Origin of the sequence: Amaricoccus sp. W119 (assembly GCF_047275745.1) — a bacterium.
In the GTDB taxonomy this organism is placed as follows: domain Bacteria; phylum Pseudomonadota; class Alphaproteobacteria; order Rhodobacterales; family Rhodobacteraceae; genus Amaricoccus.
In genome coordinates this window covers 1-113,320 of the sequence record NZ_JBKQWU010000007.1, presented here as the reverse complement: position 1 = coordinate 113,320, position 113,320 = coordinate 1, and the positions used below count along the sequence as shown (strand labels likewise).

Sequence of the window (113,320 nt, the reverse complement as noted above, 5' to 3'; positions counted from 1 at the left end):
TCAACGCTTGCCGAGAGTCCCCGAACCGACGCTTCGAGTCTCTCGGTGGTCGCGCGGATTGGCTGAGCGGCCCCCGTCAGGTCCTGGCTTGCCGCGCGAAAGTTCCCGGCCGCGAGTTCCCCCGCTTCGGCTCCGGACCGGATGGCATCGGATAGCCGCCGCATTTCGACGGCACCCGCGCTCAACTCCGTCGTCACATCCTGAATTCGCTGCGCGATGGCATCCATCGGCCCGCTGAGTTGGCTCGCGCTCTCGGTGATCTCCGCCGCTGTTCGCGCGAAAGCTCCCTGGATAGCGGCGCCCGCTTCGGCGCTCGTGGCAGTCAGGCTGTCGCGAGCAGCGGCGGCGCCACTTTTGACAGCACCTTCCAATTCCGCGCGAAAGCTGGCTGCGGCGTGCCGCATCTCTTCCGCCGCGGAGCTCATAGCTCGCGCGCCCTCTCCAGTATTTTCTCGGATGGCCTCGAGGGTCTGGGTCATGACGGCCAGCATCTGCTCGCTGCCCTGGGTCATGGCATTCGCAGCCGTCGCAGCCGTCGATCCCATCGAACCACGCAGGTCATCGATTGCCTGGCCGAGCCGGGATACCGCCGTCTCCATCTCCAATCCCATACGGCCAGAGCTTTGATCGAGCTTGCCAATGACTTCTCCGATCTTGGTGCCCGCTTCCATCAGCCTATCCGAAGCCGATCCGAGCGCACGGCTCACATCGCCGGAGAATCGCTCGGACAGATCAGCCACCATGGATCCCATTCCGTCACTGCCCATCCGGTTCACCTGATCGATTAAGGGAGCCATCTCGCCTCGGATCGCGCCGGAGATGGCATTCGGCAGCTCCTCGCGAAGTGGACGGCCAAGCTCAGCAACCAGCTCGTAACCAAGTTCGCGCCACCGATCGCGCTGCTCCTCCGTCGCCCGGAGCTGCTTGATCGCGAGCTCCTCGAGGCTGACGTAGCTGAGACGTCGTTCTAGATCGTGACAAAGTCGATGAAGAGCGGCCTCGACCCGGCCCACCCGGACACGAAGCACGATCGTGAAGAGGATTGAGCAAAGGAGGCCGGTCAGTGACATGATGAATTTCGCTGAAGCAATCGTCAGCAGGGTTCTCAGCGAGTCGGTCGCCGCCCCGGCCCGCAGGTCCATGGAGTTCAGGGCAGAAATCAAACCCAAAAAAGTTAGGAAGAGCCCAACGCTGACAAAGAGACCAGGCAGATATCTGGCAAACCGCGGACCAAACCCTAGGTCCTCGGCATTGAAGAAGAAGGACGGCCGGATGGTGTTTCGAACGACAGTTTCATCGTCGATCTCTTGATGTATCAGAGTATCCTCATACTCCTTCCAGGTCTCAGCTACCTGGCGCCTTGGCCCCGAAGGTTGAGAGTTCAGTACCCCAGTCACCTGAGGCCTCAACTCCCGAAGATCATCCGCCCCCGAGTGAGGCCCGACCAGAGCATGTAACCACCGGACCGCGGAAACTTGCTGACGGGTGCGCAACCAGAAAGCCGCGATCGCGACCAATAGACTTACAATCAAGAGCAGAGATACCCAACCTGGAGCCGATGGATTTCTTAAGATATCGGCGCCACCAAGCACAATATCTCGAACTTCCAAGCCAAGATTCATCGTTTCCTCAAGTGCAAGCATCAAAAATCTTCGCGGTCCAACTCGGCAATCAAGCTGCGCTGCACTCGATCCATGGGCGGGCAATCCGCAGTCGGAATGTGTCGCATAATCGGGACCCGTGCAATGTGGCGCGACAGTCATCTCCGAAAATTCGAGTTACACCAATCGCTTCGCGTTCAGATAGGTATGCTGTCAGCTTCAGTAGCTTGCCACCGTGACAACCTGAACCAGAGGGGCGTACCTCGCGACTCCCTTCCTTTCGCCTTGAAGCGCAGCCGTCTGTCCCTCGCCGAGGATGAGCCACCTTCGACGCCATGGGACGGGCCTCCTACTCCCCCGCACGACCAACGCGGTCGCATCAAATCGCGTCCAAGCCCAAACCTAATGGCGGGACTTTTGGCGGGTATGATGCCGCTACATCGAAATCTTATAGCGATATCAATAATGAATGGCGGAAGCGGTGAGATTCGAACTCACGAACGGTTTCCCGTCGCCGGTTTTCAAGACCGGTGCAATCAACCACTCTGCCACGCTTCCGGACGTTCCTCCTTAGCGACGGCGGGGCGTGCCGTCCAGTCGCGCCGTGGCCAATCGCCGTAGCCAGTCGCCGTGGCATGGGCTTTTCTCGCCGGGCGCTGGCGGCTACATCATCCATGCCGGGCTGGCAGGAAAGCTCGGCCAGGCAAGGCCGAGCGTGACGGGTCTGGCGGAAGCGGCATCGGGAGAAGGATATGGCGGGCGCGGGATGGCATGGCGCGGCTTTGCTGGCGCTGCTCGCCGGCTGCGCCGCCGGCGAGTCCGGCCAGGGCCAGGGCGATTTCCGGGCGGGGCCGGTTCGGGGCGGTGGCGCCGAGCAGGCGAGGCACGATCCCGAGCGGCAGGGCGCGCGACGCGGAAGCGCGGCGGCGGGCGCCTTCACGCTCCAATTCGGCGACGCTCTGGCGCCTTCGGTCTATCAGCGGGATCTGATCGGGCGCCGGGATCGCCCGAGCGGCACGCAGGGGCTCTGGGTCACCGTCCCGGACCTGCGGCGGGCCGAGCGCGCCGAGGTCGTCAATCTCGCCACCGGCGCGTCGGTCAAGGTCGCGTTGTTCCGGGGCCGGGTCCGCGCCGGGGAAGCCCGGATCTCCAACGCCGCCGCCGCGCTTCTCGGGATCGGAGCCGACCCCGCCCGCGTCAGGATCACCGCCCTGCGGCGCGAACCGGTGCTGGCCGCGCCCTGATCGCCGCGACATACCGCCACCCCGTCGCGCCCGCGCCAGCCTTGGTCCTCCGCACGCATAACGTGTGTGATTTTGACAGTCCCGCGGGCTTCTTCTAGGCTGAGACCGCCCGAGGCGCCGGACGCGATCGGGGCAGTTCTCGGGAGATCTGGAATGCCGTTGAAACCGCTCGCGCTCCTGCTTCTCGTCGGAGCCCTGATCGCGCCCGCGCTCGCCGCCGCTTTCGAGACCAGGGCCCGGACCGCCTTCATCATCGACGACGCGACCGGCGCCGTCCTCTTCGAGAAGAACGCCGAGACACCGGAGCCCCCCGCCTCGATGTCGAAGCTCATGACGATCTACATGCTCTTCGAGGCGCTGCGCGACGGTCGCGTGACGATGGAGACCACCTTTCCCGTCAGCGCGCGGGCGCGTGTCATGGGCGGCTCGCGGATGTTCGTCGAGATCGGCGACCAGGTGCCGGTGGAGGCGCTGATCAAGGGCATCATCGTGCAATCGGGCAATGACGCCTGTGTCGTGGTCGCCGAGGGGCTCGCCGGCACCGAGCAGGAATTCGCCGCGCAGATGACCCGGCGCGCGCATGAACTCGGCCTCTCCTCGGTCCAGATGAAGAACGCTTCCGGCTGGCCGGCCGAGGGCCATGTGATCAGCGGCCGTGACCTCGTCGCGCTGGCGCGGCTCCTGATCCGCGAGTTTCCCGACTATTACCCGTATTTCGCCGAGACCGAATTCACCTGGAACAACATCACCCAGCCGAACCGCAACCCGCTGCTCAGCCTCGGGATCGGCGCGGACGGGCTGAAAACCGGCCATACGAGCGAGGCGGGTTACGGGCTCGTCGGCTCGGCGGTTCAGAACGGGCAGCGCGTGGTCTTCATGATGTCGGGCCTCGGCAGCATGAGCGAACGGGCCAGCGAGACCTCGGCGCTGGTCCGCTGGGCCTATGGCGCCTTCGACACGGTCAGGTACTACGGCGCGGGCGACACCGTGACGCAGGTGCCGGTCTGGCTCGGCGCGGAGGAGTCGGTGCCGCTCGTGGCGCCCCGCGACATCTCGCTGCTGGTTCCGCGCGCCGACCGGGCGGCCATGTCGGCCAAGGTCATCTACGACGGGCCGGTCGAGGCGCCGATCGCGGCGGGCCAACCGATCGCCGAGCTCATCGTAGAGGTGCCGGGCCGCGAGAGCGCGCGTTTCGACCTCGTCGCGGGCGCCGATGTCGCGCGCGGCGGGCTGATGCGCCGGATCGAGGCGGCGGCGCGGTTGACGCGGGACCGCGCGATGGGGATGTTGCCGCGCCGAAGCGCCGAGTGATCGCCGTCCCTTCGGCGGGCCACCCGCGGGGCCTCGGCCCGGCGATGCGAGGGATCATGATAGGCGGACGGTTCATCACCTTCGAGGGCATCGACGGGTCCGGGAAATCGACCCAGCTCCGCGCGCTGGCCGCGCGGCTCCGGGAGCGCGGCGGGACCGTCGTCGCGACGCGCGAGCCCGGAGGCGCGCCCGGCGCCGAGGAGATCCGCCGGCTGCTCGTCGAGGGTGCGCCGGGGCGCTGGTCGCCGGAAACCGAGATCCTGCTCTTCACCGCCGCGCGGCGCGATCATCTGGAGCGGGTGATCCGCCCGGCGCTCGACCGGGGCGAGACCGTGCTCTGCGACCGGTTCGTCGATTCGACCCGCGCCTATCAGGGTATCGCCCGCGCCGACCTGCGCGCGACGGTGGACGCGCTGCACGACCTCATGATCGGGCGCGAGGCGGATCTGACGCTGATCCTCGATCTCGACCCGGCCCGCGCCGTGGCGCGCGAACGGGCGCGCGGCGGGACCGAGGACCGGTTCGAGCGGTTCGGGACGGCGTTCCAGGTGAGGCTCCGCGCCGCCTACCTTGCTCTCGCCGAGGAATTCCCGGCCCGCTGCCGCGTCGTCCCGGCCGACGGCGAGGCGGAGGCGGTCGCTGCGCGGATCGCGGAGATCGTGGCATGAGCGAGCACGAATCCGACCGGCTCGACGGGGTGCCCCACCCGAGGTTCACCGCCCGCCTCCACGGTCAGGAGGAGGCCGAGGCCAGGTTCCTCGACGCGCTCGGCTCCGATCGGCTGCCGCATGGCTGGATGCTCACCGGCCCCCGGGGCGTCGGCAAGGCGACGCTCGCCTGGCGCATCGCCCGGAGCCTGCTCGCGGGCGGGCGGGTGCCGGAGGGCGGGACGCTCGACATGGACCCAGGAGATCCGGTCTTCCGTCAGGTGGCCGCCCTCTCCGCGCCGCGTCTCTTCCTCTGCCGCAGGCCGTGGGACGACAAGGCGAAGCGGCTCCGCGCGCAGATCACCGTGGACGAGGTCCGCGCGCTCAAGAGCTTCTTCCAGATGTCCGCGGCCGAGGGCGGCTGGCGGGTCGCCATCGTCGACGCCGCCGAAGAGATGAACATCGGCGCGGCGAACGCGCTCCTGAAGGTGCTGGAGGAGCCGCCGGAACGCGCGGCGCTCCTGCTCGTCTGCCATCAGCCCGGGCTCCTGCCGCCGACGATCCGGAGCCGCTGCCGGGTGCTCCGCTGCGGTCCGGTCGGCGCCGATGACCTCGCCCGCGCGCTCGACGGCGCCGGGANCCCGGGCTCCTGCCGCCGACGATCCGGAGCCGCTGCCGGGTGCTCCGCTGCGGTCCGGTCGGCGCCGATGACCTCGCCCGCGCGCTCGACGGCGCCGGGATCTCGGCGCCGGCAGGGGACGCCGCCGCGCTCCGCGCGCTCGCGGGCGGATCGGTAGGCGACGCGGCGCGGCTCATCGCGGGAAACGGGATCGCCACCTATGCCGAGATCCTCGCCCTGCTCGCGGGCGCGCCGGGCATGGACCGGCGGCGCCTGATCGCACTGGCCGAAAGCTGCGCCGGCCGGGATTCCGCGGATCGCTACGCCATGGTGCTGGATCTGATCGGCATCGCACTCTCGCGCCTGGCGCTCGCCGGCGCGGGATCGGGGCTCGAGCCCGTCTCCGGCGACGAGGCGGCCGTCTGGGAGCGGCTGGCGGCGGGGCCCGGACCAGCGCGGCTCTGGTCCCGGATCGCGGCCGATCTGCTCGCCCGGGCCGAGCATGGGCGCGCCGTGCATCTTGACCCGGCGCAGGTGATCCTCGATACCTGCCTGCGGATCGACACGGCGGCGGCGGAGGCCCGGATTCCGTCGCACGGAGTTCCAAGCTGACTCCCCGGTATTTCGCGTCCCCATTGGTCGTTGTTCAGAAGTCGCCTCATGTCCCAGCCCGCCGAACTCGTCGACAGCCATTGCCACCTCGATTTCCCCGATCTGATCGGAGACCTCGACGCGGTCGTCGCGCGGGCGAAGGCGGCGGGCGTGACGCGGATGGTGACGATCTGCACCCGGCTCCGGAGCGAGCCGGAGGTCCGCGCGATCGCCGAGGCGCACGAGGGCGTCTACTACGCCGCCGGCACCCATCCGATGTCGGCGCATGAGGAACCGCTCGTCACCGTCGAAGAACTGGTGGCGCTGGCCGCGCATCCGAAATTCGTCGGCATCGGCGAGACCGGGCTCGACTATCACTATACCGCCGAGAGCGCGGAGATTCAGCGCGAGAGCCTATGGCTGCATATCGAGGCGGCGCGGCGGACCGGGCTGCCGCTCATCATCCACGCGCGCGACGCCGACGCGGACATGGGCCGGATTCTGACTGAGGAACACGCCGCGGGCGCCTTCGCCTGCGTGATGCATTGTTTCACCTCGTCCGCCGAACTCGCGGAAACCGCGCTCGGCCTCGATTTCTACCTCTCGATCTCCGGCATAGCGACATTCAAGAGCGCGAAAGGCTTGCGCGAGATCTTCGCCGCAGCGCCGCGCGACCGGCTGCTCGTCGAGACCGACAGCCCGTATCTCGCGCCCCTGCCCCACCGCGGCAAGCGCAACGAGCCCGCCTTCGTCGCCGATACCGCGCGGGCGATGGCGCCGGTGCTGGGGATGGAGCCGGAGGAACTCGCGGCGCTGACCTCGGCCAATTTCGACCGGCTCTTCACCCGGGCGGCGCGGTGATGGCGCGGCTCCGGGTCACCATCCTCGGCTGCGGTTCCTCGGGCGGCGTTCCCCGCCTCGGCGGGCTCTGGGGCGCCTGCGATCCGGACGAGCCGAGGAACTACCGCCGCCGCTGCTCGATCCTCGTGGAGCGGTTCGAGGGCGACGGGAGCGAAGATGCGGCGACCCGCGTTCTGGTCGATACCTCACCGGACCTGCGCGCCCAGCTTCTCGACGCCAACGTGGGCCTGCTCGACGCGGTGGCCTATACCCATCCTCACGCGGACCATGTGCACGGCATCGACGATCTGAGGATGATCGTCTTCAACCGGCAGTCCCGGTTGCCGGTCTGGGCCGATGAGCCGACCTCGGAATCGCTGCTCGACCGGTTCGGCTATGCCTTCATCCAGCCGCCCGGCAGCATGTACCCCCCGATCCTCGACCTGCGGCTCATCGACGGCGCCTTCACCATCGACGGCGCCGGCGGCCCGATCGAGTTCCGGCCGTTCGAGGTCGAGCACGGGCGCATCCGCGCGCTCGGGTTCCGGATCAAGGACTTCGCCTATCTGCCTGATGTCTCTGACATACCCGAAGAGACATGGCCGGCGCTCGACGGGCTCGAACTGCTGGTGATCGACGCCCTCCGCTACCGGCCGCACCCGACACACGCGCATCTCGAACGCACGCTCGAATGGATCAGGCGCTGCCGGCCGGCGCGGGCGGTCCTGACCAACATGCACATCGATCTCGACTATGCGACGCTGGCCGCCGAACTGCCGCCCGGGGTGGTCCCGGCGCATGACGGCATGACGCTGGAGATCACGCCTTGATCGGCGCGATCATCGTCATCATCCTGCCCGTCTTCATCGTGATGGGAGTCGGCTTCGCGGCGGCGAAGACCCGGCTCTTTCCACCCCCGGCCGTCGACGGGCTGATGCTGTTCACACAGATGGTCGGCGTGCCCTGCGTCCTCTTCAGCGCGATCGTCGACCTCGATCTCGGCGCGGCCTTCAATCCGGCGCTGCTGTTCTCCTTCTATTCCGGGGCCATCGCCAGTTTCGCGATCGGCGTCCTCCTGATGATGCGGGTCTTCCACCGCAGGCCGGGCGAATCCGTCGCGATCGCCTTCGGCGCGCTTTTCTCCAACTCGCTGCTGCTCGGCCTGCCGATCATCGGTCGCGCCTATGGCGAAGGGCCGCTGGCGCCGAATTACGCGATCATCTCGATCCATGCTCCGGTCTGCTATCTCGTCGGCATCACCACGATGGAAATGGTGCGCGCCGATGGTCAGAGCCTCATCGCGACCACGCGGGCGGTGGCGCGGGCGATGTTCCGAAACGCGCTGATGATCGGACTGATCCTCGGCTTCGTCGTGAATCTCGGCCATATTCCCTATCCGGAGGTGATCCGGGGCGCGGTCGAGATGATCGCCGACGCGGCCCTGCCGGTGGCGCTGGTCGGCCTCGGGGGGGTGCTGTCGCGCTATCGCCTGCGCTCCTCCCTTGGCGAGGCCGGCACGATCTCGGCCCTGTCGCTCATCCTGCATCCGCTGATCGCGCTCGTGCTCACGCATTATGTCTTCGGCCTGCCGCCCGATTTCGTGCGCGCGGCGGTCGTCACCGCGTCGATGGCGCCGGGCGTCAACGCCTTCCTTTTCGCGAGCCTCTACCGCCGCGGGGAGCCGGAAGCGGCGAGCACGGTCCTGCTCGCCACCATTCTCACGGTCGTCACCGCCTCGGCCTGGATCGCCACCCTCGACACGCTGCTGCCTCAGTAGGCCGCGAGCGCCTCGAAATCCATCGCGTCGAGCAGGAGCTTCTTGTCATCGGAGGGCGCATCGCCCGCGACCGTGACGAGCACCCGGTTGTTCACGAGGCCGCGCAGCTCGCCGTCGATCTCGCTGAACTCGACGCGCTGGATTCGCATCGGTTTCGCCCCGCTGAACTGCGCGAGGCCGCCCATCATCGCCCCAAGGCTGGTCACCATCGGCGAATCCGCGAGCAACGTGAGCGTGGCCTCGGTCGCCGCCTTCGCATAGACCGCCGAGACCGTCGTTCCGCCGCCGAACATCGCCATGCCCATGCCTTCGTCATCGGGCGCCTGATCCTCGCGCGACCAGCCCTCCGGCGCCGGCGGCAGGAAGCGCGCCAGCGCCTCGGCCTTCTGGCTGCCGAGCAGCTTCGTCGCGTAGTCGAGATCCTCGCTCGCCGCCTTCACGTTGCCTTCGCGATAAGCGCTGAGCGCGCTTTCGAGCGTATCGGTGAACTCGTCCGCCCGGACGGGCAACGCCGCGCAGACGAGAAGCGTGGAAGCGAGAATGAGGCGGGACATCGCAGGTTTCTCCCTCTTTGCGACCGGCGACCCGCGGTGGCCCGATCGCCGGCCACCGCTCATCGAAGTTATAGGCCGCGAGGCGCCGATGCGTCAGTGCGAATCTGGCCGCGAACGTTCGGAACCGGGCTCGTGCGGGCGGCTCGCCCGGGCGCGGGCGAAGGCGATTTCGAGGTCGGCGCCAAGGCTCTCGCGCTCCTCCGGGCTCAGGAAGGCGCCGAGTTCGATCTCGCGCCCCCCGCCGGTCAATGTGAGATAACGCTCGACCGGCCCGTCGTCGCGCAGCGCGATCCGGACCCAGTGCGGGTTGGCCTGCCACCGCCGCACGGTGCCCCCCCGGGGTTCGCGCCGCTCCACCGTCACGAGATCCGGCCAGATCCGGATACGTTCGGTCAGCCGCCCGTCGGCGTAGTTGCGGCGGATGGCGAAATAGAGCGCGAGCAGCGCCGCGAGCGAGAACGGGACCAGCCCGAGCGCGAGGCTGGTGCCGAGCAGCGCGATGATCGGCAGCGCCAGGCCGGTCGCGACGATGCCGAGCACCCAGGCGAAGCCCCGGCGGCTGAGCGAGCGGTTCGGCCAGATCGTCAGATCGAGCAGCGGCGGATCGTCCCGCGCGAATGGATCGGGGGCGCGCGTCGATCCGCCCGCCCCCGTCGTCTGGGTCATCCCGTGACCTTTCGCTTCGGCCCCTCCCGACGGGGCTCCCGCCGCCTCAGTGGGTCTTGTGATCCCACATGTCCGGTGTCGGCAGCGTTTCGAACGTGTGCTCCGGCGGCGGGTTCGAGAGCGTCCATTCCAGCGTCTGGTCCGGCTGCGGGCCCCAGTAGGCCGGGTCCGTCACCCGCTCGCCCCGGCGCAGCGTGTACCAGACGACGCCGAAGAAGAAGAGGAAGCTGATCCCCGAGAGGAAGGCGCCCATCGAGGACACGAAGTTCCAGAGCGCGAACTGCTCGGGATAGTCCATGTAGCGCCGCGGCATGCCCTGCCGGCCGAGGAAGTGCTGCGGGAAGAAGGTGAGGTTCGCGCCGATGAACATCATCCAGAAATGCAGCTTGCCCGCCCATTCCGGATACTGCCGCCCGGACATCTTGCCGATCCAGTAATAGATGCCGGCGAAGAGGCAGAAGACGGCGCCGAGGCTCATCACATAGTGGAAATGCGCGACCACGTAGTAGGTGTCGTGATAGGCCCGGTCGATCGCCGCCTGGCTGAGCACGACGCCGGTGACGCCGCCCACGGTGAAGAGGAAAAGGAAGCCCATCGCCCAGAGCATGGGCGTCTTGAACTCGATCGAGCCGCCCCACATCGTCGCGATCCAGGAGAAGATCTTGATGCCGGTCGGCACCGCGATGACCATGGTCGCGAGCATGAAGTAGCTCTGCTGCGTCGGCGACATGCCGACCGTGTACATGTGATGCGCCCAGACGACGAAGCCGAGCGCGCCGATCGCGATCATCGCATAGACCATCGGCAGGTAGCCGAAGATCGGCTTGCGCGAGAAGGTCGAGATCACGTGGGAGACGATGCCGAACCCGGGCACGATGATGATGTAGACCTCCGGATGGCCGAAGAACCACAGGATGTGCTGGTAGAGGATCGGGTCGCCGCCGCCGTCGGGCGAGAAGAAGGTGGTGCCGAAGTTGCGGTCGGTCAGCAGCATGGTGATCGCGCCGGCGAGAACCGGGAGCGCGAGCAGGATCATGAAGGCGGTGACGACCACCGACCACGGGAAGAGCGGCACCTTGTGCAGCGTCATGCCGGGCGCGCGCATGTTGAGGAAGGTGGTGATGATGTTGATCGCGCCGAGGATCGAGGAGATGCCCGAGAGGTGGACGGCGAAGATCGCGAGATCCATCGACATCCCCGCCTCGCGCGTCGAAAGCGGCGGATAGAGCACCCAGCCCACGCCCGACCCGGCGAGCCCGTTGCCGCCCGGTGCGAAGAGCGAGACGACCGCGAGGGAGGTGCCGGCGACGTAGAGCCAGAAGCTCAGGTTGTTCATCCGCGGGAAGGCCATGTCGGGCGCGCCGATCATGAGCGGCATGAAGTAGTTGCCGAACCCGCCGAAGAGCCCCGGGATGACGACGAAGAACATCATCAGGATGCCGTGACCGGTCACGAGCACGTTCCAGATGTGGCCGTTCGGCACGCCATCGATGTTCATGTACTGAACACCCGGCTCCATGAGCTCGAGCCGCATGTACATGGTGAAGGAGACCGAGACGAGGCCGACGATCGCCGCGGTCACCAGATAGAGAATGCCGATGTCCTTGTGGTTCGTGGACATGAACCATCGGGTGAAGAAGCCGGGCTTCGGGTGATCGGCGTGGCTATGGGCGGCTGCGTCGGCCATGAAATTCCTCCTGTCAGCCCGACGGTTCCGGTCGCGTCGGCGCTACGGCTGGTATGATCTCTAACTGGGCCGTGAGCACGTCTCAAGCCCCGAATGGTTGCAACGCGCGGCCGAGCGTGGCCCAGGGTCGGCCCGAGGTTGACGCTGGGCGGGGTGGAGGCCAGATTCGACCCCATGAGCGCCGCTTCCCCACCCGACCGGCATACGCCCGGGCCGGCCCCGCCCGACGCGGCCCCGCCGGAACGGACCCTGCCGGGATTGCCGGGGCAGCGGCTCGCGCGCGGTGTCCAGCGCCACCTGCGCGGGCTCAATTTCGCCTGTCTGTTCGAATTCGTCCCCACGCCGGGGCTCAGGGTCGATGTCATGGCGCTCGGACCGCGGGGCGAGCTCTGGATCGTCGAATGCAAGTCGAGCCGCGTGGACTTCGTGTCCGATCGCAAGTGGACCGGCTATCTCGAGTGGTGCGACCGTTTCTTCTTCGCGGTCGACATGGATTTCCCGGCCGAGATCCTGCCGGAGGGCGCTGGGCTGATCCTCGCGGACGCCTTCGACGCCGAGGTCCAGCGCTGGCCCGAGGCGCACCCGCTCGCCGCCGCGCGACGCCGGGCGCTGGTCCAGCGTTTCGCCCGCGTCGCCGCCGGACGCCTCGGCGCGCTGATCGACCCGGGGCCAGCCGGATCGCCGTTCCGCGCCGATCTCGCGTGAGAGCGCTGGCCTAGCGGCGCTTGCCTGCCTTGCCAGGGCTCCCCTTCTCGCCCGGCTTCGCCTTCTCCCCCATGGCGCGGGCGCGGGCGGCGGCGGCCCGAAGCTCCTCCGCGATCTCCTCCGCCTCGTCGGGGTCGAAGTCGAGCGGCAGTTCAACGGTCTCGGTCGCTATATAGAGGCGGACCATGCCGAGACTGGTCGGACCGATCTGCAGATTCGCCGCGACATCGCTTTCGCTGTTGATCCCCATGGCGCTCCGGACCTCCGTCACCGGCCTCTGTCTCGATGTCCGCCATTCTCCGCGACGCGGTGTCCGACCGCAAGAGGCGGCCCCGGGAGTCCGGCTCCAAGCTCGGCCCGGTTCGGTGGGCAGGCTCGACGGGGGAGATTCGGAAGGTCTTGCATTCCCGCGACCCTGACTGTAACTGCTCGCCTCACGGTGCCGGCGTAGCTCAGTTGGTTAGAGCGCCTGATTGTGGATCAGGAGGTCCCCCGTTCAAGCCGGGGCGCTGGTACCATATCCCATCCAACGGGATTTCCCTTCCGACATGGTTCGACCGGCACAGCGGGGCGGCTTCCGTCAGCCACGCGCGCCAAGCGATTACCGGCCGAACCTCCGCCTCCCACCTGATTCTCCCGGCTCCGCCAGCCACGGCTTTCCCGGACCGCGGCTCCGCTTCCGGCGGGCGTTGCCGGAATACGATCACGCGACCCCGCATCCACGTGATGGCTCCGGCACCACCCGATCGGGCCCGCGATGCCACTCCCAAAACGATACCGACCGGCCTCGTCGCTACGGTTCACCTCTCCGAGACCTGGGAATACGTTTACGGAGCCGGCACCGAAAAAGTTTCCTACGAAGGTCTTGGTCTGCTCGGTACCGGTGTGATAGAATGATCGTGAAGAGGGTTGAGTCCATATTCCGGCTCTGGGGTGGTTCTTTCTACAACGTGTGCGTTTGTCAGGCGAATATTCCTCGCCCGTCTTCTCTGTACGTTTAGCTTGTTGTACCTGTTTGTACTGTAATAATTGTGCAAATTGACTTGCCTTTGGTTAACTGCTAAATGATTCTCCGTTCCCGGATCTTAAAAAGCATAATCGCGAGGGGACGAACGGGTGGAAACGCCAGCTCGGTATTTTATCACCGGCTGGCATCGAAATTAAGGGAGTAGTATTATGGGTATCACGAAAGCCGCCGTCGCGACTTTTGCTGCCTTGGCGCTTTCCGCGTCCTTCGCCATGGCCCAGAACAATGGGAACGGCAATGGCAACGGCAACGGCAATGTCGGAAGCGACAACGGTAACTTCAACGGCAACTACAACGCGGGGAGCGGCAACGGGAACCTGAACGGCAACCGGAACACCGGCAACGGCAACGGCAACCTCAACGGCAATGCCAACTCCGGCAACCTGAACGGGAATGCCAACGGAAACTACAACTCCGGCAACCTCAACGGTAATGCCAACGGCAACATCAACACCGGTGACCGCAACGGCAACGTGAACGGCAACGCCAACAACGGCAGTGCCAACGGCAACATCAACGGCAACAACAATGCCGGCAACGCCAACGGCAACATCAACGGCAACGCCAACGACGGCAGCGCCAACGGCAACGTGAACGGCAACTCGAACGCCGGCAACCGCAACGGGAACCTGAACGGCAACCGCAACACCGGCAACTTCAACGGCAACATCAACGGCAACGCCAACGTCGGCAACCGCAACGGCAGCCGGAACGGCAACCTCAACAACGGCAGCGGCAACGGCAACGCCAACGGCAACATCAACACCGGCAACCGCAACGGCCGCCGCAACGGCAACCGCAACACCGGCAATGCCAACGGCAACTTCAACGGCAACGACAACCTCGGCAACCGCAACGGCCGCGGCAACGGCAACGACAACAACTGAGACGATAACGTCCGACCGAGCCCACCGCCCCGGCCGGGGCGGTGGGAGCAAACTCAAGTCTCAGAAAAGGGGACGGGGACAATGAGGATAATCCTGCTCACGGCGGCGCTGGCCGTCGGATCGGTTTCTGTTGCTTTCGCCGACGCGGAGTCCTTCAGGAGCAACTTCTCGAACGGTCTCAAGTCGTTCGCCGACAGGGAGAACCGCACAGCCGGCTACGGGAATACGGGAACCAGGAATGTCGGCGTCGGCAATTCGGGCACTCAGAACTACGGGAACGGAAATACCGGCAACAGGAACGTCGGGAGCAGAAACGGCGGGAACGACAACCTCGGTAACATGAACGGTTACGGGAATACTGGTCAGAACAACGGGAATCGCAACATCGGCAATCACAACGGCAGTTTCAATTCCGGTGATGATAACGGGAATGGCAACATCGGTTCCTTTAACGGGAATTACAACGGTGGAAGCAGGAACGGGAACGGGAACATCGGCAACCGTAACGGCAATTTCAACGGCAACAACTGAGCGCCGGCTGATTTCCCAGATTACTGATTGCCAGCCAATTAATTGCCCGCCGAGGGCGAGAGCCCCGCGGGAGCGGGGCGTGGGCGGCGGTTGATCCGGCGCGGATCTCTGCTCCACCGCTCGATGAATTTGAACGGGTGCGACTCTTCGCGCCGCGGACCCGCCATGGCTTGTCCGTCCGGAGATCGCCAGAGCTTAGAGGCCGCATGTCAATGAAGTATCTCATAGTATCGCTCGGTGTGCTGGTCGTTGGCTGCGATGCCGCCACGTCCCCTCCGACCACCCCGACCGGGGGCTCATCATCAAGCGCCGGTGCTTCGGCGGTCGGATCGGGCGGGGGTGGCTCCCAGACCGGAGTCGCCTCCCCCTCGGCACCGTCCGGCGGGGGCGGCTCCGGAGCGAACGATGGGGGCTCATCCGGCCCCGGCGGATCGGCCGGCGATGGCGGGTCGAAAGGTGGCGGAAGCGGCGGCGGCTCGGGTGCCGGGTCCGGGGATAACGCTGGTTCCGGCGGCGCGGGCGCGGGCGGCGGCTCGGGTACCGGCGGCTCGGGATCGGGCGGCTCCGGTGGCGGCACGGGCAAGGGCGATTCAGGTACTGGATCGGGTGGCGGCTCCGGCAACAACAATGGAAACAACAATACCGGTAACAACAACGGAAATAACAATACCGGGAATAATAACGGAAACGACAACTCCGGAAGCAATAACGGCAATAACAATGCCGGCAGCGGTCAGGGTAACAACAGCTCGACCGACGGGAACGGGAACGGCTCCGGTCGCGGGTCCGGGAGCTCCGGTGGCAAGAGCGGCGGTAGCGGCAACGGAAACGGGAACGGCAACGGAAACGGGAACAGCGGTAGCGGCAACGGGAACGGAAACGGCAACGGAAACGGGAACCGCTGAGAACGCGGGGCCGCGCGAGCCTTCCCTGGCTATCGCAGACGAAGGCGCCTCACGGGTATCACCGCGAGGCGCCTTCGCCGTTACCGCCTCGACGCCCTTCGTGATCTTCCACCGGGCGTGCGTTCAGCCTCCTCAGTAGCGCGCGAGCACAGCCACGGGCGCGGCGGCGAAGGGCTCGGCGGCTGGGTCGCCGCTGATCGCTGGCGCCACCAGGTCGCGCCAGCTGCCCACCAACCCCAGCGCGCCGAGCTCGATGTTCATCGTCGCCCCCGGCAGACGGACCACCGTCGCGATGGTCACCTCGCCCCAGCGTCGCGCGAAGGCGAGCAACCGCGCGTTCCCGGTTTCGATCGGGACGTACTCGCCCCTCGAATAGAGTTCGGGATTCGTCTTCCGATGCGCGAGCAGCGCCGCGACCAGCGCGAGCTTCGGCCCGCCCCTGGCGACCCCGCCGAGCAGCGGCGCGCCCGTCCCGTTCCGCAGCGCCCGCAGCATCTCCTCCCGCTCGGCGAAATCGACCGGCCGGCGGTTATCGGGATCGACCAGGCTCTGTTCCCAAAGCTCGGCGCCACGATAGATGTCCGGCACCCCCGGCACCGTGAAGCGCAACACGGTCCCTATGAGCGCGTTGCCGATCGACGCGGGGAACAGCGCCGCCTCGGTCGCGCGGAACCTCGCGAGAAACCGGTTCCCGGGCCCCGCATCGAGCGCGCGATCGACAAGCGCGAGAAGCGCCGCCTCGTAGTCCGGGTCGCCGTTCACCCAGCGCGTGTTCACCGATGCTTCGCGGGAGGATTTCAGCATCGCCTCGCGCAGACGCGGGCGCAAGGCGTCCAGTTCCTGGTGGCCGACCGGGTGATCGGGCCGCCACTCCATCGGCCAGGCCCCGAGAAGCATCTGGAAGAAGAACCAGATCTCGTTCCGATCGACCGGCTGGGCGGGATCGGCGAGCAGCTCGAACCAGTCCGACGCCGCCCGGCTGAAAGCCGCCGGGTCGAGGGCCAGCGCGGCGATCCGCGCCCGCGCATCCTCGCCGCGCTTGGTGTCATGGGTCGAGCCGGTAAGCAGGCAGGCGGGTAGATCGCGGGCGCGCGCCGCGTTCGCCGCGTGGAACTCCTCGACCGACATCCCGTAGACCCCGGGCTCGCAGCCGACCTCGTTGAGCGCGATCAGCCGGGAATGGCGGTAAAGCACCGTATCCTCGACACCTTTCGCCATCACCGGGCCGGTGAACTGTTGCAGGCGGCGCAGGATCGGCAGCCCCTCCGGCCGGTCGAGCGTCAAAAGCGCGCCAAGAAAGTCGAAGGCGTCGGGGCCGATCCCCGGGGCGCCTGGCGCGGCCCGGGCGGCGGCGAGCGCGGCGTCGATCCGCGCGCGCTCCGAGGCGGCGAGACCGGCGGCGTCGGCGTAGGTCCGGTAGACATCGAGCGCGGCCACGAATTCGACCAGCGCGGCGCGCAGCACGTGCGGCGCGATGTCGCGGGACTGGGGATCGTCCCTGGCGACCGCGACCATGGCCGCGAGCAGCGCGTCGAGCTCCCCCGCCATCCGGCCGATCATGATCTCCACCTTGGCGGCGTGGACCATTTCCGGGACGCTCAACGCATGGCCGATGAAGGCGGCATAGGCGTCGTCGAGCGCATCCTCCGTCTCAGGCGGGACCAGCAGCCCATTGATCAGGTTCGCGAATTCATATCCCGTCGTCCCGTCGACCTCCCATCCGGCGGGAAGGTCCTCATGCTCCCCGAGGATCTTCTCCACCCAGATCAGGATCGGGCGCGGCGCGGCGGCGCGCAGCCGCAGGCAGTAGTCGGCGGGGTCGTAGAGCCCGTCGATATGGTCGATCCTGAGGCCATCGACCAGCCCCTCGCCGACGAGATCGAGGATCAGCCGGTGGGTCGCCTCGAAAACCTCCGGCCGCTCGACCCGGACGCCGGCCAGATCGCTCACCGTGAAGAAGCGCCGGTAGTTCATCACCCCATGGTCGATCTCGAATTTCGCCACGCGCCAGTGCTGCCGTGCGATCAGCGCGTCGAGCGCCTCCCTGTCGGCGTTGAGACGCTCGACCGCCCCGCTCTCGCGCCCGAGCGCCTCCGCGTCCTCGGGGCGGAGCGGCAGGCGATGCGTGTCGTGCGCCCAGACCGCGGGGCCGTCCTCGCCGGTCTTCAGCGCCAGATCGCCATCGGCGAGCGCGGCGCCGTAGCTCTTGCCGAGGATCGGCAGCAGGATGCGCCCCGGCACCTCGGGATGATCCCAGTCGATGTCGAACCAGTCCGCGTAGGGGCTCGCCGGTCCTTCGCGCAGGACGCTCTGCCAGTATGCGTTGTCGGTGCCGATCCCCATGTGGTTCGGCACGATGTCGAGAATGAGCCCGAGCCCCTGCTCCCGGAACGCCGCCGCCATGGCGCGGAAGCCAGCCTCGCCGCCGAGTTCGGGATTGATCCGCGTCGGATCGGTCACGTCGTAGCCATGGGTGCTGCCCGGACGGGCGGCGAAGACCGGAGCGGCGTAGACGTGGCTGATGCCGAGCGTCGCCAGATAGGGTGCGAGCGCGCCCGCCTCGGCGAAGCCGAAGCCGGCGTCGAACTGGAGGCGGTAGGTCGCGCGCGGCGGGGTCGGGCGAGCGTCTGGTTCGATGGTCACGCGGTCGCCTCCTCGATCATGAACACGACCTCACCCGCGGGCAGCTCCGCGCCCGGCGTCCCGAGGATCGCCCGTCCCGCTCCGGGTGGAACGGCGCGCGGGCGGTCATCGAGGTTCGCCCGGAGCCTCAGCGTCGCGCCGTCGAGGCGCCAGTCGACGGCGATCACCCCGTCCTCCGCCGCGATGAGCCGCCCGCCGTTCCCGGGCGCGCGGCCGAGGCGCGGCACGATGTCGCGCGCCCGGATCGCCAGCAGCTCCCTGGTGCGCCGCAACGCCGCCGCGCCCGCCTCGCTCTCCCGGTGCGCCCAGTTGATCCGGCTCGCCGCGAAACTGCCCGGATCGTTCGGATCAGGGATCGCCGCGCGCGTCGCTTCATCCCGGAACGCCCCGAAATGCGCGAACTCGCGCCGACGGCCCTCACGCACCGCCTCGGCGAGGTCGCCCTCGAAATCGGTGAAGAAGACGAAAGGCGTGGTTTCGCCCCATTCCTCGCCCATGAAGAGCAGCGGAACATGTGGCGAGAGCAAGAGGATCGCCTGGAGCGCCGCGAGCCGCTCGGGCTTCGCGATCACGCTCAGCCGCTCGCCGAAGGCGCGGTTGCCGACCTGGTCGTGGTTCTGCAGGAAATCGACGAAGGCCAGGGGCGGCAGATGCGCCGAGGGCGTCCCCCGCGCCCCCCCGCCATGCGGCGAATGCTCGCCCTGATAGCCGAAACCTTCCGCCAGAATCCGGCCGAAGGTTTCCCAGTGGTGCTCGGCGAAATCCTCGTAATAGCCCTCGATCTCGCCGGTGGCGATCACATGGGCGGCGTTGTGAAAATCGTCGTTCCATTCCGCGGTGTAGAGCGGGACGGCACCGCCCTCGCCGCGCTCGTGCAGATGCGTGACATTGCGGTTGTCCTCGGTCGTGAGATGGATCTCGCGGTCCGGGAAGGCCGCGCGGATCTCGCGCGCGATCTCGATCAGGATCTCCGGATCAGAGCCCGGATCGCGCACATGGTCGATCGCGTCGAGCCGGAGCCCGTCGAGCCGGTATTCGCCGATCCACCCCAGCGCCGCGTCGATGAAGAACCGGCGCACCGGCGCCCGATCATAGGCGATCGCCGCGCCCCAGGGCGTCGGCGCCCCCTCGCGAAAGAACTCCGGCGCGTAGGCTGCGAGATAGTTCCCAGAGGCGCCGAAGTGGTTGAAAACCACATCGAGCAGCACCATCAGTCCCCGCGCATGGGCCGCGTCCACCAGAGCGCGCAGGTCGTCCGGCGTGCCATAGGCGTTGTGCGGCGCGCGGAGCAGCACGCCGTCGTAGCCCCAGCCGCGGTTTCCGTCGAATTGCGAGACCGGCATGAGCTCTATCGCGGTGAAGCCGGTCTCGACGAGATGGTCGAGCCGGTCGATCGCCGCGCGGAACGTGCCCTCCGGCGTGAAGGTCCCGACGTGAAGCTCGCAGATCGCCGCCTCGGCCCAGGGCCTCCCGGGCCACTCTGTCCGCCAGACATGGGCCGAAGGATCGACCACGAGCGAGGCCCCGTGCACATCGCCGGCCTGCGCCCGCGCCGCCGGGTCCGGCACGAAGAGACCGTTCCCGAGGACGAAACCGTATCGGTCACCCGGCCGCGCCTCGGCGGTGACCGAGAACCAGCCGTCCGGGCCAGGCTTCATCGGCAGATCACGCCCTTCGAGGCGCAAGGTGAGCGCCCCCTGCGACGGAGCCCAGAGACGGAAGGCCCGCCCCTCTCCATCCGGCTCGCTTCCCCAGCGGCGGGCTCCGTCCCCCATCATCGCCGGCGCCCCGTCACGGTGTCCCGGCGATCCCTCACGACGCAGAAGTCATTCACGCGACATCCCTCTCGCACGATCTCGGACTCAAAAGCGCGCGGGCCCCCGAGCGGTTCCAGCGCCGCCGCTCCAAAGGCCGAATTGCCGCGCCGCGACAAGGAACCGCCCGACTTTGGAACAGTTGACGCAGGGGCAGGCAAGCATATTCTCGAAACCAGCTATCCGCATTCTCGAGACAGCCAATGAGGAGGACGACGATGAACGTGGACCTCTCACGCCGGGGCTTCCTGAAGCTCGCAGGCGTGGGTGTCGCTGCCACATCGGTCGGTGCGATGGGCTTCGGCGAGGCCGAAGCCGCGGAGATCGCGCATGTCAGGGATTTCAAGCTCTGGACGACGACCGAGGCGCGCAACACCTGCCCATATTGCTCCGTCGCCTGCGGGATCATCCTCTATTCGAAGGGCGACCCGAAACAGGGCGACGCCGACCTTCTCCATATCGAAGGCGACGCCGACCATCCGACGAACCGGGGCACGCTCTGCCCGAAGGGCTCCGCGCTCAAGGATTTCGTCAAGGCACCGACCCGGCTCACCCGGCCGATGCATCGCAAGCCCGGCTCCGACCGGTTCGAGCCGATCAGCTGGGAGGAGGCGATCGAGAAGATCGCGCGGGCGATCAAGGACGATCGCGACGCCAACCTCATCACCGAGAACGCGGATGGCCTCACGGTGAACCGCTGGACGAGCGCCGGCTATCTCGCCGCCTCGGCCACCACGAACGAAACCGCCTGGGCGACGACGAAAGTCATCAAGGCCCTCGGCGTCGCGGGATTCGATAACCAGGCGCGTGTCTGACACGGACCGACGGTGGCCAGTCTGGCTCCAAGCTTCGGTCGCGGTGCGATGACCAACTCCTGGACGGACATCAAGAATACCGATCTTGTCATCGTGATGGGTGGCAACGCCGCGGAGGCGCATCCCTGCGGCTTCAAATGGGTGACGGAGGCGAAGGCGCAGCGCGGCGCCAAGCTCATCGTCGTCGACCCGCGCTTCACCCGCACGGCCTCGGTCGCGGACTACTACGCCCCGATCCGGCCCGGCTCGGACATCGCCTGGCTGATGGGGATGATCCGCTGGTGCATCGAGAACGACAAGGTGCAGTGGGACTACGTTCGCAACTACACCAACGCCAGCCTGATCGTGAACGAGGGCTTCGGCTGGTCCGACGGGCTCTTCACCGGCTATGACGAGGAGAAACGCGACTACGACCGTTCGACCTGGGAATACCAGATCGGCGAGGACGGATTCGCGCGGACCGATCCGACGCTTGCGGACCCGCGCTGCGTCTGGAACCTGCTGAAGGCGCATGTCGATCCCTATACGCCCGAGACGGTGGAGCGGATCTGCGGCACGCCGAAGGACCGGTTCCTGCATATCGCGGAGATGATCGGCGAATGCTCGTCGCCGACCAGGACCATGACCTCGATGTACGCGCTCGGCTGGACCCAGCATTCCAAGGGGTCGCAGAACATCCGCGGCATGGCGATGCTCCAGCTCATCCTCGGCAATATCGGGGTCAGGGGCGGCGGGATGAACGCGCTGCGCGGCCATTCCAACATCCAGGGCCTGACCGATATCGGTCTCATGTCGAACCTGCTCCCCGGCTATCTCGCGATGCCGACGGAGAAGGACATCGACTTCGAGACCTACATGTCGACGAAGCAGTTCAAGCCGCTCCGGCCGAACCAGACGAGCTACTGGCAGAACTACCGCAAGTTCATGGTCTCCTACATGAAGGCGATGTGGGGCGATCATGCGACGGCGGAGAACGGCTGGTGCTTCGACTACCTGCCCAAGCTCGATGTCGCGAACTACGACATCCTGCGCATGTTCGAGATGATGAGCAAAGGCGAGGTGAACCTCTACTTCTGCCAGGGCTTCAACCCGCTGCTCGCCTTCCCGAACCGGGCCAAGCTCACCGAGGCGCTCTCGAAGCTGAAGCTTCTCGTGACCATGGACCCGCTTGAGACCGAGACGGCGCGGTTCTGGGAGAATCACGGCGACTTCAACGACGTGGACACCGCCTCGATCCAGACGGAGGTGATCCAGCTCCCCTCCACCTGTTTCGCGGAGGACGAGGGTTCGCTCACCAATTCCGGGCGCTGGCTGCAATGGCACTGGCCCGGGGCGACACCGCCGGGCGAGGCGAAGTTCGACACCGCGATCATGGCGGAGATCTTCGTGCGCGTCCGCGAGCTCTACCGCGAGGAAGGCGGCGCCGTGCCGGAGCCGATCCTGAACCTCTCCTGGGACTACGCCGACCCGAAGGACCCGACCCCGGAGGAACTCGCGCGCGAGATCAACGGCCGCGCACTCTCGACGGTGCGCGATGCGACCGACCCGACCAAGGTTCTGGCGGAGACCGGGCAGCAGCTGCTGAACTTCAGCCAGCTGCGCGACGACGGCTCGACCATGTCCGGCTGCTGGATCTATTCCGGCTGCTGGAACGAGAACGGCAACAACATGGCCCGCCGGGATACCAGCGATCCCGACGACACCGGCGCCTATCTCAACTGGTCGTTCTCCTGGCCCGTCAACCGGCGCATCCTCTACAACCGCGCCTCCGCCGATCTCGACGGCAAGCCCTGGGACCCGAGCCGCAAGCTCATCGAGTGGACGGGCGCGAAATGGGAGGGTTACGACGTGCCCGACATTTCGCCGACCGCCGCGCCGCGCGATGTGATGCCGTTCATCATGAACCCCGAGGGCATGTCGCGGCTCTTCTCGCGCGGGCTGATGCGCGACGGGCCCTTCCCGATGCACGCGGAACCCTTCGAGTCGCCGATCGCGAACTTCCTCAACCCCGAGATCCGCGGCAACCCCGCCGCGCGCATCTTCGAGGCGGACGCCGCGCAGCTCGGAACCTCGGAGGCCTTCCCCTATGTCGGCACCTCCTACCGGCTGACCGAGCATTTCCACTACTGGACGAAGCACAACCCGGTGAATTCCGTGCTGCAGCCGCAGTTCTTCGTGGAGATCTCGGAACAGCTCGCGGAGGAGAAGGGGATTTCAGGCGGCGACTGGGTGCGGGTCTGGTCGAACCGCGGCTCGATCAAGGCCAAGGCGATGGTGACGAAGCGGATCAAGCCGCTCAGTTGCGACGGCAAGACGGTGCATGTCGTCGGCATTCCGCTGCACTGGGGCTTCACCGGCGCCGCGCGCAAGGGATTCGGCCCGAACTCGCTGACCCCCTTCGTCGGCGACGCGAATGTCGAGACGCCTGAGACCAAGGCGTTCCTCGTCAATATCGAGCCAACGACCGCGCCAAGCGAGGGAGCCACGTCATGACCACGGCCCCGGAACCCACCACCGCGCGGTCGAATCCGCCGGTCGAGCAACTCGACAGCTATTTCGGCCCGGCGGATGTCGTCCGCCGGTCCGCGACCCTCGACCTGCCTCGGCCGGAGCGGGAACTGACCAAGGTTGCGAAACTGATCGACGTGACCAAATGCATCGGCTGCAAGGCGTGCCAGTCGGCCTGTATCGAGTGGAACGACACCCATCCGGAGATCGAGGAATTCGTCGGGTCCTACATGAACCCGCACGACCTCACGCCCGAGATGTTCACGCTCATGCGGTTCACCGAATGGGACAATCCCGAGACCAACCAGCTCGAATGGCTGATCCGCAAGGACGGCTGCATGCATTGCGAGGACCCGGGCTGTCTCAAGGCCTGCCCGGCGCCGGGCGCCATCGTGCAATATTCCAACGGCATCGTCGATTTCATCTCGGAGAACTGCATCGGCTGCGGCTATTGCGTCTCCGGATGCCCGTTCGACATCCCGCGGATCTCGCAGGTCACGCATACGGCGCATAAATGCACCCTCTGCTCCGACCGTATCGCGGTCGGCCAGGGCCCGGCCTGCGCCAAGGCCTGTCCGACCGAATGCATCACCTTCGGCACCAAGGAGGACATGAAGGCCCATGCCGAGGAGCGCATCGCCGATCTGAAGTCGCGCGGCTTCGAAAATGCCGGGCTCTACGATCCGCAGGGCGTCGGTGGCACGCATGTGATGTATGTGCTCCATCACGCCGACAAGCCCGAGATCTACGCGGACCTGCCGGCCGATCCGAAGATCTCCGCCGTCGTCGAGACCTGGAAGGGCGTGACCAAATACGTGGGCCTCGCCGCGATGGGGATGATGGCGGTCGGTGCCACGCTGCACGGCTTCCTCGCACGCGCCAATGAGGTGAGCCGCGAGGACGAGGAGCAGGCCGAGGATCTCGTGGAAACCGAGGACGGAGGGCCGAAGCGATGAGCGAGCGTGTCTATTCCCAATCCGGCGACCGGATCGAGAGCGTCGAGCCGGTCACCGTCCGCCGCTACGGCCCCGCCACCCGGGTCAATCACTGGATCACCGCGACGAGCCTCGTCCTCCTGCTGATCTCGGGCCTGGCGCTCTTCCATCCGTCGCTCTTCTTCCTCACCGGGCTCTTCGGCGGCGGGCAGACGACGCGGATGCTGCATCCCTGGATCGGCGTGATCCTGTTCCTCAGCTTCTTCGTCCTCTTCTGCCGCATGGCGAAGCTCAACCTGCCGGCGAAGGAGGATGCGACCTGGCTTTCGCATCCGGGCGAGATCCTGTCGGGGCAGGAGGAGAAGCTGCCGGAGCTCGGCAAGTACAACGCCGGGCAGAAGATCGTCTTCTGGGCGATGACGGTGCTCATCCTCGTGCTGATCGCCACCGGCATCGTGATGTGGCAGCAGTATTTCGCCGGCGTCGTGTCGATTCCGGTTCGGCGGGTGGCGACGATGCTGCACTCGATGGCGGCGGTGCTGATCATCTGCGTCTTCATCGTCCATGTCTACGCGGCGATCTGGACGCGCGGCACCATCCGCGCCATGACAAGGGGCACGGTGACCGGCGGCTGGGCCTGGCGCCATCACCGGAAATGGCTGCGCGAACTGGCCCGGCTCGACCGGACGGGTCCCGCGGAGTAGGCCCGGGAGAGAACGTGGCCGGTCGGCCCGGAGGAGATGAATGCCCCCTGACATCGCACCCGATCCCTCGCGGATCGGGGTCATCGCCCAGCCGCCCTTCGCGATCCTGCCCGACCCGGCGGCGGTCTTTTCGCGGCGCTCGAAACGCCTCGCCTTCCTCGCCGGTTCGAGCCGGCTCGGGCCCTACCTGAGCTTTCTCGCCGAACTGACGAAGCTCCAGGCGGAGATCGCCGGCCAGCCTCTGCCGCCCGTCTCGGGCGAGACACCCCCGCCCGTCTCGGGCGAGCCGCTCCCGCCCCTCACGGGCGAGACGGTGGCGCGGGCGCGCGAAGCGGCGATGCCGCCGATCGACGGCGCCACGCTCGCACGCTCCGAAGATCTCCATTCGACGATCGCGAAACTCCTCGAGGCCGCGGCGGCGATCCCGCAACCCGAAGCCGCGCGCGCCGCGCTCGACGCCGTGCGTTCGAGCCCGGTCGCGGAGCGGGAGCGCATGGCGCTGAACCTGATCGCGGCGACCGTGCCGGTCGAGGAAGCGGCGGCGCATCTCTACGTCGCCGCCGGGCTTCAGGTCCACGCCGCCCGCCTCGCCGCCACGCTCGACGCCGAACGGCTCGTCCCGGTCGGAACCGGCGTCTGCCCCTGCTGCGGCGGCCGCCCGGCGAGTTCGCTGGTCATCGCCCTGCCCCGGCTGGAGGGCGTGCGCTACGCCGCCTGCGCGACCTGCGCGACGCTCTGGAACGAGGTGCGGGTCAAATGCCTCGCCTGCGGCGCGACCAAGGGCATCGGCTACCGCTCGCTCGGCGAAGGCGAGGCGGTGATCAAGGCCGAGGTCTGCGACAGCTGCCATTCCTGGGTGAAGATCCTCTACCAGACGAAGGACGCCGGGCTCGAAGCCATCGCCGACGATGTGGCAAGCCTCGGGCTCGACGCGATGATGGGCGCGACCGAATGGCGCCGCGCCGGATTCGACCCGTTCCTGATCGGCTACTGACGATGGATGGCGAGACCCGCGCCCGGATGCGCGACCTGCCCTCGGTCGACCGGCTTCTGACGGCTGAAGCCGCGCTCGTCGCCCGGCACGGCCGCGCGGTGGTCACCGAGGCCGCGCGCGACCTGCTGGCCGAGATCCGGCGCGGCGCGGCGATGCCGACCGACATCGGCGGCGCCCTCGCGCTCCGGCTCGAAGCGGCGGCGCGGTCGAACCTGCGCCCGCTCTTCAACCTGACCGGCACGATCCTGCACACCAACCTCGGCCGCGCGCTGCTCGCCGAGGCGGCGGTGGAGGCGGCGGTCGCCGCGATGCGCGAGGCTGCGGCATTGGAATTCGACCTCGACACCGGGCGCCGCGGCGAGCGGGACTCGCATCTGCGCGGGCTTCTCACCGAACTGACGGGCGCCGAGGATGCGACCGTCGTCAACAACAACGCCGCCGCCGTTCTGATCGCGCTCAACACGCTCGGCGAGGGGCGCGAGGCCATCGTCTCGCGGGGCGAGCTGATCGAGATCGGCGGCGCCTTCCGCATGCCCGACATCATGGCGCGCGCGGGCGTGACGCTCCGCGAGGTCGGCACGACCAACCGCACCCATGCGAAGGACTATCGCGGCGCGCTCGCCCCCGAGACCGCGCTGATCCTCAAGGTGCATCCGTCGAACTACCGGATCGAGGGTTTCACCGCCGAGGTGCCGGGCGCCGAGCTCGCACGGATCGCGAAGGAGGCGGGCGTGCCGCTCCTGAACGACCTCGGCTCCGGCACGCTGATCGACCTTTCCCGCTTCGGCATCGCGCGCGAGCCCACGGTGCGCGAGGCGGTGGCCGAGGGCGCCGATCTCGTCACCTTCTCCGGCGACAAGCTGCTCGGCGGGCCGCAGGCGGGGCTGATCGTCGGCCGCCGCGACCTCATCGCCGCGATCAACGCCAATCCGATGAAACGCGCGCTCCGGATCGACAAGATCCGGCTCGCGGCGCTCGAAGCCACGCTCCGCCTCTACCGCGACCCCGACCGGCTCACCGAACGCCTGCCGACCGCGCGGGCGATGGCGCGGCCGGAGGCGGAGATCCGCGCGCAGGCGGAGCGGCTGGCGCCCGAGGCGGCGGCGCGGCTGCCCGGCGTGATCGTGGGCGCCGTCGCCTGCGCGAGCCAGATCGGTTCCGGCGCGCTCCCGGTCGAGACATTGCCGAGCGCGGGCCTGCGGTTCTCCGCGATCGCGGCCGACCGGCTCGCCGCGGCGTTCCGCGCCCTGCCCCGCCCGATCCTGGGTCATGTCTCGCGCGGCGCCCTCATCCTCGATCTGCGCTGCCTCGCAGACGAGGCCGGCTTCCTCGAAAGTCTCGCCCTGGCCCGGCCATGATCATCGGCACGGCGGGGCATATCGACCACGGCAAGACCGCGCTGGTGAAGGCCCTGACCGGGATCGACGCCGACCGCCTCGCCGAGGAGAAGGCCCGCGGGATCACCATCGACCTCGGCTTCGCCTATGCGCGCATCGCCGGGGACCCGAGCGCGGGGATCACCGGCTTCGTCGATGTGCCGGGGCACGAACGGTTCGTGCACACGATGCTGGCGGGCGCAGGCGGGATCGACTTCGCCCTGCTCGTGGTGGCCTGCGACGACGGGGTGATGCCGCAGACGGCCGAGCATGTGGCGATCCTCGATCTGCTTGGTGTCGCGCGGGGCGCGGTGGCGCTCACCAAGGCCGATCTCGCCGACGAAGCGCGCCGCGCCGCGGTGATGGTCGAAGTCGCTGCGCTTCTGGCGGGCACGGGCCTCGCGGGCGCGCCGGTCTTTCCGGTCGCGGCGCTGACCGGCGAGGGGGTGGCGGCGCTCCGCGACCATCTGGCGGCGGAGGAGCGTGCGACCGCGGCGCGCGGCGACGGGGGGCTCACGCGTCTCGTCGTGGACCGGAGCTTCACCTTGCGGGGGGCCGGAACCGTGGTGACCGGCATGCTGGTCTCGGGCGCGGTGACCATCGGCGATCGCGTCACCATCGCCCCGGCGGGGCTCGCCGCCCGCGTCCGGTCGATCCGGGCGCAGGACACAGCCACCGAGCGCGCCGAGGCGGGCCAGCGATGCGCGCTCAACCTCACCGGCGAGGGTGTGACGAAGGAGTCGATCTCGCGCGGCGACGTGGTGCTCGCCCCGGAGATCTTCGCGCCGACGGACCGGATCGACGCGACGCTCACCATCCTGGCCTCGGAAGCCAAACCGGCCGGCGGGTGGTTCCCGGCCCATCTGCACAGCGGCGCGTCCGAGGTCGGCGCGCGCGTCATACCGCTCGGCGAACCGATCGCGCCCGGCGCGACCGGACCCGCGCAGCTGGTGCTTGAACGGCCCATCGCCGGTTTCGTCGGGGACCGCTACATCCTGCGCGACGTCTCGGCCCGGCGCACCATCGGCGGCGGCCGGTTCCTCGACCTTCGCCCGCCGGGACGCAAGCGGCGCACCGAAGCGCGGCGGGCCATCCTCGCGGCGGCGGATCGTCCCGAAGCGGGGGCGGCGCTCGCGGCGCTGCTCGCGCTACCGCCGGGCGTCGTCGAGCACGACGCCTTCGGCCGCGACCGCGCGATGACGCAAGCCGACCTCGCGGCGGCGGTCGCCGGGGCCGGCGCCGAACGGATCGGCGGAATCCTGGTCGCCCGCGGCGGGACCGAGCGGCTCGGCGCGGCGATGACCGAGGCGCTCGGCGCCTATCACGCCGGCAATCCCGAATTGCAGGGGATGCCGCGCGAACGACTCCGGCTCGCGCTGACGCCCCGGTTGCCGAAGGAGGATTTCCTCGATTTCCTCCGCGCGGAGGCCGACGCCGGCCGTCTGGTGCTCCAAGGCGCCTTCCTTCGCCTGCCGAGCCATACGGCCCGGCTGACGGATGAGGACGAGGCGATCTATGCCCGGGTCGCGGAGGGTCTCGGCGGCGCGATCCGGTTCCGGCCGCCCCGGGTGCGCGATTTCGCCGGAACGCTGGGACTCGATGAGGGCGAGATCCGCAGGGTCATGCGGCTTTGCGCCCGCGCCGGCCGGGTGGACGAAATCGCGAAGGACCATTTCTTCCGGCGGGCGACCACGATCGAGATGGCGGAACTCGCGCGCGCCCTCTCCGACGCGGCGGCCGAGGGCTGGTTCACCGCCGCCGCCTTCCGCGACAGGATGGACAACGGCCGCAAGGTCGCGATCCAGATCCTCGATTTCTTCGACCGCCAGGGCCTGACGCTCCGGCGCGGCGACCTGCGCCGGATCAACCCGCGGGGCGCCGATCTTTACGTGCCGGACGACATTTCGCCCGGGGATACACTGGCGGGCGGCGGCGATGGGACCGGCGGGGGACGGCGGACTGACCCTATGTGACCTCGACGACGGAGGGCCCCGCGACCACGTCGCCGATGCGCCGGGCCATCGGATAGCCGGCCGAACGGATGGCGGCGAGCAGGATGTCGGCCGCGCTCTCGGCGCAGGCGACGAGGAGCCCGCCCGAAGTCTGGGGATCGGTCAGGAGCTTCCGCCGCCAGTCGGGGAGTCCGCCGGGCAGGTTCTCGGGAAGCCTGACCTCGGCGCCGTAGCTCGCCCAGTTCCGGGTCGAGGCCCCCGTGGCGAAACCCGCCTCCGCGAGCCGCCGTGCCTGGGCGAGAAACGGCAGGTCGTCCTCGCGGAGCCTGAGCGTCACGCCCGATCCACGGGCCATTTCGAGCGCGTGGCCGAGGATGCCGAAACCCGTCACATCGGTGATGCCATGGACCTCCGGATCACCGGCCAGATCGGCGCCGACGCGATTGAGCAGCGTGGTCGACGCGACCATCTCGGCATACCCCTCGGCGTCGAGCGCGCCTTTCTTGATCGCGGCGGAATAGATGCCGACGCCCAGTCCCTTGGTCAGGATGAGCGCGTCGCCGGGGCGGGCGCCGGCATTGCGGCGGAGCCGGTCGGGGTGGACGAGCCCGATCACCGCGAGACCATAGATCGGCTCGGGCGCGTCGATCGAATGCCCACCGGCGACGGGAATTCCCGCCTCGCCGCAGATGCTGGCGCCGCCCTTCAGGATCTCGCGGATCGTCGCGGGATCGAGCTTGTCGATCGGCATGCCGAGGATCGCGAGCGCCATGACCGGCGCACCGCCCATCGCATAGACGTCCGAGATCGCATTGGCCGCGGCGATCCGGCCGAAATCGAAGGGATCATCGACCATCGGCATGAAGAAATCCGTGGTGGCGATCACGCAGGTCCCGTCATCGATCTGCCAGACGGCGGCGTCGTCCGCGGTCTCGGTGCCGACGAGAAGATTCGGAAACGCGCCGAGCATGGGCTGATCCGCGAGCAGGTCGCGCAGCACGCCCGGCGCGATCTTGCAGCCGCAGCCGCCGCCATGCGCGAGTTCCGTCAGCCGCGGCCGCGACTCGATCCCATCCGCCATGCTTCGCCTCCCTCCATTGCGCGCGCGACTATAGCGGCGCCTCGCCGGGCGTGCCACCGAACCCGGCCGGCGCGGCCGCCACCGCCGCAGGGACCCGTCCGCCCCCCGGTCCGAAAGGCCGCATTGACAAGCACTCCGGGCGCCCCGGAAACTCCCCGGATGCCTGTCGCGCCCACTCCCGAGTCTCGGGGCCAGACGAAACACATCCGGACCGCCGCGCTGGCCTCGATGCTCGCGCTCGTGCCCGTTCCCCTGGCCGCGGACGAGCTCGGACCCTGGAGCGGCGGTGACAAGCGGCCGCTGGCGCTCGACCTGCTCGGCGGCGGCGAGATCACCCTGCCCTCGGCGGGCGCGGCTGAAGGGCCGGTCATCGTGCATTTCTTCGCCACCTGGTGTCCGCCCTGTGTTCCAGAACTCTCGGCGCTCGACCGCCTGGCGGCCGACCGCCCGAATCTGAGGGTGATCACGATCGACGTGGGCGAGGTCGATGCCCGGGTGAGCCGGTTTCTGGAGAGCACCGGCATTCGCCTGCCCGTTGCGATGGACCGCCACCTCGCGGGGGCGCGTGCCTGGGATGTGGCGGGCTTGCCGGCGAGCTTCGTCTTCACCGGAAGCGGCGCGCCCGTGCTCGCGGCCGATGGCGATGTCGCCTGGGATGGCGCGGCGACACGCGCCCGGCTCGACGCGCTGACCGAACCGACCGGCCTACCGGACAGATGATGCAAGGGAGGATCAATCCATGAAAAGACGCGAGTTTCTGGCGGGCACCGCCGGCGTCGCGGCGCTCTCGGCCCTGCCGCGCCACGCGCGAGCCGCGGTGGAGTTCGATCCGCGGCCAGGCGACTGGCGGAGCTACGTGCTGACGACGACGCTCGAGATCCGCGCGCCCGCCGGTGCGCCCATCGGAGCGATCGAGGGACCGGTCAAGGCCTGGGTTCCGCTGCCATCGATCGACGAGGCGGAGTGGATGGTGCCCGAGGAGGACCAGTGGCGCGGCAATGCCGAGCGCGCCGAGATCGTCACCGACCCGGCGAGTGGCGCGCGGATGATCCGGGCGGAATACGGCCCCGGGATCCCCAAGCCGACACTGACGGTCACCAGCTTCTTCCGGACCCGCGACCGGGGCGGCAGCCTGAGCCGGACCGGCACCGCTCCGCTCGGCGACGAGGAACGGGCGCGGTATCTCGCGGCGACGAACCTGCTGCCGACCGATGGCATCGTGAAGGAAACGGCGGACCGGATCGTCGCGGGCGCGACCTCCGACCGGGAGAAGGCGAAGGCGCTCTACGACTGGGTCGTGGACAACAGCCAGCGCGTCGCGGACGTCCGGGGCTGCGGCATCGGCGATGTGGCGAGCATGCTGGAGAGCGGCGACCTCGGCGGCAAATGCGCGGATATCAACGCGCTCTATGTCGCGCTGGCGCGTGCCTCCGGCCTCCCCGCGCGCGATCTCTACGGTATCCGCGTGGCGCCCTCGGCCTTCGGCTACAAGAGCCTTGGCGCGGGAACCGAGGACGTGAGCAAGGCGCAGCATTGCCGCGCCGAAGTCTGGCTCGACGGGCCGGGCTGGGTTCCGGTCGATCCGGCCGATGTGCGAAAGGTCGTTCTGGAGGAGCCGCCGGGCAACAACGCGCTCGACAACGAGAAGGTGACGGCGGCGCGCGACGCGCTCTTCGGCGCCTGGGAGGGCAACTGGCTCGCCTATAACGACGCGCATGACGTGGTCCTGCCCGGCTCGAATCACCTCGTGGCGTTCCTGATGTATCCGCAGGCGGAAGTGGCCGGACTCCTCCTCGATTGCCTCGACGCGGCGAGTTTCGCCTATGCGATCAAGGCCGCGCCCATAACAACCTAAACATCGCGATATACAACCTATAGGTGTTATGCCTCGTCGGAGCGCCACCAATCCGCCGACGGCGGATTCTTGCTGTCAGCGGAGCCCCGCCGATCGCCGTTGCGCCGCGGCAAGGCCGTTTCGCCAAGGGCGCCGGCGTGCTACTAACCTAGCTCAGCCGCCGTCCGCGCACCTCTGGCGGGCATACGGCAAGGGCCGATGGGGAGTTAGCAGTCCCTCATCGGCCCGCTGACCGCCCGCCGCCGCCGCTCGCGGGTCGTGTTGCTTCCCACCCGTACTCCGACCCCCTCCGCGAGCCCATGGCCTACACGTTCCCGCTTCGTCCCCCACGCCGAGCTCCGGCGTCACTCCGCTCGACCGTCTATGCTGCACCGCGAAATACCAGCCCAACGGATGAGGTCACTCGCGCCAAAGGCGAGCGCCGCCTGCGCGCCCGGATCGAAGCCGGGTGGTTCGGCTGGCCCTCCCGGTTCGGCCCGGCACAGCCGGTCGTCGACCTTGGGGTCACCCTGCTCGGCGCGGTCGAGAAGGTCTTCATCAAGCCGACCCACAGCAAGGGCTCGGACCACCGGCGCTAGCGCCGGGCAGATGGGCCGACCCGCCCGACCGGCGGCCACATCCGGGCCAGTATCCCGTCCCGCAGCACCAGCCCGTGATAGAGCGCGGCGCCGAGGTGGAGCGCGATGGCGGCGATCAGCACCGTCTTGGCCGTCGCATGCACGGCCTTCGCGGCTTCGGCCACGGCCTCGTTCTTCCCGAACGCCGGTGGAAGCCCGAGCGCGTCGAAAAGCTCGATCGGAAATCCCCCCGCCGTCACCCGGACGTAGCCGCTGACCGCCATGGTCAGGAGCAGCGCGTAGAGCAGGAGATGCACCGCAGAGGCGGCCAGACGCTGCGCGCGCGGCAGATCCGCGGGCAGGGGCGGCGGCGGGTTCAGGACGCGCCAGGCGATCCGGGCGAGAATGAAAACCAGGAAGCAGGCGCCGAGCCCCTTGTGCAGGATGAAGAGACGGTCCTGAAGCGCGCGCGGCACCTCCTCGACCATCGTCAATCCGACCGGTATCATGACGATCACGATTGCCACCGTGATCCAGTGAAAGAGGCGGGAGACGGTCCCGTAGCCCATATGACGCCGTTCCTTCTCCCGCTGCGAACCGTCCCGACGATAGCAGAAGCCCGGAGCCGCTCCAAACCGGAGGGGCGGCGATGACCCAGCCGCGCGCCGCTCTCGTCCCCGCCTCGACCTCCGCCTCGGCCTGGAGCGCCCGACGCGGCCTCTGGGCGGCCGCGCTTCCCATCGCGGCGGTGATGATCCTCTCCGCCTCCACCGCTTTCGAGAGCGCGGCCCCCGCCTGTATCGCGCTTGGCATCTTCGCGGTCATCATCGCCGTGGCGCAGGGGCGGCTCGACGCATTCCACCCGCCGGACCGGTTCGGCGGTGCCAATGTGATCACGCTCTTCCGGGCGGCGGGCGCGGCGCTCCTCGGAGGGGCGGCGCTCGCGGGCCAGGTGCCCGGCCCGGCGGCGTCCTGGGGGTTCGCGCTCGCCTCGGCCGCGCTGCTCGCGCTCGACGGGATCGACGGCTGGCTGGCGCGCCGGTCGGGCCTCGCCTCCGCCTTCGGGGCCCGGTTCGACATGGAGGTCGACGCGCTGACCGGCCTCGCGCTGGCGCTTCTCGTCTGGCAGATGGACAAGGCCGGCCCCTGGGTGCTCGCCCTCGGGTTCATGCGCTATGCCTTCCTCGGCCTCGGCTGGGTGCGCCCGGCCTTCGCCGCGCCTCTCGCGCCGTCCTGGCGCCGCAAGGCGGTCTGCGTCGCGCAGCTCGCGGCGCTCACCCTGCTGCTCGCGCCGCCGATCGCGCCGCCGCTCTCGAGCGCCATCGCGGCGGCCGCGCTCGGGCTGCTCTCCTGGTCGTTCGCACGCGACCTGCGGCGGCTGGCACGGAGATGACAGGCGCCGGGACCGGCGCGCGCGCCTTGGCCGGGCTGGCGCGCTCGCTCCTGATCTATCGCGCGCGGCCGTGGAAGGCCCGGGCGCTCGCCCGGCTCTACCGCGGCATCCTGCGGCCCGGCGATCTCGCCTTCGATATCGGCGCGCATGTCGGAAACCGGACCCGGGCGATGGTCGCGGCGGGGGCGCACGTCGTGGCGCTGGAGCCGCAACCGCTGCTGCGCGCCTTCCTGGAGCGCGATCTGCCACCCGGCGTGACCCTGGTCGGCGCGGCGGCGGGTGCGCGGGCCGGAACGGCCCGCCTCGCGATCCCGCGGCTTCATCCGACGGTCGCCTCGCTCGCCCCCGGCTTCGCGGAGCACATGGCGGCCACCAAGGGCTTCGGCCATGTCCGCTGGGACGCGGCCGAGACGGTGGAGGTCACGACGCTCGACGCGCTCATCGCGGCCCATGGACGCCCGCGTTTCGTCAAGATCGACGTCGAGGGTTTCGAGGACGCGGTGCTGGCGGGCCTCCGGGCGCCGGTCGACTGGATCGCATTCGAAACGCTACCCGCCCTGCCCGGCGTCGCCCGCGCGAGCCTTGCCCGGATCGGCGAACTCGGCGACTACCGGTTCAACTTCATCGCCGGGGAAGCGCCCGGTTTCGTGCTGGAGGACTGGACCGACGCGGCGGGCATCTCCACGCTGATCTCCCGCGCGGGGCGCTCCGGCGACGTCTACGCGCGCCGCGTCGAGGAGGGTGACACATGATCGGCACGCTGGCCGCGTTCGCGCTGCTCTGGGTCACGCTGATCCTGCACGACCATTCCTCCACGGCGGTGTCGGTCGAGTCGCTGACCTTTCCGCTCGAACTGCCCGTCGTCGTGCTCGGACTGATGCTCTTTCGCGGGTGGGTACTGGTCGCCGCCCGAACGATCCTCGCCGCCGCCCTCGTCGCGATCGCGATGCTCCGGGGCGCCGATCTCGCCGCCTATGCGATCTTCGCCCGGCCGTTCAATCCCGCGGTCGATGGCGAACTTATCCCCGCGACCGTGCGTCTCGCGGCCGGCACGATCGGCACGCCCCTGACCCTGCTCCTCTGCCTGCTGACCGTCGCGCTCATCTTCGTTTTCGCGCTCGCGGTCTGGTGGGCGACCGGCCGGATCGCGAAGCTTGCTCCGAGGCGGCACCGCGGCAGAACCTGGCTCCGGCCGCTGTTTCTCGCGGCGCTCGTTCTTCCGCTGCTCGACCTCGGTGGCGTGAGCGTCCCCTTCTCGGCGGCCCGGACCACGCGGTTCTCCGTCCAGCACCTGCAGAACGCGGTCGAGGCGAGCGAGGATCTCGAACGCCTCCGGATCGAGGCGGCGCGCGACCCCTACATCGGCACGCCGCCGGATGACCTGCTTCCGGCGCTCCGCGGCCGTGACATCGTGATCATCTTCGTCGAATCCTACGGCCGTTCGGCGCTCGAGAACCCGCTCTATGGCCCGACAGTGCTGGCGAGGCTCGCGGCGGGCCAGGAGGAACTCGCGGCGTCGGGCCTCGTCGCGCGGTCGGGCTGGCTGACGGCGCCCACGGTCGGCGGACAGAGCTGGTTCGCCCACGGCACGCTGCTCGCAGGGGTGAGGGTCGACTCGCAGGCGCGCTACGGCGCCCTGATCGCGAGCCCGCGCCTCAACCTGCTGCGCCTCGCCCAGAGGGGCGGCTGGGAGAGCGTCGCCGTCATGCCGGGGATCACGATGATCTGGCCCGAGGCGCAGTATTTCGCCTACGATATCGTCCTCGCCGCGAAGGATCTCGGATATGCCGGTGAGCCGTTCAACTGGGTGACCATGCCCGACCAGTACACACTCGCCGCCTTCGAGCGGATGGTACTCGATCAGGCCACCCGGCCGCCGGTGATCGCGCAGATCGCGCTCCTGTCATCCCATGCGCCCTGGACGCCGATCCCGCCACTGATCGACTGGGAGGAGGTCGGCGACGGCGCGATCTTCAGCCGCTGGGCGACCACGGGCGAGAGCCCCCAGGCTCTGTGGCGCGATCACGACAAGGTGCGCGCCCAGTACCGCGCCGCGATCGACTACGCGCTCGAGGCCGTGCTCTCCTTCTCCGCCCGTCAGGGCCACCGCGCGCCCCTGCTCGTCGTTCTCGGTGATCATCAACCGGCAGGCTTCGTCGCGGGTGAACCGGCGTCGCGAGACGTGCCCGCCCATGTGATCGGCCCGCCCGATCTGGTCCGGTACGTGACCGGCTGGAACTGGGTCGAGGGGCTCATCCCGTCCGGGGACGCGCCGGTCTGGCCGATGGAAGCGTTCCGCGACCGATTCCTCGCCGCCTTCGGCTCGCGGCCCTGAGACCCCGGGGGCGAGACGGGCGGAGCTTCGCTCGGAGGCTTTAACGGACGGGCCGGCGGACTATATGCCCCGGAAGACATTGCCCGCGGAGGCCCGGATGATCCCCTATTCGCTTCTCGACCTCTCGCCGATTCCGGAAGGGTCCACCGCGCGCGAGGCGCTGACCAACACGCTCGATCTCGCGCGCCATGCCGAGGGGCTCGGCTATCACCGTTACTGGCTCGCCGAGCATCACAACATGCCCGGGATCGCCAGCGCGGCGACGGCGGTCGTGATCGGCCAGGTCGCCGCCGCCACGAGCCGGATGCGGGTCGGCGCGGGCGGGATCATGCTGCCCAACCACGCGCCGCTCATGGTGGCGGAAGCCTTCGGCACGCTGGCGACGCTCTTCCCCGATCGCATCGACCTCGGGCTCGGACGCGCGCCCGGCACGGATATGAACACCGCCCGCGCGCTGCGCCGGGGGTTCGACAACGCGGACAACTTCCCGCGCGATGTGCTTGAGCTCATGGATTATTTCGACGACGACAACGCCACGCGGCTGGTGCGCGCCGTCCCGGGCACCGGCACCCACGTGCCGGTCTGGATTCTCGGCTCCAGCCTTTATGGCGCGCAACTCGCCGCGCATCTCGGCCTGCCCTACGCCTTCGCCTCGCATTTCGCGCCCCAGGCGCTCGATCAGGCGCTCGCGGTCTATCGAGAGACCTTCCGGCCTTCCGAGACGCTGGCGCGGCCGCGGTTCATGCTGGCGATCAACGTCTTCGCCGCGGAGACCGACGCCGAGGCGCGGCGGCTGCGGACCTCGATGCAGCTCGCCTTCGTGCGGCTCCGGACCGGCCAGCCCGGGCCACTGCCGCGGCCGATCGAGGATATCGAGACCGCCGTGCCGCCAGCCGCGCTCGCGATGGCGAACGAGGCGCTCTCGGTGACGGCGGTCGGATCGCCCGAGACGGTGGAGCGGACGCTCGCCTCGCTGATCGAACGTTACTCCCCCGACGAGGTGATCCTGACCGGGCAGATCCACGACCACGCAGCGCGCAAGCGATCCTTCGAGATCGCGGCGAGTGCGATGAAGGCGCTCGGCTCGGTCCCGGCCTAAGGGCGGCGCTACTTCGTCCCGAAGAGCCGGTCCCCGGCGTCGCCGAGACCGGGGACGATATATCCCTTCTCGTTCAGCCTCTTGTCGAGCGCGGCGGTGATCACCGGCACGTCCGGATGCGCCTCCTTCATCCGCGCGACCCCCTCCGGCGCGGCGAGCAGGCAGAGGAAGCGGATGTCCTTCGCCCCGGCTTCCTTCAGGAGATCGATCGCCGCCACCGAGGAATTGCCGGTGGCAAGCATCGGATCGAGCGCGATCACCACCCGCTCTTCGAGGTCCGCCGGCACCTTCGAGTAGTACTGGACCGGCTTCAGCGTCGCGTCGTCGCGGTAGAGGCCGACGAAACCGACCCGCGCCGAGGGGATCAGTTCGAGCACGCCGTCGAGGAGCCCGTTCCCCGCCCGGAGGATCGAGATGAGCGCGAGCTTCTTGCCGCTCAGCACCGGCGATTCCATCTCGGTCAACGGCGTTTCGATCCAGCGCGTCGTCATCGGCAGGTCGCGCGTGACCTCATAGGCGAGCAGCAGGCTGATCTCGCGCAGGAGTTGCCGGAAGCCCGCGGTCGAAGTCTCGCGCTCGCGCATCAGCGTCAGCTTGTGCTGCACCAGCGGGTGTTTCACGACGGTCAGATGCGGCATCTCGGTCACGTCCTCGGCCTCCGGATCGAAAGGGTCCCGCGGTTCGGCGTCCGGTCCCCGGACCCTATGTCGCGCAGCCGCGCGGGATCGGCAACGGCGAAGTCGCGTCAGGCGGCCGCGGACACACGATCGCTCCCCGTTAAGCAAACGGGAGCCTTTTGGACCATAGCTGGACCCCAGGGCCGCGCCGCCGGCGTCGTGCCACGCCGGGGAGTTCACACATGGGAAGCCTACCGATGATCCGCGCTGCGCGACATCACCCGTTCCGGGCCGGACGGTGACGGATCTCGCGGCCCCATCGCGAGACGCGCGGAAACGGGGCGCTCGGGCGCTCCCCGTCGCGGTGGTCGCCGTCGCGCTGCTCGCTGGCGAACTCCTGTTCATCGCATGGATCTATCAGTTCGCCCGCCCGGTCGATTGCGCGATCACAGCCTCCCCCAGAGCCTGCGCGCTGGCGGGCGGGCTCGGGCTCAAGTTCGCGGCAATCGTGAGCCTGATCGCGCTCCACGCATCCGCTCGCGCCGGAGTGGCGAGGGCCCTGACGCGGGAGCGGCGCGCACCCGCCGCGGGTTTCCGCTGCGCGCTCGCCCACGCGGCCGGGCTCGGCCTGATCCTCGCACCCGCCTTCGCGCCCGTCCTCGATCCGGTGCGCGCGCTGCCGGCGGCGCTCGCCTGCTGGGTCCTCGGCGGCGCTCTGGCGGCCGGCGCGGCGGCGCTCTGGCTGGCGAGCACCGGTGTCTGGGCGGCGGTCATCCGCGCCGAGCCCGGGATGTTCGCCGCCATCCTGGGCGCCGGCTTCCTGCTGCCCGGGCTGGTCGAGGCGCTCGACGTGATCTGGCGAATCGACGGTCTCGCGCATCTCACGCTCAGCGGAGTTGTCGGGCTGCTGCGACTCGCCGGAGCCGAGGTGTATCTCGACGAGCCCGCGTTCCTGGTCGGGTCCGGGGATTTCGTCGTGATGATCGCGGATGGCTGTTCCGGAGTTCAGGGCGTCGTCCTGATCACGGCGCTCATCTCGGCCTGGATCTTCTTCGATCGCACGCGCCTCCGCTTTCCCGCCGCGCTCCTGCTGATCCCGCTCGGCATCGTCCTCAGCCTCGCGCTCAACATCCTCCGGATCGCGGGTCTGATCGCGATCGGCGCGGGAGGTGCGCCGGATCTCGCCGTCAACGGCTTCCATTCGAACGCGGGCTGGCTTCTTTTCACCCTGCTCTCCTTCGCCCTCATCTGGCTCGGGCGCGCGGCCCCGGTTTTCCGGTCCGAGCGGGTCCGGACCGTCATCGCCCCGCCACCGATTCTGGCCGATCCGGTCGCGGCGCGGATCGTGCCCTTCGTCGTGATGATGCTGACGGGGACGGCGGCGGCGGCCTTCGCGACGCTGCCCGACCTCTGGTATCCGCTGCGCGCCGGCGCGATCGCCGCGGCGCTGGTCCTGTTCCTGCCCGCCTATCGGGTGATCGACTGGCGACCGGATCGCCTCGGCCTTGCCCTCGGGCCGCTGATCGGTCTCGCATGGGTGCTGACCCGCGCGCCCGCCGATCCCGGCGACATGGCCCTGGTCGAGCGGCTCTCGCGGCTGTCGCCGGAGAACCTGTTGCTCTGGGTCACCGCCCGGCTCGTCGCGACGGCGATCCTCGTGCCGGTCGTGGAGGAACTGTTCTTTCGCGACTATCTTCTGGGCAGGACCCCGACCGGGCGTCTCCGCGTCTTCGCGCTCATCGCAAGCTCGGCGCTCTTCGCGCTGCTCCATGACCGCTGGCTGGCCGGATTCCTGTCGGGTCTGGTCTTCGGGCTCATCACGTTGCGCGCGGGCAGGCTCGGGCCGGCCGTGGCGGCGCATGCCGGAGCAAACGCCACGATCGCGGCCTTCGCGCTCGCCGCCGGAGACTGGTCGGTGATCTGAGCCCCCGATCTGGCTCGCACAGATCCGCGAATCGCTATTCCGCCGGAACCGGCGAGACGCCGCGGCCGAAGTCCGGCGCGGCGGTGTCCTGGCCCGCGTCGATGATGCCGCGCCGGATCGCACGGGTCCGGGTGAAATAGGCGTGGAGATGCGCGCCGTCTCCCAGCCGGATCGCCCGCTGCAACGCGAAAAGCTCCTCGGTGAAACGCCCGAGAATGTCGAGCGTCGCCTCCTTGTTGTTGAGGAACACATCGCGCCACATCGTCGGATCGGACGCCGCGATGCGGGTGAAATCGCGGAAACCGGCGGCGGAATACTTGATGACCTCGCTCTCGGTCACGCGGCTCAGGTCGTCGGCCACGCCCACCATAGTATAGGCGATGAGATGGGGCACGTGGCTCGTCACCGCGAGGACGAGATCGTGGTGCTCGGCATCCATCACCTCGACATTGGCGCCGAGCGCGTTCCAGAAGCCCTCGAGCTCCGCCACCGCGTTCGGGTCGCTGCCGGCGGGCGGCGTCAGGATGATCCAGCGGTTGTCGTAGAGCGCGGCGAAGCCGGCGGAGGGCCCGCTGTGCTCGGTCCCGGCGAGCGGATGGCCGGGCACGAAATGCACGCCCTCGGGCACGAGCGGCCCGACAGCCGCGATCACCGAGCCCTTGACCGAGCCCACGTCGGAGAGCGTGGCCCCCGGCTTCAGCACCGGCGCGATCTCGGCCATCACGGCGGCCATCGCGCCCACGGGCACGCAGAGGATGACCAGATCGGCGTCCCGCGCCGCCCCGGCCGCTGTGTCGTGGATCTCGCCGAGACCGAGCCGGCGCGCCTCCTCCCGCGTGGCCTCGGTCCGGGCATAGCCGGTCACGACGGTCGGGAGACCCGCGCGGCGGATGCCGTGGCTGATCGAGGAGGCGATGAGGCCGAGGCCGATCAGGGCGACGCGCGCGTAGGCCATCAGACGCGCGCCCCGGCGAAGGCGCGGATCGCCTGCGTGACGCGGGCGCAGCCCTCGGCATCGCCGATGGTGATCCTGAGGCAATGTGGCAGGCCGTATCCCGCGACGCGGCGCACGATGATCCCGGCGTCGCGCAGCGCGGCGTCGCAGGCCTCGGCCTCGGCGGTGCTGGAGAAGCGCGCGAGGATGAAATTCGCCTCCGACGGGTCCGAGGGAATGCCGAGGGCGGTGAGATCGGCGGCGAGGCGGGCGCGGTTCTCCGCGTTCTTCGCGCGGCAATCCTCGGTATGGGCCGTGTCGCGGATCGCCGCCTCCGCCGCGGCGAGCGCGGCGCCGGAGAGGTTGAACGGCCCCCGCACGCGGTTCAGCGCCTCGATCACATGCCGGGGCCCGTAGCCCCAGCCGACACGAAGCCCGCCAAGCCCGTGAATCTTCGAGAAGGTGCGGGTCATCACCACGTTGTCGCGCGCATCGACGAGCCCGGCGGCGCCATCGAAGTCCGCGCCCACGAATTCCGCGTAAGCGCCATCAACGACCAGAAGCGCCGCGGCCGGGAGCCCCCCGGCGAGCCGGCGCACCTCCTCCTCGGCGAGCAGGGTGCCGGTCGGATTGGCCGGGTTCGCGAGAAAGACCAGCCGGGTCCGATCCGTACAGGCGGCGAGGATCGCGTCCACGTCGACGCGCCGCTCCCGCTCCGCCACCACGACCGGCGTCGCGCTCGCGGCGAGCGCCACGATCCGGTACATGCCGAACCCGTGTTCGGTGTAGATCACCTCGTCGCCCTCGCCGGCATAGGTCTGGGCGAGGAAGGTCAGGATCTCGTCCGAACCCGCGCCGCAGATGATCCGCTCCGGGTCGAGCCCATGCGTCTCGCTGATCGCGCGGCGGAGCGCGCCGTGGCCGGAATCGGGATAGAGTGCGAGATCGGCGGCGGCGGCGTGAAACGCCTCGATGGCCCGCGGGCTCGGGCCGTAGGGGTTCTCGTTCGAACTGAGCTTCAGCGCCTTCCGGCCCGCGAGCCTGCTCTCGCCGCCGACATAGAGGGCGATGTCGAGGATGCCGGGGCGCGGGCGGATGGTCGGATGGGGTTCGGACATGGCGGGACCTCGGGCGGAACTCCCGGCGTCTCCTATCCCGGCCCGGTGCCGATTTCCAGCGCCATCGCGGCCAGAAGCTCGGCCCCGGCGACCAGCCTGAAGCCCCAAGCCCGGTGACCCGCGCCCGAAGACCCGCGCCCGAAGGAGTCAGGTCCAGAACTTCACGCGCGAAGCGGCTCCGGGCTCGGCGCGGCGCGCGACAGCGCCAGCGGCACCTCGATCCAGAAGCAGGAACCCTGCCCCGCCGCGCCGGAAAGCCCGATGCGCCCGCCCATCCGCGCGACGATCTCCGAGGAAATCGCGAGCCCGAGCCCCGAACCGCCGTGGCGCCGCGCCGCGATGCTCTCCACCTGCTCGTAGGGTCGGAAGATCCGTTCCCGCGCCTCGGGCGGGACGCCCGAACCGGTGTCCTCGACCTCGATCCGCGTAAGGCCGCCCGGTGTCTCGTAGACATGGACGGTCACGCGCCCGTCGTCGGTGAACTTGAGCGCGTTGCCGACCAGATTGGTCAGGACCTGCCGCAGCCCCTGCCGCTGGCCCAGCCGGGGCGCCGGTCCCCCGGCCATGTCGAGCGAAAGGACGAGGCCGCTGGCGAAGGGCAGGAAGCGTGCCTCGGCGAGCACCTCCTCGATCAGCGCGCGCAGATCGAACTCCACGATCTCGGCCTCGCCGCCGTTCTCAAGCCGGGAGAAATCGAGGATGCGGTTGGTCACGTCGAGCAGATGGAAGCCCGAGCTTCGGATGATCTCGACATTGGCGCGTGTCCCGGGATCAAGCCGGCCGGCGAGCACGACGCTCGCCATGCCGATCACCCCGTTGAGCGGCGTGCGGACCTCGTGGCTGACGGTGGCGAGAAGCCGGGTCTTCGCCGCGTCCGCCGCGCGGGCGCGCTCCGTCATCTCGACGAGCCGGGCTGTGCGCTGCTCGACACGGACTTCCAGCTCGGCCTTGCGCGCCGCGACTTCCTCGAGCGCGTCGAGCCGGTCACGGTTGACCACATGCACGAACTGCGATGTGGCGACGAGGAGGTTGAGATAGAGCGTGCTGAGCAGGAACACCGGCGAGAGTACGTCGAAACCGGCATCGCGCAGCACGAGATAGAGGACCGCGTGCGAGGCGACGAGCGCGATCGCCGCGCCGTCGAGCGAACGCCGCTGCATCGCGACCCAGAGGCAGAAGGGGATCGAGAGCACCAGCGCGGCCCCGGCGGTGACCTCGGCCCCGGTCGCCGTGAGGACATAGGCGAGGATGCCCGTCAGGACCCCGCCGAGCGCCATGATCGGCACGATGGGCCCGGGATGCGCCACGACCTCGCTCCACTCCCGCGCGTTGGCGATCACGGGAAAGACGGTGATGATCCCCAGCGGTTCGAAAAGCGCGATCACCGCGACGAAGCGCCAGGGCCGTTCCAGCGTGATCCAGCCGACGGCGGCGGCGAGCAGGGCGACGGCGGCGACGACCGTGATGAAGATCGTCGCGCCCGCGAGGAACACGAAGAGATCGCTCGTGCGCGAGCGGGTCGTCCGTCGCGCGCTCAGCGCCTTCATCGCCGGGCCCGCGACGAGGGCGGCGAGCCCATGCGAGAGAGCGAGCGTGACCGCGTGGTCGATCGGCAGGTCCGCGAGCGGCACCGCGACGATGAAGCCGAGCGCCGCCGCCGCCGCCCCCGCCGGGCCGAGCCGAAGACCCGCCGCGAGCGCGACACCGGCGGACGGGATCGCACCGGCGACGGGCCCGTGTCCGAACCCGAGCAGCCGCATCGAGGTCACGAGCGTTGCGACCGCCAGCGTGACGCCGATGAGGGGAAGAACAGGCAACTGTCGCAACTTCGGCTCCGCCCTGGGAATGGTTTCAGTGCCAATCAACGGTTCAGCACGTCCGGGGACTGGTGAGCCGGGGTCTGCGAATGCGAGACTAAAGTCGTAGGACATGACACGGCAAAGCCGCGCACCTGTCAAGTGTGTCCACGACCATCCCTACACCAATACCGCGAATGACGTCGCGTCAGAAGAAGCTCTGCGGGTCGATGTCGACGCTGATCCGGACATTGGTCGGCGGATTCACGCCGACCACCCAGGCCTGGATGGCCTGCTGGATCGGGACGCCCTTCGCCGCCTTCACGAGCAGCCGCGCGCGCCAGCGGCCGCGGATACGGGCGATCGGCGCGGGCGCCGGTCCATAGACCTCCGCCCCGAGCCCGCGGAGCCTGTCGATGTCGCGGCCGAGCGCGCGGGCGACCTCCCAGGTCCGGGTCTCGTCCGGGCCGGTCACGATGATCCCGGCCATCCTTCCATAGGGCGGCGCGCCCGCGAGCCGGCGCTGCTCCGCCTCGGCGCGCCAGAAACCCTCGTCGTCGTTGGCGAGAATCGCCTCGATCGCCGGATGCTCCGGCAGATGCGTCTGGATAAGCGCGAGCCCCGGCCGCTCCGCCCTTCCCGCGCGACCGGCGACCTGACGGATCAGCTGGAAGGTCTTCTCCGCCGCGCGCAGATCGCCGCCCTGAAGCCCGAGATCGGCGTCGATCACGCCGACGAGCGTCAGATGCGGGAAGTTGTGGCCCTTCGAGACGATCTGCGTGCCGATCACCAGATCGGCGCCGCCTCCGGCGATCTCGTCGATCCGCGCCTTGAGCCCCGCCGGACCCTCGGCGAGATCGGAGGACAGGATCGCACGCCGCGCCTCGGGCCAGAGCTGCTCCGCCTCCTCGGCGATCCGCTCGACCCCGGGACCGAGCGCGGTCATCCTGCCCTCCACGTCGCAGGAAGGACAGCGGAGCGGGATCGGGCGGGTCGCGCCGCATTGATGGCAGACGAGACGGCCGCGAAACCGGTGCTCGACCATGCGCGCGTCACAGGTGTCGCAGCCGACCTGATAGCCGCAGGCGCGGCAGATGGTGAGCGGCGCGTAGCCCCGGCGGTTGAGAAACAGCAGGACCTGTTCGCCCTGCCCCAGCCGCTCGGTCACCGCCCGCTCCAGCGGCCCGGAGATGAAGCGCCCCGGATCGGGCGCATGGGAGCGCAGATCGACCGCCGCCATTTCCGGAAGCCGCGCGACACCGAACCGCTCGGGCAGTTCGAGGCGCGCGTATTTCCCCGCCTCGGCATTCGCCCAGGTCTCGAGCGAGGGCGTCGCGGAGGCGAGCACCACCGCCGCCTTCTCGATCGAGGCCCGGAGCACGGCCATGTCCCGGGCGTGATAGAGCACGCCCTCCTCCTGCTTGTAGGAGTGGTCGTGCTCCTCATCGACGACGACGAGGCCGAGATCGGCGAAGGGCAGGAACAGCGCGGAACGCGCGCCGACAACCAGTTGCGCCGCTCCCGCCGCCACCGCCGTCCAGCCCCGGCGGCGGTTCGCCTGCGTCACGCCCGAATGCCACTCGACTGGCCGCGCCCCGAACCGTGCCTCGACCCGGTCGAGAAACTCGACCGAGAGCGCGATCTCGGGGAGAAGCACCAGTGCCTGCCGCCCCAGCGACAGCGCCTCGGCCACCGCTTCGAGATAGACCTCGGTCTTTCCCGAGCCGGTCACACCCTTCAGGAGCGTGGTCGAATAGTCGCGCGTCGCAACCCGCTCCCGCAGCACGGCGGCGGCGGCGGCCTGCGCGGGGGAGAGATCCCGCGGCGGCGCGCCGGGATCGAGCCGGGCAAAGGGCTGGTCCCGCGTCACGATCTCACGCCGGATCACCCCGGCCTTCTCGAGCCCGGTGACGACCCCGTGCGAAACGCCGGCGAGCGCCGCGAGTTCGCCCGGTGCGAAGCCCAGGCTGCCGTATTCCGCGAAAGCCGCGAGCACCCGCGCCCGCGCCTCGGTCATCCGCTCCGGCACGGCCTCGGTCAGACGCAGGAGCGGACGGGAGGACGGCGGCTCGCCGAGACCGGGCGCCCGGCTCGCGAGGCGCAGCATATGCGTGAGCGGGGTCAGCGTGTAATCCGCCGCGCGGGTCAGGAATTCCCGCATCTCCGCCCGCATCGGCGTCACCTCGAGCAGGTGGGCGATGTCGCGGAGCTTCTCGGCCGGAAAGCCGCCCAATCCCGGCCCCCAGACCACGCCCAGCACCCGGCGCGGGCCGAGCGGAACGGCGACGAAATCGCCGGGCGAGACGCCGCCTTCCGGCGCGCGGTAGTCGAGAAACCGGTCAAGCCCCTCCGCCGTCAGCACGGCGACGGGCGCGCCCCGGGCGAACTCGCGCGCGGCGGATGGCGCGTCGAAGAGGTCGGGCTGAGGCGGATTGAGTTGTTCCATCGCCGACCAGTCTTGGGCTATCATCGCGGCAAATCACAAGGCCGAAGGTCACCGGGGCCGAAGGGCCGTCAGAGCGAGAGAGCAGTCCCATGGGAGAATATGACCGCGCGGCGTTCCGCCGTGTTCCACCGTGCCATTCCGCGCGCCGGGCGTCCGACACCGGAGCCGCGCTGTGAGCGCCGCCACCGAGGAGGCGGTGAGCCTCCTGCGGGACCAGATCCTCGCCGATCCGGCGATCGTGCTCGAGGACGATCAGGTGATGCGGGCGCTCCTCGCCGCCGACCGCCGCGCGCAGGGGCGCAATATCGTGGATCTGCGCGGCGTGCTGGTGGACCGGCTCGAGGAACGGCTGGACCGGCTCGAGGACACGCACCGCGAGGTGCTGGCGGCGGCCTATGAGAATGTCGCGGGCACGAACCAGGTGCACCGGGCCTGTCTCGCGCTCCTGGAGGCGGAGGATTTCGAGAGCTTCCTGACGGTGCTGACCCGAGACGTCGCGATGATCCTCGGCGTCGAGGTGATCCGCCTCGGGCTCGAGGCTCCGGCCGCGCCCGCCGGATCGAGCCTTGGCCCGGAGGGGCCGCTCCGCGACGTCATGGTCGCGCTGCCCCGCGGCGGCGTCGACGCCTATGTGCGCCAGGGCCGCGGCCTCGGGCCCCGCCGCGTCACGCTGCGTCATTCGCGGCCCGAGGACACCGCCATCTTCGGCGCGCAGGCCGCCGAGATCCGCTCGGAAGCCGTGCTGAAGCTCGACCTCGGCCAGAGCAACCTCGGGGGTCTCCTCGTGCTCGGCGCCGCGGACGGGCACCGGTTCCACCCGGATCAGGGGACCGACCTGCTGGGCTTTCTCGCAGGCGTCTTCGAACGGGTGATGCGCCGCTGGCTCTCGTGAGCGCGCGCGCCGCCTCCGCGCGGGACCGTCCCGCGCCCTCCGAGGGGGCGGTCGCCTTGCTCGAGGAGTGGCTCGCGCGGATGAGCGCGGTGCGCGGCGCCAGTCCGCGCACCATCACCGCTTACCGGCGCGATGTCGCGGGCTATCTCGGGTTTCTCGCGCTGCATGAGGGCGGGCCGATGGGCGCGGAGGCGCTGGGCCGCGTGGCGGTGCCGGACCTGCGCGCCTGGATGGCGGCGGAGCGGGCGCGCGGGCTCTCGGCGCGATCGCTCGCCCGGGCGCTCTCGGCGGTGAAGAGCTTCCATTCCTGGCTCGCCGAGGCGCGCGGCGCGCCGGCGCCCGCCGTCTCGGCGACCCGCGGTCCCCGGACGAAACCGCGCCTGCCCCGCCCCGTCGCGCCCGGCGCGGCGAAGGCCCTCCTCTCGGCGGTCGAGGATCTGGCGTCCGAACCCTGGATCGCGGCGCGCGACCTCGCCGTGGTCACGCTCCTCTACGCCGGGGGCCTGCGCATCTCCGAGGCGCTGGCGCTGCGCCAGTGCGACGCGCCCTTGCCCGAGGTGTTGCGCGTGCGCGGCAAGGGCGGGCGCGAACGGCTGGTCCCGGTGCTGCCGGTGGCCGCGCGGGCGGTCGAGGACTATCGCGCGCTGCTGCCCTTCGCCCCCGGGCCCGAGGCGCCGCTCTTTCTCGGCGCGCGCGGCGGCGCGCTGAACCCGCGACTGGTGCAGAAGGCGATGCAGACCGCGCGGGCCGCGCTCGGCCTGCCGGCGACCGCGACGCCCCATGCGCTGCGCCATTCCTTCGCCACGCATCTGCTCGAGGCTGGCGGCGATCTCCGCACGATTCAGGAGCTGCTCGGCCATGCCTCGCTCGCGACGACGCAGGTCTATACCGGCGTGGATCAGGCCCGGCTGATGGAAGTCTACGAGCGCGCCCATCCGAAGGCGCGCGAGTCGCGTGAGCGCAAGTCCGGGGCGTGCGAGTCCGGTTCGACCGAAGCTGGGGCGCGCGTAGCTGGCACGGGCGATCCCGCGCCGCGCGATCCGGTCAGCGGGCGAGGCCGCTGAGGAGCACCCCGTCGACTTTCACCGTGCGTCCCGACTCATCCCCGGCGTCACACGCGGCGCCGATGTCATCCAGCATCCGTGCGCCGAGCCCGCGCATCCGCGCCTCCTCGCGCCGCGCGGCCCGCCCGGCCGCGAGCCGCCGCCAAAGCGCCCCGATCGGCTCCGACGGCCGCGAGGCGGCACCGGCGTTCCCCGCCGTTGATACCATACTCATGGCAATCTCCTTGATTTGTACCGGTTCATATCAAACTTGTACCGGTTCAAAATACGACATGGCGGCTGCGAGTCAAGACTGAATTTAACCGGTTCAAGAGCGGCACCGCACACCGCCCTTGAACGCGAGCCCGGGGGATGCAATTCAACAGGGGATGGAACGCAGCGCGCGACTGATCGACGTGGCCGAATCCGCCGGGGTCTCCAAGGCCACGGTCTCGAATGTCTTCAACCGCCCGGAACTGGTCCGCGAGGAGGTCCGCGCGCGTGTGCTCGCCGCCGCCAAGGCGATCGGCTACGCCGGCCCGGACCCCCGCGGGCGAATGCTGAGCGCCGGGCGGGTCAATGCGATCGGCGTCGCGACCGGCGAGCCCCTGTCCTATTTCTTCGACGACCCCTACGCGCGCCTGATGATGACCGGCATCACCGAGGTCTGCGACGCCGAGGGGATCGGGGTCTCGCTGATCTCCGCGGCGACCGAGAGCGAATCCGTCTGGAACATCCGCAGCGCCCTCGTGGACGCGCTCGTGCTGTTCTGTCTCGACGACGCGGAACGGCTGATCGCCTCCTCACGGGAACGCCGCCTGCCCTTCGTGGCGCTGGCCTTCGGCGAGGCGGACGAGACCGCGCCCGCCGTGGGCATAGACGACGCGCTCGGCGCGCGCCTCGCCGCGCGGCATCTCGTGGAGCTCGGGCACCGCCGGTTCGGCGTGCTGGCGATGGAGTTCCGCGACGGCGGCGAGGGGCTGGTCACGCCCGAACGGGTGCGCGCGGCGCGCTATCTCTCCACGCGGGATCGTCTGGATGGCTATCTCGAAGTGCTGGCGGGCGCTGGCATCGATCCGGGCTCGGTTCCGGTCTACGAGACGCGCACCGACACGGCCTCGGTCGGGCGCGGGCTCGACACGCTCTTCGCGGCGGAGCACCCGCCGACCGCCATCCTCGCACAGTCGGACCGGATCGCGATGGTGGCGCTCGACTGGTTCGCCGCGCGAGGGATCGACGTGCCGGGCGCGGTCTCGATCGTGGGCTATGACGGCGTTCCGGAGAGCGCGCTGTCATCGCCGCCGCTCACCACCGTGCTGCAGCCGATCCGCGACATCGGCCGCCGCGCCGTCCGGATGATCCTCGACCGCCCGAACGAGACGCTGCGCGAGACGCTTCCGGTGGAGCTTCTCGTCCGCGGCTCCACCGCCGCGCCGCCAGAGCGGTGACAGCCGCCGCGCGCCGACCGCGCGGCGCGAGACAGGCCGGTGTCACGGGTCAGGGTCGCCGGGCCGGCGTCACGGGGACAGGTATCAGGCGTGGGAAGCGAGAAGCTCGCGCATCTGCGACGGGAAGACCTGATAGAGCCAGGTCTCGCTCATCGCCTTGCCATCGTGCTGGACGAACATCCGCAGGTCGATCGGCGAATTGTCCTCGCTCTCCGGCCCGAGGTCGAGGTCGAACATCACGCGCCAGCCTTCCTGCGTCGCGATCGGATAGGCGACCGTCAGGCCGATCGTCCCCCGGCTCGCCTCCACCTTCGCCTCGACGCCGCTCGTCCGGTCGAGCCCCTCGAAGCCCCTGCCGTCGAGATCGCAGACGAACTTGACCGTGTTCGCCGGCCGGGGCTGGCCCGGAACGCCGCCCGCGCCGATCCGGGTCGCGGTGAACTGCGCCACCGCCGGCGCCGGGCTCGCCTCGACCCAGTTGAGCTTGTAGGCGATATCGAATTCCGTCCCCGCCGTCGCGGGCTGCGCCGGCCGCCAGAAGGCGACGATATTGTCGTGGATCTCGTCATTGGTCGAAAGCTCGACCAGCGTGACCGCGCCCTGGCCCCAGTCGCCCTTCGGCTCGACCCAGACCGTGGCGCGCTTCTCGTAGAAGACGCCGTCGTCCTCGTATTCGCTGAAGGACCGCTCGCGCTGGGCGAGGCCGAAGCCCTTCACGCCATCGGCGCCGAAGCTGTTCGTCATCGCATAGGGCGGGTTGTTGAGCGGCCGCCAGATCCGCTCGCCACCGCCGGTCAGGATCTCGAGACCGTCGCTGTCATGAACTTCCGGGCGCCAGTCCGGGGCGACGAAACCGTTGTTCTTGCCGTACCAGAACATCGAGGTCAGCGGCGCGATGCCGAGCCGGTCGATGTCGCCGCGCAGGAAGATGTTGGCATCGACATCCTGGAAGATGCCATCGTCGCGATGCGAGACGATGCGATAGGCGCCGGTCACCCGCGGACTTTCCATCAGCGCATAGGCGATGATCCCGCCCGCGGGAGCCTTTTCGAGCCAGAAGCGCGTGAACCGGGGAAATTCCTCGGGGGTCGGCGCGCCGGCGTCGATCGCAAGCCCTCGCACCGACATGCCGAACTGGCCGACATAGCCCGCCGTGCGCCAGTAGGAAGCGCCGAGGAAGGCCATCCAGTCGTCCTTCTGCTCGCCGTCCATCACCCGGAAGCCGGCGAAGCCCGTACCCGCGCCGAGGTTGCGCGCGGGATGGTCCCCGGGCATCTCGAAGAGGTCGGTGGTGAAGGGGATCTCGCGCGCCTGGCCGCCGTCGACCACGTAGATCCTGACCGGCTCCTTGAAATAGCGGCCGGGATGGAAGAAACGGACCTTGGAGGCCTCGCCGTCCTCGCCCCAGAGCGTGTCCTCGGAACGATAGATGATCTGCTGGTGGAGATCGTAGTCGATCGCTTCGAGGATCTGCGCGTCGGCCGCCGGCACCGCGGCCGGGGCGAAGGGCTGGGCCGCGAGATCGCGCGCCATGCCCCGGAGGATGTCGAAGGAGAAGGGTTCGGCCGGACCGCTCGCCAGTTCCGCCACGCCCTGCGCCGAGGCGACGCGGGGCAGGAGGAAGAAGGCGCCGGAGGCGAGCGCTGCGGCCAGCGTGTCGCGGCGGGTGACGGGCGCGAATGTCAAGGAACCGTTCTCCTGCTATGGGGCGACACTCCCCGAAGGCCGCCGCTTCTCGTTGCGGCATACATGCTAACCGGGGGGCGAACCGCCCTCAAGGGCAATGGAAAACCGACCGATGCGAGACTTTGCGATCTATGCTCTCGCCGCCCTCGCCGAAATCGGCGGCTGTTTCGCGTTCTGGGCCTGGGCCCGGCTCGGGCGGAGCGCGCTCTGGCTCCTGCCCGGGATGGTGTCGCTCGCGCTCTTCGCCTGGGCGCTGACCTTCATCACGACGGCCGCCGCCGGGCGCGCCTACGCGGCCTACGGCGGGGTCTATGTGGCAAGCTCGCTGCTCTGGCTCTGGCTCGCCGAGGGCGTGCGTCCCGACCGTTCCGACCTCGCGGGCGGGCTGATCGTCCTCGCGGGCGCGGGCGTGATCCTGTTCGGACCGCGCGGCTGAGATCTCAGGCTTCGCCCTGGAAGACCCGGCGCAGCCAGCCGCGCTTCTCCTCCGCCGTGCCGTCGCTCATGCCCCCGCCCTCGACGACGCGCTGGAAGTTCTCGAAGAACCGCTCCGCCATCTTCTTGGCGAAAGTGTCGAGCAACCGCCCGCCGAGCCTGGCGAGCCGCCCCTCGACATGCGCGGTCACATCGTAGTCGAGCCGCGTACCGCCCGCCTCCGTCGCGGTGAGCGTCACATCGGCGCCGCCGCGCGCGCTGCCCGAGTTGGCGCCCTTGCCGTGACAGACGAGCCGGTAGGCCCGCCCCGGCCGCACGTCCTCGAGCTCGACCCTGCCGTTGAAGCTCGCGCCGACCGGGCCGATGCGCTGGCTGACCCGCGCCTCGAAGCCGTTCTCGACATCGCCCTCCATCGAGTCGCAGCCGGGAATGCTGGCGCGCAGCACCTCGGGGTCGATCAGCGCCGCCCAGACCCGCTCCGGCGCGGCGCCGATCACGCGCGAGCCCCGCATTTCCATCCGCATTCCTCCGATCGTCGCCGAGATCCCGCCTCCAGCCTTCGGCATATAGGAGCATTCTTCGCCGTCGGGGAGTGGCGAGCGCCCCCGCGCATCGGTCTCGCGCGTCGGCCTTGCGCCTCGGCCGCGCAGCGCCCGATACTGCGCGGGCGGAGATTGTGTCGAGCAGGAACAGGAGAGGCGCGGATGCGTATCGGACAAGTCGCTCTGGTGATGGCACTCGCGGCCGGCGCGGCGGCGGCGCAGCAGCCGGCGGATGACGGGCAGGAAGGACCGAGCGAGAAGTGCTTCGGCGTCGCCCCCGCCGGGCAGAACGACGGGGTCGGCACGGGCGAGAACGCGGGCCGCTCGACCGTGGATTATCAGGGCGACGCCTGGGTCGCGGTGCCGCGCGGCACCTGCCAGACGATGACGCTCCCGGCGCAGGCGGATGGCACGCCGAGGCGGGGCGCGATCCGGCCGCTCGATCGCGATCAGGGCTGAACGCCCCAGCGTCGATGCGAAACGGCCCGCCCCGGTCCGGGCCGCTCCGGCCGCGATCACACCGTCGCGCGCCTGGCCGACCGGCCTTGACCATCCCGCGCCGCTGTGGTGGCTCTGGCCTCCGGAGCGGGGACGAGCGTGGGTGGTCAGCATATGGGAAGCCGGCATATGGAGACGATTCCGATGGATCGGGCGCTGGCGCTCGCCGCCGTCGCCGGCGCGGGCTCCGCCGCGCTCCTCATCGGCGCTTTCGCCTTCCAGTATATCGGCGGGCTCGCCCCGTGCGATCTCTGCCTGCTGCAGCGGTGGCCGCATGCCGTGGCCGTCCTCTGCGCCCTCGCCTTCCTCGTCGTCCCGAACCGCATCCTCGCTGCGATCGCCGCGATCGCGGTCGCGGTCGGCGCGGGGATCGCGGTCTATCACGTCGGCGTCGAAGAGGCCTGGTGGACGGGTCCGACGAGCTGCACGGCGCCGGAGCCGGGCGCCCTCTCGGCGGGCGACCTGATGACCCAGATCCTGGAAACCCCGGTCGTTCTCTGCGACCAGATCGCCTGGAGCCTCGGGGGAATATCGATGCCCGGGTGGAACGCGATCCTCTCCGGCGTCCTCGCGCTCACCTGGCTCGGCGCGGCGCGTCACGCCTCGAGTTCGGCGTCCCAGTAGAGGTAATCCATCCAGCTCTCGTGCAGATGGTTCGGCGGGAACTTCCGCCCGGTATTGCGCAGTTCCTCCGGCGACGGGCGCAGGGGACGGCGGCGCAGTGTCATGCCGGCCTGGCGCAGGGTCTTGGAGCCCTTGTGGAGATTGCAGGGACCGCAGGAGGCGACGACGTTCTCCCAGGTGGTGCGGCCTCCCTTGGAGCGGGGGGTCACATGGTCGAAGGTCAGGTGGTCCTTGGCACCGCAATACTGGCAGGTGAATTCATCGCGAAGAAAGAGATTGAAACGGGTGAAGGCCGAGGTTCTGGCCGGCCTCACGTAGTCCCTGAGAACCACCACCGAGGGTATCCGGATCTCCACGGTGGGCGAGTGGACCACCGTGTCATATTCCGCCAGCACCATCACGCGGTCGAGGATCGCAGCCTTGATCGCCTCCTGCCATGGCCACAGGGACAGCGGCAGATAGGAGAGCGGTCGGAAATCGGCGTTCAGGACCAGTGCGGGATGATCGCGCAACCCCGTGGGATTGCGGATAAAGCTGGGCGTATGAGTGCTTTGCAGCATGAATACATCCCTTGCGCGGACCTGGTCCCCGCCCCGCCGGATGCACGGCGCATGCCCAAGCCCCTCTCGAACTATATCTCGCCAGCGAAGGCTGACAAGCCTCAAGATACCGACCCCTCGCGCGGGGCCGGGCGCAGAATATCGCGTGGGATAGACGAAATTATGACGGCGCGCCGGCGGCGGCGAAGCGGTCGCGGATGAAGCCGAGCGCGAGGCCGAGCCCGTCCGGTGCTATTCCGTGTGCGGTGCCGCGAGACACATGGGCATAGGTCTCGACCCCCGCGGTGACGAGCGCGTCCGCGGCTTCCTTCAGGCTCTCGAAGGGCACGACCGGGTCCTGATCGCCATGGATCAGCAGGACTGGCGGCTTGCTCCGGATCTCGGATTCGAGCGTGGCGGGCCGGAGCAGGCGGCCGGAGAATCCGACGATCCCCGCGAGCGGCGCCGCGCGGCGCAGCCCGACCTGAAGCGCCATCATCGTCCCCTGGCTGAAACCGAGGAGCACGGTCCGTTCCGGCCCGATCCCGGTCTCGAGCGCGACCGCGTCGAGCCAGCCGTTGAGCGCCTGAAACGCCGCGTGCGCCGCGGCCTCGGCCGCGGCCTCGGGCGTGCCATCGAGCCACGGGATGGGAAACCACTGGAATCCCATCGGATTGTTGCGGCACCGTTCCGGCGCGTCCGGCGCGAGAAACATCGTGTCGGGCAGATGCGGCGCCAGCGGATCGGCGAGGCCGAGCAGATCCTCGGCATCGGCGCCATAGCCATGCAGGAAGATGACCAGGCTGTCCGCCTTCCCGTTCCGCGCGGCGCGCCGCTTCGTCGTCAGTCCGGCGATCCTCTCGCTCATCGCACCCCCTCGCGGTTGTTCACCACGCGGTAATAGGCCCAGAGCAGGCGGGCCGCAACCGCGCGCCAGGGCGACCAGTCGAGGCTCATCGCGCGCAGTTCGGGCTCGCTCGGTCGCGTCTCGAGGTCGAAGAGCACCCGCGCGGCGTCGCGAAGCGCGAGATCGCCCGGCGCGAAGACATCGGCGCGTCCGAGGCTGAACATCACATAGATCTCCGCGGTCCAGACCCCGATCCCCTTGATGCGCACCAGTTCGGCGACGACATCCGCGTCGGGCATGGTCCTGAGCGCCGCGAAATCGACGCCGCTCTCCGCGATCGCGCGCGCGTAGGAGATCTTCTGTCGCGACAGGCCGCAGCCGCGCAGATCCTCGTCCGTGAGGCCGGAGAGCCGCTCCGGCTCATGCGCGCCGAGTGCCTCGACCCGCCCCCAGATAGCGGTCGCCGAGGCTGTGGAGACCTGCTGGCTCACGATCGCGGAAAACAAGGTGGCGAACCCGTCGGAGCGGCGGCGGAGCGGGAGCGGGCCGGTCATCTCCAGCGCCCGCGCGAACCGCGGCTCGTGCACGGAGAGCCAGGCCGCTCCCTCGGCGACATCCGCCTCCGTCTCTATGATCCGGCCGATCATGCTGAACATCCCCCGGTTTCTTCGCCTCCCCAGATACCCCGTCGGGCGGGGCGATGGAACAAGGGAAGAACAGGGGCGGCCCGGCGCGCTCAACTGGCCTCGCGGAAGAGCCCCTGGGTCCGGCGCTGGAGATAGGCGCGACGGAGGGTCGCGACGTCGAAGTCGATCTCGATCTCGTCGCCCTCCGTGCGGATCTCGGCGCCGCTGGCGCGGCCGAGCGCCACCATCGACGTGTTGTCCGCCAGCGTGTAGGCCTTGAGCCGCGTCACGCCGCGCGGTGCGAGAAGAAATCCGGCTGTCCGCGTCAGCCAGGCGCCAAGACCCCGGCGGCGAAGGCTCTCGTCGACCGAGACGGCGATTTCCGCCGTGTCGCCATCGATGGCCACCTCCGCGACCGCGCGTACCGGACCGGGACGCAGCGGCGGCGAGGCCCAGAGCAGGCCGTCCTGGGCGATCAGCACGAGATCGACCCGGTCCCAGAGACCCGTCGCGTGGCGGCACAGGCCCGCGTCGCTCAGCGCGCCGCGAAACCGCAGGCGCTGGTCGAGTTGCGACAGCCGCCGCAGGTGATCCAGCACGAGGTCGGCATCGGCCGACCGGCCGAGACGAAAGCCGAGGCCTGCATGGCCCGGGCACGGCATCGGCATCGGATGGCCGATGAAGCTGATGTTTGGCATTCCATAAGGCATGGTGCTCACCGTGGTTCGCGGGAATGATCCCACTTTCCATGCTGCATTGCACAATAAACGATTGCGAGGCTAATCAAACCCCTGTCAGCGCGGCGCGAGCGTTGCCATAATGCCACAGTCATGCGCGGCCGCGCATGCGGGGATCGAGCGCGTCGCGGAGCCCGTCGCCCATGTAGTTGACGCTGAGCACGGTGAGCGAGATCGCGAGGCCGGGCCAGATCACCCGGCTCGGGTTGAGCGCCATGAAATTCGATCCGTCGAAGAGCAGCCGCCCCCATGTGGGAAAATCCGAAGGAAAGCCAAGGCCCAGAAAGGAGAGCGCGCTTTCCGTGATGATCGCATTGGCAATGCCGAGCGTCGCCGAGACCATGATCGGCGACAGCACGTTCGGCAGGATGTGGCGCAGGATGATCCGCCGGTCCGGCGTGCCGATCGAGCGGGCCGCCAGCACGAACTCCCGCTCCTTCAGCGCCAGTACGTCGCCGCGCACGATCCGCGCGGTCTGCATCCAGGAGGTCGCGCCGATGATGGTGACGACGAGCAGGAAGATCCCGGTCTCCGGGCCGAAAGCGGAGCGCAGGGAATCGCGAAAGAGCAGGATCACGACGAGGAGCAGCGGCAGGATCGGCAGCGCGAGGAAGAGGTCCGTCACCCGCATCAGCACGCCGTCGAGCCGACGGTAGTAGCCGGCCAGCACGCCGACCAGCGTCCCGAGCAGCAGCGCCAGCGCCATGGCGGTAAAGCCCACGGCGAGCGAGATGCGCCCGCCCTGGATGATGCCGGCGAAGGTGTCGCGGCCAATGTTGTCGGTGCCCATCGGATGGGCGAGCGAGGGCAAGGCGTTGCGGGCGCGCACGTCGATATGGGTGGGATCGACCGGGTGGAGGACCGGTCCGAAGACAACGATGAAGATGATCATCGCGAAGACGATCGCGCCCGCCACCGCGCCCTTGTGCTGGCGGAACTGGTACCAGACGTCGTTCCAGAGCCCCCGCTCCGGCGTCTCGATCCCGTCCCCGCCGCCCGGTTCGGCGGAGTTGACCGTCACGGGATCAGGCATGGCGGGATCAGTCATAGCGAATCCTCGGGTCCAGCATCCCGTAGAGCAGATCGGCGATCAGGTTGAAGAGCACGATCAGGACGGCGAAGAGGAAGGTCAGCGTCTGCACGAGCGGGATGTCGGCGCCCTGGATGCCGGTGATGAGCAACTGGCCGAGCCCGTTCACCCGGAAGATCTGCTCGGTGATGATCGCGCCGCCGAAGATCTGCGGCACGCCGAGCGCGATCACCGTGACCACCGGAATGAGGCTGTTGCGCAGCACATGGACCATCACCACCACCCATTCGCGCATCCCCTTCGACCGGGCCGTCCGGACGTAATCCTGCGCGAGATTGTCGAGCATCGCGGCGCGCATGTAGCGACTGAGCTGCGCCGCGTTCAGCAGTGCGAGCACCGCGACCGGCATGATCATCTGCTTCACCTGCGCCCAGAAGCTCGGCAGATCGGTCACCCGGAGATTGGTGTCGTAGATCGACGGCAGCCAGCCGAGATTGACCGAGAAGACCATGATGAGCACGAGGCCGGTGAAGAAGGTCGGCACCGAATAGCCGATCATCGAGACGAAGGTGCCGATCTGGTCGAACCAGGAATACTGCCGATAGGCCGAGATGATGCCGATCGGGATCGCGATCAGAATGCCGACCAGATAGGACAGCCCGACCACCCAGAGCGTCTGCGGCAGCCGTTCCATGATCAGATCGACCACGGGAGAGCGCGTCTGCCAGCTCACCACGCGCACGCGGGGCGTGTCGGAAAAGCGGAGCCCGGTCCATTGCTCGATCGCGTGCAGCGGCTCGTTCACCATGAACTGGTAGAGCCACTTGAGGTAGCGGACGTGGAATGGCTGACCGAGGCCGAGGCTCTGCCGGATCTCCTCGCGCACCTCCTGCGGGATCGTCATCGGCAGGTTCGCCGTCGGATCGGTCGGGGCGAGATCGAGGATCAGGAAGATGATCAGGCTGATCGCGATCAGCGTCGGGACCGCGAACAGCAGACGCCGGATGGCATAGGCGAGCATGTGCCGGGAAATCCTCCGCGCTGGCGCCCCGCGGGCAGGGAATGAGTCTGACTGATCAGGTTCCGATTGGGCTGGCTCTCGATCCCGACCGGGCGCCAGAGGGCGTCCGGCGGTGATCCGGGGCGCGCGCTTCGCGCTCCCGCCTGTCGACCCCGCCTATTCGACCCGGTGCCAGTCGGCCGCGTTCCAGAGTTCGCTGTCGAAGGGATTGAGCGCGACGCCGCCGAGCGTGTTCGACTTCGCCGAGACGCGCCCGCGGTGAATGAGCGGAATGATCGCGGCGGAGTTCACGAACTTGTCGTTGAGCTTGATCGTGATCGCGGCGCGCTCCTCCTCACCGACCGTGGTCGCGAGTTCCGCCTTCAGCGCGTCGTATTCCGCGTCGCAATAGCGCGCGTGATTGCCGCCCTGCCAGCCGTTCGACTGGTTCGGGATCTCGGCGCAGACCCAGTCGCCGAGATACTTCTCGGCATCGGTGCCCTCGAAGTTGTTCGCATACATCTCGAGGTCGGCGTAGAATTTCTGGATGGTATCGGGCGAGCCCGGGTCTCCGCCGAAGAACACCGCCGGATCGATCTGGCGCAGCTCGACCTCGACGCCGATCTCGTTCCACCACTGTTTGATGAGCGCCTGCGCCGCCTGGCGGACCGAATTGACCGAGGTCTGGTAGAGGACCGACATCCGCACGCCGTCCTTCGCGCGTACGCCGTCGCCGCCCATCGCCCAGCCGGCGTCGTCCAGAAGCTGGTTGGCCTGATCCAGATCCTGCTTCAGGCACCAGTCGTTGTTGGGCGAGTCCTGAAACGCCGGCGCAGGCACGAGGTTGCAGGTCGGCCGGCCGGCCTCTCCATAGCCGGTCTCGACCAGGATCTCGCGGTCGATCGCGAGGCTCAATGCCTTCACGACATTCGGGTCGGTCAGGAAGGGATGCGGATGCGCGACGGTCGAGCGTTCATCGCCGAGGCCCGGATTCGGGTCGGTCTGGTTCACCATGATGCGCTCGACCAGCGTGCCGAAAGCCGAGATGATCTCGCCCTTCCCGGCCGCGGCCATCTGCGCGAGGATCTCCGGTTCCACCTGCGCGTTCCAGGCATAGTCGAATTCGCCGGTCTCGAGCACCGAGCGCGCCGCCGAAGCCGCGTCGCCGCCGCCCTTCAGCACCACGGTCGCGAAAGCGGGCTTCGCCGGATCGCGGTAATTCGGATTGGCCGCGAGCGTCACCACGTCGTTCGCCTTGAAATCCGTCACCACGAAGGGACCGGTGCCGACCGGCTTCGTGTTCGCCTCCGTGCAGGACGGCGCCGCGGTGCCGAGGCAGTTCGCGAATTGCGCCGCCTGGATGACCGGCGATTGCGCGCCGACGAAGGCGCTGTACGGGTAGGGTTTCGGCACTCCGAAGCTGATCTTGACGGTCTTCTCGTCAATCGCCTCGACATTGGTCACATCGGCGAAATAAGGCTCCTGCGCGCAGCCGCCGTTCTCGTCGGTACAGTATTTCCAGGTGAAGATCACATCCTCGGCTGTGACCGGCGTCCCGTCGGACCAGACGATGTCGGGTCTGATCTTCCAGGTCATCGATTTCAGATCCTCGGCGACGCCGCCGTTTTCGACCGTCGGGATCTCGGCGGCGACGTAAGGTACCAGACGCCCCTCGTTGTCGAAACGAGCCAGCGGCTCGATCACGAGGCTCGCGGCCTCGATATCCTTGGTGCCGCTCGACAGATACGGCGTCATGATCGAGATCGCCTGGAAATAGAGGATCCGGACCTCGCCATCGGAGCCGCGCTCGGCGTGGGCGGCGGAAGCCATCAGCGCGGCGGCGCCGGCGCCCGTCAGCATGTGTCGCAGTCTCATCTTGTTCCTCGTTTCCCCATGGTCTTCCGGGTCGGTGGTCAGGCGGGATCGTCTAGACGGCTTCAGGCGGCGGCCGTCCGGTCAGATGGCAGGCGACGCGCCTCCCCTGGCCGAGGTCGGAGAGCGCGGGCGTCTCGACGCCACAGCGGTCGAAGGCCTTCGGACAGCGGGTCCTGAAGGCGCAGCCGGAAGGCGGTCTGAGCGGGCTCGGCACATCTCCCTTGAGGATGATCCGTTCCCCGCGCCGGCCGCCGGCTTCCGGCACAGCCGAGAGGAGCGCCTCGGTATAGGGATGCAGCGGAAAGCCATAGATCGCTTCCCGCGGTCCGATCTCGACGATCTTGCCAAGATACATCACCGCCACCCTGTCGGCGAGATGTCTCACCATCGACAGATCGTGGCTGATGAAGAGATAGGTGAGACCGAAGGACGCGCGCAGATCCTCGAGCAGGTTCACGACCTGGGCCTGGATCGAGACGTCGAGCGCGGCGATCGGCTCGTCGCAGACCACGAAATCGGGATTGAGCGCCAGCGCCCTGGCGATTCCGATGCGCTGCCGCTGACCGCCGGAGAATTCATGCGGATAGCGGTTCGCGAAGCCGCGCACGAGGCCGACCGCGTCCATGAGCTCGAAGACCCGCGCCCGGCGTCCGGCCCTGCTCGGCCTCGTGTGCTCGTCGAGCGGCTCGGCGATGATCGAGGCGACGGTCATCCTGGGATTGAGGCTCGCCTGCGGGTCCTGGAAGATCATCTGCATCCGGGGCCGGATCGCCCGGAGCGCCTTGCCCGAGAGCCCGCCGATATCCTTGCCGTCCAGCTCGACCCGCCCGGCGGTCAGGTCGTAGAGCCTCAGGATCGCGCGGCCGACGGTCGACTTGCCGCAGCCGCTCTCGCCGACGAGGCCGAGCACCTCGCCCCGGGCGATCTCGAAATCGAGGTCATCGACCGCCTTGATCGTCCCTACCGGACGCCGCAGGAGCCCCCGCACGACCGGGAAATGCATCCGGAGCCCGCGGACGCGCAGCAGCGGGTGCCGGGGAGCGAGCGCGTCAAGCATCGGGCGGCACCACGCGGGGAAGATCGGTCCCGGCGTCCCACCAGCAGGCGACGTCATGCGCGGGATCGCCGGGATCGACGGCGATCCGGGGCGGATTTTCCACCCGGCAGCGGTCGAAGGCGTTCCGGCAGCGCGGCACGAACGGACAGGCGCTCGGCGGGGCGGAGAGCCGGGGCGGCTGCCCCGCGATCACCCGCAGACGACGGCGCCGCGGCCCCTCCGCGTTCGGCCGCGTCGCGAGCAGCGCGCGGGTATAGGGATGGCGCGGGTCCGCGAACAGCCGGCCGACCGGCCCGTGTTCGACCACCTGGCCCGCGTACATCACCATCACCCGGTCGGCGATCTCCGCGACGAGGTCGAGGTCATGGGTGATCCAGATGATCCCGGTGCCGAGCTTCGCCCGCAGTTCGCGCATCAGTTCGACGATCTGCGCCTGGATCGTCACGTCGAGCGCGGTCGTCGGTTCGTCGGCGATCACCACCTTGGGATCGCAGCTGAGCGAGATCGCGATCATCACGCGCTGGCGCATGCCGCCCGAGAACTGATGCGGGTAATCGTCGAGGCGCGACTCCGCTTCCGGGATGCCGACGAGGCGCAGCAGCTCCGCCGCCCGGACGCGGGCCGCCGCCTTCGAAAGACCCAGATGCGCCCGCAAGGGCTCCATGATCTGGAAACCGATGGTCAGCACCGGGTTGAGGCTCGTCATCGGGTCCTGGAAGACGAACCCGATTTCGCCGCCCCGGAGCGCGCGCAACTCCGCCTTCGACATCGTCCGGACATCCCGGCCGCGGTAGAGGACGCGGCCGCCCATGATCTTCGCCGGCGGGCTCGGCAGAAGGTCCATGACCGACATCATCGCCACGGACTTTCCCGATCCGCTCTCGCCCACGACGCCCAGGACCTCACCGGCGGCGATCGAGAAACTCACGCCGTTCACGGCGTAGACGCCCCCGTCGCGGGTCTGGAACATGGTTCTTAGGTCGGCGACGTCGAGGACGGGTTCGGTCCCGTCAAGCATCCATGAATTCCCCCGGATGTGTGATCCCGGCCCGTCTCGCGCGATCGCCCCGCTGAGACAGGGCGAGGTTACCTCCGGAGCCGACCATCCGACAACATGTAATCGTGTGCCTCATATTGAGCCATGCGATCCTGAGCGGCCTTGACGCGCGCCGACGGGCGGGGCGAAACTGACCGGGCAGACCCGGAACGGCCCATGACCGACATTCTCGTCTCCCGGACATTCTTGCCCACCCTATCATGCCGGCGCGCCAGATGATTTATCCGGCCCTTCCCGACGGACAGCTTCGCGTTTCGCAAGGGCGCGTCGCCGTCATCCGACGGCCGGCGCTCAGCGTCGCGAAACTACCGGCCCGCGACATCCATTTCTTTTCCGGGACCCCGCACACTGCTTCGCGCGGTCCCCGGTTGGAACACCTGCCGCCCAAGACGCGGCCCTGCTAGAAAGGCACGACAGCCATGCCCGTCCTGAACCGTTTCGCCGATCTCGCGGCGGATATCACCGTCTGGCGTCGCGACATCCACGAGAATCCCGAGCTTCTGTTCGACACCCATCGCACCAGCGCGCTGGTGGCGTCGAAGCTGCGCGAGTTCGGCTGCGACGAGGTGGTCGAGGGCATCGGCCGGACCGGCGTGGTCGGCGTGATCCGCGGCCGCGACACCGGCTCGGGCCGCGTGATCGGGCTTCGCGCCGACATGGACGCGCTGCCGATGACCGAGATCACCGGCCTCTCCTATGCCTCGAAGACGCCCGGCGCCATGCATGCCTGCGGGCACGACGGCCATACCGCGATGCTGCTCGGCGCCGCGCGCTACCTGACCGAGACGCGCAATTTCGACGGAACCGCCGTGGTGATCTTTCAGCCGGCCGAGGAAGGCGGCGGCGGCGGGCGCGAGATGGTCAATGACGGCATGATGGAGCGGTTCGGCATCCAGGAAGTCTACGGGATGCACAACTACCCCGGCCTCGCGGTCGGCGATTTCAGCATCCGCCCGGGGCCGATGATGGCCGCGGCCGACCATCTCACGATCCGGGTGACCGGCAAGGGCGCCCACGCGGCGCAGCCTCACAACGGCGTCGACACGGTCGTGGTCGCGAGCCAGATCGTGCTGGCGCTCCAGACACTCGTCTCGCGCGCGACCGACCCGCTCAAATCCGCGGTCGTCTCGATCACGAGCTTCCAGACCGACAGCCAGGCGTTCAACGTCATCCCCGGACAGGTCGAGTTGCGGGGCACGGTGCGCACGCTCGACACGGAGGTTCAGGACATGATCGAGGCCCGCCTCAAGACGCTCGTCGAAGGCGTGGCGGCGGCGCATGGGGCGAGCGCCGAGGTCGATTACCTCCGCAACTATCCCGTCACCCGCAACACCGAGGCCGAGACCGCCTTCGCCGCGCGCGTCGCCGCCGAGATCGTCGGCCCGGGGCGCGTCGATCCGGAGGGCGAGCCGATGATGGGGGCGGAGGATTTCTCCTTCATGCTGAACGCGCGCCCGGGTGCCTTCATCTTCGTCGGCAACGGCGATACCGCGAAGGTTCACCACCCGGCCTATGATTTCAACGACGAGCTCATCCCCTACGGCTGCTCCTACTGGGCCAAGCTGATCGAGACGGCGATGCCCGCCTCGACGCCTGTCTCCGAGCCCGCGTGACCGGCTGACGCAGATCAAGGCATGGGCGCGGCAAGGGCGCTAGAGCAGGATTGGGCGCGCGAGGGGCGCGGATCGGGAGATTGGCGATGGGTGATGGCTACGCGTTTTGGTACTTCCTGCTGAACCTGCTGACGATCTTCCTGTTCGTGATGTGGAGCTGGCTTCTCATCACCGTCTTCGCGGATCTGTTCCGGCGCCATGACATCACCGGTTTCGGCAAGGTGGTCTGGGTGATCGTGCTGATGCTGCTGCCGTTCCTCGGCGTGTTCTTCTACCTGCTGGACCAGGGCGACCGGATGGCCGAGCGCCAGCAGGCGCGCACGATGCAGGCCCGCGAAGATCTGCGCAGGTTTGTCGGCTATTCGACGGCGGACGAGTTGGAGAAGCTCGCGAAGCTCCGGGCGGCGGGCACGATCACGGAGGCGGAATACTCGCGGCTGCGCGCGCGGCTGCTCTGACCCCCGCGCCCGTGCGGGTCAGCCCGGCATGTTGATGAAGGCGTCGCGGAGCGCGCGGCTCCAGGCGTCGGACATGGCGGTGAAGGTCGGGTCGCCCGGCTCGATCCGCTCGCGGCCCGCGATCCGGTAGCTGTCGCGGCGTATGGTCACCAGATCGAGCGGCATGCCGACCGAAAGGTTCGAGCGCATGGTCGAATCCATCGACAGGAGCACCACCTTGCGCCCCTCCTCGATCGTGGTCTCGACGTTCACCACCCGGTCGAGGATCGGCTTGCCGTACTTGTGCTCGCCGATCTGGAAATAGGGCGTGTCCTCGGTCGCCTCGATGAAGTTGCCCTCGGCGTAGATCAGGAAAAGACGCACGTCGCCGCCCCGGCGCTGTCCGCCGACGATCATCGCGGCGGAGGGCTGCCGGCTGTCCATCCGCTTCATCTTCTCGCCGATCGAGGCGGTCACATCCGACAGGGCCTGGCCGATGATCTCGACCACGTCGAGCATCGTCTCGGCGAGCATGATCGAAGTCTTCGGCGAGGCATCGACGCTCTCGACCTCATGCCGGAGCTTCGAGATCACCGTCTGGGTGATCGAGAGGCTGCCCGCAGTCATGATGGTGATCACCCGGTCGCCCGGTTCCTCGAAGACGAACATCTTGCGATAGACGGAGATGTTGTCGAGGCCGGCGTTGGTCCGGGTGTCGGACATCATCACGATCCCCTCGTTCAACCGAAGGCCAACGCAATAGGTCATTCCGATGACGGTCCCCGGCCGTGCTCGTTACTGTTGCCGCTGTGCGATTTCGACCCGGACATCGAGCGCCTCGCCGACGCCGCCGCGCGATACACCGCGAATCGGCGCGGCCTCCCGCGCGTCGCGGCCCGATCCCAGTCGGACGTAACGCTCATCCGGGCAACAGGCATTCGCCGGATCGAAGCCAACCCAGCCGAGCCCCGCGATGTTGATCTCGGCCCAGGCATGGCTCGCATCGCTCTCCGCCGCCTCGTCATCGGCCAGCAGGTAGCCCGAGGCATAACGCGCCGGCAGCCCCCCGGCCTGGGCGATGGCGATCAGGGCATGCGCGTGGTCCTGACAGACCCCCTCGCCAAGCTCCACCGCCTCGGCGGCGGTGGTATGGGCGTGGGTCGAGCCGGGCACATAGGCGATCGCCTCCGAGACCACCTCGCTGAAGCGATGCGCGCGGGAAAGCTCGGTGCCATGCGCCGCCTCGACCGTCTTCTTCACCAGTTCGGCGAGCGCGCCGGTCGGCGCGGTGGCCGCCGTCGGCTGCAGATAGGTGACGGGCGAGACCAGCTCGCGATGCCCGCGCAGGACCCCGGTGGTGTCGGCGGTCTCGACCTCGCCCGCGACGAGGATCTCGATCCGGTCGACCGGCCCCTGGACGGTCATCGTCGTCACCCGGTCCCCCGCGCCATCGGTGAAGGCGGCGCCGAATTCCGCGCCCTCGGCCGAGATGGACCAGGAGCGGACCTTCTGGCCGCCGTTCGAGACCGGGGTCAGCCGGTGGCTTTGCGTCACGAAGCGCATCGGCGCCTCGAAGGCATAGACGGTGGTGTGGCGGATGTTCAGGAGCATTCACTGGACTCCGAAGAGATAGCCGTCGGCGATGTCCTGGCCGATGGCCGCGTTCTGGTTGATGAAGCCGGTCAGGAATTCGTGCAGCCCGGTCTCCATGATCTGATCGAGATCCATCCCCGTCAGCTCGGCCAGCGCGACGCGCATCCGGTCATGGGCGACGTTGGAGCGGCCATGCGAGACGGCCAACCGCTCGAGATGGAAGGCCATCTTGTCATGGCAGTGCAGGAGCGAGCGCGGGCAAGCGCGGTTCAGAATGAGGAAATGCGAGATCTTCCGCGGCGAATACTCACCCCCGGAGGCCCAGTGGAAGGCCCGGAAGGACGAAAGCGCGCGCAGGAGCGTGCTCCACTGGTAGGTGTCGACCGAGCCGCCCACCATGTCGAGCGTCGGCAGCAGCACGTAGTATTTCACGTCCAGGAGCCGCGCGGTGTTGTCCGCCCGCTCGATGTAATAGCCGAGGTTCAGGAAGTCGTAGCCGTCGTTCTGAAGATGCGTCCCCTCGGTCGCGCCGCGCAGCAGCGCCCCCTGGCGCTTGGTCCATTCGGTCAGCGATGGCAGCAGGTCGTCGGTGCGCGGCCGGCGCTCGATTTCCTTCAGTTCGAGATAGGCGCCGTTCAGCGCGTCCCACATCTCCGAGGTCAGCGCCGTACGCACCGCCCGGCCGTTCTGCCGCGCGGTCTCGATGCAGCTTGTCACGCTCGAATGGTTCTCCCGGTCGTAGAACAGCCAGGTCTCCACGTCGCGCTGCCGGAAGTCCTCGCCGAACTTGGCCTCGAAGCCGGAGGAGGAGCCGGCCGCGGCGAGGAGCGAGGCCCATTCGTTGCGATAGCCAGCCCCCGTCGAGGGCATCAGCGCCATCCGGTAGCCGACCTCGAGCAGGCGCGCCATGGTTTCGGCCCGCTCCATGTACCGAGCGAGCCAGTAGAGATTTTCCGCCGTGCGGCTGAGCATGCCCGTTCCTTAATCCGCGAGTACCCAAGTGTCCTTGACGCCACCGCCCTGCGACGAGTTGACGACGAGGCTCCCTTCCCGCATCGCGACGCGGGTCAGCCCGCCCGGGCAGAGATGCACCTGGCGTCCGACCAGGCAGAAGGGTCGGAGATCGACGTGCCGGGGCGCCAGCCCCTCGTCCACGAAGGTCGGGCAGGTCGAGAGCGCGAGCGTCGGCTGGGCGATGAAATCCGCCGGATCGGCCTTGATGCGCTCGGCATAGGCCGCGATCTGCTCCTTGGTCGATTTCGGCCCGACCAGCATGCCGTAGCCGCCGGAGCCGTGGACTTCCTTGACCACGAGATCCTTCAGGTTCTCGAGGACGTACTTCAGGTCCTTCGGGTCCGCGCATTTCCAGGTCTGGACATTCTTCAGGATCGGCTCCTCGCCGAGGTAGAAGCGGATCATGTCCGGGACATAGGTGTAGACCGCCTTGTCGTCGGCCACGCCCGCGCCCGGCGCCGAGCAGATCGCCACGCCCCCCGAGCGGTAGACGTTCATGAGCCCCGGCACGCCCAGCATCGAGTCGGGCCGGAAGCAGAGCGGGTCGAGGAAGCTGTCGTCGATGCGGCGATAGATCACGTCGACCCGCCGCGGCCCCTCGGTCGTGCGCATGTAGACGAAATCGCCCTGCACGAAGAGGTCCTGCCCCTCGACGATCTCGATCCCCATCTGGTCCGCGAGGAAGGAGTGCTCGTAATAGGCGCTGTTGAACGCGCCGGGCGACAGCAGGACCGCGACCGGATCGCCGTCGCACTTGCCCGGCGCCACGCTTTCGAGCGTGCGCCGCAGCCGGTCAGGGTAGTCGTCCACCGGCGCGATCCGCGTGGCGCGGAACAGCTCCGGCAGCATGCGCATCATGATCTCGCGGTTCTCGAGCATGTAGCTGACGCCCGAGGGCGTGCGGCAGTTGTCCTCCAGCACGAAGAACTCGTCCGGGCCGGTCCGCACCAGGTCGATGCCGACGATATGGCTGTAGACGCCCGCCGGGGGCGAGATACCGACCACCGCCGCCTCGAAGGCTTCGTTGCGATAGACGAGCTCGGCCGGGATCTTGCCGGCGCGCACGATCTCGGATCGGTGGTACACGTCGAACAGGAAGGCGTTGAGCGCGCGCGCGCGCTGCTTCACGCCGCGCTCCAGCTTGCGCCACTCGGCCTCGGTGAAGACCCGCGGCATCAGATCGAAGGGGATCAGACGCTCGGTGTCGCCGCCCTCGCCGTAGACCGCGAACGTGATGCCGATGCGCCGGAAGAGCGCCTCGGCCTCGATCTTCTTCAACTCCAGCTGCTCGGGCGGCGTACGACGAACCCAGTCCATCACCTGCGCGTAGGCTGGCCTGATCTGCTCGCCGTCGTACATCTCGTTGAAAAATGGTATGGTCGGTCTCCATGCTCGTACGGGAGTATGTAAATTCGACCGATCCGCAAAAGGCAAGCCGGTTTCCCCGGAGATTGCCCCTCCGGCCCCGGACTCGCCCCGCGGAGCGGACCGGGCCGCCGTCTTCGGGAGGCATCATGTCGCATTGTGCTCACCGGGCGCGCAGATGCTGATTTATTGCTTGATCAATCAGCGCCTGAGCGGAAAGGACGAGGGGTTGCCGGCCAGGGTATGCGTTTCACTGGCATCCACCCGGAATATTTGCGTCATTTCCTCCGATGTGGTTTTCTTCCGGGTGGCCGGGCAGCGGCGCGTCCGGCGATGCGAGGGGATAAGCTACCTATGATTGCTCAGGGTGGGGACCGGGCCTTCGTGGCCTTCGAACATGTCCAGAAGAGCTACGACGGCCTGTCGCTCGTGGTGAAGGATCTGAACCTCGAGATCGGCAAGGGCGAGTTCCTGACGATGCTCGGCCCCTCGGGATCGGGCAAGACGACCTGTCTCATGATGCTCGCCGGGTTCGAGACCGCGACGCATGGCGAGATCCGCCTCGCGGGACGGCCGATCAACAACATCCCGCCGCACAAGCGCGACATCGGGATGGTGTTCCAGAACTACGCGCTCTTTCCGCACATGACGATCGGCGAGAATCTCGCCTTCCCGCTGCAGGTCCGCAAGCTCTCGAAGGCGGAGATACAGACGAAGGTGAGCCGCGCCCTCGACATGGTGCAGATGGGCTCCTTCGCCGGCCGCCGGCCGGCGCAGCTCTCGGGCGGCCAGCAGCAGCGCGTCGCCCTCGCCCGCGCGCTCGTCTTCGAGCCGCAGCTCGTGCTCATGGACGAGCCGCTCGGCGCGCTCGACAAGCAGTTGCGCGAGCACATGCAGTTCGAGATCAAGCATATCCACGAGAATCTCGGGATCACCGTCGTCTACGTGACGCATGACCAGTCCGAGGCGCTCACGATGTCGGACCGGGTCGCAGTCTTCAACGACGGCGTCATCCAGCAGCTCGCCCCGCCCGAGGATCTCTACGAGCGGCCGAACAACAGCTTCGTCGCGCAGTTCATCGGCGAGAACAACACGCTCCGGGGCAAGGTCGAGACGATCTCGGGCGACCGCTGCGTCGTGCGCCTCTCGGACGGCTCGATCATCGACGCCCTTCCCGTAAACGTCACCCAGCCTGGTGACGAGACGCTGGTCTCGATCCGCCCGGAAAGGGTTGAGTACCGGCAGGAGCGGATGCCCGCGGATACCCACAAGCTCGAGGCCGAGGTTCTGGAGTTCATCTACATGGGCGACACGTTCCGCACCCGGCTCAGGGTCGCGGGCAGTGACAATTTCATCATGAAATGCCGCAACGCCGTCGATCAGCGCCGCCTCTCCCCGGGAGAGCGCGTCGTGATCGGATGGGACGTCGCGGATTGCCGCGCGCTCGACGCCGCGTGACTTCCCGCTCCGGCATCGGGGCGAGAGGTGAATCAAGAACAGATTTTGGACAGGAGTTTCCGATGCGCCTCAGACATCTTCTCATGGCAGCCGCCTTCCCGGCCTTCGCGGCCGGGAGCGCCGCGCTCGCGCAGGACGAACTGCCGCCCTGCGAGGGTTGCGCGAATTCGATGACCGTCGTCTCCTGGGGCGGCGCCTACCAGATCTCGCAACAAAAGGCCTATGCCGAGCCCTATCAGCAGCTTACCGGAACGACCTTCACCTGGGACGAAAGCTCTAACGAGGCGGTTGCGAAGCTCCGCGCGCAGTTCGAGGCGGGCAACGTTACCTGGGATCTCGTCGATGTGGAGGGGCCCGACAGCCAGCGTCTCTGCGACGAGGGCCTCGCCATGGAGATCGATTTCGACGAAGTGCTCGTGCCCGGCAATGGCGGCGAGGCACCGACCGACGACTTCGGCGACGCGCTGATCAACGAGTGCTTCATCCCGCAGATCGTCTTCTCGACCACCTTCGGCTACCGCACCGATATCGCCGAATGGAACGGCGAGGTGCCGACGCAACTCTGCGACATCTTTGATCTCGAAAAGTTCCCCGGCAAGCGCGCGCTCGAGAAGCGGCCGAAGAAGAACCTCGAATGGGCGCTGCTCTGCGACGGCGTGACCAAGGACGAACTCTACGACGTGCTCTCGACCCCGGAGGGCGTCGACAAGGCGCTGGCGAAGCTCGGCACGATCAAGGGCCAGACGATCTGGTGGTCCGCCGGCGCCGAGGCGCCGCAGCTGCTCGCCGACAAGGAAGCCGTGTTCGGCTCGACCTACAACGGCCGCCTCTTCTCGGTGATCGAGGAGCAGAAGCAGCCGGTGGCCATGCTCTGGGACTATGAGGTCTTCGACTTCGACGGCTGGATCGTTCCGGCCGATCTGCCCGAGGACCGCCTGGCGCGCGTAATGCATTTCCTTCGCTTCGCGACCGATACGCAGCGCCTCGCCGACCAGGCGGCCTACATCTCCTATGGTCCGGCCCGCGCCTCGTCGCAGCCGCTCGTCGGCCAGCATGCCGTCCTCGGCATCGAGATGGCGCCGCACATGCCGACCAACCCGGAGAACATGAAGAACTACCTCGTCAACAACATCGAATGGTGGGCTGACAACCAGGACGAGGTCGAGGCCAAGTTCCAGGCCTGGCTGGCGCAGTAACGCCGACGGAACCCCCCGGGCGGCCGACTTCGCCCGGGGATAACGAGCGGGAATGCCGACTGACGATACCGATCGGGAATACCGACCAAGAGGGAGACCGAGATGACCGACGCCCCTGCCGGCCCGATGCTCGCCGCGGACGGCACGCCGCTGCGCGTGAGCCTCAGGCGCGCGCTCCGCGCGCAGAAGCTGCGCGCGCTGATGCTGGTCGCGCCGCTGCTCATCTTCGTGCTCATGAGCTTCCTGCTCCCGATCGGTGACATGCTGTTCCGCTCGGTCGAGAACGACATCGTGCCCAACACCCTGCCCAAGACCGTGGTCGAACTCGCCGACTGGGACCCGGGACAGGAGGAACTGCCGGGCGAGGCCGCCTACGCGGCGCTCCGCGACGACCTGACCGTCGCGGTCGAGGAAAAGACCCAGAGCCGCCTCGGCCAGCGCCTGAACTACGAATATTCCGGCATGTCGTCGCTGCTGCGCGGTGTCGGTCGCGACCTGCGCGACATCGATCCCGCGCTCCCCGCCAAGGAACAGTTCATCGAGGCGGACCGCAAATGGGGCGATCCGCGGGTCTGGCAGACGATCAAGCTCTATTCCGGCAACCTGACCTCGGGCTACCTCCTGAACGCGGTCGACATGCGGCTCAGCCCCGAAGGCGTCGTGTCCGAGCCGGAGGGCAACCAGATCTACGTGAAGCTCTTCATCCGGACCTTCCTGATGAGCCTCGGCATCACCTTCGCCTGCCTCCTGCTCGGCTATCCGATCGCCTTCCTGCTGGCGAGCCTGCCGCTTCGCACGTCGAACCTCCTGATGATCCTCGTGCTCCTGCCGTTCTGGACCTCGCTTCTCGTGCGAACCGCCGCGTGGAAGGTGCTGCTCCAGCAGCAGGGCGTCATCAACGACCTGCTGGTCTGGCTCGGCATCATCGACACCGGCAACCGGCTCGTGATGATCAACAACGCCACCGGCACGATCATCACCATGACGCATATCCTGCTGCCCTTCATGATCCTGCCGCTCTTCTCGGTGATGAAGGGGATCAAGCCCACCTACGTGCGCGCGGCGAAATCGCTCGGCGCCAATGACTGGACCGCGTTCTGGCGGGTCTACTTCCCGCAGTCGGTGCCGGGCGTGGGCGCGGGCTCGATCCTCGTCTTCATCCTGTCGATCGGCTACTACATCACGCCGGAACTCGTCGGCGGCACCTCCGGCGTCTTCATCTCGAACCGGATCGCCTATCACATCTCGACATCGCTGAACTGGGGGCTCGCGGCCGCGCTCGCGACGCTGCTCCTCATCGTGGTCCTGCTGCTCTACTGGACCTACGACAAGATCGTCGGCATCGATAACGTCAAGCTCGGGTGAACCGCGATGGCCCTTCCTCCCTATGCATCGACCGGCCAGCGTCTCTGGTACTGGGGATTCCGCGCGATCTGCGTGGCGATCTTCCTGTTTCTCATCCTGCCGATCCTCGTGATCGTGCCCTTGAGCTTCAACGCCGAGAACTTCTTCACCTTCACTCCGGCGATGCTCTCGCTCGACCCCGACGGCTATTCGACGCGGCACTACCAGGACTTCTTCACCAACCGCGACTGGCAGACCGCGCTCTGGAATTCGCTCACCATCGCGCCGGCGGCGACGCTGATCGCGGTCGCCCTCGGCACGCTCGCCGCGGTCGGGTTGAGCCAGAGCCATGTTCCCGCGCGCGGTGCGATCATGGCGATCCTGATCTCGCCGATGATCGTGCCGACGATCATCTCCGCCGCGGGCATGTACTTCTTCTATTCGCGGCTCGGGCTGCAGGGCACCTACTGGGGCGTCGTGCTCGCCCATGCCGTGCTCGGCATCCCCTTCGTGATCATCACCGTGACCGCGACCCTCGTCGGCTTCGACCGGAGTCTGACGCGCGCGGCGGCGAGCCTCGGGGCCAATCCGGTGCGGACCTTCTTCAAGGTGCAGATGCCGCTCATCCTGCCGGGCGTGATCTCGGGGGCGCTCTTCGCCTTCATCACCTCCTTCGACGAGGTGGTGGTCGTGCTCTTCGTCGGTTCCGCCTCGCAGAAGACGCTGCCCTGGCAGATGTTCATCGGCCTGCGCGAGCAGATCTCGCCGACGATCCTCGCGGTGGCGACGGTGCTCATCACGATCTCGGTGCTCCTGCTCGCGACACTCGAGATCCTGCGGCGGCGGCAGGAGAAGCTGCGCGGCATGTCACCGGGTTGACGTGGCGGGCCGACACGACGGGCCGACAAGGCGGGCCGGACAAGGCGGGCCGACATGACCGCGCGCGGACCAGGCCTTTTCCCGCGTCGGCGAATACCTAGATCAGGGGCATGAGCCGACCAGAACCCACCCCCGCGCCGCCCCTGCCCGGCGGCGCCGATGCGCCGCTGATCGCCTGCCCGGTCTGCGACTTCCTGCAGCGGCAGGCCGATCCCCCGATAGACGGGCGGGTCAGTTGCGCGCGCTGCGGCGAACTGCTGATGACGAACCGGCGCGGCGCCTTCGAGCGCACGCTGGCCGCCGCGATCGCGGGGCTGATCCTGATGGTCGCGGCCGTCACCTTCCCGTTTCTCGAAATGTCGATCGCCGGCCTGTCGAGCACCGCCTCGGTGATCGAGGTCGCCCTCGCCTTCCAGGGCGGGCTTGTCACCGCGCTCTCGGTGGCGACGCTGCTGCTCATCGTCATCATCCCGGTGCTGCGCGCCGCGGCGCTGACCTATGTCCTGCTGCCGCTCATCCGCGGCCGCCCCCCAGCGCCGCGGGCGGAGCGCGCCTTCCGCCTCGCGCGCGAACTGAAACCCTGGGCGATGGCCGAGGTCTTCGTGGTCGGCGTCGCCGTGGCGCTGGTCAAGATCGCCGGCATGGCGACGATCTCGCTCGGACCGGCGTTCTGGGCCTTGACCGCGATCGTCGTGCTCGTGGTCTGCGAGGGGAGCGGATTGAGCGAGTGGACGGTCTGGCGCGCGATCGAGCGCGCGCGCGCCGTACATCCGGAGGCGCCCCGGATATGACGCGCCGCCATCCTCCCGCGAGTACCGCGCAGGGCCTGACCGCGCGCGCGGCCGGTCTCATCGGCTGCCGGGTCTGCGGGCTCGCCTCCACGCCCGACCACACCAGCTGCCCCCGCTGCGGCGCGCATCTCGCGAGCCGGGCGCCGCGCAGCCTGCAACGGGTCTGGGCGCTCTGGATCGTCGGGCTGATCTGCTACATCCCCGCGAACCTCTTGCCGATCATGATCACGAGCACCATCGGCCAGAGCTATGTCTCCACCATCGTCGGCGGCGCCGTGGAGGTCGCGCAACATGGCGACATCCCGGTCGCGCTCGTCATCCTGATCGCCAGCGTCGCGATTCCGATCGGCAAGTTCGCCGCGATCGGCTTTCTCGCCTATTCGATCCAGCGGGGCGTCAGCGTGCCGCCGGCGGCGCGCATCCATCTCTACGAATTCGTCGAGTTCATCGGGCGCTGGTCGATGATCGACGTCTTCGTCGTCGCGATCCTGAGCGCGCTCGTGCATCTCGGCTGGCTGGCCTCGATCGAACCCGGCCCGGCGGCGCCCTTCTTCGCCCTGTCGGTCATCTTTACGATGTTCTCCGCGCAGGCTATGGATCCCAGACTGATCTGGGACAGCGCGGAGCAGAACAGGAAGAATGGCTGACGAGCATGCCTGAGACGGACGCGCCGGACCCGGTCGTTGAGGGGCCGAAGGAGGTCGGAGCGGGCCGGAGAATATCCGCCGTCTGGCTCATCCCGGTCGTGGCCCTGCTGATCGCGCTCGGCGTGGCTTGGAGAAACCACGATGCCCGCGGCCCCCTGGTCGAGATCGTCTTCGACGACGCCGAGGGCATCGACGCGGGCGAGACCGCCGTCCGGTTCCGCGACGTGAACGTGGGCGAGGTCGAGGAGATCCGGCTCTCCCCCGATCTGACGCAGGTCATCGTCTCGGCTCGGATCGACAAGGACGTCTCCCAGTACCTCGACGCGGACGCGCAGTTCTGGGTCGTGCGGCCTTCCGTCACGTCGCAGGGCATCTCCGGCCTCGAGACCGTGATTTCAGGCGCCTATATCGAGGCCTACTGGAACAACGAACCGGGCGAGTACCAGGACCACTTCACCGCTCTGCCCGCGCCGCCGCTGACGCCGGCGGGCCAGCCCGGGACCCGCGTGCGGCTCCGCGCGCCCGAGGGCGGTTCCATGGTCGTGGGCGCGCCGGTGCTCTTCAAGCAGATCGAGGTCGGGCGGATCGAGAACATCCAGCTGACCGACGCGGGCGACGTGATGATCGACATCTTCGTCAACGCGCCCAACAACACCCGGCTGACCGAAGCCACGCGGTTCTGGAATGCGAGCGGCATCGACATCAGCCTCGGGCCGATGGGCGCGGAGCTCAACGTCGCGAGCCTCATCTCGATCCTGCAGGGCGGCGTCGCCTTCGACACGATGGGCACGCAGTCCGCGCGGGTCGAGGACGGCCATGTCTTTCAGCTCTACGATACCGAACGCGATGCCCGGGGCGATGTGCTCGAGAGCGAACCCGGTCCGAGGCAGCTTCTGTCCGCCTATTTCGACGGCTCCGTCGCCGGCCTCTCGCCCGGCGCGCCGGTCGAGTACCGCGGCCTGACGGTCGGCGAGGTGACGGCGGTCGAGGCGGTGGTGACCGAGCGCGGCGACGCGCCCGCCGTCGCGATGCGGACCACGCTTTCGATCTCGCCGAGACGCATGGGCATCCCGGCGGGCACGGACGAGGAGGTGTCGGCCGGGACGCTGGACCTGCTCGCCGCCGAGGTCGGGCGCGGCATGCGCGCGCGGCTCGCAGCCTCGGGCATCCTCAGCCAGAACCTGTACGTGGACCTCGCCCTGCTCGACGATCCGCCGCCGGACCGCTTCTACCGGGCATCCGACCCGCCCACCCTGCCGACGGCTCCCTCGGACGCGCAGGCGCTCGAGGTCGCGGCGCAGGGGGTGCTCCAGCGGGTCTCGAACCTGCCGATCGAAGAGCTGATGCAGACGGTCCAGAACCTGCTCTCCAACGTCAACGCGGTCGTGAGCGGCCCGGGCGTGCGCGAGGCGCCGGAGAACCTCGCGATCCTGATCGCGGATGTGCGCGAGGTGATCGCCGACCCCGGCATCCAGGAGGCGCCCGAGCGTCTCGCCGCGATCCTCTCCGCCACCGAAGGCGTGGTCCTGCAGGTCGAGGAGCAGCGGCTGGTCGAACGGCTCGGCGCCGCGCTCGACGCGACGCGCGCGGCCGTGGCCGAGATCAGCGCGGTCGCCTCCGAGAACGTGCCGAGGGTCGTCGATCAGATCAACGCGCTCGCGGCGCGGATCGAACAGATGCCGATCGAGGAACTCCTGACCTCGGGCGACGATCTCATCGCCTCGGTCGACGCGCTGGTGCGGAGCCCGGGCGCCACCGAGATCCCGGCGAATTTGAATGCCTCGCTGGAAGAGGTCCGCGGGCTTCTCTCCGAACTGCGCGCGGGCGGCGCGGTCGCCGATGCCACCGCCTCGATCGCCTCGCTGCGCCAGATCACCGGGCAGCTCGCGGCCTCCGACCTCGCCGCGCGGATCAACGAGGTGGCCGATCAGGCCACCCAGGCGATCGGCAACGTCAATACCGCCAGCGCCGAACTGCCCGCGCTGCTCCGGAGTCTGCTCGATCTGTCGAACCGGGCGAACGGCCTGCCGCTCGAGGATCTCGCGACCGAGGCCACGCAGCTTCTCGCGACCGCCGACGAACTGCTCGGCGCGGAAGGCACGCGCCAGCTGCCCGCCTCGCTCGGCGGCGCGCTCGACGAGTTGCGCGCGACGCTGGCCGAGCTTCGCGCGGGCGGCGCGGTCGAGAACGTGAACTCGGCGCTCGCCTCCGCCGAGGAAGCCGCCGATGCGATCACCCGCGCCGTAGCCGACCTGCCGCCCCTGGTCGCGCGGCTGAACGCCCTCGCCCAGCGCGCGGACGCGGCGCTGGCGACGATCGGTCCCGACAGCCAGGTGAACCGCGAGACGCTTTCGCTGCTGCGCCAGGTGAGCCAGACGGCGAAATCGATCGACGACCTCGTCATCGCGCTGGAGCGCAGGCCCAATTCCGTGATCTTCGGGAGATGAGAGTGAGAGCCGTCCTGATCTTGCCGCTTCTGGCCGCCCTCTCCGCCTGCGGCGCGCCCGACTACTACCTGCTGCCGCCCGAGACGGCCGCGGCCACCGCGCGGTCCGGGCGGGTCAGCCTCGCGGTCGCCGACATCGACCTGCCCGCCTATGCCGGCGCGCTCGAGATCGCGGCGGTCGGTCAGGGCGGCGCGGTCCGGCTCGAACAAAGGGCGCTCTGGGCCGATACGCCGCAGCGCGCGCTGACCCGCCATCTCGTCTCGTCGTTACAGCGCCGGCTCGGCGGGCAGGTCATGGCGGACCCCTGGCCCGCCTTCGATCCGCCCGCGCTGCAACTCCGCGTCGTCGTGGACCGGATGATCGGCGGACCGGGGACCACGCTCGATTTCGCAGGCCAGTACATCCTCGTCTCCTCCGCCTCCGGCGGCATCGTCGCCTCCGACCGGTTCGGGATTCAGGTCCCGACGGAGGCGCCGGGCTACGGCGGGCTCCTCGCCGCCCATGCGAGGGCGGTGGAGATTCTCGCCGATCAGATCGCGGCGCGGATCTCGGGCCGGGCGGGCGCCTGACCCGGCCGGGGCCGGCCCTACATCAGCAGGTGGTAGTGCGGCTGGGGCAGTTCGGGCAGTTGGCTCTGCCCCATCGCCTCGCGCAGATTGATCTCGATCGTATCCGCCAGCGCCTGAATCGGCAGGGCGTTCAGGTCGTCGCCGAACGGCCGCTCGAGCTCGTCGCCGAGCGCATCGAGCCCGAAGACCGCGTAGGCGACCAGCGTGCCCACCAGCGGCGTGAAGTACCCCAGCGCCTCCACGAAGCCGAAGGGTAGCAGCACGCAGAAGAGGAAGGCGATGCGATGCAGCAGCACGGTATAGGCGAAGGGCACCGGCGTCAGCCGGATGCGCTCGCAGGCCGCCTGCGCCTCGCCCAGCGTCCGGATGTGGTTGTCGACCACCTGCCACTCTATGTCGCTCAGCCGCCCCGCCCGATGCTCGTCGATGAGACTCCGGGCGGCGGCGCGCAGGATCGCGTCGGGGGGATTGCGGCTCGCGAGATAGGCCTCCCGCGCGTCCCCGGGCAGAACCGCGAGCACCCGGTCGTGGCCAACGCTCTGTCGAAGCTGCGGCACCATGGCCTGTGCGAAGGCCATGGTGAGCGCGAGAAGGCGCAGCCGCGCCGGTGACTCGGCGCCGAGCAGGAGCGTCACGCGGCCGAAGTCGCGGCAGGTCGCGACCAGCGATCCCCAGATCTTGCGTCCCTCCCACCACCTGTCATAGCAGGCGGCGTTGCGCGAGCCGAGGAAGACCGAGAGCGCGATGCCGACGAGCGCGAAGGGTGCGCCGTCGATCGAGCCGATCCAGTCGGGCCAGACCTGATGTCCCCCGACGATCGCCATCGACACGACGAAAATCAGGCAGAGCCTCGGCAGCACACGCGGCAGGATCGAGCCTCGGACCAGAAAGAACAGCTTCCAGATCGACGGGCGGGGGCGAACGATCATCGGCGCGTCAGATCGCGCGCCGCGCGCTCAGCGCCGCGCCGATGGTGCCGTCGTCGAGATAGTCGAGTTCGCCTCCGACCGGCACGCCCTTGGCGAGCGTCGAGACGGTGATCCCGAGCGGCGCCAGCTGGTCGGCGATGTAATGCGCCGTGGTCTGGCCATCGACCGTGGCATTGAGCGCGAGGATCACCTCGCGCGCCCCGTCCGCGCGGGCGCGGGCGATGAGGTCGGGGATACGCAGCGCCTCCGGCCCGACGCCGTCGAGCGCCGAGAGCACCCCTCCGAGCACGTGATAGGCGCCCCGGAAGGCACCGCCCCGCTCCATCGCCCAGAGGTCGGCGACGGTCTCGACCACGCAGATCTCCCCCGTCGCGCGCCTTGGATCGGCGCAGATGGCGCAGAGCGAGCCGGTCGCGATATTGCCGCAGCGTTCGCATTCTCGCACCGTCGCCGCGACTTCGCTCAGCGCGGCGACGAGCGGGTCGAGCAGGACCGCGCGGCGGCGGATCATCTGCAAGGCCGCGCGGCGCGCGGAACGCGGCCCGAGCCCCGGCAGCCGCGCCATGAGCGCGATCAGCCGCTCGACCGGTTCATCCGCCCCGCCCGCCATCTTGCCCCGCGCCTTTCCGTGCCCCGCTTCAGAACGGCATCTTCATTCCGGGCGGCAGGTCGAGCCCCTCGGTGATCTTCGCCATCTCCTGCTGCGCGGCGGCGCCGGCGCGCGCCTGCGCGTCCTGGATCGCCGCGACGATCAGATCCTCGACCACTTCCTTCTCCTCGGCGGTGAAGAGGCTCGGATCGATCGCGACCCCCTTGACGATGCCCTTGGCGCTCGCGGTGACCTTGACGAGCCCCGCCCCGGCCTCGCCCACGACCTCGATGTCGTCGAGCCGGGCCTGGGCCTCGCCCATCCGGGTCTGCATCTCCTGCGCCTGTTTCATGATCTTGGCCATGTCGCCAAGCTGTCCCAGTCCTTTCAGCATGTCCTATTCCTCTGCGAAGGGGTCCCAATCATCGTCATTCCCGGCCGCCTCGTCCTCAGGCGCCCCGTCCGGGGCCTCGCCTTCCGGCGCGGCCGGGTCCACGAGCGGCGCCTCGGGCGGCCGCACATCCTTGATCTCGGCGCCGGGAAAGGCGGCGAGCAATGCCTGAACCAGCGGATGGGCCGCGGCCTCGGCGCGCAGTCCCATCTTCGCCGCGTCCCGCTCCTCCGCGAGCGTCGCCCCGCCCCCGGAACCGACCACCGAGACACCCCAGCGCACGCCGGTCCAGTCCCTCAGCCGCTGCGACAGCCGCGCGGCCAGGTCCGGCTCGGCGTCCTCGGCGGGCTCGAATTCGATCCGGCCAGGGGCGTAATGAACGAGGCGCAGGCCGTTCTCGATCTCTATCAGGAGCCGCAGGTCGCGGCGCGCGCGCACCAGCGCCACGACATCGGCGAATTCGGCGTAGCGCGCGAGCGGGCCGGCCGAGGTCTCCGCGGCCGGCGATGGGGCCGGAGCGAGCGACTCCACGGCGGCGGGCGCGGGCGATGGGGTGGCCACGGCGCGCACCGCCGCGGCGGCCGGCCCTGCGCCGGCCCGCGGCACCATGGCCTCCGGGCGAGCTCGCGGCGCGACATCGCCGCCCCCGCTCAGGCCGCCCGAAACCTGTGGAGCCGCCGGGGGCGCGGGCAGGTCCGCGAGACGGCGCACCAGTTCCTCCGGGCTCGGCAGGTCGGCGACATGGGTGAGGCGGATGATCGCCATCTCCGCCGCCATCATCGCATTGGGCGCCGAGCCGACCTCCTCGAGCGCCTTCAGGAGCATCTGCCAGGTCCGGGTCAGGGCCCGCATCCCGAGACGCCGGGCGAAATCGAGCCCCCGCGCGCGCTCGTCCGGGCCGATCGTCGGATCGTCCGCCGCCTCGGGCGTCAGGCGCGCCATCGAGACCCAGTGCGTGATCTCGGCGAGGTCGCGCATCACCGCCATCGGATCGGCGCCCTCGGCGTACTGGCCCGCGAATTCCGCCAGCGCGCCCTTGGCATCGCCGCGCATGATCGCGTCGAAGAGATCGAGCACCCGCCCCCGGTCGGCGATGCCGAGCATCGCGCGGACCTCCGCCGCGCTCGTCTCGCCGCCGCCATGCGCGATCGCCTGATCGAGCAGCGACAGGGCATCGCGGGCCGACCCCTCGGCCGCGCGCACGATGAGCGCGAGCGCGTCAGGCGCGACCGTCGCGCCCTCCGTCCGCAAGATACCGCCGAGCAGCGCCATCATCACCTCCGGCTCGATCCGGCGCAGGTCGAAGCGCTGGCAGCGGGAGAGCACGGTGACCGGCACCTTGCGGATCTCGGTCGTGGCGAAGATGAACTTCACATGCGCGGGCGGCTCCTCCAGCGTCTTCAGGATCGCGTTGAAGGCCGAGGTGCTGAGCATGTGCACCTCGTCGATGATATAGACCTTGTAGCGGGCGGAGGCGGCGCGATAGGCGACCGAGTCGATGATCTCGCGGATATCGCCAACGCCGGTGCGCGAAGCGGCGTCCATCTCCAGCACATCGACATGCCGCCCCTCGGCGATCGCCTGACAGGCCTCGCAGGCGCCGCAGGGCTCGATCGTCGGCCCGCCCTCGCCATTCGGCCCGGTGCAGTTCAGCCCCTTGGCGATGATGCGCGCCGTCGTGGTCTTGCCGACCCCGCGCACGCCGGTGAGGATGAAGGCATGGGCGATCCGGTCCGCCTCGAAGGCGTTGCGCAGCGTGCGCACCATCGCCTCCTGGCCGACGAGATCGGCGAAGGTCTGGGGCCGGTATTTTCGGGCAAGCACGCGGTAGTCGGCGTCGGTCAAGGGCATCGGCCTTCAGCTGGTCGCCTCAACCTATGCGCCGGGCCAGCCGGTCGCAAGGGAGGGCACCGGCCACCAGCGCCGCGGGTGGGTCCGGGGCCCGGGCCGTTCTGTCATGATGGGACGGTGGCGCCGCGCACGGCGGCCTGCCATCGACAATGGGGACTCGTCTGACTCGGATTCGGGGGATCTGGCCTTCCGTCTCGGGAAAGCGTGGTGAGAGGTTGGACAGCGACCCAAGCGGGTCCCGTTACGGCTGCTTCCTTCCGGACCTGACCGGGTTGGCGGGGCGCCTGCCCGCGCCAACCTCTCGCCCCGGCATATAGCGGCCGCGGCGCCGGGGTTCAAGCCGTCCCGGCCACGACGCGGAACCCAGGGCAACGCGCGATACCCGCCGACGCGGCGGCGGCGATTGCTCCCGGGCCGCCGCCGCGGCAAGGTCCGCGCGGCGACGGCGGACCGAGCGGCTTCGGGCCTGTTCGAAGTCGTATCGAAACGAGCGGGGAGCCACGGGCCATGCGCGACGCGGAATCAGTCACTTTCGCCGGAGGATCGCTCGACCGCGCGTCGCAGCTGCGGAGCGACGCGGCGGCGGTGGCCGCGCTCGCGGCCCATCCCCGGGCAGGGGTGCTGGCGCTGTCGCGCGGCCGTCCCCTCGTCACCGGGGAGGCGGAGACCGGGCTCGTCTGGCTGCCGGCCGGGCACCCGCTCTTCGCCGAGCCGGCGCCGGTGATCTTCCTCGGCCTCGAAGACGGCGCGCCCCGTTTCGCGCGCGAGATCCCCGACTGGCCGACCCTCGAAGGCGACGACTACGCCTTCAGCGACCGCGAGGGTGAAATCCACCCCGATCTGCCGGGGGAGTTCAGGTTTCACGAGCTGCGCTCTCTCATGTCGCGGCTCGGCACGGCCGACGCGGGCAACGCGGTCGCGGCGAAGGGCATCCTCGCCTGGCACCAGTCGCATGGCTTCTGCGCCCGGTGCGGCCAGCCATCCGAGATCGCCGATTCGGGCTGGAAGCGGATCTGCCCTTCCTGCGGCGCGCAGCATTTCCCGCGCACCGACCCGGTCGTCATCATGCTGATCACCCACGGCAACTCGCTGCTGCTCGGCCGATCCTCCGCCTGGCCGCCGGGGATGTATTCGCTGCTCGCGGGCTTCATGGAACCGGGCGAATCGATCGAGGCTGCGGTCAGGCGCGAGACCTGGGAGGAGACGGGTATCCATGTCGGGCAGGTCGACTACCTCGCGAGCCAGCCCTGGCCCTTCCCCGCGAGCCTGATGCTCGGCTGTCACGGCGAGGCGCTGTCCGCCGAGATCAGGCGCGACCCGAACGAGCTCGAGGATGCGCGCTGGCTGACGCGGGAGGAGGCGATGATGGCGGCGGCGGGGCACAATCCGGATGTCCGCCCGGCACGGCGTGGCTCGATCGCGCGCTTCCTGATCGAGCGCTGGCTGAGCGACACGCTCGACTGAGAACCGTACCGAAGGCTGTCCGGAGGCTCAGGTGACGCCCTGGGCCAGCCGCTCGTGTTCCTGCTCCCGGCGATAGGGATGCGCGGGATAGGTGCCGAGCATCCGAAGGCTCGACGTGAAGTAGCGCAACTCCTCGAGCGCGCGCGCGACCGCGGGATCGTCGGGATGCCCCTCGATATCGGCGTAGAACTGGGTCGCGGTGAACTGGCCATCGACCATGTAGCTCTCGAGCTTGATCATGTTGACGCCGTTGGTCGCGAACCCCCCCATCGCCTTGTAAAGCGCGGCGGGCAGGTTGCGCACCCGGAAGACGAAGGTCGTCAGCACATCGCCCCCCTGGGGCGCGTTGTCGGGCTCGGGCGCCATGACGAGGAACCGCGTCGTGTTGTTCTTCTGGTCCTCGATGTGACGCGCCAGCAGGTCGAGCCCGTAGATCTCGCCCGCGAGTTCCGAGGCGAGGCCCGCGAGGCTCCTGTCGCCCGTCGCCGCGACGATCTCCGCCGAGCCGGCGGTATCCGCCCCGGTGCGCGCCGCGATCCCGTTCTCGCGCAGGAAGGACCGGCACTGCCCGAGCAACACGGTATGGCTCATCGCCGCCTTCACATCCCCGATCCGCGCGCCCGGCACGCCGAGGAGGTTGATGTGCACGCGCAAGAAATGCTCGCCGATGATGTGAAGCCCGGATTCGGGCAGCAGGTGATGGATGTCGGCGACGCGGCCATAGGTCGAATTCTCGACCGGCAGCATCGCGAGATCCGTCCGCCCCTCCCAGACCGAGGCGACCGCGTCCTCGAAGGTGGCGCAGGGCAGCACCTCCATCCCCGGAAAGACCTCGACGCAGGCCTGGTGCGAATAGGCACCGAGCGTGCCCTGGAAAGAGATCCGGTTGGTCTTGGCGGCGGGCTGGCCCATTGTCGGGTCCTTCTCGGTCGGAAGCGGCGGGCGGCGGGCGAGGCGGGCCGGACCATCGCAGAAAGGCGTGACGGATGAAAGATGGCGCGATCTCGGCGGTCTGCTTCGCGGATGGCACGCTCCGGGGATCGCCCGGAACGGCCGATCTGGCGTGGTGGAGCGTGACCAAGCTCGCGCTCGCGGCCGCCGCGCTCGTGCTGGCGCGCGCCGGGCGGATCGACCTCGACGCGGCGGTGGAGGGCGCGGGCGGGGCGAGCCTCCGCGCCCTGCTCGGCCACCGCGGCCGGATCGCGAACTATTCCGATCTCGCCGACTACCGCGCCGATGTCGCGCGGGGCGGAGTACCCTGGCCTCCCAAGGAGATGCTGGCCCGCGTCGCCGCGATGCCCCGGCCCGCCGCATGGGCCTATTCCAACACCTGCTATTATCTCGTCCGCCGCGCGATCGAACGGGCGGCGGATGCGCCGATCGGCCGCGCGCTCGACGAACTCGTGCTGTCGCCGCTCGGCATCGCGGATGCGCGAATCGCGAGCCGGCCGGAAGAGATGGCCGCGCTGGCCCTGCCCGCGCCGGACTATGACCCGGCCTGGGTCTACCACGGATGCCTCGTCGGGCCGGCCGCCTCGGCCGCCCGGCTCGTCGGCGGCATCCTCGCCGGGCCGATCCTCTCGCCCGAGGCCCGCGCGGCGATGCGGACGGTGAGCCCGGTTCCAGACGCCGGGCCGCCCTGGGTGACGGCGGGCTATGGGCTCGGGCTCATGACGGGCCGGATCGGCGACGGGGTTCGGGTGGGCGAGCCTCGAGTCGGCGGGGCGCGGGTGCTCGCGGTCGAGGGGCATTCCGGCGGCGGGCCGGGCAGCGGCTGCGCGGTCTACCGCTTCGCGGAGTTGCCCGGCACGCCGACCGTCGCGGTCTTCGCCCCGGATGGAGCCTGTGAGGCCCGGGCGGTCGCCCTGGCGGTGGAGGCGGCGGAAGCGTGGTCGCGCCGGGCGGGCTTGCGCGCCCCGCCGGGTTGCGAGTAGAACGGCGAAGACAGGACAAACCGGCCACCCCAGCCGCCGCGGAAAGGTGCCCCAGCCCATGAACACGATGGAAATCACCAAGCTCGTCGGCGCCTTCTGCGGCAGCCTTCTGGTCTTGCTGCTCCTGAACTTCTTCGCCGGCGAGATCTTCAACACCGAAAGCGAGGAGGTCGCCTACGCGATCGAGATCCCCGAGGCCGGGGAAGGCGAAGGCGGCGAGGCCGCGGCTGAGGTCGATGTCGCGGCGCTGGTCGCGGCGGCCGACGCGGCGAAGGGCGAGACCGTGTTCAAGAAATGCGCCGCCTGCCACAAGGTCGATGGCTCGAACGGCGTCGGCCCGCACCTCGACAAGGTTCTCGACCGCCCGATCGGCGGCGTCGAAGGCTATTCCTATTCCAGCGGCATGGCCAGCCACGGCGAGAACTGGACGGCGGAGAACCTGTTCCACTTCCTGACCAAGCCCTCGACCTTCGTCGCCGGCACGAAGATGTCCTTCGCCGGCCTGCCGAAGGAAGAGGACCGCGCCAACGTCATCGCCTATCTGCAGTCGCTGCAGTAAACCCGTCCCGCTGGTCGCCCCGCTGGCCGCCGTGTGAGGGACGCCGGCCCCGGCCGTCGTGCCTCCGAACGCCCTCCGAAGCTGGCACCCTGGTGGTGCGCTCCGATGGTACTCACGCGGATGCGCCGGCCGCTCACGTTTTCCTGCTCGCGGGGGCCGTTTCCCGGGCTTTACGCTCCCGCGCGCGGCGGTAGAGTGACGTCCGAGTTCCGCACCAATCTCAGGACGCCGAATGGACCGCCGCATGAACCGACGTGCTCCCTCCCTCCCGCCCTTCGTCCTCTCGCGCCGCCGGTTCCTCCGGGCCCTCGCAGTGACGGGCGCCGGCGCGGGACTGGGCGCGGGGCTGGCAGGACGGGCGAGTTTCGCGCTCGCGCAGGAGGGTGACGACCTCATCACGAGCCACGGCCTCTCGATGTTCGGCGAACTCAGGTATCCCGCCGACTTCCCGCATTTCGACTATGTGAACCCCGCCGCGCCCAAAGGTGGCATCCACCGGAGCTGGTACATCGGCAGCTTCGACTCGCTCACCCCCTTCACCGAGAAGGGCGAGGCGGCGAGCGGTGCCTGGGGGGTGTTCGATTCCCTGATGTCGGGCTCGCTCGACACGTTGAGCGAAATGTATCCGCTGATCGCCGAGAGCGTGACCTATCCGGCGAACAAGCGCTGGGTAAGCTTCAAGCTCAATCCGGCGGCGCGCTTCTCCGACGGATCGCCCCTGACCTCGGAGGATGTGCTCTTCACCTTCGATGCGATGAAGACCAAGGGGCAGATTCGCTACCGCGCCTATTTCGACCCGATCATCGGGGTCGAAGCGCTGGGGCCGCATGAGGTGAAGTTCACCTTCGCCGAGGACGCGCCGGTACGCGACATGCTGCCGACCGTCGCCGGCACCTCGATCTTCTCCAAGGCCTATTTCGACGGCCGCGACTTCTCGCGGGCCTCGATAGAGCCGCCGCTCGGTTCGGGCGCCTATCAGGTGGAGCGGGTCGAGGCAGGGCGCACGATCGTCTACAAGCGCGACGAGAATTACTGGGCGAAGGATCTGCCGGTGAATGTCGGCGCCAACAACTTCGACCAGATCCGCATCGACTACTACACCGATCAGGCGAGCGCCTTCGAGGCGTTCAAGGCCGGGGAATACAGCTACCGGAGCGAGTCGAACGCCGATCGCTGGGTGAACGGCTACAACTTCCCGGCGCGGACCCGGGGCGACGTGGTGCTCACCGAGACACCGGCCCATACCGTGCCCTTCTGCGGCGGCGTCTTCTTCAACATGCGCCGGGACGCCTTCAAGGATGTGCGCGTCCGCGAGGCGATCCAGACGATGTTCAACTTCGAATGGACCAATGCCACGCTCTTCCACGGCGTCGAGCAGCGCAGCGTAAGCTATTGGGAACGCAGCGACATGGTGGCATCCGGCCCGACACCTCCGGATGAACGGGCGGTGCTGGAGCCCTTGATGGCGGAGCTTCCACCCGAGGCCGCCGACGTGCTGACCGCCGAGGCCGTCACCCCGTTCAAGGGCGCGAATGCGAACGAGCGCGACCGCGCCCGCCGCCGCCGCGCGATCGAGCTTTTCACCGCCGCGGGCTATACCACGCAATCGGGCCGGCTCGTCGGCGCGAATGGCCAGCAGCTCCGCTTCGAGATGATGTACGGCAGCCCCGACGCCGAGCAGTATCTCTCGCCCTTCTCGCAGGCGCTGCGCGGCGTGGGCGTCGATGCGAGCCTGCGCTTCGTCGACAGCGCGCAGTGGCGCGAGCGGGCCGAGACCTTCGACTTCGACTCCTTCCTCGTCTACGTGCCGATGAGCGACACGCCGGGCAACGAGCTCCGCGACACATTCGGCTCGCAATACGCCCAGATCGGCGGGTCGCTCAACGTCTCGGGCGTGGCGAGCCCCGGCATCGACAAGCTCATCACGCTGATCGAGAGCGCTGAGAGCCGCGAGGATCTCAACATCCGGGTGCGCGCGCTCGACCGCGTGCTTCGCGCGATGCAGCTCCGGGTGCCGCTCTGGGTCCGCCCGGACACATGGGCGGCGTTCTACGACTTCTACCGCTATCCCGAGACTCCGCCGGAATACGGCACCGGCTCCACCTCCACCTGGTGGGTCGATGCCGAGCGCTACGAGGCGCTGCGCGCCGCGGGAACCCTGCGCTGACATGGGCGCCTATGTCCTGCGGCGGCTGATGCTGATGATCCCGACGCTGTTCGGGATTCTCGCGCTCAACTTCCTGCTGACGCAGTTCATGCCGGGCGGACCGGTGGAACAGGTGCTGGCGCAGCTGCAGCAGGATACCGACGCGCTCGGCCGGATCTCCGGCGGCGGTGGCGGCGGTGCCGAGCCGGTGGGCGACTACCGGGGGGCGCAAGGGCTGCCGCCGCAGTTCATCGCCGAGCTTGAGAAGCAGTTCGGCTTCGACAAGCCGCCCCTGACGCGCTTCTTCCTGATGCTCGGGAACTACCTGACCTTCGATTTCGGCGAGAGCTATTTCCGGTCGATCTCGGTGCTCGACCTCATCCTCGAGAAGATGCCGGTCTCGATCACGCTCGGCCTCTGGTCCACGCTCCTCGCCTATCTGATCTCGATCCCGCTCGGCATCCGCAAGGCGATGCGCGACGGCTCGACCTTCGACACCTGGACCAGCGCCACGATCATCGTCGCCTATGCGATCCCGAGCTTTCTCTTCGCGATCATGCTGCTGGTGCTCTTCGCGGGCGGGTCGTACTGGCGGATCTTCCCGCTCCGAGGGCTGACCTCGGACAACTGGGCGGAACTGAGCCTCCTGGGCCAGATGCTCGACTATCTCTGGCATATCGTGCTGCCGGTCACCGCCTCGACCATCGGCGCCTTCGCCACGCTCACCCTGCTGACGAAGAATTCCTTCCTCGACGAGATCAAGAAGCAATACGTGATCACCGCGCGCGCCAAGGGGCTGACGGAGGGCCGCGTGCTCTACGGTCATGTGTTCCGCAACGCGATGCTGATCGTGATCGCGGGCTTTCCGGCGGTCTTCATCGCGGTCTTCTTCGGCGGCAGCCTCATCATCGAGACGATCTTCTCGCTCGACGGGCTCGGGCGGCTCGCCTACGAGAGCGCGATCCAGCGGGATTATCCGGTGGTCTTCGGTACGCTCTACATCTTCGGCGTGCTCGGGCTCGTCGTCGGGCTCCTGTCCGATCTCACCTATGTCTGGGTCGATCCCCGGATCGACTTCGAAAGCCGCGAGACCTGATGAAGCTCAATCCCCTGCAGCGGCGCCGGCTCGCGAATTTCAAGGCGAACCGCCGCGCCTTCTGGTCGTTCTGGATCTTCCTCGTGATCTTCACGGTCACGCTCTTCGCGGAATTCGTCGCGAACGACAAGCCGCTCGCGGTCTGGTACCAGGGCGAGCTGCGCTCACCGGTGCTTTCCTTCTATTCCGAGGCGGATTTCGGCGGCGAGTTCGAGACCGAGGCGGAATATCACTCGCCCGAGGTGCGCTGCCTGATCCGGACCGGCGGGCTCGAAGCCTGTCTGGACGATCCCGAAGGCGTCTACGCGGAGGCGGAGGAGACCGGCGCGGTGGACGGCACGCCCATCGCGGCGCCCGGCTGGGCGGTCTGGCCCCTCGTCCCCTACAGTTTCGACACGATCAACTACGACGTGGCCTCGGCGCCCTCGCCCCCGGACCGGACGCATTGGCTCGGCACCGACGATCAGACGCGCGACGTGGTTGCGCGGGTGATCTACGGTTTCCGGATCTCGGTGCTCTTCGCGCTGATCGTCGCCGTCATCTCGAGCGCGATCGGCATCGCCGCCGGGGCGACGCAGGGCTATTTCGGCGGCGCGGTCGATCTCGTCTTCCAGCGGCTGGTCGAGATCTGGGCCAACATGCCGAGCCTCTACATCATCATCATCCTCTCGGCGATCTTCACGATGAGCTTCTGGCTCCTGACATTGCTGATCGCCTTCTTCTCCTGGACGAGCCTCGTCGGCGTGGTGCGCGCGGAATTCCTCAGGGCGCGGAACTTCGAATACGTCCGCGCCGCGCGCGCGCTCGGGGTCGGCGATCTCACCATCATGTTCCGCCATCTGCTGCCGAATGCGATGGTGGCGACGCTGACGCTGATGCCTTTCATCATCACCGGCGCCATCGGCGGGCTGGCCGCGCTCGATTTCCTCGGGCTCGGCCTGCCGGCCTCCTATCCCTCGCTGGGCGAGTTGGCGCTGCAGGGCAAGAACCGGCTGAACGCGCCCTGGCTCGGCTTCACCGCCTTCTTCACCTTCGCGATCATGCTCTCGCTTCTTGTCTTCGTCTTCGAGGGGGTGCGCGACGCCTTCGATCCGCGAAAGACCTTCAAGTGAGCGCGGCGGAGATCCCCGATCCGGCGGCGCCGATCCTCTCGATCCGCGACCTCCGTGTCGCCTTCGTCCAGGGCGCGGACCGGTTCGAGGCGGTGAAGGGCGTCTCCTTCGACCTCCGCGCGGGCGAGACGCTGGCAATCGTCGGTGAGTCGGGGTCGGGCAAGTCGGTGACCGCGCTCTCGACCGCCCGGCTCCTGCCCGACAATGCCGAGGTGACGGGCGAGATCCTCTATCGCGGCGAGAACCTCGGCGCGGCCCCGGACCGGACGCTGCGGCGGATACGAGGCAACGACATCAGCTTCATCTTCCAGGAGCCGATGACGAGCCTCAATCCGCTGCACACGATCGCGCGCCAGATCGGCGAGAGCCTCGCCCTGCATCAGGGGCTCTCCGGCGAGGCGGCGCGGGCGCGGATCATCGAGCTTCTGACCCAGGTCGGCATCCGCGACCCGGAGACCCGCCTCGGCGCCTATCCGCACCAGCTCTCGGGCGGGCAGCGGCAGCGGGTGATGATCGCCATGGCGCTCGCCAATGGCCCCGACGTCCTGATCGCCGACGAGCCGACCACCGCGCTCGACGTGACGATCCAGGCGCAGATCCTCGAACTGCTCGCCGAGATCCAGGCGCGCGAGGGGATGGGGATGCTCTTCATCACCCACAACCTCGGCATCGTGCGGCGCGTCGCCGATCGGGTCGCGGTGATGAAGGCGGGCGAGATCGTCGAGACCGGCCCGACCGAGGAGATCTTCGCCAATCCCAGGCACCCCTATACCCGCGCGCTGCTCGCCGCCGAGCCGACCGGCACCCCCGGCCCGGTCCCGAAGGGCGCGGCGGAGATTCTGCGGACCGAGGGCTTGCGGGTCTGGTTTCCGATCAAGGCCGGGCTGCTGCGGCGGACGGTCGGCCATGTGAAGGCGGTCAATGGCGCCGATGTCGCGGTCCGCGCCGGCGAGACGCTCGGCATCGTCGGCGAAAGCGGCTCGGGCAAGACGACGCTCGCGCTCGCCATCCTGCGGCTCATCTCCTCGGAGGGGCGGATCGTCTTTCTCGGCCGCGACATCCAGGGCTGGAAGAACCGCGAGCTCCGCGCGATCCGGGGCGACATGCAGATGGTCTTCCAGGACCCCTACGGCTCACTCAGCCCGCGCATGACGATCGAGCAGATCGTGGCCGAGGGGCTGGGCCTGCACGGGCATGACGGCGACCCGGAGGAGCGGGTGATCGACATCCTGCGCGAGGTCGGGCTCGATCCCGCGACGCGGCACCGCTACCCGCACGAGTTTTCCGGCGGCCAGCGCCAGCGCATCGCGATCGCCCGCGCGATGGTGCTGCAACCGAAGCTCGTCGTGCTCGACGAGCCGACCAGCGCGCTCGACATGACGGTGCAGGTGCAGATCGTCGAACTGCTGCGCCGGCTGCAGGAGAAATTCGGCCTCGCCTATGTCTTCGTGAGCCACGACCTGCGCGTCGTCCGCGCGCTCTCGCACCGGGTGCTGGTCATGCGCGACGGCGACGTGGTGGAACAGGGGACGGGCGACGAGATCTTCGAAACGCCGAAGACCGACTACACCCGCGCGCTGCTGGCCGCCGCCTTCGAGGATGTGGCGCTCGAAGCGGCCGCGAGCTGAACCTCTGCGAAGGAGCGAGAATGAGCAAGCTGAGCGACACCGACATTCTCGAGGGCCAGGAACTGCGGCTGCGGTTCCGGAGTTTCGATCTCGGGACGGCCTGGGATCTCGGGACGCGGCTGCGCGGGCTGGCCGAGGAACGCGGGCTCTCCGTGCTGATTGAGGTCCGGCTCGGCAAGCGGACGGTCTTTCTCAGCGCGATGCCGGGCACCGGCCCGGACAACGCCGACTGGGCCCGGCGCAAGGCCAATACCGTCGAGCTTCTGGAGCGCAGCAGCTATCGCGTCGGGCTCTCCACGGGCGCTGGCGAGACGATCCACCAGCGCATGGGCCTCGCGCTCTCGGATTATGCGACGGCGGGCGGCGGTTTCCCGATCTTTCTCGTCAGCGGGCTCTGCGTCGGCGCGGTCGTCGTCTCGGGCCTGCCGCAGCGCGAGGACCACAAGCTCGTGGTCGAGGTCCTCGCGGAGATGATCGGCGTGGCGATCGAGGAAGTGCAACTCGACATGTGAGACGGTCTGGTCCGCGCCTACTGCACGATGAACTCGGCGTGGAGCGCGCCCGCCGCCTTGATCGACTTCAGGATGTCGATCATGTCGCGCGCCGAGACGCCGAGCGCGTTGAGGCCCGCGACGAGTTCCGGCAGCGAGACCGAATTCTCCACGATGGCGAGCCCGTTGCCGGGTTCCTCCTCGATCCCCGCCTCGGTGCGCGGTATGACCACGGTCGCGCCATCGGCGAAGGGGTTCGGCTGCACGACCATCGGCTGCTCCTCCACCCTGAGCGTGAGGTTGCCCTGGGTCACCGCGACCCGGCTGATACGCACGTCCGAACCGAGAATGATCGTGCCGGAGCGTTGATCGACCACGACCCGCGCCTTGGTCGAGGTGAGGATTTCGATGTTCTCGATCTGCGCCATCAGGAGCGCCGGCGTGTCGATCCCCGCCCGGGCGAGGTCGAGCCGGACGGTGCCGGAATCGAGAAGCTGTGCGATCCGGGTGCCGAGGTTGTTGTTGATCGCGGTCGCGATCCGCGCCGCGGTGGTGAAATCGGGGTTGCGGAGCGCGAGGCGGAACTCGCGCACCGATGAGAAGTCGAAGGCCACTTCCCGCTCGACCCGCGCACCCGCCGGGATCAGCCCCGAGGTCGGCACCCCTTCGGTGACCCGCGCCGCGTCGCCCTCGGCGCTGACACCGCCGGCGATGATCGAGCCCTGCGCCACGGCGTAGATCTGGCCGTCCGCCGCGTTCAGGGGCGTCATGACGAGGGTCCCGCCGAGCAGGCTCGATGCGTCGCCGATCGCCGAGACGGTCACGTCGATCTGGCCGCCGGCGCGCGCGAAGGGCGGCAGGCTCGCCGTGACGAGAACCGCCGCGACGTTGCGCGCGCGGATCTGCTCTCCCGTCACATTGACGCCGAGGCGCTCCAAGAGGTTCACCACCGCGTCCTCGGTGAAGGGCGAGTTGCGGAGCGAATCGCCGGTATTGCTGAGACCGACGACGAGCCCGTAGCCGAGCAGGTCGTTGCCGCGCACCCCGTCGATCTCGACCAGATCCTTGATGCGCGCCGGCGAGGCGGCCGCGGGGCCGGGCTGCGCGGCGAGAAGGAGCCCGGCGAGCATCGCGCCCAGCATGAGGAGGAAGCGCATCGCCCGGGGCCTACATGTACTTGACGAAGGAAAGCTCGCCGAGCCGCGCGGTCACCGTGTATATCGTCTGCAACTGCGTCTCGAAGGCCTGATAGATCGTGGCCGATTCGCCCATATCGACGGACATGATCGCGTTCCGCGCCAGATCGAGCGTGTCCTTCTCCGCCGTCCGCGCGGCCTTGGCGTTCTCGACCGTCTCCTGCGACACGCCGACGGCGGAGCGCAGATCGAGCAGCCCCTCCCGCGCCGACATCATCGCGACGCCCGAGGCATCGAGGATCTCCATCTGGGCACCGCTATTCCCCGCGAAGGCGCCGCCCGCGACCACGGCGGCGAGCGCCTGCGCCCGGAGCACCTCGGTCAGCTCCTCCGCGTCGGCCCGCACCGCGTAGTCGAGCCGCCGGCCCTCGCCGAGATCCGCGGGCGCCAGATCGTCCGCCGAACCGACATAGCCGCTGGCATGAAAGCCCCCGCCCGGCGCGAACCAGGCGTTAATCGCGTCGATCGCCTCCGCCGCCGTCCCCGCCGCGCCCGCGATCGTGTCGAGCTCGGCGAGCATCATCTCGGCCGGGGCCAGCGCGGCGGTGTCGGTCGCGGTACCCGCGAAGAGCGACAGGCCGCCCGCGCGCGTATTGAGCGCGTTGACCGTATCGGCGAAAGCCTCGCACGCGCGGTTCGCATGAATGAGGCTCGCCGCCACGTCGCCCATGCCGGCCGTGGTCGCCAATCCGTCCGCGAGATCCTGCACCGGCGACAGGATGAGGCCGAGCGCGTTCTGCGTCATGTCGAGCCGCGACCCGGCCAGCGCGACGGTGTTCGAGAAGGCCGCGTTGCGGTCGAAGGCGCGCTCGACCGCGAAGAGCCGGGTGATGTCGCCCGAGGTCGCGTCGAGGCGGCTCGTCTTCTCGCCCGTGGTCATCTCCGTCGCGGCCTTGCCCATGGCCGCCCGCGTCTCGGCCGAGGCGCGTTTCAGCCCCGCGAGCCGGCCGAGGTCGGAAGTACCCGCGATCTTCATGGTTCTCAGATCTCCAACAGGACCCGCATCAGTTCGTCGATCGTCGACAGAACCTTGGCATTGGCGGCATAGGCGCGCTCCACGGCGGTCAGGAGTTGCAACTGTCCGTCGCTGTCGACGCCGGTGACGTTCAGCTCCTCCTCGCCGAGCGCGTCGGCGCGGGCGGTCTGGAAGGCGAGATCGTCATCCGCGCGGGCCGAACGGCCGGTGAAATAGGACGAGATCTCGGAGGCCATGGTCGCCGAGTCGTTCCGCGCCGTCTGCGACGCGAACCCCGCCGGGTCGCGTTTCGCCGTCATCGCATCTGCGAGCGCCTGCAGCGTGCTCCCATCGCCCTCGGCGCCCGGGTCGGCGGCGCCGAGCCCGTCGCGGAGCCGCCAGGCCGCGCCGCCCGCCGCCGGATCGACGGCGGCGTTGAGGCCGATCCTGCCCGCGAGCCCCGCCGTCGCGCCGGTCCCGGCCGCGTCGACGAAAAGCCCCTCCCCGCCCGCGTCGAGCGCGGAAGCGGGTGCGAGTTCCTCGAACCGCGCGATGAGATCGGCGGCGTAGAGATCGAGCTCCGCCGTGACGCCGGGCACGAGACTGTCGCGCACCTCGAAGAGCGCGCCGAGCGAGCCGCCGTCGAGGCGGCCCCTGCCGGTCCCGACATCGAGATCGACGGTCAGCGTGCCCTGCCGCTGCGTCAGCCCGCTCAGCGCACCGTTTTCGAGCGTCATCTCGGAGGTCACGCCATTCGGCGCCGCCGTGAACCCGACCTCCCAGACCGCGCCGTCGAGCAGGACGCCGCCGCCCTGCGCATAGAGCGCGACCGCGCCGTCGCCGCGGTTCACGGTCTTGAGCGGAACGATGGTCGAGATCTGGTCGATCAGCGTCGCGCGCTGATCCTGAAGCGAGAGGGTATCGACCCCCTGCAACGAAAGGCTGACGATCTTGCCGTTCAGATCCTCGATCCGATGCAGTGTCGCGTTGAGCGTCTCGACCTGCGCCGCGATGGCGGTTTCCGCCTCGCTCCGGACCTGCGCGGCCACGGCGGCGGTCGAGGTGAGCGACGTTGCAAGCGCCCGCGCCGCCTCCACCGCGGTGCCGAGCAGCGCGGGCGATTGTGGCGTGGCGCTGGCCGCGATGAGCGCCGTCTCAAACGCGGTGGCGCTCGCCGAGAGCGACCCCGCCGCCCCGGCCTCGCCCATCGCGCCGACAAGGCGGGCGTGGGCGTCGGCGCGCACGCTGCTCGCCTCGGCCGCCGCCTCCGCGACGCGGCGCTCCGCGGTGAGGTAGGGATGCTCGGCCCGCGTCGTGCCGGCGACCCGGACGCCGGAGCCGAGCCCGCCGGCGGTCACCGAACTGAGCTCGGTCGCGCGGCTGGCATAGCCGGGTGTGAGCGCGTTCGAGACATTGTTCGAGATCGTGCTCGCCAGTTTCGACGTCGCCCGGAGACCGGAGGCGGCGCTGTTCAGCGCGTTGGATATGCTCATGGCCTGACCCTACTCGGCTCGCGCGTTATCGCTTGAGGTTGGTGGTTTCCTGCAGCATCTCGTCGACGGTCTGGATGATCTTCGCGTTCGACGAATAGGCCCGCTGGGTCTGGATGAGCTGGGTCAGTTCCTGGGCGGTGTCGGTCGTCGACTGCTCCAGCGCGAAGCCTTCGATCGATCCGGCCGGACCCGATCCCGCGTCATAGAGGAAAACCGCGCCACTCTGCGGCGAGACCGCGAAAGACTGGTTGTCGAGCACTCGGAGCCCGTTCATGTTCGGCACGTCGGCGACCGGCACCTGGTAGATCACCCGGCTGAACCCGGTCGAGTAGTTCGCGCTCAGGTAGCCCTTCTCGTCGATCGAGAGCCCGGTGAAGGTTCCCGCCGCGTTGCCGTCCTTGGTCACGCCCGAGGTCGAGAACACGGTCGAAAGCTGGGTGAGATAATGCGATCCGGCGGGATCGGTCGAGCCGATCTGCATCGTGATCGTCTGATCGGCGAGTTCGAGCGTCAGCACACCCGTCGCATCGTCATAGCTCGTCGAGGGAGGCGCCGATCCGGCGGAAAGCTGGCCGACGGACAGGAGATTGCCCGCGTTGCCCGCGCCCGCGCTGAAGGTGAGTTCATAGCTGCCCGCCGAGAGACCGCTCGCCTGATCGACGAGATCGAGCGTCCACGCGTTGCTCGCCCCGGTGCCGGGCACGCTCGGCGTGAAGCTGAGCGCGAGGCTCTGCGACGTGCCGAGATTGTCGAAATATTCGACCGTCATCGCCTCCACGTCACCATCCGCGCCAGACATCGTCGAGGTGGCGGGCAGGTTCGCGCTCAGGACGATGTTGCTGGTCGGCCGCGAGGCGGAGCCCGAGAGGTTCACATGGATCGCTTCGAGCGAGGAGGAGGTGTCGCGCGGGAATTCGGCCACCTCGCCCGTCGCGTCGGCCGGCCAGCCGAGCAAAACGAGCCCCGACTGCGTCGTCAGATAGCCGTCAGCGTTGAGCTCGAAGGACCCGGTGGAGGTGAGCTTCAAATCCTGCGTCACCGCGGTCTGGCCGACCGAGGCGAGCGAGGTCACCGGCAGGAGCCCGCGCCCGGCGATCGCGATATCGGTCGAATTGGTCGTGCCGGTGATCGCCCCCTTCGCCTCGATGTCGAACATCGCCGAGGTGGCGACACCTCCCGCCCCGTAGGCCCGGCCGCCCCCTACCGTATAGGCGCCGCGCGAGTCGTTGACCGTCAGCGACGAGAAGTCCATGTCGGCGCGCTTGTACCCGTTGGTCTGGGAATTGGCGATGTTGTCCGAGATGGTCGCGAGCTTGTTCGAATTCGCGTTGAGGCCCGACACGCCCGCGTTCAACGAGGAAGAAATGCCCATGAGTGCTCCTGCTAGCCTTGGGATTCGCCCGGGCCGGGTCGGGCGCGGTCCCTCGGGCTCTCGCCTCGGGAACGCGCGGCGCGGCGCCGTCCGGGGGCCACCATCGGCGCCGCCGCTTAAGAATGGGCTAACGGGCCGGGTTGACGGTATCGGCTAACGGCGCGCGTCGTCGAAACGGCGGAGCAGCGTGACCTCGATCCGGCGGTTGCGGGGATCGTCCGGCAGGTCGGTCGCGGGCGCCCGGTCAGCCTTGCCGGCGACACGGGCGAGCCGCGCCTCGGTGACCCCCGCCCCGGTCAGCAGCATGCGCGCCGCCTGCGCGCGCTCGGCGGAGAGACGCCAGGGATCGACGGGCTGGCCGAAGCCCGGCAAGCCGTCCTCGCCCATCGCATCGCCCGGCGCGAGATGGCCGGTGACCGCGACCGGATTGCGCGCGCGGGCGATCACCCGGCCGATCATCGCGAGCAGTTCGTCGAGGATCGGGTTGGGTTTCGCGCCCCGCGCATCGAAGAGCGGCGAGCCCGGCACGTCGAAGATGTCGATGATCAGCCCCTCGTCGGTGATCCGTGTCGCGATGTGACGCAGAAGCGGGTCGGCCCGCGCCGCGTCGCCGCTCGTCGCGGCCAGCGCCTTCTGAATCTCGGCGAGGCGGGCGTCGTCATTCGCGCCCCGCGCCTCGGATTTTCCGGGCTCGGGCTTCGGCGCGACGAAATCCGTCCCGGCGCCGAACATGCCCATGCCCTCGAACGGGCCATCGCCGCCGCCATTGATCTGGTGGATCGGGATCGTCGGGCTGAAGAAATCCGCGAGCCCCTCGCGCGTCGTCTGATCCGTGGCGCTGAGCAGCCACATGAGCAGGAAGAACGCCATCATCGCCGTGACGAAATCGGCGTAGGCCACCTTCCATGCGCCGCCGTGATGGCCCTCCATGACCACCTTGCGCCGCTTGATGATCGTGATGTTGCGAGTCGTGTCCATGGTTACCCCCGTTCCCCGAGGGTCTGACTACCGCGGCGATGCTGAACCCGATCTTACCGCGGTCGCGTTCTGTTCCTGCAATGCGCGACGATCCGTCAAGCTTCCGGCAAGGATTCGGACGAGGTTTGGGGGCCTCAATCCCTGAGCTGCGACCAGCAGGGCATCCGGTCGCCGGGCTCCGGGCTCGCGGCATGGACGGCGCGGGCGATGGCGCGCGCGAGGCAGATCGCCGCCGCGTGACCAAGCTGCATCTGCTCGAACGGCCCTTCCACGGGCCGCGCGCCCATCGAGACGCCGAAGACGAGATCGCCGTCGAAGGGTGTATGCGCCGGATGGATCGCGCGGGCGAGCCCGTCATGCGCCGCCACCGCGAGCCGTTTCGCACCGGCCTTGTCGAGCCCCACATCGGTCGCGACGATGGCGATCGTGGTATTCGCCCGCGCGGCTTCGAGCCCCGGCTCGTCGTCCGGACCCGGTTTCATCGGCCGCGCCGTGAAGGGCGGCACCGGGTCGGGATGCGAGCCGAGCCCGCCGAATTCTCCACCGATCTCGAAGGGCGCGGCCCAGAACCGGCGCGTCCCCGGCACCAGCACACCGCCCATCGCATTGGCGGCGGCGAGAGCTCCGACCGTCGCGCCGTTTTCGAGCACCAGCGAGGCCGAGCCGAGCCCGCCCTTCACCGTCGCGGTCGTGGCGCCGATGCCCGCCCCCACCGTGCCGATGGCGAAATCCTCGGCCGCCTCGGCGAGCGCGGCGCGCCCGAGCGCGGGATAGGGGTTCTCCTCCCAGTCCTTCGCCCCGCCGTTCAGCAGATCGAACAGGATCGCCGAGGGCACGATCGGCACGCGCATCTCACCGACCAGGAAGCCCCGGCCCGCCGCGCGCAGTCCCTCGACCACGCCCGAGGCGGCGTCGAGCCCGAAGGCCGAGCCGCCGGAGAGCACGAGCGCGTCGATCGCCTCGACCAGCCGGCCGGGATCGAGCAGATCCGTCTCGCGGGTTCCCGGCGCGCCGCCCCGCACATCGACGGCCGCGACGAAAGGCGCCTCGGCCGTCAGTACCGTGACGCCGGACTTGAGCCGCGCGTCGCCCGCGTTGCCGACCAGAAGCCCCGGCACATCGGTGATCAGATTCCTCGGGCCCACCATCATCATGACGCGATCTCCAGTTCCGGCGCCGCGGCGATCAGCGCCTTCGTGTAGGCATGGGCGGGCCGGCTCAGCACATCCACGGTCGGCCCCTGTTCGACGATCTCCCCGGCCTTCATCACCATCACCCGATCGGTGATCGCCCGGACCACCGTGAGGTCGTGGCTGATGAAAAGGTAGCTCAGACCGAAGCGTCCGGCGAGGTCAGCGAGCAGGTCGAGGATGCGTGCCCGCGCCCGGGCGTCGACCGCCGAGACCGCCTCGTCGAGCACGATGAGCCGGGGCCGGGTGATCAGCGCGCGGGCGATCGCGATCCGCTGCCGCTGGCCGCCGGAGAATTCGTGGATGTATTTCTCCATGTCGGCCGCGCTCAGCCCCACCGCCTCCAGCGCCGCCTCGACCGCGCGGCGCCGGGCCGCGCCTTTGGGCGCGTTCGGGACGAGGTGAAACGGCTCCGCGACCAGCCGGGCGACGCGGTGGCGCGGGTCGAAACTGCCGTAGGGGTCCTGGAACACCGCCTGAACCGCGCGCCGCGTCTCAGGCGCCATGCGCGCATCCGGGCCGACCGGGGCGCCATCGACCCTGACCACGCCGCCTTGAAGCCGCTCAAGCCCCAGCACCGCGCGCCCGAGCGTGGACTTGCCCGAGCCGCTCTCGCCAACGAGCCCGAGACTCTCGCCCTCGTCGAGCGAGAAGCTCACCCCGTCGAGCGCCCGGAACACCGCGCGCCGACCGAGAAGCCGCCGCGGCCCGGCGGGATACTCACGCACGAGACCCGCCGCCTCGGCGAGCACGCCGCCACGTGGCCGCGCGGGCATCACGGGACGATGCGTCGAGGCCGCGAGAAGCGCGCGGGTGTAGGAGTGGATCGGCGCGCCGAGCACGGAAGCGGTCGGCCCGGTCTCGACGATCCGGCCCTCCGTCATGATCGCGAGCCGGTCGGCCATCTCGGCCACCACCGCGAGATCATGCGTGATCATCAGGCAGGCGATGCCGTCCTCGCGGACCAGTCGGCGGATGAGATCGAGCACCCGCGCCTGCGTCGTCACATCGAGCGCGGTCGTCGGCTCGTCGGCGATCAGAAGCCGCGGGCGCAAGGCGACCGCCATCGCGATCCCGACGCGCTGCCGCTGCCCGCCGGAGAGCTCGTGCGGATAGCGGCTCGCGGGGATCTCCGCGAGCCCGACCCGGTCGAGCGCCTCGCGCGCCAGCGCCGCCGCCTCGGCCCGCCAGGCGCCGCCATGGACCCGCGCGGTCTCCGCGACCTGATCCCCGATCGTCATCAGCGGGTTGAGCGCCGTCATCGGCTCCTGGAAGATCATCCCGATATCGCGGCCGCGCACGCCGCACATCTCCCGCTCCGACACCCCGAAGAGATCGCGCCCGCCGAGCAGCACCCTGCCTCCCGCCACCGCCCCGTGCGGCAGCAGGCGCGAGATCGCAAGCGCGGTCATGGACTTGCCCGACCCGCTCTCGCCGATCAGCCCGAGGATCTCGCCGGGACTGACCGCGAGCGACACGCCGCTCTCGCCGCCGAGCACGCGGCGCCGGCCGATCGTGACCGTCACGCCCTCGATCGCGACGCCTTCGCCACCCACCCTCACGCGCGCGCCCGCCGTGTCCGGGGATCGAGCATGTCCCGCAGCCCGTCGCCAAGCAGATTGAGGCCGAGGACGGCGAGCACGATCGCAAGCCCTGGCACCAACGCGAGCCGGGGCGCGATCGCGATCATCGTCTGGCTGTCGGCGAGCATCCGCCCCCAGGAGGGCGTCGGCGGCTGCGCCCCGAGCCCGACATAGGAGAGCGCCGCCTCGGCGAGGATGGCGAGCGAGAACTGGATCGTCGCCTGCACGATCAGGAGGTCCGCGAGGTTGGGGAGGATGTGCTCGACCGAGATCCGCGCGTCGCCCTTGCCCGCCACCCGCGCCGCCAGCACGAAATCCCGCTGCCAGAGCGCGAGCGCGGCGCCCCGGGTCAGGCGCGCGAAGACCGGGATGTTGAAGATGCCGATGGCGATGATCGCATTGAGAGCCGAAGGCCCGAAGACCGCCGTGATGAGGATCGCGATCAGGAGCGACGGGAAGGCGAAGATCACGTCATTCGCCCGCGTGACCACCTCGTCCACGACGCTCCCGCGCCGCGCGGCGGCGATGAGGCCGAGCGGCACGCCGAGCCCCGCGCCGATGCCGACCGCGACCAGCGCGACCGCGAGCGAGACCCGGGCACCGACGAGGATCATCGAGAAGAGGTCGCGGCCGAAATGATCGGTGCCGAGCCAGTGCGCGGCCGAGGACCCCTGAAGCTTCGCCGCGATATCGATCGCCGCCACGTCATGCGGCGTCCAGACGAGCGAGAGGAGCGCGGCGAGGACGAGCACCGCCGTCAGCCCGGCGCCGATGAGAACCCCGCGCGTCATCGCCGCCGCAGCCTCGGATCGACGACCGCGTAGAGGATGTCGACGAGGAAGGTGACGAGGATCACGGCGCAGACCAGCAGCATCACCACCGATTGCACCACGATCAGGTCGCGCTGGCTGATCGCCTGGAAGACCAGCCGCCCGAGGCCCGGCAGGAAGAAGACGTTCTCGATGATGATCGCCCCCGCGAGCAGGAAGGAAAATTGCAGTCCGATGATGGTCAGGACCGGGATCATCGCGTTGCGGAGCGCATGGCGGGTGAGCGCCTGTCCCCGCGTCAGGCCCTTGGCGCGGGCGGTGCGGATGAAATCCTCGCCCAGCGTCTCGATCAGCGCGGAGCGGGCGATGCGCGAAAGGATCGCGGCCTGTGGCACGGCAAGCGCGACCGCGGGCAGGGTCAGCGCCTTCAGCCCGGCGAGAATCCCGGCGTCCCAGCCCGGGAAGCCGCCCGCCGCGAACCATCGCAACCGCACGGCGAAGACCAGGACCAGCAGCATCGCGAGCCAGAAATTCGGCACGGCGATGCCAAGCTGCGTCGCCGCCATCACCCCGGTCTCCGCCGCCGTCCCGCGCCTCGCCGCCGCGAAGAGCCCGACCGGCAGCGCGATCGCCGTCGAGAGCACGAGCGCGTAGAGCGCGAGCGGAAGCGAGACGCCGACCCGGTCGAGGATCATCTCCGACACCGGTGTGCGATAGGTATAGGAGATGCCGAAATCGCCCTGGAGCATACCGCCCATCCAGGCGAGGTAGCGCGCCGGTGCCGGCCGGTCGAGGCCAAGTTCGGCGCGCAGCGTGGCGACGGTCTCGGGCGCCGCGTTCATGCCGAGCATGTAGCGCGCCGGATCGCCCGGCACGACGTTCAGGACGAGGAAGATCACGAGGCTCGCGACCCAGAGGCTGAGCGCCAGCGCGAGACCGCGGGTGGTCAGGTATCGTATCACGGGTCCGGTCAGTCCTTCGGCTGCGCGGACCCTATCCCCGCCACGCGGCCCTTGCCAACCCCGGCCGGAACGCGACCGCTGGTCAGGTCGCGAAGGTCACCGCGGCGTTCACGGCGAGTGCGATCAGCACCGTGTTGTAGAAAAAGGCGAAGATCCCATGCGCCAGCGTCGTCCGGCGCATGGACCGCGAAGAGACATCCACATCGGAGACCTGCGAGGTCATCCCGATCACGAAGGCATGATAGGCGAAATCGCCGATGCCGGGCTCGCGCGTGCCGGGAAATTCGAGCCCGCCGGCGTCGCCCGGCGGCGTTTCGCCCTCGGGCGCGGGTGTCGCCGGCGAGTAGTAGAGATCGGCGTAATGGAACGTCAGCAGCAGATGCACCACCGCCCAGACCAGCGGCGCGCTCAGGATCGCGAGCCCCGGCATGATCGGCGACATCCGGCGCGGGTCGTTCAACACCAGGAAGACGGCCGTCAGGACGAAGATGACCGCGAAGAAGGTGAGCCCCAGAATGACCGTCAGCCCCTCGTCGTCGCTCGCGGCGCGCGCCCGGAGCGTCCGCGGAGTCGACCGGTGGACGAGCCGCAGCAGCAAGGCGAGATAGAGCAGGAAGAACACGTCCCCGCCGAGCAGAATCCGCGTCGGGCCGGAGGCGCCGACGGCCAGCGCGAAGGCCAGGACACCGCCGAGCGCCGCGAGGTAGAAGCGGATGTGGCGCCGGAAATGCCGCGCCACGCCGCCCCGGCCCGCCGCTCCCGCCTCGCTCACCGGGCCAGACCGCTCGCGCGGATCATTCCATCCACTCGACCGCCGTCATGTCGTTGGCCGGTGTGGGCATGTCGACCCACAACCCCTTGATCCGCTGGTCCGCGACACCCGTCTTCGGCAGCTGGAACAGGAACCCGTTCACATGGCGGGCGGCGATCCGCTCCTGCATCGCGCGCAGCAGCTCCACACGGTCGGCCTCCGCCGTGTCGCGCTGATAGCCCGACCAGAGCGCCCGCATCACCGGGTCGCGATAGCCGAAGTAATAGTCGTCGCGGGCGTAGATATCGATGTCGTCGGGTTCGGTATGCGCGACGATGGTCAGGTCGAAGTCCTTGTTCGTGAAGACCTGCTCCAGCCACTGCGCCCATTCGACATTGGCGATCCCGACATCGATCCCCACGGCGCGGAGTTGCGCGGCGACGATCTCGCCACCCCGGCGGGCATAGGCCGGCGGCGGCAGCGCCAGCGTGACCTGAAGCCCCTCGGCCGCGCCCGCCTCGCTCAGCAGTTGCTTCGACCGTTCCGGGTCGTAGGCGGACAGCCCGGTCAGATCCTCGTAGGCCGGGTTGGTCGGCGGGAAGTGGCTGCCGATCGGCGTGCCATAGCCGAACATCGCCCCGTCGATGATCGCCTGGCGGTCGATCGCATGGGCGATGGCGGCGCGCACGCGCGGGTCGTCCAAGGGCGGGCGGGCGTTGTTCATCGCGAGGATCGTCTCGCCCTCGGTGGAGCCGACGAGAACGGTGAACCGCGGGTCCGCCTCGAACTGCGGCAGGTTCTCCGGCGCGGGAAAGACCGGGAAGGCGTCGACATCGCCCGCCATCATCGCGGCGAAGGCGGCGGTCGGGTCGGAGATGAACTTGAACGTCACCTTGTCGAGCTTGGCGGCGGTCCCCCAGTAATCCGGGTTCCGCTCGAGCTCGATCCTGTCGCCCTGGACCCAGTTCGCGAGTTTGAACGGGCCGGTGCCGACCGGAAGCGTCTTGTTGCTCTCAGCCGTCGCGGGCGAGACCATGACTGCGTCGCCCCAGGCGAGATTGGCGAGCAGCGAGGCCTTCGGCTCGTCGAGCGCGATCTCGACCGTCTGGTCGTCGATGACATTGACCGAGGCGATGCCCTGGAACAGCCGCTTCTGCGCGTTCTGCGATCCCTCGGCCATGGCGCGGTCGATCGAGAAGGCCACATCCTCGGCGGTGAAGGGCGTCCCGTCGTGGAAGGTCACGCCGGGGCGCAGGTGGAAGACCCAGGAGAGCCCGTCCGGCGCGATCTCCCAGCTTTCCGCCAGATCGGGGTGGATCGCGCCGTCGGGGCCGTAGCGTGTCAGGCCCTCGAAGACATTGGCGTAGGTGACCTCGTCGATCGCCGCCGCCGCCCCCGCGGTCGGATCGAGATGCGGCGGCTCGAGCTGCATGCCGATCACGATATCGGTGCGCGGCGCCGCGGCGGCAACTCCCGCGCTCGCCCAGGCCCCGACGACCAGCGCCAGTGCCAGACCCAACAGACTCCGCTTCATGCTCCCTCCCCTGGCCCGCGGTCCCCGCCGCCAGCCTCCAGGCCCGGCCGGAGCAGCCGCTCCAGCGCCAGCGCCATCACCAGCGCGGAATCGAGCATGTCCTCGACCTCCACGTATTCATCCGGCTGATGCGCCAGATCGAGAATTCCCGGCCCATAGGCAACGCAGTCGCGCAGCTTTCCGATCCGGTCGATATGCTTCTGATCGTAAGTTCCCGGCGAGACGACATAATCCGGGTCGCGGCCCAGCACCTCGCGGACCGCGCCCGAGAGCGCGCGCACGACCGGACCCTCGCGGTCCGCCATGCTCGGCAGCACTTCCAGCACGTCGCGCAGGCGATAGTCGAACGGCCGCCGCGCCCGCGCCCGCTCGACGGTCTCGCGGAACTCGGCCTTGACCGCGCCAAGCTCCTCCTCGGCGAGAAAGCGGCGGTCGATCACCATCCGGCAGCTGTCCGGGACGACCGGACTCGGCAGGCCGTCGAACCCGGGCTCGGGCTCCGCCTGGCCGCCATGGATCGAATTGATGTTGAGCGTCGAGGCTCGCGCCGCCGGGGGCACCACCGGCATGGCCGTGCGCCGGGCGGCGAGCGTTGGATAAAGGCTCTCCTCCATCTCGGCCAGCACCGCGCCCATGTGCCGGGCCGCGCAATCGCCGAGGAAGGGCATCGAGCCATGCGCGATCCGCCCCAGCGTCTCCAGTTCCGCCCACCAGACGCCGCGGTGGCCGAGGCAGACACGATCCTTGTTGAGCGGCTCCGGGATGATGACGTGATCGACGCGGGAGAAGACACCGCGCTCGGCGAGATAGGCGACACCGCCGTAGCCCCCCGTCTCCTCATCCGCCGTCGCCGAGACCTCGATGGCGCCGGGCAGATCCGGACAGACCTCCAGCAAGGCCGCGACTGCGGCGAGCGCCGCGGCGATGCCTCCTTTCATGTCGCAGGCGCCCCGCCCGTAGACGCGGCCGCCGACCAGGTCGCCGCCGAAAGGATCATGCGTCCAGCCGTGCCCGACCTCGACCACGTCGATATGGCCGTTGAAATGCACCGTCGGACCCGGCCGCGCGCCCTCGCGTCGCGCGAGCAGGTTCCAGCGCGGATAGCGCGCGCTGTCGCCGGGCGTGCCCTCCGCGCGGATGAACCGGCAGTCGAATCCCATCGGCGCGAGCCAGCCGGCGATGAGCTCGCAGATCTCCCGGTAATGCTCCCCCGGCGGGTTCAGGGTCGGCACGCGGATCATCGCGCGCGTCCAGCCGATCATCTCCGCGCGCCGCGCCGCGACCGCCCCCCTCAGCGATTCTTCCATGCGAATCCGCCTGTTCCGGTCCGTCGCCCAAGCCTTCGCCGAGGTGGCACCCCAAGTCCAGCCCGCACTTGCCGCGCAAGCCGCTCAGTTGCTAGAAACGGCGGCGGAGCGGGAGTTTTCCCCCGGGAGTTTTCCGATGAATGTCGCCCTGATGCTCGGCATCGCGATCGTCTGCGAGGTGGTCGCGACCTCGGCGCTACGCTCGGCGGACGGGTTCACCCGTCCGATCCCGAGCCTCGTCTGCGCGATCGGCTACGCCGTCGCGATCTACCTGCTGTCGTTGACCGTGCGGACGTTGCCGACGGGAATCGTCTATGCGATCTGGTCGGGGCTCGGCATCGTGCTGGTCGCGGCGCTCGCCTGGGCGCGTGACGGCCAGCGGCTGGACACGCCCGCGATCATCGGGCTCGGGCTCATCATCGCCGGGGTCCTGGTCGTGAACCTGCTCTCCGACAGCGTCGGGCACTGAGGCCCGACGCGCCGGCACGCCTGCTAGCGGACGATCCGGTTGTACTTCGCTCCTGCGAAACTCGCATCGGCGATGAGGCCGCGCTGACCGAAGACCAGCTCCTGGATCGGCCGGTTCATCCGCGTCGTGTTGACCCCGGCGGAAACCCCGTCCTCGCCGCCCACGACCTGCACGCCCGCGCCGAGTTGCCAGCCATCGGCGAGGCGGAAGTCCTGCAGCGCCTGGCTCGTCGAGAAGAACAGCGCCTGATTATAGGCCGCGGCGCCGAAGGTGAAACCGACCGAGGCGAGCGACAGCGAATAGTACTCGACGATCGCCGGCCCGATGAAAAGCGCGCCCTCGCCATAGGCGCCGCCCGCGAAAAAGCCGACCTGACGGATGTTGGGCATGATCAGGACGCCCTGCGACGCCGCGACGAGCTCCGAGGCGCCCCGGATCTGGAGCATCTCCCGCCGCGCCTCCTCGATCTCCGCGTTCAGCGCCGCGCGGCGCTCGGCCGCGTCCTCGGGCGTGCGCGACGTGCAGGCGGCGAGCGTGGCGCCACCGCCAGCCACGATAAAGCCGCGTCTCGTAAGCGACATCTGGGAGTTCCTTCTGCTCTGTGCCTCGTCACCGGTCAGACGCCGGTGTTTCGATCGGGAGAGGTTAACTGAAACGCGGGCGCGGGCCAAGCGGCCTGGAGTCCGTTCCCGCGAATATCCCCCGATGAAAGCAAGTACATGCCGGCAAGCGCGTTTGCCTTCCTCGCCAGGCGTCGCATTCGATCGGGCGCTTCTTGCCGACCCATCCGGCCATCGCGAGACCAACGGGGGGCTTGCCATCGCCGTCCCTCTGTGGCCTGCATGATCGGTGTACCGGATCGGCCCCCGCGCCCCCGGAAGAACAGCCCCACGCCCATGAGGAGGCAACATGAACCAGATCGCCCAAGGCGCCGATACCTTCAGCCCGCTGCGTCCGCGCGAGAAGTCCCGCGCATGGCAGGTCGGCGCCGTTCTCGTCGGCACGCTGATCCTCGCCGTCGCCTCGCGGATCGAGGTTCCGATGATCCCCGTTCCGATGACGATGCAGACCTTCGCGGTCACGATGATCGGCGCGCTTTACGGCTGGCGGCTCGGCGCGGTGACCGTCCTCGCCTGGCTCGCACAGGGCGCGCTCGGGCTTCCGGTCTTCGCGCCCAGCGGCGCGGTCGGGATCGCGCGGTTTTTCGGACCGACCGGTGGCTACCTGCTCGCCTTCCCGCTCGTCGCGATGCTGACCGGCTGGCTGGCCGAACGCGGATGGAACGGGTCGAGGCCGCTCCGCGCCTTCGCGTCGATGCTCGCGGGCAACGCGCTCTGCCTCGCGCTCGGCGGCGCCTGGCTCGCGGTGATGATCGGCGCCGGCCCGGCCTTCGCCGCGGGCGTGGCGCCCTTCATCCTCGGCGGCATCCTGAAATCGGCGCTCGGCGCGGCGGCGCTCGGCGGCGCGCAGCGGTTCACACGCTGATGGCTTCCGGGGTCCGCGGGCGATGACGATCCGCCTGCGGCCCCATCACCTGCTCTGCATGCTGACCTATGTCGGCAAGGGCTACACCCCCGCCTTCGTCGCGAACTACGACCGGCTGGCCGGGCGGATCGCGCATGGCGAGCCGATCCTCGTGGTGGCGGGCCCCGACGACGTCTGCGCCCCCCTGCTCGGCCCGGACGGCCCGCCCAGCATCCATTGCCACGATCCGAGCATCACCGAGCGCGACCGGCGCGCGGCGCGGGCCGTGCGCGAACTGCTCCGCACCGCGATCGCGCCCGGCGCCCATATCCAGCCCGACGCCGCGCTGATCGCGAGGCTCCGCCGGGCTTTCGCCGCCAGAACGATCCGCGCCGCCTGCGCCGCCTGTTCCTGGGCTCCGCTCTGCGACCGGGTGGCCGGACAGGGTTATCCGGGCACGCGCATCCCCGCGCGGCACGCCGCCACGGAGCCCTCCCGGCGAGCCTAGCCGGAGATGAGCCGCGCGACCCTCGGCGCGAAATAGGTGAGCACCCCGTCGCAACCGGCGCGCTTGAAGGCGAGAAGGCTCTCCACCGCCGCCCGGTCGCCGTCGAGCCAGCCGTTCCCGGCCGCGGCCTCGATCATCGCGTATTCGCCCGAGACCTGATAGGCGTAGGTCGGCACCCGGTACTCCGCCTTCACCCGCGCGCAGATGTCGAGATAGGGCAGTCCCGGCTTCACCATCACCATGTCCGCGCCCTCGGCGAGATCGATCGCCACTTCGCGCAGCGCCTCGTCGCCGTTGGCCGGGTCCATCTGATAGGTCTTCTTGTCCCCGCTCCCGAGCGCCGCCGTCGCCCCCACCGCGTCGCGGAACGGCCCGTAGAAGCAGGAGGCGTATTTCGCGGCGTAGCTCATGATGAGCGTGTCGGAGAAATCCTGCTCCTCGAGCAGTTGCCGGATGAAGCCGATCCGCCCGTCCATCATGTCCGAGGGCCCGAGGATATCCGCCCCCGCCTCGGCCTGCGCCACCGCCATCTGGCCGAGCGCGATCAGCGTCTCGTCGTTCTGGATCACGCCCCCGCGCACCAGCCCGTCATGGCCGTCGGAATTATAGGGATCGAGCGCCACGTCGAGCATCACGCCGATCTCCGGCACCGCCGCCTTGATCGCCCGCGTCGCCCGGTTCACGAGGTTCTCCGGGTTCCAGGCCTCGGTCGCCTCGGGGTTCTTGTCCGCAGCCTCGGTATAGGGAAAGAGCGCGACGCAGGGAATGCCAAGCTCCGCCGCCTGCTCCGCCGCGCGCACGGCCCGGTCGACCGAGAGCCGCGAGACGCCCGGGAGCGAGGCGACCGGCTCCTCGACGTCGATGCCCTCGCGCACGAAGATCGGCCAGATCAGATCCTTCGCCGTCAGCCGGTTCTCCGCCACCAGATCGCGGATCCAGGGCGTGCGGCGCAGCCGTCGCGGGCGGCCATGCGGAAAAGGGGCGGCGAGCGGGGTCATGTCGGGTCTCCTGCGACGCGGGCGGCCCCGGTTTGCCACGCGGAACAGCCCGCCTCAACCCCGGCTCGCCTCACGAGCGCCTCGGCTCGCCACGAGGCCGGCCGTCATTCCTCCCGACGCTCCATCGACGACCGCCACGGGCATTTTGCCCGACTCGGGGCCGCGTGGTATTCTGCGCGAATATTCCCGACCGAATTTCTGTTCCTATCGTTTTAGAGCAGACTTCCTCCCATCGCTGTCAGTGACAGGGGGATTGCTATTCACAACTCGCATTCAAGGGTCGTTGCGATGACTACACCCAGAAGCATTGTGGAAGACGCCGAACGCATCGCGGCTTTCGGTATGCGTTCGGGCCAGATAACCGACGCGGAGTTCTACGAAGCGGTCTCGAACGCGGCCGCTGTCGGAGATGAGATCAAATGGTCCAATCCCGAAATGAAGGCGCTAGGCGCACCGCTCGGGACGGCCGTCAGAACGGTCGGACCCGACATCCTGGTTGGCCTCAAGACGGGATGGGATCCCTACGCGGCACGGGCATGGTACCGGCGCATACGTCCTGTTCCCGCGTTCTGCCTGGTCCTCACCTTTGTCATGATCGTCGTGGCCTCCTACTACACGCTCTGGCATGCCCGCACGACCGAACTGCTGAAATTCGAGTTCACCCAATCCTTGGCGGATCAGGACGAGGCCGTGCGCAGGATGCTGCTGCCGCTCCTTGCGGCGACGGTCCAGACACCCGACGCATCACTGGACGCGGTCGCCGATCCGGTCGTCTCCGCCTCCGCCGCATCCCCCGCCACACGCCCGGTCGAGCCTGACACGGCTCGCCTTGGGCTCTTGCTCGAAGCAACCGATGATGTGCGGCAGTTGCACGAATCCATCGTTCGTTATGAACAGCGCTTCGCAAACCTCTACGAACAGCGGATCATGTGGCGAGAACAAGCACGAAGTGTCTATCTCTACCTCAGGTATGGACCATGGTTCCCTGCCAAACCCGAAACCGAGGCGAAAGATGGTCTCCGGAATGACGAAGATCTCCGCGAAACGACATCAGATTACGTAGACCCCGGCGTCCGGACACCCGCGAATTGTGACTCTGGCGATCAGGCGGCTGTGATGAACGCCTTTCTGGGTCAGCGCGCGGATGTCAGGACGACGGCGATTGCCCTTGTGAACGTGCGGGCGCTCCGCGAGTGCCTTCTCGACGCGCTCGGTGTCATCCCATCCGCCAAGGGCAACGGAGACAACAGCGAGCTCCATGATTTCGAACACATGCTGACCGTCGTCAACAACTGGCTCCTTCCCGCGCTCTACGGCGCGCTGGGGGCCTTCGTCTACTACATGCGACAGTTCCTGAACCCGCTTCGGCCGAACCCCGGGCTCGCCAGGGTGGTCATGCGCGTCTCGCTCGGCGCGCTCGCGGGGATCCTGATCGCCTGGTTCCAGACCACCACGTCGAGCGGCGATGCCCTGGGCATCACGACCCTCGGCCTCGGATCGCTGATGACCGCCTTCATCGTCGGCTTCTCGATCGACGTTTTCTTCAACGCGCTCGAACGCGTGGTCCAATGGGCCAACGCCGCGATCGAGAAGCCAGCGGAGGCAAGCGGGCGGCCTGCGAACGGCTGACGCGCGGAGGGCGGACGGCTGCCTCGGCGCCTTCCGCCCTCGATTGCACCCCCGCGCCCGAGCGGCTACATCCGTCGGAACCCGCGACTCTTGCCACCGAGGATCCCGACATGGCCACGCCGCAATACGTCTTCCACATGGACGGCCTGACCAAGGCCTATCCGGGCGGCAAGAAGGTGTTCGAGAACATCCGCCTCTCCTTCCTGCCCGGCGTCAAGATCGGCGTCGTCGGCGTCAACGGCTCGGGCAAGTCCTCGCTGCTGCGCATCATGTCGGGCCAGGACAAGGACTTCCAGGGCGAGGCCTGGGCGGCGAAGGGTGTCTCGGTCGGCTATCTCGCCCAGGAGCCCGACCTCGACCCCGCGCTCGATGTGCGCGGCAATGTCATGGAGGGCGTCGCCGCCAAGCGCGGCCTGCTCGACCGCTACAACGAGGTCGCGATGAAGGTCGCGGAAGATTACTCCGACGAACTCATGGAGGAGATGACCGCGCTTCAGGACCAGATCGACGCGCAGAACCTCTGGGACCTCGACGCGCAGGTCGATATCGCGATGGAGGCGTTGCGCTGCCCGCCCGACGATGCGAGCGTCGACACGCTCTCGGGGGGCGAGCGGCGCCGGGTCGCGCTCTGCAAGCTGCTGCTCGAAGCCCCCGACGTGCTGCTCCTCGACGAGCCGACCAACCACCTCGACGCCGAGACCATCGCCTGGCTGCAGAAGCACCTGATCGAATACAAGGGCACGATCCTGATCGTCACCCACGACCGCTACTTCCTCGACGACATCACCGGCTGGATCCTCGAACTCGACCGCGGCCGCGGCATCCCCTACGAGGGCAACTATTCGGCCTGGCTCGAACAGAAGGCCAAGCGGCTGGAACAGGAGGCGCGCGAGGACAAGGCGCGGCAGAAGACACTGGCACGCGAGCTCGAATGGATCCGCCAGGGCGCGAAGGCCCGGCAGGCCAAGCAGAAGGCGCGCATCAACGCCTATAACGAGCTGGCCTCGAAATCCGAGCGCGAGAAGATCACCACCGCCCAGATCGTCATCCCGAACGGACCCCGCCTCGGCCAGAACGTGATCGGCGTCGAGGGGATCTCGAAACACTACGGCGACCGTGAGCTCATCTCGGGCCTCACCTTCAGCCTGCCCCCCGGCGGCATCGTCGGCGTGATCGGCCCGAACGGCGCCGGCAAGACCACGCTCTTCCGGATGCTGACAGGCCAGGAAGCGCCCGACGGCGGCGAGATCACCTATGGCGAGTCGGTCCAGCTCTCCTACGTCGACCAGTCCCGCGACGCGCTCGACGGGGCGAAGACCGTCTGGGAGGAGATCTCCGACGGGCTCGACGTGGTGAAGCTCGGCGACGCCGAGATGAACTCCCGCGCCTATTGCTCGGCCTTCAACTTCAAGGGCTCCGACCAGCAGAAGAAGGTCGGCATGCTCTCGGGCGGCGAACGCAACCGCGTCCACCTCGCGAAACTGCTCCGCGCCGGCGGCAACGTGCTCCTCCTCGACGAGCCGACCAACGACCTCGACGTCGAGACGCTCCGCGCCCTGGAGGACGCCCTGGTCGATTTCGCCGGCTGCGCGGTGGTGATCAGCCACGACCGCTTCTTCCTCGACCGCGTCTGCACCCACATGCTGGCCTTCGAGGGCGAGGGCCATGTCGAGTGGTTCGAAGGGAATTTCGAGGACTACGAGACCGACAAGATCCGCCGCCTGGGTCCGGACGCGGTGGAGCCGAAACGGATCAAGTACAAGAAGTTCGCGCGGTAGCCCTACTCGGAAGTAGGCCGCCTGACCGACGATCAGACTGAGGCGCCGCTCAGCGTTGACCCCCGCCGACGGATCAACCTGCGAACGAAGAAGACAAACCCCGAATGGGTGGCCGCTTCGCCGCCTTGTCGAGCTCCGGCCGGAACAGCTCGAAATCCACCACCCCCGCAAGCCGGTCCAGCGGATCGCCCGCCTTAGACAGCGCTCCAGCTGCCCCCAATGTTAGGCCGCCCGGCTCTGGAATTTCCGGGCTCTGTCACGCTGGCGGGCCGGACACGCCAGGGACGTTTTGGAGCGAGATCGGGGCGTTGTATCCGATCGCGCTGTGGGGCCGATCCTCATTGTAGAACCTGCGCCAAGCCTCCATCTTTTCGCCGGCATCCGCAAGCGTCAGGAACCAGTGCGCGTTGAGGCAC

At 68.9% G+C, this 113,320-nt stretch carries 103 protein-coding genes, 2 tRNA genes, 1 other RNA gene and 1 pseudogene (1 of these 107 cut by a window edge); 55 read left to right on the top strand and 52 right to left on the bottom strand.

What is annotated here, in order from left to right; genetic code table 11:
* Both ACLJK8_RS06575 and ACLJK8_RS06570 read right to left on the bottom strand, forming a co-directional pair.
* Nucleotides 1-1,643 carry the 5' portion of a hypothetical protein gene (locus ACLJK8_RS06575; protein ID WP_413149304.1) on the bottom strand. 355 nt of this gene lie to the left of the window's left edge, so 1,643 of the gene's 1,998 nt are visible here — the first part of the coding sequence; it begins with the start codon at nt 1,641-1,643; its stop codon lies off the left edge, out of view.
* A gap of 428 nt (nt 1,644-2,071) precedes the next feature.
* Nucleotides 2,072-2,159, bottom strand: a tRNA-Ser gene (locus tag ACLJK8_RS06570).
* A gap of 194 nt (nt 2,160-2,353) precedes the next feature.
* Here ACLJK8_RS06570 and ACLJK8_RS06565 point away from each other — a divergent pair.
* From ACLJK8_RS06565 to ACLJK8_RS06530, 8 genes and pseudogenes are all read left to right on the top strand, one after another.
* Nucleotides 2,354-2,845: a hypothetical protein gene (locus ACLJK8_RS06565; protein WP_413149303.1), complete on the top strand. Its 492-nt coding sequence runs from the start codon at nt 2,354-2,356 to the stop codon at nt 2,843-2,845.
* Nucleotides 2,846-2,998: 153 nt separating this feature from the next.
* Nucleotides 2,999-4,156, top strand: coding sequence for a D-alanyl-D-alanine carboxypeptidase family protein (locus ACLJK8_RS06560; RefSeq protein ID WP_413149302.1), 1,158 nt, complete (start codon nt 2,999-3,001; stop codon nt 4,154-4,156).
* 56 nt (nt 4,157-4,212) lie between these two features.
* Nucleotides 4,213-4,824: a dTMP kinase gene (gene tmk, locus ACLJK8_RS06555; protein ID WP_413149301.1), complete on the top strand. Its 612-nt coding sequence runs from the start codon at nt 4,213-4,215 to the stop codon at nt 4,822-4,824.
* Nucleotides 4,821-5,405 (top strand): annotated as a pseudogene (locus ACLJK8_RS06550) (DNA polymerase III subunit delta'); the annotation flags it as partial. The gene tmk and the pseudogene ACLJK8_RS06550, both read left to right, overlap by 4 nt.
* Before the next feature lie 77 nt (nt 5,406-5,482).
* Nucleotides 5,483-6,034 (top strand): hypothetical protein, encoded by a 552-nt coding sequence (locus ACLJK8_RS06545; RefSeq protein WP_413149300.1) that lies wholly within the window; start codon nt 5,483-5,485, stop codon nt 6,032-6,034.
* A gap of 48 nt (nt 6,035-6,082) precedes the next feature.
* Nucleotides 6,083-6,874: a TatD family hydrolase gene (locus tag ACLJK8_RS06540; RefSeq protein WP_413149299.1), complete on the top strand. Its 792-nt coding sequence runs from the start codon at nt 6,083-6,085 to the stop codon at nt 6,872-6,874.
* Entirely contained in the window at nt 6,874-7,683 is an 810-nt protein-coding gene (locus ACLJK8_RS06535; protein WP_413149298.1) for an MBL fold metallo-hydrolase, read from the top strand. Before ACLJK8_RS06540 ends, ACLJK8_RS06535 begins: the two co-directional genes overlap by 1 nt.
* Entirely contained in the window at nt 7,680-8,630 is a 951-nt protein-coding gene (locus tag ACLJK8_RS06530) for an AEC family transporter (RefSeq protein WP_413149297.1), read from the top strand. Before ACLJK8_RS06535 ends, ACLJK8_RS06530 begins: the two co-directional genes overlap by 4 nt.
* On the opposite strand, the gene ACLJK8_RS06525 is transcribed toward ACLJK8_RS06530, so the two are convergent.
* The 3 genes from ACLJK8_RS06525 to ctaD form a co-directional block, all read right to left on the bottom strand.
* The gene (locus ACLJK8_RS06525; RefSeq protein WP_413149296.1) at nt 8,624-9,184 is read right to left on the bottom strand and encodes a hypothetical protein; all 561 of its coding nucleotides are present in this window, start codon (nt 9,182-9,184) and stop codon (nt 8,624-8,626) included. The genes ACLJK8_RS06530 and ACLJK8_RS06525 overlap by 7 nt on opposite strands.
* A 93-nt stretch (nt 9,185-9,277) precedes the next feature.
* Nucleotides 9,278-9,850 carry a DUF2244 domain-containing protein gene (locus ACLJK8_RS06520; RefSeq protein ID WP_413149295.1) on the bottom strand — a complete coding sequence of 191 codons (573 nt, stop codon included), beginning with the start codon at nt 9,848-9,850 and terminating at the stop codon, nt 9,278-9,280.
* 46 nt (nt 9,851-9,896) lie between these two features.
* Nucleotides 9,897-11,537: a cytochrome c oxidase subunit I gene (gene ctaD, locus ACLJK8_RS06515; RefSeq protein ID WP_413149294.1), complete on the bottom strand. Its 1,641-nt coding sequence runs from the start codon at nt 11,535-11,537 to the stop codon at nt 9,897-9,899.
* Between the two features lie 174 nt (nt 11,538-11,711).
* Between ctaD and ACLJK8_RS06510 the strand changes: the two genes are divergently transcribed.
* On the top strand, nt 11,712-12,242 hold the full coding sequence (locus ACLJK8_RS06510) for an MmcB family DNA repair protein (protein ID WP_413149293.1): 531 nt from the start codon (nt 11,712-11,714) through the stop codon (nt 12,240-12,242).
* A 10-nt stretch (nt 12,243-12,252) separates the two neighbouring features.
* On the opposite strand, the gene ACLJK8_RS06505 is transcribed toward ACLJK8_RS06510, so the two are convergent.
* A complete protein-coding gene (locus tag ACLJK8_RS06505; protein WP_413149292.1) occupies nt 12,253-12,492 on the bottom strand; it encodes a DUF6324 family protein in 240 nt (79 codons plus the stop codon).
* Between the two features lie 191 nt (nt 12,493-12,683).
* On the opposite strand from ACLJK8_RS06505, the gene ACLJK8_RS06500 reads away from it, so the two are divergent.
* The 3 genes from ACLJK8_RS06500 (at nt 12,684) to ACLJK8_RS06490 (ending at nt 14,687) form a co-directional block, all read left to right on the top strand.
* Nucleotides 12,684-12,760: transfer RNA gene (locus ACLJK8_RS06500), tRNA-His, on the top strand.
* A gap of 658 nt (nt 12,761-13,418) precedes the next feature.
* On the top strand, nt 13,419-14,156 hold the full coding sequence (locus ACLJK8_RS06495) for a hypothetical protein (RefSeq protein WP_413149291.1): 738 nt from the start codon (nt 13,419-13,421) through the stop codon (nt 14,154-14,156).
* A gap of 81 nt (nt 14,157-14,237) precedes the next feature.
* On the top strand, nt 14,238-14,687 hold the full coding sequence (locus tag ACLJK8_RS06490) for a hypothetical protein (RefSeq protein WP_413149290.1): 450 nt from the start codon (nt 14,238-14,240) through the stop codon (nt 14,685-14,687).
* 1,037 nt (nt 14,688-15,724) lie between these two features.
* Here ACLJK8_RS06490 and treY read toward each other — a convergent pair.
* Both treY and treZ read right to left on the bottom strand, forming a co-directional pair.
* On the bottom strand, nt 15,725-18,235 hold the full coding sequence (gene treY, locus ACLJK8_RS06485; protein WP_413149289.1) for a malto-oligosyltrehalose synthase: 2,511 nt from the start codon (nt 18,233-18,235) through the stop codon (nt 15,725-15,727).
* The gene (treZ, locus tag ACLJK8_RS06480) at nt 18,232-20,013 is read right to left on the bottom strand and encodes a malto-oligosyltrehalose trehalohydrolase (RefSeq protein WP_413149288.1); all 1,782 of its coding nucleotides are present in this window, start codon (nt 20,011-20,013) and stop codon (nt 18,232-18,234) included. The genes treY and treZ overlap by 4 nt, the downstream gene beginning before the upstream one ends.
* 254 nt (nt 20,014-20,267) lie before the next feature.
* On the opposite strand from treZ, the gene fdnG reads away from it, so the two are divergent.
* The 6 genes from fdnG to selB are packed head-to-tail and all read left to right on the top strand — an operon-like array spanning nt 20,268 to nt 29,354.
* Nucleotides 20,268-23,357 (top strand): formate dehydrogenase-N subunit alpha, encoded by a 3,090-nt coding sequence (gene fdnG / locus ACLJK8_RS06475; RefSeq protein ID WP_413149287.1) that lies wholly within the window; start codon nt 20,268-20,270, stop codon nt 23,355-23,357.
* Nucleotides 23,354-24,328, top strand: coding sequence for a formate dehydrogenase subunit beta (fdxH, locus tag ACLJK8_RS06470; protein ID WP_413149286.1), 975 nt, complete (start codon nt 23,354-23,356; stop codon nt 24,326-24,328). Before fdnG ends, fdxH begins: the two co-directional genes overlap by 4 nt.
* Nucleotides 24,325-25,011, top strand: a complete 687-nt coding sequence (locus ACLJK8_RS06465) for a formate dehydrogenase subunit gamma (RefSeq protein ID WP_413149285.1) — start codon at nt 24,325-24,327, stop codon at nt 25,009-25,011. Before fdxH ends, ACLJK8_RS06465 begins: the two co-directional genes overlap by 4 nt.
* A gap of 40 nt (nt 25,012-25,051) precedes the next feature.
* Nucleotides 25,052-26,005 (top strand): formate dehydrogenase accessory protein FdhE, encoded by a 954-nt coding sequence (gene fdhE, locus ACLJK8_RS06460; protein ID WP_413149284.1) that lies wholly within the window; start codon nt 25,052-25,054, stop codon nt 26,003-26,005.
* 2 nt (nt 26,006-26,007) lie between these two features.
* On the top strand, nt 26,008-27,363 hold the full coding sequence (selA, locus tag ACLJK8_RS06455; RefSeq protein WP_413149283.1) for an L-seryl-tRNA(Sec) selenium transferase: 1,356 nt from the start codon (nt 26,008-26,010) through the stop codon (nt 27,361-27,363).
* Nucleotides 27,360-29,354: a selenocysteine-specific translation elongation factor gene (selB, locus tag ACLJK8_RS06450; RefSeq protein ID WP_413149282.1), complete on the top strand. Its 1,995-nt coding sequence runs from the start codon at nt 27,360-27,362 to the stop codon at nt 29,352-29,354. Before selA ends, selB begins: the two co-directional genes overlap by 4 nt.
* Here selB and selD read toward each other — a convergent pair.
* Nucleotides 29,347-30,414: a selenide, water dikinase SelD gene (gene selD / locus ACLJK8_RS06445; protein ID WP_413149281.1), complete on the bottom strand. Its 1,068-nt coding sequence runs from the start codon at nt 30,412-30,414 to the stop codon at nt 29,347-29,349. The two genes, selB and selD, sit on opposite strands and share 8 nt — an antisense overlap.
* A gap of 159 nt (nt 30,415-30,573) precedes the next feature.
* On the opposite strand from selD, the gene ACLJK8_RS06440 reads away from it, so the two are divergent.
* The 3 genes from ACLJK8_RS06440 to ACLJK8_RS06430 all read left to right on the top strand — a co-directional run bounded on the left by ACLJK8_RS06440 (nt 30,574) and on the right by ACLJK8_RS06430 (nt 32,847).
* Complete coding sequence (locus tag ACLJK8_RS06440) at nt 30,574-31,134, top strand: TlpA family protein disulfide reductase (protein ID WP_413149280.1); 561 nt, start codon at nt 30,574-30,576, stop codon at nt 31,132-31,134.
* Between the two features lie 19 nt (nt 31,135-31,153).
* Entirely contained in the window at nt 31,154-32,269 is a 1,116-nt protein-coding gene (locus ACLJK8_RS06435; RefSeq protein WP_413149279.1) for a transglutaminase-like domain-containing protein, read from the top strand.
* Nucleotides 32,270-32,568: 299 nt separating this feature from the next.
* The gene (locus ACLJK8_RS06430; protein ID WP_413149278.1) at nt 32,569-32,847 is read left to right on the top strand and encodes a hypothetical protein; all 279 of its coding nucleotides are present in this window, start codon (nt 32,569-32,571) and stop codon (nt 32,845-32,847) included.
* Here ACLJK8_RS06430 and ACLJK8_RS06425 read toward each other — a convergent pair.
* The gene (locus ACLJK8_RS06425; protein ID WP_413149277.1) at nt 32,844-33,395 is read right to left on the bottom strand and encodes a cytochrome b; all 552 of its coding nucleotides are present in this window, start codon (nt 33,393-33,395) and stop codon (nt 32,844-32,846) included. The genes ACLJK8_RS06430 and ACLJK8_RS06425 overlap by 4 nt on opposite strands.
* Before the next feature lie 80 nt (nt 33,396-33,475).
* Here ACLJK8_RS06425 and ACLJK8_RS06420 point away from each other — a divergent pair, with 80 nt between their 5' ends.
* The 4 genes from ACLJK8_RS06420 to ACLJK8_RS06405 all read left to right on the top strand — a co-directional run bounded on the left by ACLJK8_RS06420 (nt 33,476) and on the right by ACLJK8_RS06405 (nt 37,653).
* Nucleotides 33,476-34,219 carry a CDP-alcohol phosphatidyltransferase family protein gene (locus ACLJK8_RS06420; protein WP_413149276.1) on the top strand — a complete coding sequence of 248 codons (744 nt, stop codon included), beginning with the start codon at nt 33,476-33,478 and terminating at the stop codon, nt 34,217-34,219.
* Nucleotides 34,216-34,971, top strand: coding sequence for an FkbM family methyltransferase (locus tag ACLJK8_RS06415; protein WP_413149275.1), 756 nt, complete (start codon nt 34,216-34,218; stop codon nt 34,969-34,971). Before ACLJK8_RS06420 ends, ACLJK8_RS06415 begins: the two co-directional genes overlap by 4 nt.
* Nucleotides 34,968-36,554, top strand: a complete 1,587-nt coding sequence (locus ACLJK8_RS06410; protein ID WP_413149274.1) for a sulfatase — start codon at nt 34,968-34,970, stop codon at nt 36,552-36,554. Before ACLJK8_RS06415 ends, ACLJK8_RS06410 begins: the two co-directional genes overlap by 4 nt.
* Before the next feature lie 97 nt (nt 36,555-36,651).
* Nucleotides 36,652-37,653 carry an LLM class flavin-dependent oxidoreductase gene (locus ACLJK8_RS06405; protein ID WP_413149273.1) on the top strand — a complete coding sequence of 334 codons (1,002 nt, stop codon included), beginning with the start codon at nt 36,652-36,654 and terminating at the stop codon, nt 37,651-37,653.
* Nucleotides 37,654-37,661: 8 nt separating this feature from the next.
* Here ACLJK8_RS06405 and upp read toward each other — a convergent pair whose 3' ends face one another.
* Nucleotides 37,662-38,291, bottom strand: a complete 630-nt coding sequence (gene upp, locus ACLJK8_RS06400; protein WP_413149313.1) for a uracil phosphoribosyltransferase — start codon at nt 38,289-38,291, stop codon at nt 37,662-37,664.
* Between the two features lie 343 nt (nt 38,292-38,634).
* Here upp and xrtE point away from each other — a divergent pair, with 343 nt between their 5' ends.
* Nucleotides 38,635-40,194 (top strand): exosortase E/protease, VPEID-CTERM system, encoded by a 1,560-nt coding sequence (gene xrtE / locus ACLJK8_RS06395; protein WP_413149272.1) that lies wholly within the window; start codon nt 38,635-38,637, stop codon nt 40,192-40,194.
* 34 nt (nt 40,195-40,228) lie between these two features.
* On the opposite strand, the gene ACLJK8_RS06390 is transcribed toward xrtE, so the two are convergent.
* From ACLJK8_RS06390 to ACLJK8_RS06375, 4 genes are all read right to left on the bottom strand, one after another.
* Nucleotides 40,229-41,149, bottom strand: a complete 921-nt coding sequence (locus ACLJK8_RS06390; protein WP_413149271.1) for a prephenate/arogenate dehydrogenase family protein — start codon at nt 41,147-41,149, stop codon at nt 40,229-40,231.
* The gene (hisC, locus tag ACLJK8_RS06385; RefSeq protein ID WP_413149270.1) at nt 41,149-42,246 is read right to left on the bottom strand and encodes a histidinol-phosphate transaminase; all 1,098 of its coding nucleotides are present in this window, start codon (nt 42,244-42,246) and stop codon (nt 41,149-41,151) included. The genes ACLJK8_RS06390 and hisC overlap by 1 nt, the downstream gene beginning before the upstream one ends.
* A 161-nt stretch (nt 42,247-42,407) precedes the next feature.
* The gene (locus tag ACLJK8_RS06380; RefSeq protein ID WP_413149269.1) at nt 42,408-44,063 is read right to left on the bottom strand and encodes a sensor histidine kinase; all 1,656 of its coding nucleotides are present in this window, start codon (nt 44,061-44,063) and stop codon (nt 42,408-42,410) included.
* A gap of 187 nt (nt 44,064-44,250) precedes the next feature.
* Nucleotides 44,251-46,488, bottom strand: coding sequence for a primosomal protein N' (locus tag ACLJK8_RS06375; protein ID WP_413149268.1), 2,238 nt, complete (start codon nt 46,486-46,488; stop codon nt 44,251-44,253).
* A gap of 172 nt (nt 46,489-46,660) precedes the next feature.
* Here ACLJK8_RS06375 and ACLJK8_RS06370 point away from each other — a divergent pair, with 172 nt between their 5' ends.
* Nucleotides 46,661-47,380 (top strand): DUF484 family protein, encoded by a 720-nt coding sequence (locus ACLJK8_RS06370; protein WP_413149267.1) that lies wholly within the window; start codon nt 46,661-46,663, stop codon nt 47,378-47,380.
* 56 nt (nt 47,381-47,436) lie between these two features.
* Nucleotides 47,437-48,444, top strand: coding sequence for a tyrosine recombinase XerC (locus tag ACLJK8_RS06365; RefSeq protein WP_413149312.1), 1,008 nt, complete (start codon nt 47,437-47,439; stop codon nt 48,442-48,444).
* Here ACLJK8_RS06365 and ACLJK8_RS06360 read toward each other — a convergent pair.
* Nucleotides 48,425-48,658 carry a hypothetical protein gene (locus ACLJK8_RS06360; protein ID WP_413149266.1) on the bottom strand — a complete coding sequence of 78 codons (234 nt, stop codon included), beginning with the start codon at nt 48,656-48,658 and terminating at the stop codon, nt 48,425-48,427. The two genes, ACLJK8_RS06365 and ACLJK8_RS06360, sit on opposite strands and share 20 nt — an antisense overlap.
* A 154-nt stretch (nt 48,659-48,812) precedes the next feature.
* Here ACLJK8_RS06360 and ACLJK8_RS06355 point away from each other — a divergent pair, with 154 nt between their 5' ends.
* The gene (locus tag ACLJK8_RS06355) at nt 48,813-49,871 is read left to right on the top strand and encodes a LacI family DNA-binding transcriptional regulator (RefSeq protein WP_413149265.1); all 1,059 of its coding nucleotides are present in this window, start codon (nt 48,813-48,815) and stop codon (nt 49,869-49,871) included.
* 84 nt (nt 49,872-49,955) lie between these two features.
* Here the strand turns inward: ACLJK8_RS06355 and ACLJK8_RS06350 are convergent, their stop codons facing one another.
* Entirely contained in the window at nt 49,956-51,557 is a 1,602-nt protein-coding gene (locus ACLJK8_RS06350; protein WP_413149264.1) for a glucan biosynthesis protein, read from the bottom strand.
* A gap of 112 nt (nt 51,558-51,669) precedes the next feature.
* Between ACLJK8_RS06350 and ACLJK8_RS06345 the strand changes: the two genes are divergently transcribed.
* Entirely contained in the window at nt 51,670-51,993 is a 324-nt protein-coding gene (locus ACLJK8_RS06345) for a YnfA family protein (RefSeq protein ID WP_413149263.1), read from the top strand.
* 4 nt (nt 51,994-51,997) lie between these two features.
* On the opposite strand, the gene ACLJK8_RS06340 is transcribed toward ACLJK8_RS06345, so the two are convergent.
* Complete coding sequence (locus tag ACLJK8_RS06340) at nt 51,998-52,558, bottom strand: CoxG family protein (RefSeq protein ID WP_413149262.1); 561 nt, start codon at nt 52,556-52,558, stop codon at nt 51,998-52,000.
* Between the two features lie 138 nt (nt 52,559-52,696).
* Between ACLJK8_RS06340 and ACLJK8_RS06335 the strand changes: the two genes are divergently transcribed.
* Both ACLJK8_RS06335 and ACLJK8_RS06330 read left to right on the top strand, forming a co-directional pair.
* Nucleotides 52,697-52,993 carry a DUF2282 domain-containing protein gene (locus ACLJK8_RS06335; RefSeq protein WP_413149261.1) on the top strand — a complete coding sequence of 99 codons (297 nt, stop codon included), beginning with the start codon at nt 52,697-52,699 and terminating at the stop codon, nt 52,991-52,993.
* 168 nt (nt 52,994-53,161) lie between these two features.
* Nucleotides 53,162-53,656 (top strand): disulfide bond formation protein B, encoded by a 495-nt coding sequence (locus ACLJK8_RS06330; RefSeq protein WP_413149260.1) that lies wholly within the window; start codon nt 53,162-53,164, stop codon nt 53,654-53,656.
* Here the strand turns inward: ACLJK8_RS06330 and ACLJK8_RS06325 are convergent.
* The 9 genes from ACLJK8_RS06325 to ACLJK8_RS06285 form a co-directional block, all read right to left on the bottom strand.
* Entirely contained in the window at nt 53,629-54,216 is a 588-nt protein-coding gene (locus ACLJK8_RS06325) for an HNH endonuclease (RefSeq protein ID WP_413149259.1), read from the bottom strand. The genes ACLJK8_RS06330 and ACLJK8_RS06325 overlap by 28 nt on opposite strands.
* A 160-nt stretch (nt 54,217-54,376) precedes the next feature.
* A complete protein-coding gene (locus ACLJK8_RS06320; RefSeq protein WP_413149258.1) occupies nt 54,377-55,063 on the bottom strand; it encodes an alpha/beta hydrolase in 687 nt (228 codons plus the stop codon).
* Entirely contained in the window at nt 55,060-55,689 is a 630-nt protein-coding gene (locus ACLJK8_RS06315; protein WP_413149311.1) for a DNA-3-methyladenine glycosylase family protein, read from the bottom strand. Before ACLJK8_RS06315 ends, ACLJK8_RS06320 begins: the two co-directional genes overlap by 4 nt.
* An 89-nt stretch (nt 55,690-55,778) precedes the next feature.
* On the bottom strand, nt 55,779-56,378 hold the full coding sequence (locus ACLJK8_RS06310) for an N-acetyltransferase family protein (RefSeq protein ID WP_413149257.1): 600 nt from the start codon (nt 56,376-56,378) through the stop codon (nt 55,779-55,781).
* 118 nt (nt 56,379-56,496) lie between these two features.
* Entirely contained in the window at nt 56,497-57,453 is a 957-nt protein-coding gene (locus ACLJK8_RS06305; RefSeq protein WP_413149256.1) for an ABC transporter permease, read from the bottom strand.
* A complete protein-coding gene (locus ACLJK8_RS06300) occupies nt 57,446-58,456 on the bottom strand; it encodes an ABC transporter permease (RefSeq protein ID WP_413149255.1) in 1,011 nt (336 codons plus the stop codon). Before ACLJK8_RS06300 ends, ACLJK8_RS06305 begins: the two co-directional genes overlap by 8 nt.
* A 156-nt stretch (nt 58,457-58,612) precedes the next feature.
* Nucleotides 58,613-60,310: a peptide ABC transporter substrate-binding protein gene (locus ACLJK8_RS06295; protein WP_413149254.1), complete on the bottom strand. Its 1,698-nt coding sequence runs from the start codon at nt 60,308-60,310 to the stop codon at nt 58,613-58,615.
* 52 nt (nt 60,311-60,362) lie between these two features.
* Entirely contained in the window at nt 60,363-61,367 is a 1,005-nt protein-coding gene (locus ACLJK8_RS06290) for an ABC transporter ATP-binding protein (RefSeq protein ID WP_413149253.1), read from the bottom strand.
* Nucleotides 61,360-62,385 (bottom strand): ABC transporter ATP-binding protein, encoded by a 1,026-nt coding sequence (locus ACLJK8_RS06285; protein ID WP_413149252.1) that lies wholly within the window; start codon nt 62,383-62,385, stop codon nt 61,360-61,362. The genes ACLJK8_RS06290 and ACLJK8_RS06285 overlap by 8 nt, the downstream gene beginning before the upstream one ends.
* Before the next feature lie 458 nt (nt 62,386-62,843).
* On the opposite strand from ACLJK8_RS06285, the gene ACLJK8_RS06280 reads away from it, so the two are divergent.
* Complete coding sequence (locus ACLJK8_RS06280) at nt 62,844-64,037, top strand: M20 aminoacylase family protein (protein WP_413149251.1); 1,194 nt, start codon at nt 62,844-62,846, stop codon at nt 64,035-64,037.
* 86 nt (nt 64,038-64,123) lie between these two features.
* Entirely contained in the window at nt 64,124-64,495 is a 372-nt protein-coding gene (locus ACLJK8_RS06275) for an SHOCT domain-containing protein (RefSeq protein ID WP_413149250.1), read from the top strand.
* Between the two features lie 18 nt (nt 64,496-64,513).
* Here the strand turns inward: ACLJK8_RS06275 and ACLJK8_RS06270 are convergent, their stop codons facing one another.
* The 4 genes from ACLJK8_RS06270 to ACLJK8_RS06255 are packed head-to-tail and all read right to left on the bottom strand — an operon-like array spanning nt 64,514 to nt 68,440.
* On the bottom strand, nt 64,514-65,242 hold the full coding sequence (locus ACLJK8_RS06270) for a peptidase (protein WP_413149249.1): 729 nt from the start codon (nt 65,240-65,242) through the stop codon (nt 64,514-64,516).
* A gap of 27 nt (nt 65,243-65,269) precedes the next feature.
* A complete protein-coding gene (locus ACLJK8_RS06265; RefSeq protein WP_413149248.1) occupies nt 65,270-66,085 on the bottom strand; it encodes a transglutaminase family protein in 816 nt (271 codons plus the stop codon).
* Nucleotides 66,086-67,039 (bottom strand): alpha-E domain-containing protein, encoded by a 954-nt coding sequence (locus ACLJK8_RS06260; protein ID WP_413149247.1) that lies wholly within the window; start codon nt 67,037-67,039, stop codon nt 66,086-66,088. It lies immediately after the preceding gene.
* 9 nt (nt 67,040-67,048) lie between these two features.
* Complete coding sequence (locus tag ACLJK8_RS06255; protein ID WP_413149246.1) at nt 67,049-68,440, bottom strand: circularly permuted type 2 ATP-grasp protein; 1,392 nt, start codon at nt 68,438-68,440, stop codon at nt 67,049-67,051.
* 360 nt (nt 68,441-68,800) lie between these two features.
* Between ACLJK8_RS06255 and ACLJK8_RS06250 the strand changes: the two genes are divergently transcribed.
* From ACLJK8_RS06250 to ACLJK8_RS06215, 8 genes are all read left to right on the top strand, one after another.
* Entirely contained in the window at nt 68,801-69,904 is a 1,104-nt protein-coding gene (locus ACLJK8_RS06250; protein WP_413149245.1) for an ABC transporter ATP-binding protein, read from the top strand.
* Nucleotides 69,905-69,966: 62 nt separating this feature from the next.
* The gene (locus ACLJK8_RS06245) at nt 69,967-71,100 is read left to right on the top strand and encodes an extracellular solute-binding protein (protein ID WP_413149244.1); all 1,134 of its coding nucleotides are present in this window, start codon (nt 69,967-69,969) and stop codon (nt 71,098-71,100) included.
* 102 nt (nt 71,101-71,202) lie between these two features.
* On the top strand, nt 71,203-72,465 hold the full coding sequence (locus ACLJK8_RS06240; protein ID WP_413149243.1) for an ABC transporter permease: 1,263 nt from the start codon (nt 71,203-71,205) through the stop codon (nt 72,463-72,465).
* 6 nt (nt 72,466-72,471) lie between these two features.
* Nucleotides 72,472-73,323, top strand: coding sequence for an ABC transporter permease (locus ACLJK8_RS06235; protein WP_413149242.1), 852 nt, complete (start codon nt 72,472-72,474; stop codon nt 73,321-73,323).
* A 110-nt stretch (nt 73,324-73,433) separates the two neighbouring features.
* Nucleotides 73,434-74,114, top strand: a complete 681-nt coding sequence (locus tag ACLJK8_RS06230; RefSeq protein WP_413149241.1) for a paraquat-inducible protein A — start codon at nt 73,434-73,436, stop codon at nt 74,112-74,114.
* Nucleotides 74,111-74,761: a paraquat-inducible protein A gene (locus ACLJK8_RS06225; protein WP_413149240.1), complete on the top strand. Its 651-nt coding sequence runs from the start codon at nt 74,111-74,113 to the stop codon at nt 74,759-74,761. The genes ACLJK8_RS06230 and ACLJK8_RS06225 overlap by 4 nt, the downstream gene beginning before the upstream one ends.
* Before the next feature lie 5 nt (nt 74,762-74,766).
* On the top strand, nt 74,767-77,208 hold the full coding sequence (locus tag ACLJK8_RS06220; protein WP_413149239.1) for an MlaD family protein: 2,442 nt from the start codon (nt 74,767-74,769) through the stop codon (nt 77,206-77,208).
* 2 nt (nt 77,209-77,210) lie between these two features.
* On the top strand, nt 77,211-77,777 hold the full coding sequence (locus ACLJK8_RS06215; protein ID WP_413149238.1) for a membrane integrity-associated transporter subunit PqiC: 567 nt from the start codon (nt 77,211-77,213) through the stop codon (nt 77,775-77,777).
* 17 nt (nt 77,778-77,794) lie between these two features.
* Here ACLJK8_RS06215 and ACLJK8_RS06210 read toward each other — a convergent pair whose 3' ends face one another.
* From ACLJK8_RS06210 to ffs, 5 genes are all read right to left on the bottom strand, one after another.
* Nucleotides 77,795-78,706, bottom strand: a complete 912-nt coding sequence (locus tag ACLJK8_RS06210) for a bestrophin family protein (RefSeq protein ID WP_413149237.1) — start codon at nt 78,704-78,706, stop codon at nt 77,795-77,797.
* A 7-nt stretch (nt 78,707-78,713) separates the two neighbouring features.
* Nucleotides 78,714-79,316 carry a recombination mediator RecR gene (recR, locus tag ACLJK8_RS06205; RefSeq protein ID WP_413149236.1) on the bottom strand — a complete coding sequence of 201 codons (603 nt, stop codon included), beginning with the start codon at nt 79,314-79,316 and terminating at the stop codon, nt 78,714-78,716.
* A 28-nt stretch (nt 79,317-79,344) separates the two neighbouring features.
* Nucleotides 79,345-79,689 (bottom strand): YbaB/EbfC family nucleoid-associated protein, encoded by a 345-nt coding sequence (locus ACLJK8_RS06200; RefSeq protein WP_413149235.1) that lies wholly within the window; start codon nt 79,687-79,689, stop codon nt 79,345-79,347.
* A gap of 3 nt (nt 79,690-79,692) precedes the next feature.
* Nucleotides 79,693-81,537 (bottom strand): DNA polymerase III subunit gamma/tau, encoded by a 1,845-nt coding sequence (locus tag ACLJK8_RS06195; RefSeq protein ID WP_413149234.1) that lies wholly within the window; start codon nt 81,535-81,537, stop codon nt 79,693-79,695.
* Between the two features lie 205 nt (nt 81,538-81,742).
* An RNA gene (gene ffs / locus ACLJK8_RS06190) (signal recognition particle sRNA small type) lies at nt 81,743-81,841 on the bottom strand.
* 203 nt (nt 81,842-82,044) lie between these two features.
* Here ffs and nudC point away from each other — a divergent pair.
* A complete protein-coding gene (gene nudC, locus ACLJK8_RS06185) occupies nt 82,045-83,001 on the top strand; it encodes an NAD(+) diphosphatase (protein WP_413149233.1) in 957 nt (318 codons plus the stop codon).
* 27 nt (nt 83,002-83,028) lie between these two features.
* Here the strand turns inward: nudC and ACLJK8_RS06180 are convergent, their stop codons facing one another.
* A complete protein-coding gene (locus ACLJK8_RS06180; protein ID WP_413149232.1) occupies nt 83,029-83,913 on the bottom strand; it encodes a prephenate dehydratase in 885 nt (294 codons plus the stop codon).
* A 74-nt stretch (nt 83,914-83,987) separates the two neighbouring features.
* Between ACLJK8_RS06180 and ACLJK8_RS06175 the strand changes: the two genes are divergently transcribed.
* The 7 genes from ACLJK8_RS06175 to ACLJK8_RS06145 all read left to right on the top strand — a co-directional run bounded on the left by ACLJK8_RS06175 (nt 83,988) and on the right by ACLJK8_RS06145 (nt 91,988).
* Nucleotides 83,988-84,935, top strand: a complete 948-nt coding sequence (locus tag ACLJK8_RS06175) for a serine hydrolase domain-containing protein (RefSeq protein ID WP_413149231.1) — start codon at nt 83,988-83,990, stop codon at nt 84,933-84,935.
* A gap of 58 nt (nt 84,936-84,993) precedes the next feature.
* Nucleotides 84,994-85,494: a c-type cytochrome gene (locus tag ACLJK8_RS06170; RefSeq protein WP_413149230.1), complete on the top strand. Its 501-nt coding sequence runs from the start codon at nt 84,994-84,996 to the stop codon at nt 85,492-85,494.
* A 244-nt stretch (nt 85,495-85,738) separates the two neighbouring features.
* Nucleotides 85,739-87,661, top strand: coding sequence for an extracellular solute-binding protein (locus ACLJK8_RS06165; RefSeq protein ID WP_413149229.1), 1,923 nt, complete (start codon nt 85,739-85,741; stop codon nt 87,659-87,661).
* Between the two features lies 1 nt (nt 87,662).
* Nucleotides 87,663-88,736, top strand: a complete 1,074-nt coding sequence (locus ACLJK8_RS06160; protein ID WP_413149228.1) for a microcin C ABC transporter permease YejB — start codon at nt 87,663-87,665, stop codon at nt 88,734-88,736.
* Nucleotides 88,736-89,848: an ABC transporter permease gene (locus ACLJK8_RS06155; RefSeq protein WP_413149227.1), complete on the top strand. Its 1,113-nt coding sequence runs from the start codon at nt 88,736-88,738 to the stop codon at nt 89,846-89,848. Before ACLJK8_RS06160 ends, ACLJK8_RS06155 begins: the two co-directional genes overlap by 1 nt.
* A complete protein-coding gene (locus tag ACLJK8_RS06150; RefSeq protein ID WP_413149226.1) occupies nt 89,845-91,476 on the top strand; it encodes an ABC transporter ATP-binding protein in 1,632 nt (543 codons plus the stop codon). Before ACLJK8_RS06155 ends, ACLJK8_RS06150 begins: the two co-directional genes overlap by 4 nt.
* A 20-nt stretch (nt 91,477-91,496) precedes the next feature.
* A complete protein-coding gene (locus ACLJK8_RS06145; RefSeq protein WP_413149225.1) occupies nt 91,497-91,988 on the top strand; it encodes a heme-degrading domain-containing protein in 492 nt (163 codons plus the stop codon).
* A gap of 17 nt (nt 91,989-92,005) precedes the next feature.
* Here the strand turns inward: ACLJK8_RS06145 and ACLJK8_RS06140 are convergent, their stop codons facing one another.
* From ACLJK8_RS06140 to ACLJK8_RS06085, 12 genes are all read right to left on the bottom strand, one after another.
* Entirely contained in the window at nt 92,006-93,109 is a 1,104-nt protein-coding gene (locus ACLJK8_RS06140) for a flagellar basal body P-ring protein FlgI (RefSeq protein ID WP_413149310.1), read from the bottom strand.
* Nucleotides 93,110-93,134: 25 nt separating this feature from the next.
* Complete coding sequence (locus tag ACLJK8_RS06135; protein ID WP_413149224.1) at nt 93,135-94,139, bottom strand: flagellin; 1,005 nt, start codon at nt 94,137-94,139, stop codon at nt 93,135-93,137.
* 5 nt (nt 94,140-94,144) lie between these two features.
* On the bottom strand, nt 94,145-95,611 hold the full coding sequence (gene flgK / locus ACLJK8_RS06130; RefSeq protein ID WP_413149223.1) for a flagellar hook-associated protein FlgK: 1,467 nt from the start codon (nt 95,609-95,611) through the stop codon (nt 94,145-94,147).
* A 25-nt stretch (nt 95,612-95,636) separates the two neighbouring features.
* Nucleotides 95,637-96,983, bottom strand: a complete 1,347-nt coding sequence (locus tag ACLJK8_RS06125; RefSeq protein ID WP_413149222.1) for a flagellar hook protein FlgE — start codon at nt 96,981-96,983, stop codon at nt 95,637-95,639.
* A 153-nt stretch (nt 96,984-97,136) separates the two neighbouring features.
* Nucleotides 97,137-97,961, bottom strand: a complete 825-nt coding sequence (locus tag ACLJK8_RS06120; RefSeq protein ID WP_413149221.1) for a flagellar motor protein MotB — start codon at nt 97,959-97,961, stop codon at nt 97,137-97,139.
* A 134-nt stretch (nt 97,962-98,095) separates the two neighbouring features.
* On the bottom strand, nt 98,096-99,112 hold the full coding sequence (locus ACLJK8_RS06115; protein ID WP_413149309.1) for a P1 family peptidase: 1,017 nt from the start codon (nt 99,110-99,112) through the stop codon (nt 98,096-98,098).
* The gene (locus ACLJK8_RS06110; RefSeq protein WP_413149220.1) at nt 99,112-100,713 is read right to left on the bottom strand and encodes a dipeptide ABC transporter ATP-binding protein; all 1,602 of its coding nucleotides are present in this window, start codon (nt 100,711-100,713) and stop codon (nt 99,112-99,114) included. The genes ACLJK8_RS06115 and ACLJK8_RS06110 overlap by 1 nt, the downstream gene beginning before the upstream one ends.
* Nucleotides 100,710-101,525, bottom strand: coding sequence for an ABC transporter permease (locus ACLJK8_RS06105; RefSeq protein WP_413149219.1), 816 nt, complete (start codon nt 101,523-101,525; stop codon nt 100,710-100,712). Before ACLJK8_RS06105 ends, ACLJK8_RS06110 begins: the two co-directional genes overlap by 4 nt.
* Nucleotides 101,522-102,466, bottom strand: coding sequence for an ABC transporter permease (locus ACLJK8_RS06100; protein ID WP_413149218.1), 945 nt, complete (start codon nt 102,464-102,466; stop codon nt 101,522-101,524). The genes ACLJK8_RS06105 and ACLJK8_RS06100 overlap by 4 nt, the downstream gene beginning before the upstream one ends.
* Nucleotides 102,467-102,548: 82 nt before the next feature.
* Nucleotides 102,549-103,238, bottom strand: coding sequence for a DUF1345 domain-containing protein (locus ACLJK8_RS06095; RefSeq protein ID WP_413149217.1), 690 nt, complete (start codon nt 103,236-103,238; stop codon nt 102,549-102,551).
* 22 nt (nt 103,239-103,260) lie between these two features.
* On the bottom strand, nt 103,261-104,751 hold the full coding sequence (locus ACLJK8_RS06090; RefSeq protein WP_413149216.1) for an ABC transporter substrate-binding protein: 1,491 nt from the start codon (nt 104,749-104,751) through the stop codon (nt 103,261-103,263).
* On the bottom strand, nt 104,748-106,058 hold the full coding sequence (locus ACLJK8_RS06085) for an acetylornithine deacetylase/succinyl-diaminopimelate desuccinylase family protein (protein WP_413149215.1): 1,311 nt from the start codon (nt 106,056-106,058) through the stop codon (nt 104,748-104,750). The genes ACLJK8_RS06090 and ACLJK8_RS06085 overlap by 4 nt, the downstream gene beginning before the upstream one ends.
* Before the next feature lie 136 nt (nt 106,059-106,194).
* On the opposite strand from ACLJK8_RS06085, the gene ACLJK8_RS06080 reads away from it, so the two are divergent.
* A complete protein-coding gene (locus ACLJK8_RS06080) occupies nt 106,195-106,527 on the top strand; it encodes an SMR family transporter (RefSeq protein ID WP_413149214.1) in 333 nt (110 codons plus the stop codon).
* 23 nt (nt 106,528-106,550) lie between these two features.
* On the opposite strand, the gene ACLJK8_RS06075 is transcribed toward ACLJK8_RS06080, so the two are convergent.
* Complete coding sequence (locus ACLJK8_RS06075) at nt 106,551-107,108, bottom strand: YSC84-related protein (protein ID WP_413149213.1); 558 nt, start codon at nt 107,106-107,108, stop codon at nt 106,551-106,553.
* Nucleotides 107,109-107,436: 328 nt separating this feature from the next.
* Here ACLJK8_RS06075 and ACLJK8_RS06070 point away from each other — a divergent pair, with 328 nt between their 5' ends.
* Nucleotides 107,437-108,012, top strand: coding sequence for a biotin transporter BioY (locus ACLJK8_RS06070; protein ID WP_413149212.1), 576 nt, complete (start codon nt 107,437-107,439; stop codon nt 108,010-108,012).
* 22 nt (nt 108,013-108,034) lie between these two features.
* Nucleotides 108,035-108,499, top strand: a complete 465-nt coding sequence (locus tag ACLJK8_RS06065; RefSeq protein ID WP_413149211.1) for a DUF1284 domain-containing protein — start codon at nt 108,035-108,037, stop codon at nt 108,497-108,499.
* Here ACLJK8_RS06065 and hemB read toward each other — a convergent pair.
* On the bottom strand, nt 108,496-109,497 hold the full coding sequence (hemB, locus tag ACLJK8_RS06060; protein ID WP_413149210.1) for a porphobilinogen synthase: 1,002 nt from the start codon (nt 109,495-109,497) through the stop codon (nt 108,496-108,498). The two genes, ACLJK8_RS06065 and hemB, sit on opposite strands and share 4 nt — an antisense overlap.
* 309 nt (nt 109,498-109,806) lie before the next feature.
* Here hemB and ACLJK8_RS06055 point away from each other — a divergent pair, with 309 nt between their 5' ends.
* Both ACLJK8_RS06055 and ettA read left to right on the top strand, forming a co-directional pair.
* A complete protein-coding gene (locus tag ACLJK8_RS06055) occupies nt 109,807-111,126 on the top strand; it encodes a hypothetical protein (RefSeq protein WP_413149209.1) in 1,320 nt (439 codons plus the stop codon).
* Between the two features lie 110 nt (nt 111,127-111,236).
* Entirely contained in the window at nt 111,237-112,904 is a 1,668-nt protein-coding gene (gene ettA, locus ACLJK8_RS06050; protein ID WP_413149208.1) for an energy-dependent translational throttle protein EttA, read from the top strand.
* Nucleotides 112,905-113,160: 256 nt separating this feature from the next.
* On the opposite strand, the gene ACLJK8_RS06045 is transcribed toward ettA, so the two are convergent.
* The coding region (locus ACLJK8_RS06045; RefSeq protein ID WP_413149308.1) for an integrase core domain-containing protein at nt 113,161-113,320 on the bottom strand (160 nt) is incomplete at its 5' end.

Coding starts and splice junctions, on each gene's coding strand:
- hemB (WP_413149210.1), bottom strand. CDS start 109,497: ATGACCCCGCTCGCCGCCCCTTTTCCGCATGGCCGCCCGCGACGGCTG.
- ACLJK8_RS06430 (WP_413149278.1), top strand. CDS start 32,569: ATGGCCTACACGTTCCCGCTTCGTCCCCCACGCCGAGCTCCGGCGTCA.
- ctaD (WP_413149294.1), bottom strand. CDS start 11,537: ATGGCCGACGCAGCCGCCCATAGCCACGCCGATCACCCGAAGCCCGGC.
- ACLJK8_RS06375 (WP_413149268.1), bottom strand. CDS start 46,488: ATGGAACAACTCAATCCGCCTCAGCCCGACCTCTTCGACGCGCCATCC.
- ACLJK8_RS06415 (WP_413149275.1), top strand. CDS start 34,216: ATGACAGGCGCCGGGACCGGCGCGCGCGCCTTGGCCGGGCTGGCGCGC.
- ACLJK8_RS06075 (WP_413149213.1), bottom strand. CDS start 107,108: ATGTCGCTTACGAGACGCGGCTTTATCGTGGCTGGCGGTGGCGCCACG.
- ACLJK8_RS06320 (WP_413149258.1), bottom strand. CDS start 55,063: ATGAGCGAGAGGATCGCCGGACTGACGACGAAGCGGCGCGCCGCGCGG.
- ACLJK8_RS06520 (WP_413149295.1), bottom strand. CDS start 9,850: ATGACCCAGACGACGGGGGCGGGCGGATCGACGCGCGCCCCCGATCCA.
- ACLJK8_RS06065 (WP_413149211.1), top strand. CDS start 108,035: ATGACGATCCGCCTGCGGCCCCATCACCTGCTCTGCATGCTGACCTAT.
- ACLJK8_RS06280 (WP_413149251.1), top strand. CDS start 62,844: ATGCCCGTCCTGAACCGTTTCGCCGATCTCGCGGCGGATATCACCGTC.
- ACLJK8_RS06240 (WP_413149243.1), top strand. CDS start 71,203: ATGACCGACGCCCCTGCCGGCCCGATGCTCGCCGCGGACGGCACGCCG.
- ACLJK8_RS06285 (WP_413149252.1), bottom strand. CDS start 62,385: ATGCTTGACGGGACCGAACCCGTCCTCGACGTCGCCGACCTAAGAACC.
- ACLJK8_RS06325 (WP_413149259.1), bottom strand. CDS start 54,216: ATGCTGCAAAGCACTCATACGCCCAGCTTTATCCGCAATCCCACGGGG.
- hisC (WP_413149270.1), bottom strand. CDS start 42,246: ATGTCCGAACCCCATCCGACCATCCGCCCGCGCCCCGGCATCCTCGAC.
- ACLJK8_RS06295 (WP_413149254.1), bottom strand. CDS start 60,310: ATGAGACTGCGACACATGCTGACGGGCGCCGGCGCCGCCGCGCTGATG.
- ACLJK8_RS06465 (WP_413149285.1), top strand. CDS start 24,325: ATGAGCGAGCGTGTCTATTCCCAATCCGGCGACCGGATCGAGAGCGTC.
- ACLJK8_RS06290 (WP_413149253.1), bottom strand. CDS start 61,367: ATGCTTGACGCGCTCGCTCCCCGGCACCCGCTGCTGCGCGTCCGCGGG.
- ACLJK8_RS06135 (WP_413149224.1), bottom strand. CDS start 94,139: ATGAAGATCGCGGGTACTTCCGACCTCGGCCGGCTCGCGGGGCTGAAA.
- ACLJK8_RS06220 (WP_413149239.1), top strand. CDS start 74,767: ATGCCTGAGACGGACGCGCCGGACCCGGTCGTTGAGGGGCCGAAGGAG.
- ACLJK8_RS06170 (WP_413149230.1), top strand. CDS start 84,994: ATGAACACGATGGAAATCACCAAGCTCGTCGGCGCCTTCTGCGGCAGC.
- ACLJK8_RS06195 (WP_413149234.1), bottom strand. CDS start 81,537: ATGCCCTTGACCGACGCCGACTACCGCGTGCTTGCCCGAAAATACCGG.
- ACLJK8_RS06105 (WP_413149219.1), bottom strand. CDS start 101,525: ATGACGCGCGGGGTTCTCATCGGCGCCGGGCTGACGGCGGTGCTCGTC.
- ACLJK8_RS06560 (WP_413149302.1), top strand. CDS start 2,999: ATGCCGTTGAAACCGCTCGCGCTCCTGCTTCTCGTCGGAGCCCTGATC.
- ACLJK8_RS06175 (WP_413149231.1), top strand. CDS start 83,988: ATGAAAGATGGCGCGATCTCGGCGGTCTGCTTCGCGGATGGCACGCTC.
- ACLJK8_RS06510 (WP_413149293.1), top strand. CDS start 11,712: ATGAGCGCCGCTTCCCCACCCGACCGGCATACGCCCGGGCCGGCCCCG.
- ACLJK8_RS06335 (WP_413149261.1), top strand. CDS start 52,697: ATGCGTATCGGACAAGTCGCTCTGGTGATGGCACTCGCGGCCGGCGCG.
- ACLJK8_RS06420 (WP_413149276.1), top strand. CDS start 33,476: ATGACCCAGCCGCGCGCCGCTCTCGTCCCCGCCTCGACCTCCGCCTCG.
- ACLJK8_RS06405 (WP_413149273.1), top strand. CDS start 36,652: ATGATCCCCTATTCGCTTCTCGACCTCTCGCCGATTCCGGAAGGGTCC.
- ACLJK8_RS06505 (WP_413149292.1), bottom strand. CDS start 12,492: ATGGGGATCAACAGCGAAAGCGATGTCGCGGCGAATCTGCAGATCGGT.
- ACLJK8_RS06355 (WP_413149265.1), top strand. CDS start 48,813: ATGGAACGCAGCGCGCGACTGATCGACGTGGCCGAATCCGCCGGGGTC.
- ACLJK8_RS06340 (WP_413149262.1), bottom strand. CDS start 52,558: ATGCCGAAGGCTGGAGGCGGGATCTCGGCGACGATCGGAGGAATGCGG.
- ACLJK8_RS06265 (WP_413149248.1), bottom strand. CDS start 66,085: ATGCTCCTGAACATCCGCCACACCACCGTCTATGCCTTCGAGGCGCCG.
- ACLJK8_RS06305 (WP_413149256.1), bottom strand. CDS start 57,453: ATGACTGATCCCGCCATGCCTGATCCCGTGACGGTCAACTCCGCCGAA.
- tmk (WP_413149301.1), top strand. CDS start 4,213: ATGATAGGCGGACGGTTCATCACCTTCGAGGGCATCGACGGGTCCGGG.
- ACLJK8_RS06360 (WP_413149266.1), bottom strand. CDS start 48,658: ATGAGTATGGTATCAACGGCGGGGAACGCCGGTGCCGCCTCGCGGCCG.
- ACLJK8_RS06345 (WP_413149263.1), top strand. CDS start 51,670: ATGCGAGACTTTGCGATCTATGCTCTCGCCGCCCTCGCCGAAATCGGC.
- ACLJK8_RS06140 (WP_413149310.1), bottom strand. CDS start 93,109: ATGCTGGGCGCGATGCTCGCCGGGCTCCTTCTCGCCGCGCAGCCCGGC.
- fdxH (WP_413149286.1), top strand. CDS start 23,354: ATGACCACGGCCCCGGAACCCACCACCGCGCGGTCGAATCCGCCGGTC.
- selA (WP_413149283.1), top strand. CDS start 26,008: ATGGATGGCGAGACCCGCGCCCGGATGCGCGACCTGCCCTCGGTCGAC.
- nudC (WP_413149233.1), top strand. CDS start 82,045: ATGCGCGACGCGGAATCAGTCACTTTCGCCGGAGGATCGCTCGACCGC.
- ACLJK8_RS06260 (WP_413149247.1), bottom strand. CDS start 67,039: ATGCTCAGCCGCACGGCGGAAAATCTCTACTGGCTCGCTCGGTACATG.
- ACLJK8_RS06225 (WP_413149240.1), top strand. CDS start 74,111: ATGACGCGCCGCCATCCTCCCGCGAGTACCGCGCAGGGCCTGACCGCG.
- ACLJK8_RS06155 (WP_413149227.1), top strand. CDS start 88,736: ATGAAGCTCAATCCCCTGCAGCGGCGCCGGCTCGCGAATTTCAAGGCG.
- ACLJK8_RS06115 (WP_413149309.1), bottom strand. CDS start 99,112: ATGATGGTGGGCCCGAGGAATCTGATCACCGATGTGCCGGGGCTTCTG.
- ACLJK8_RS06525 (WP_413149296.1), bottom strand. CDS start 9,184: ATGTCCCGCCTCATTCTCGCTTCCACGCTTCTCGTCTGCGCGGCGTTG.
- ACLJK8_RS06565 (WP_413149303.1), top strand. CDS start 2,354: ATGGCGGGCGCGGGATGGCATGGCGCGGCTTTGCTGGCGCTGCTCGCC.
- ACLJK8_RS06425 (WP_413149277.1), bottom strand. CDS start 33,395: ATGGGCTACGGGACCGTCTCCCGCCTCTTTCACTGGATCACGGTGGCA.
- ACLJK8_RS06315 (WP_413149311.1), bottom strand. CDS start 55,689: ATGATCGGCCGGATCATAGAGACGGAGGCGGATGTCGCCGAGGGAGCG.
- ACLJK8_RS06440 (WP_413149280.1), top strand. CDS start 30,574: ATGCCTGTCGCGCCCACTCCCGAGTCTCGGGGCCAGACGAAACACATC.
- ACLJK8_RS06255 (WP_413149246.1), bottom strand. CDS start 68,440: ATGTACGACGGCGAGCAGATCAGGCCAGCCTACGCGCAGGTGATGGAC.
- ACLJK8_RS06495 (WP_413149291.1), top strand. CDS start 13,419: ATGGGTATCACGAAAGCCGCCGTCGCGACTTTTGCTGCCTTGGCGCTT.
- ACLJK8_RS06085 (WP_413149215.1), bottom strand. CDS start 106,058: ATGGAAGAATCGCTGAGGGGGGCGGTCGCGGCGCGGCGCGCGGAGATG.
- ACLJK8_RS06230 (WP_413149241.1), top strand. CDS start 73,434: ATGAGCCGACCAGAACCCACCCCCGCGCCGCCCCTGCCCGGCGGCGCC.
- ACLJK8_RS06235 (WP_413149242.1), top strand. CDS start 72,472: ATGGCCCTTCCTCCCTATGCATCGACCGGCCAGCGTCTCTGGTACTGG.
- ACLJK8_RS06080 (WP_413149214.1), top strand. CDS start 106,195: ATGAATGTCGCCCTGATGCTCGGCATCGCGATCGTCTGCGAGGTGGTC.
- fdhE (WP_413149284.1), top strand. CDS start 25,052: ATGCCCCCTGACATCGCACCCGATCCCTCGCGGATCGGGGTCATCGCC.
- ACLJK8_RS06200 (WP_413149235.1), bottom strand. CDS start 79,689: ATGCTGAAAGGACTGGGACAGCTTGGCGACATGGCCAAGATCATGAAA.
- ACLJK8_RS06070 (WP_413149212.1), top strand. CDS start 107,437: ATGAACCAGATCGCCCAAGGCGCCGATACCTTCAGCCCGCTGCGTCCG.
- ACLJK8_RS06490 (WP_413149290.1), top strand. CDS start 14,238: ATGAGGATAATCCTGCTCACGGCGGCGCTGGCCGTCGGATCGGTTTCT.
- ACLJK8_RS06410 (WP_413149274.1), top strand. CDS start 34,968: ATGATCGGCACGCTGGCCGCGTTCGCGCTGCTCTGGGTCACGCTGATC.
- flgK (WP_413149223.1), bottom strand. CDS start 95,611: ATGAGCATATCCAACGCGCTGAACAGCGCCGCCTCCGGTCTCCGGGCG.
- ACLJK8_RS06300 (WP_413149255.1), bottom strand. CDS start 58,456: ATGCTCGCCTATGCCATCCGGCGTCTGCTGTTCGCGGTCCCGACGCTG.
- selB (WP_413149282.1), top strand. CDS start 27,360: ATGATCATCGGCACGGCGGGGCATATCGACCACGGCAAGACCGCGCTG.
- ACLJK8_RS06145 (WP_413149225.1), top strand. CDS start 91,497: ATGAGCAAGCTGAGCGACACCGACATTCTCGAGGGCCAGGAACTGCGG.
- ACLJK8_RS06245 (WP_413149244.1), top strand. CDS start 69,967: ATGCGCCTCAGACATCTTCTCATGGCAGCCGCCTTCCCGGCCTTCGCG.
- ACLJK8_RS06270 (WP_413149249.1), bottom strand. CDS start 65,242: ATGACCTATTGCGTTGGCCTTCGGTTGAACGAGGGGATCGTGATGATG.
- ACLJK8_RS06435 (WP_413149279.1), top strand. CDS start 31,154: ATGAAAAGACGCGAGTTTCTGGCGGGCACCGCCGGCGTCGCGGCGCTC.
- ACLJK8_RS06540 (WP_413149299.1), top strand. CDS start 6,083: ATGTCCCAGCCCGCCGAACTCGTCGACAGCCATTGCCACCTCGATTTC.
- ACLJK8_RS06160 (WP_413149228.1), top strand. CDS start 87,663: ATGGGCGCCTATGTCCTGCGGCGGCTGATGCTGATGATCCCGACGCTG.
- selD (WP_413149281.1), bottom strand. CDS start 30,414: ATGGCGGATGGGATCGAGTCGCGGCCGCGGCTGACGGAACTCGCGCAT.
- upp (WP_413149313.1), bottom strand. CDS start 38,291: ATGCCGCATCTGACCGTCGTGAAACACCCGCTGGTGCAGCACAAGCTG.
- ACLJK8_RS06090 (WP_413149216.1), bottom strand. CDS start 104,751: ATGAAGCGGAGTCTGTTGGGTCTGGCACTGGCGCTGGTCGTCGGGGCC.
- ACLJK8_RS06210 (WP_413149237.1), bottom strand. CDS start 78,706: ATGATCGTTCGCCCCCGCCCGTCGATCTGGAAGCTGTTCTTTCTGGTC.
- ACLJK8_RS06250 (WP_413149245.1), top strand. CDS start 68,801: ATGATTGCTCAGGGTGGGGACCGGGCCTTCGTGGCCTTCGAACATGTC.
- ACLJK8_RS06125 (WP_413149222.1), bottom strand. CDS start 96,983: ATGGGCATTTCTTCCTCGTTGAACGCGGGCGTGTCGGGCCTCAACGCG.
- ettA (WP_413149208.1), top strand. CDS start 111,237: ATGGCCACGCCGCAATACGTCTTCCACATGGACGGCCTGACCAAGGCC.
- ACLJK8_RS06390 (WP_413149271.1), bottom strand. CDS start 41,149: ATGGCCTACGCGCGCGTCGCCCTGATCGGCCTCGGCCTCATCGCCTCC.
- ACLJK8_RS06180 (WP_413149232.1), bottom strand. CDS start 83,913: ATGGGCCAGCCCGCCGCCAAGACCAACCGGATCTCTTTCCAGGGCACG.
- ACLJK8_RS06120 (WP_413149221.1), bottom strand. CDS start 97,961: ATGGACACGACTCGCAACATCACGATCATCAAGCGGCGCAAGGTGGTC.
- ACLJK8_RS06275 (WP_413149250.1), top strand. CDS start 64,124: ATGGGTGATGGCTACGCGTTTTGGTACTTCCTGCTGAACCTGCTGACG.
- ACLJK8_RS06330 (WP_413149260.1), top strand. CDS start 53,162: ATGGAGACGATTCCGATGGATCGGGCGCTGGCGCTCGCCGCCGTCGCC.
- ACLJK8_RS06535 (WP_413149298.1), top strand. CDS start 6,874: ATGGCGCGGCTCCGGGTCACCATCCTCGGCTGCGGTTCCTCGGGCGGC.
- recR (WP_413149236.1), bottom strand. CDS start 79,316: ATGGCGGGCGGGGCGGATGAACCGGTCGAGCGGCTGATCGCGCTCATG.
- ACLJK8_RS06310 (WP_413149257.1), bottom strand. CDS start 56,378: ATGCCTTATGGAATGCCAAACATCAGCTTCATCGGCCATCCGATGCCG.
- treZ (WP_413149288.1), bottom strand. CDS start 20,013: ATGATGGGGGACGGAGCCCGCCGCTGGGGAAGCGAGCCGGATGGAGAG.
- ACLJK8_RS06165 (WP_413149229.1), top strand. CDS start 85,739: ATGAACCGACGTGCTCCCTCCCTCCCGCCCTTCGTCCTCTCGCGCCGC.